This is a genomic window from Stutzerimonas sp. S1 (assembly GCF_025966695.1).
Classification (GTDB): domain Bacteria; phylum Pseudomonadota; class Gammaproteobacteria; order Pseudomonadales; family Pseudomonadaceae; genus Stutzerimonas.
In genome coordinates this window covers 53,601-165,885 of record NZ_JAOEIY010000006.1, presented here as the reverse complement: position 1 = coordinate 165,885, position 112,285 = coordinate 53,601, and the positions used below count along the sequence as shown (strand labels likewise).

General features: G+C 65.3%; 110 protein-coding genes (2 of these 110 only partly in view). 54 read left to right on the top strand and 56 right to left on the bottom strand.

The window, feature by feature from the left end; all coding sequences use genetic code 11:
- The 8 genes in view from N8H22_RS14385 to N8H22_RS14350 are tightly spaced (at most 56 nt apart) and all read right to left on the bottom strand, a layout consistent with a single transcriptional unit that may run on beyond the window.
- Positions 1–178, bottom strand: the 5' portion of a protein-coding gene (locus N8H22_RS14385; protein WP_264591193.1) for a nitrite reductase. It extends 329 nt beyond the left edge of the window; the window shows 178 of its 507 coding nt (coding positions 1–178); it begins with the start codon at positions 176–178; its stop codon lies beyond the left edge, outside the window.
- Positions 153–596, bottom strand: coding sequence for an Lrp/AsnC family transcriptional regulator (locus tag N8H22_RS14380; protein WP_264591192.1), 444 nt, complete (start codon positions 594–596; stop codon positions 153–155). The genes N8H22_RS14385 and N8H22_RS14380 overlap by 26 nt, the downstream gene beginning before the upstream one ends.
- A complete protein-coding gene (locus N8H22_RS14375) occupies positions 589–1,104 on the bottom strand; it encodes an AsnC family protein (RefSeq protein ID WP_264591191.1) in 516 nt (171 codons plus the stop codon). Before N8H22_RS14375 ends, N8H22_RS14380 begins: the two co-directional genes overlap by 8 nt.
- Positions 1,101–1,559: an Lrp/AsnC family transcriptional regulator gene (locus N8H22_RS14370; protein WP_264591190.1), complete on the bottom strand. Its 459-nt coding sequence runs from the start codon at positions 1,557–1,559 to the stop codon at positions 1,101–1,103. Before N8H22_RS14370 ends, N8H22_RS14375 begins: the two co-directional genes overlap by 4 nt.
- Before the next feature lies 1 nt (position 1,560).
- Positions 1,561–2,739 carry a cytochrome D1 domain-containing protein gene (locus tag N8H22_RS14365; RefSeq protein ID WP_264591189.1) on the bottom strand — a complete coding sequence of 393 codons (1,179 nt, stop codon included), beginning with the start codon at positions 2,737–2,739 and terminating at the stop codon, positions 1,561–1,563.
- Entirely contained in the window at positions 2,736–3,077 is a 342-nt protein-coding gene (locus tag N8H22_RS14360) for a cytochrome c (protein ID WP_264591188.1), read from the bottom strand. Before N8H22_RS14360 ends, N8H22_RS14365 begins: the two co-directional genes overlap by 4 nt.
- A 17-nt stretch (positions 3,078–3,094) precedes the next feature.
- A complete protein-coding gene (locus N8H22_RS14355) occupies positions 3,095–3,409 on the bottom strand; it encodes a c-type cytochrome (RefSeq protein ID WP_264591187.1) in 315 nt (104 codons plus the stop codon).
- Between the two features lie 56 nt (positions 3,410–3,465).
- On the bottom strand, positions 3,466–5,178 hold the full coding sequence (locus N8H22_RS14350; RefSeq protein ID WP_264591186.1) for a nitrite reductase: 1,713 nt from the start codon (positions 5,176–5,178) through the stop codon (positions 3,466–3,468).
- 342 nt (positions 5,179–5,520) lie between these two features.
- Here N8H22_RS14350 and N8H22_RS14345 point away from each other — a divergent pair, with 342 nt between their 5' ends.
- From N8H22_RS14345 to N8H22_RS14315, 7 genes are all read left to right on the top strand, one after another.
- Positions 5,521–6,336 carry a CbbQ/NirQ/NorQ/GpvN family protein gene (locus N8H22_RS14345; protein WP_346658384.1) on the top strand — a complete coding sequence of 272 codons (816 nt, stop codon included), beginning with the start codon at positions 5,521–5,523 and terminating at the stop codon, positions 6,334–6,336.
- Positions 6,320–6,907, top strand: a complete 588-nt coding sequence (locus N8H22_RS14340) for a cytochrome c oxidase subunit 3 (protein WP_264591185.1) — start codon at positions 6,320–6,322, stop codon at positions 6,905–6,907. Before N8H22_RS14345 ends, N8H22_RS14340 begins: the two co-directional genes overlap by 17 nt.
- Positions 6,908–6,917: 10 nt before the next feature.
- Positions 6,918–7,172, top strand: a complete 255-nt coding sequence (locus N8H22_RS14335; RefSeq protein ID WP_264591184.1) for a cytochrome C oxidase subunit IV family protein — start codon at positions 6,918–6,920, stop codon at positions 7,170–7,172.
- 188 nt (positions 7,173–7,360) lie between these two features.
- On the top strand, positions 7,361–8,542 hold the full coding sequence (nirJ, locus tag N8H22_RS14330; RefSeq protein WP_264591183.1) for a heme d1 biosynthesis radical SAM protein NirJ: 1,182 nt from the start codon (positions 7,361–7,363) through the stop codon (positions 8,540–8,542).
- A gap of 70 nt (positions 8,543–8,612) precedes the next feature.
- Positions 8,613–9,449: a uroporphyrinogen-III C-methyltransferase gene (gene cobA, locus N8H22_RS14325; RefSeq protein WP_264591182.1), complete on the top strand. Its 837-nt coding sequence runs from the start codon at positions 8,613–8,615 to the stop codon at positions 9,447–9,449.
- Positions 9,440–10,963 carry a nitrite reductase gene (locus N8H22_RS14320; RefSeq protein ID WP_272890825.1) on the top strand — a complete coding sequence of 508 codons (1,524 nt, stop codon included), beginning with the start codon at positions 9,440–9,442 and terminating at the stop codon, positions 10,961–10,963. The genes cobA and N8H22_RS14320 overlap by 10 nt, the downstream gene beginning before the upstream one ends.
- A gap of 125 nt (positions 10,964–11,088) precedes the next feature.
- Positions 11,089–11,949, top strand: a complete 861-nt coding sequence (locus N8H22_RS14315) for a LysR family transcriptional regulator (RefSeq protein WP_264591181.1) — start codon at positions 11,089–11,091, stop codon at positions 11,947–11,949.
- Positions 11,950–11,975: 26 nt separating this feature from the next.
- Here N8H22_RS14315 and N8H22_RS14310 read toward each other — a convergent pair whose 3' ends face one another.
- From N8H22_RS14310 to N8H22_RS14240, 15 genes are all read right to left on the bottom strand, one after another.
- Positions 11,976–13,115 carry an HPP family protein gene (locus tag N8H22_RS14310; protein ID WP_264591180.1) on the bottom strand — a complete coding sequence of 380 codons (1,140 nt, stop codon included), beginning with the start codon at positions 13,113–13,115 and terminating at the stop codon, positions 11,976–11,978.
- 104 nt (positions 13,116–13,219) lie between these two features.
- Complete coding sequence (gene ccoN, locus N8H22_RS14305) at positions 13,220–14,665, bottom strand: cytochrome-c oxidase, cbb3-type subunit I (protein WP_264591179.1); 1,446 nt, start codon at positions 14,663–14,665, stop codon at positions 13,220–13,222.
- Positions 14,666–14,966: 301 nt separating this feature from the next.
- Positions 14,967–16,076 carry a methyl-accepting chemotaxis protein gene (locus N8H22_RS14300; RefSeq protein WP_264591178.1) on the bottom strand — a complete coding sequence of 370 codons (1,110 nt, stop codon included), beginning with the start codon at positions 16,074–16,076 and terminating at the stop codon, positions 14,967–14,969.
- A 12-nt stretch (positions 16,077–16,088) separates the two neighbouring features.
- A complete protein-coding gene (locus N8H22_RS14295) occupies positions 16,089–16,832 on the bottom strand; it encodes an SDR family oxidoreductase (protein WP_264591177.1) in 744 nt (247 codons plus the stop codon).
- Positions 16,833–16,977: 145 nt separating this feature from the next.
- Positions 16,978–18,168 carry an NnrS family protein gene (locus N8H22_RS14290; RefSeq protein WP_264591176.1) on the bottom strand — a complete coding sequence of 397 codons (1,191 nt, stop codon included), beginning with the start codon at positions 18,166–18,168 and terminating at the stop codon, positions 16,978–16,980.
- Between the two features lie 328 nt (positions 18,169–18,496).
- Positions 18,497–18,679: a twin-arginine translocase TatA/TatE family subunit gene (gene tatA / locus N8H22_RS14285; RefSeq protein WP_264591175.1), complete on the bottom strand. Its 183-nt coding sequence runs from the start codon at positions 18,677–18,679 to the stop codon at positions 18,497–18,499.
- A gap of 28 nt (positions 18,680–18,707) precedes the next feature.
- Positions 18,708–19,289 carry a nitrous oxide reductase accessory protein NosL gene (locus N8H22_RS14280; RefSeq protein WP_264591174.1) on the bottom strand — a complete coding sequence of 194 codons (582 nt, stop codon included), beginning with the start codon at positions 19,287–19,289 and terminating at the stop codon, positions 18,708–18,710.
- A 23-nt stretch (positions 19,290–19,312) separates the two neighbouring features.
- Positions 19,313–20,143, bottom strand: a complete 831-nt coding sequence (locus N8H22_RS14275; RefSeq protein WP_264591173.1) for an ABC transporter permease — start codon at positions 20,141–20,143, stop codon at positions 19,313–19,315.
- Entirely contained in the window at positions 20,140–21,066 is a 927-nt protein-coding gene (locus N8H22_RS14270) for an ABC transporter ATP-binding protein (protein ID WP_264591172.1), read from the bottom strand. Before N8H22_RS14270 ends, N8H22_RS14275 begins: the two co-directional genes overlap by 4 nt.
- Positions 21,063–22,373, bottom strand: coding sequence for a nitrous oxide reductase family maturation protein NosD (locus tag N8H22_RS14265; protein WP_264591171.1), 1,311 nt, complete (start codon positions 22,371–22,373; stop codon positions 21,063–21,065). Before N8H22_RS14265 ends, N8H22_RS14270 begins: the two co-directional genes overlap by 4 nt.
- Positions 22,374–22,503: 130 nt before the next feature.
- The gene (gene nosZ / locus N8H22_RS14260) at positions 22,504–24,417 is read right to left on the bottom strand and encodes a TAT-dependent nitrous-oxide reductase (RefSeq protein ID WP_264591170.1); all 1,914 of its coding nucleotides are present in this window, start codon (positions 24,415–24,417) and stop codon (positions 22,504–22,506) included.
- 75 nt (positions 24,418–24,492) lie between these two features.
- Entirely contained in the window at positions 24,493–26,670 is a 2,178-nt protein-coding gene (locus tag N8H22_RS14255) for a NosR/NirI family protein (RefSeq protein ID WP_264591169.1), read from the bottom strand.
- Between the two features lie 288 nt (positions 26,671–26,958).
- Positions 26,959–28,206, bottom strand: a complete 1,248-nt coding sequence (locus N8H22_RS14250) for an acyl-CoA dehydrogenase family protein (protein ID WP_264591168.1) — start codon at positions 28,204–28,206, stop codon at positions 26,959–26,961.
- 184 nt (positions 28,207–28,390) lie between these two features.
- Positions 28,391–28,831, bottom strand: coding sequence for a hypothetical protein (locus N8H22_RS14245; protein ID WP_264591167.1), 441 nt, complete (start codon positions 28,829–28,831; stop codon positions 28,391–28,393).
- Between the two features lie 96 nt (positions 28,832–28,927).
- Complete coding sequence (locus tag N8H22_RS14240; protein ID WP_264591166.1) at positions 28,928–29,278, bottom strand: hypothetical protein; 351 nt, start codon at positions 29,276–29,278, stop codon at positions 28,928–28,930.
- A 206-nt stretch (positions 29,279–29,484) separates the two neighbouring features.
- Here N8H22_RS14240 and N8H22_RS14235 point away from each other — a divergent pair, with 206 nt between their 5' ends.
- Complete coding sequence (locus N8H22_RS14235) at positions 29,485–29,886, top strand: DUF488 family protein (protein WP_264591165.1); 402 nt, start codon at positions 29,485–29,487, stop codon at positions 29,884–29,886.
- 12 nt (positions 29,887–29,898) lie between these two features.
- On the opposite strand, the gene N8H22_RS14230 is transcribed toward N8H22_RS14235, so the two are convergent.
- Positions 29,899–30,891, bottom strand: coding sequence for a TRAP transporter substrate-binding protein (locus tag N8H22_RS14230; protein ID WP_264591164.1), 993 nt, complete (start codon positions 30,889–30,891; stop codon positions 29,899–29,901).
- A 501-nt stretch (positions 30,892–31,392) separates the two neighbouring features.
- On the opposite strand from N8H22_RS14230, the gene N8H22_RS14225 reads away from it, so the two are divergent.
- Positions 31,393–32,322, top strand: a complete 930-nt coding sequence (locus N8H22_RS14225) for an NAD(P)/FAD-dependent oxidoreductase (protein ID WP_264591163.1) — start codon at positions 31,393–31,395, stop codon at positions 32,320–32,322.
- 72 nt (positions 32,323–32,394) lie between these two features.
- Entirely contained in the window at positions 32,395–33,771 is a 1,377-nt protein-coding gene (locus tag N8H22_RS14220) for an L-serine ammonia-lyase (RefSeq protein ID WP_264591162.1), read from the top strand.
- A gap of 9 nt (positions 33,772–33,780) precedes the next feature.
- On the opposite strand, the gene N8H22_RS14215 is transcribed toward N8H22_RS14220, so the two are convergent.
- The gene (locus N8H22_RS14215; protein WP_264591161.1) at positions 33,781–35,340 is read right to left on the bottom strand and encodes a sigma-54-dependent transcriptional regulator; all 1,560 of its coding nucleotides are present in this window, start codon (positions 35,338–35,340) and stop codon (positions 33,781–33,783) included.
- Positions 35,341–35,590: 250 nt separating this feature from the next.
- Here N8H22_RS14215 and phhA point away from each other — a divergent pair, with 250 nt between their 5' ends.
- The 3 genes from phhA to N8H22_RS14200 all read left to right on the top strand — a co-directional run bounded on the left by phhA (position 35,591) and on the right by N8H22_RS14200 (position 38,145).
- Positions 35,591–36,376, top strand: a complete 786-nt coding sequence (gene phhA, locus N8H22_RS14210; protein WP_264591160.1) for a phenylalanine 4-monooxygenase — start codon at positions 35,591–35,593, stop codon at positions 36,374–36,376.
- A 219-nt stretch (positions 36,377–36,595) separates the two neighbouring features.
- On the top strand, positions 36,596–36,952 hold the full coding sequence (locus N8H22_RS14205; protein ID WP_264591159.1) for a 4a-hydroxytetrahydrobiopterin dehydratase: 357 nt from the start codon (positions 36,596–36,598) through the stop codon (positions 36,950–36,952).
- The gene (locus N8H22_RS14200; RefSeq protein WP_264591158.1) at positions 36,952–38,145 is read left to right on the top strand and encodes an amino acid aminotransferase; all 1,194 of its coding nucleotides are present in this window, start codon (positions 36,952–36,954) and stop codon (positions 38,143–38,145) included. Before N8H22_RS14205 ends, N8H22_RS14200 begins: the two co-directional genes overlap by 1 nt.
- 38 nt (positions 38,146–38,183) lie before the next feature.
- On the opposite strand, the gene N8H22_RS14195 is transcribed toward N8H22_RS14200, so the two are convergent.
- Positions 38,184–39,143, bottom strand: a complete 960-nt coding sequence (locus tag N8H22_RS14195; protein ID WP_264591157.1) for a helix-turn-helix domain-containing protein — start codon at positions 39,141–39,143, stop codon at positions 38,184–38,186.
- Between the two features lie 171 nt (positions 39,144–39,314).
- On the opposite strand from N8H22_RS14195, the gene N8H22_RS14190 reads away from it, so the two are divergent.
- The 4 genes from N8H22_RS14190 to N8H22_RS14175 all read left to right on the top strand — a co-directional run bounded on the left by N8H22_RS14190 (position 39,315) and on the right by N8H22_RS14175 (position 43,697).
- Complete coding sequence (locus tag N8H22_RS14190; protein WP_264591156.1) at positions 39,315–41,465, top strand: TonB-dependent siderophore receptor; 2,151 nt, start codon at positions 39,315–39,317, stop codon at positions 41,463–41,465.
- 58 nt (positions 41,466–41,523) lie between these two features.
- Positions 41,524–41,841 (top strand): DUF2218 domain-containing protein, encoded by a 318-nt coding sequence (locus N8H22_RS14185; RefSeq protein WP_264591155.1) that lies wholly within the window; start codon positions 41,524–41,526, stop codon positions 41,839–41,841.
- Positions 41,838–42,791: an alpha/beta hydrolase-fold protein gene (locus tag N8H22_RS14180; RefSeq protein ID WP_264591154.1), complete on the top strand. Its 954-nt coding sequence runs from the start codon at positions 41,838–41,840 to the stop codon at positions 42,789–42,791. The genes N8H22_RS14185 and N8H22_RS14180 overlap by 4 nt, the downstream gene beginning before the upstream one ends.
- 123 nt (positions 42,792–42,914) lie before the next feature.
- Positions 42,915–43,697 carry an EAL domain-containing protein gene (locus N8H22_RS14175; protein WP_264591153.1) on the top strand — a complete coding sequence of 261 codons (783 nt, stop codon included), beginning with the start codon at positions 42,915–42,917 and terminating at the stop codon, positions 43,695–43,697.
- A gap of 1 nt (position 43,698) precedes the next feature.
- Here N8H22_RS14175 and N8H22_RS14170 read toward each other — a convergent pair whose 3' ends face one another.
- From N8H22_RS14170 to N8H22_RS14125, 10 genes are all read right to left on the bottom strand, one after another.
- On the bottom strand, positions 43,699–44,382 hold the full coding sequence (locus N8H22_RS14170; protein WP_264591152.1) for a type 1 glutamine amidotransferase domain-containing protein: 684 nt from the start codon (positions 44,380–44,382) through the stop codon (positions 43,699–43,701).
- 124 nt (positions 44,383–44,506) lie between these two features.
- Positions 44,507–46,396 carry a methyl-accepting chemotaxis protein gene (locus N8H22_RS14165; protein ID WP_264591151.1) on the bottom strand — a complete coding sequence of 630 codons (1,890 nt, stop codon included), beginning with the start codon at positions 46,394–46,396 and terminating at the stop codon, positions 44,507–44,509.
- A 188-nt stretch (positions 46,397–46,584) separates the two neighbouring features.
- Positions 46,585–48,045, bottom strand: a complete 1,461-nt coding sequence (locus tag N8H22_RS14160; RefSeq protein WP_264591150.1) for a sodium-dependent transporter — start codon at positions 48,043–48,045, stop codon at positions 46,585–46,587.
- Positions 48,046–48,129: 84 nt separating this feature from the next.
- The gene (gene maiA / locus N8H22_RS14155; RefSeq protein WP_264591149.1) at positions 48,130–48,780 is read right to left on the bottom strand and encodes a maleylacetoacetate isomerase; all 651 of its coding nucleotides are present in this window, start codon (positions 48,778–48,780) and stop codon (positions 48,130–48,132) included.
- A gap of 93 nt (positions 48,781–48,873) precedes the next feature.
- Positions 48,874–49,857, bottom strand: a complete 984-nt coding sequence (locus N8H22_RS14150) for a fumarylacetoacetate hydrolase family protein (RefSeq protein ID WP_264591148.1) — start codon at positions 49,855–49,857, stop codon at positions 48,874–48,876.
- Positions 49,857–50,996: a homogentisate 1,2-dioxygenase gene (locus tag N8H22_RS14145; RefSeq protein WP_264591147.1), complete on the bottom strand. Its 1,140-nt coding sequence runs from the start codon at positions 50,994–50,996 to the stop codon at positions 49,857–49,859. The genes N8H22_RS14150 and N8H22_RS14145 overlap by 1 nt, the downstream gene beginning before the upstream one ends.
- A gap of 204 nt (positions 50,997–51,200) precedes the next feature.
- Positions 51,201–52,286 (bottom strand): 4-hydroxyphenylpyruvate dioxygenase, encoded by a 1,086-nt coding sequence (hppD, locus tag N8H22_RS14140; protein WP_264591146.1) that lies wholly within the window; start codon positions 52,284–52,286, stop codon positions 51,201–51,203.
- Between the two features lie 393 nt (positions 52,287–52,679).
- The gene (locus N8H22_RS14135; protein WP_264591145.1) at positions 52,680–54,089 is read right to left on the bottom strand and encodes a sodium-dependent transporter; all 1,410 of its coding nucleotides are present in this window, start codon (positions 54,087–54,089) and stop codon (positions 52,680–52,682) included.
- A 117-nt stretch (positions 54,090–54,206) separates the two neighbouring features.
- Positions 54,207–55,301: a Glu/Leu/Phe/Val dehydrogenase dimerization domain-containing protein gene (locus N8H22_RS14130; RefSeq protein ID WP_264591144.1), complete on the bottom strand. Its 1,095-nt coding sequence runs from the start codon at positions 55,299–55,301 to the stop codon at positions 54,207–54,209.
- A gap of 99 nt (positions 55,302–55,400) precedes the next feature.
- Complete coding sequence (locus N8H22_RS14125; protein ID WP_264591143.1) at positions 55,401–58,871, bottom strand: indolepyruvate ferredoxin oxidoreductase family protein; 3,471 nt, start codon at positions 58,869–58,871, stop codon at positions 55,401–55,403.
- 241 nt (positions 58,872–59,112) lie between these two features.
- On the opposite strand from N8H22_RS14125, the gene N8H22_RS14120 reads away from it, so the two are divergent.
- Positions 59,113–59,583 carry an Lrp/AsnC family transcriptional regulator gene (locus tag N8H22_RS14120; protein WP_264591142.1) on the top strand — a complete coding sequence of 157 codons (471 nt, stop codon included), beginning with the start codon at positions 59,113–59,115 and terminating at the stop codon, positions 59,581–59,583.
- A gap of 176 nt (positions 59,584–59,759) precedes the next feature.
- Here the strand turns inward: N8H22_RS14120 and N8H22_RS14115 are convergent, their stop codons facing one another.
- Positions 59,760–60,191, bottom strand: coding sequence for a DUF192 domain-containing protein (locus N8H22_RS14115; RefSeq protein WP_264591141.1), 432 nt, complete (start codon positions 60,189–60,191; stop codon positions 59,760–59,762).
- Between N8H22_RS14115 and N8H22_RS14110 the strand changes: the two genes are divergently transcribed.
- From N8H22_RS14110 to N8H22_RS14100, 3 genes are read left to right on the top strand one after another with little or no spacing between them, the layout of a single operon-like run.
- On the top strand, positions 60,178–60,468 hold the full coding sequence (locus tag N8H22_RS14110) for a hypothetical protein (protein WP_264591140.1): 291 nt from the start codon (positions 60,178–60,180) through the stop codon (positions 60,466–60,468). The two genes, N8H22_RS14115 and N8H22_RS14110, sit on opposite strands and share 14 nt — an antisense overlap.
- Complete coding sequence (locus tag N8H22_RS14105) at positions 60,465–62,045, top strand: thymidine phosphorylase family protein (protein WP_264591139.1); 1,581 nt, start codon at positions 60,465–60,467, stop codon at positions 62,043–62,045. Before N8H22_RS14110 ends, N8H22_RS14105 begins: the two co-directional genes overlap by 4 nt.
- On the top strand, positions 62,045–62,941 hold the full coding sequence (locus N8H22_RS14100) for a ribose-phosphate diphosphokinase (RefSeq protein ID WP_264591138.1): 897 nt from the start codon (positions 62,045–62,047) through the stop codon (positions 62,939–62,941). Before N8H22_RS14105 ends, N8H22_RS14100 begins: the two co-directional genes overlap by 1 nt.
- Positions 62,942–63,033: 92 nt before the next feature.
- Here the strand turns inward: N8H22_RS14100 and N8H22_RS14095 are convergent, their stop codons facing one another.
- The 3 genes from N8H22_RS14095 to N8H22_RS14085 form a co-directional block, all read right to left on the bottom strand.
- Positions 63,034–63,918 (bottom strand): RluA family pseudouridine synthase, encoded by an 885-nt coding sequence (locus N8H22_RS14095; RefSeq protein ID WP_264591137.1) that lies wholly within the window; start codon positions 63,916–63,918, stop codon positions 63,034–63,036.
- Positions 63,919–64,046: 128 nt separating this feature from the next.
- Positions 64,047–64,310: a PepSY domain-containing protein gene (locus tag N8H22_RS14090; RefSeq protein WP_264591136.1), complete on the bottom strand. Its 264-nt coding sequence runs from the start codon at positions 64,308–64,310 to the stop codon at positions 64,047–64,049.
- 148 nt (positions 64,311–64,458) lie between these two features.
- Positions 64,459–64,812, bottom strand: coding sequence for a copper-binding protein (locus N8H22_RS14085; RefSeq protein WP_264591135.1), 354 nt, complete (start codon positions 64,810–64,812; stop codon positions 64,459–64,461).
- A gap of 161 nt (positions 64,813–64,973) precedes the next feature.
- Here N8H22_RS14085 and N8H22_RS14080 point away from each other — a divergent pair, with 161 nt between their 5' ends.
- From N8H22_RS14080 to N8H22_RS14065, 4 genes are read left to right on the top strand one after another with little or no spacing between them, the layout of a single operon-like run.
- On the top strand, positions 64,974–65,282 hold the full coding sequence (locus tag N8H22_RS14080; RefSeq protein ID WP_264591134.1) for a PepSY domain-containing protein: 309 nt from the start codon (positions 64,974–64,976) through the stop codon (positions 65,280–65,282).
- A gap of 9 nt (positions 65,283–65,291) precedes the next feature.
- Positions 65,292–65,597 carry a PepSY domain-containing protein gene (locus tag N8H22_RS14075; protein ID WP_264591133.1) on the top strand — a complete coding sequence of 102 codons (306 nt, stop codon included), beginning with the start codon at positions 65,292–65,294 and terminating at the stop codon, positions 65,595–65,597.
- Positions 65,597–66,262, top strand: coding sequence for a response regulator transcription factor (locus tag N8H22_RS14070; RefSeq protein ID WP_264591132.1), 666 nt, complete (start codon positions 65,597–65,599; stop codon positions 66,260–66,262). The genes N8H22_RS14075 and N8H22_RS14070 overlap by 1 nt, the downstream gene beginning before the upstream one ends.
- On the top strand, positions 66,259–67,602 hold the full coding sequence (locus tag N8H22_RS14065; protein ID WP_264591131.1) for an ATP-binding protein: 1,344 nt from the start codon (positions 66,259–66,261) through the stop codon (positions 67,600–67,602). The genes N8H22_RS14070 and N8H22_RS14065 overlap by 4 nt, the downstream gene beginning before the upstream one ends.
- 9 nt (positions 67,603–67,611) lie before the next feature.
- Here N8H22_RS14065 and N8H22_RS14060 read toward each other — a convergent pair whose 3' ends face one another.
- Positions 67,612–67,827, bottom strand: a complete 216-nt coding sequence (locus N8H22_RS14060; RefSeq protein ID WP_264591130.1) for a DUF3509 domain-containing protein — start codon at positions 67,825–67,827, stop codon at positions 67,612–67,614.
- 325 nt (positions 67,828–68,152) lie between these two features.
- Between N8H22_RS14060 and N8H22_RS14055 the strand changes: the two genes are divergently transcribed.
- The 5 genes from N8H22_RS14055 to cynS all read left to right on the top strand — a co-directional run bounded on the left by N8H22_RS14055 (position 68,153) and on the right by cynS (position 76,362).
- Positions 68,153–69,025 (top strand): WYL domain-containing protein, encoded by an 873-nt coding sequence (locus N8H22_RS14055; RefSeq protein WP_264591129.1) that lies wholly within the window; start codon positions 68,153–68,155, stop codon positions 69,023–69,025.
- 1,099 nt (positions 69,026–70,124) lie between these two features.
- The gene (locus N8H22_RS14050; protein ID WP_264591128.1) at positions 70,125–71,360 is read left to right on the top strand and encodes an exonuclease SbcCD subunit D C-terminal domain-containing protein; all 1,236 of its coding nucleotides are present in this window, start codon (positions 70,125–70,127) and stop codon (positions 71,358–71,360) included.
- The gene (locus tag N8H22_RS14045) at positions 71,357–75,001 is read left to right on the top strand and encodes an SbcC/MukB-like Walker B domain-containing protein (protein ID WP_264591127.1); all 3,645 of its coding nucleotides are present in this window, start codon (positions 71,357–71,359) and stop codon (positions 74,999–75,001) included. The genes N8H22_RS14050 and N8H22_RS14045 overlap by 4 nt, the downstream gene beginning before the upstream one ends.
- Positions 75,002–75,067: 66 nt before the next feature.
- A complete protein-coding gene (locus N8H22_RS14040; RefSeq protein ID WP_264591126.1) occupies positions 75,068–75,829 on the top strand; it encodes a phytanoyl-CoA dioxygenase family protein in 762 nt (253 codons plus the stop codon).
- Positions 75,830–75,912: 83 nt separating this feature from the next.
- Complete coding sequence (gene cynS / locus N8H22_RS14035) at positions 75,913–76,362, top strand: cyanase (protein ID WP_264591125.1); 450 nt, start codon at positions 75,913–75,915, stop codon at positions 76,360–76,362.
- A gap of 4 nt (positions 76,363–76,366) precedes the next feature.
- On the opposite strand, the gene N8H22_RS14030 is transcribed toward cynS, so the two are convergent.
- A complete protein-coding gene (locus N8H22_RS14030; RefSeq protein ID WP_264591124.1) occupies positions 76,367–76,921 on the bottom strand; it encodes an ankyrin repeat domain-containing protein in 555 nt (184 codons plus the stop codon).
- A gap of 113 nt (positions 76,922–77,034) precedes the next feature.
- Positions 77,035–78,573, bottom strand: coding sequence for a catalase (locus tag N8H22_RS14025; RefSeq protein WP_264591123.1), 1,539 nt, complete (start codon positions 78,571–78,573; stop codon positions 77,035–77,037).
- A 288-nt stretch (positions 78,574–78,861) separates the two neighbouring features.
- Here N8H22_RS14025 and codB point away from each other — a divergent pair, with 288 nt between their 5' ends.
- Both codB and codA read left to right on the top strand, forming a co-directional pair.
- Complete coding sequence (gene codB / locus N8H22_RS14020) at positions 78,862–80,139, top strand: cytosine permease (RefSeq protein WP_264591122.1); 1,278 nt, start codon at positions 78,862–78,864, stop codon at positions 80,137–80,139.
- 13 nt (positions 80,140–80,152) lie between these two features.
- Entirely contained in the window at positions 80,153–81,388 is a 1,236-nt protein-coding gene (gene codA, locus N8H22_RS14015; RefSeq protein WP_264591121.1) for a cytosine deaminase, read from the top strand.
- On the opposite strand, the gene N8H22_RS14010 is transcribed toward codA, so the two are convergent.
- A complete protein-coding gene (locus tag N8H22_RS14010; protein WP_264591120.1) occupies positions 81,382–82,062 on the bottom strand; it encodes a c-type cytochrome in 681 nt (226 codons plus the stop codon). The genes codA and N8H22_RS14010 overlap by 7 nt on opposite strands.
- A 338-nt stretch (positions 82,063–82,400) precedes the next feature.
- Between N8H22_RS14010 and N8H22_RS14005 the strand changes: the two genes are divergently transcribed.
- Both N8H22_RS14005 and N8H22_RS14000 read left to right on the top strand, forming a co-directional pair.
- Entirely contained in the window at positions 82,401–82,904 is a 504-nt protein-coding gene (locus tag N8H22_RS14005) for an acyl-CoA thioesterase (RefSeq protein WP_264591119.1), read from the top strand.
- 130 nt (positions 82,905–83,034) lie between these two features.
- Positions 83,035–83,379 (top strand): zinc ribbon domain-containing protein YjdM, encoded by a 345-nt coding sequence (locus N8H22_RS14000; protein ID WP_264591118.1) that lies wholly within the window; start codon positions 83,035–83,037, stop codon positions 83,377–83,379.
- Between the two features lie 47 nt (positions 83,380–83,426).
- On the opposite strand, the gene N8H22_RS13995 is transcribed toward N8H22_RS14000, so the two are convergent.
- Positions 83,427–84,122, bottom strand: a complete 696-nt coding sequence (locus N8H22_RS13995; protein ID WP_264591117.1) for a cold shock and DUF1294 domain-containing protein — start codon at positions 84,120–84,122, stop codon at positions 83,427–83,429.
- A 138-nt stretch (positions 84,123–84,260) separates the two neighbouring features.
- Here N8H22_RS13995 and N8H22_RS13990 point away from each other — a divergent pair, with 138 nt between their 5' ends.
- Together N8H22_RS13990 and N8H22_RS13985 are read left to right on the top strand one after the other, a co-directional pair.
- Positions 84,261–85,076: an NYN domain-containing protein gene (locus tag N8H22_RS13990; RefSeq protein ID WP_264591116.1), complete on the top strand. Its 816-nt coding sequence runs from the start codon at positions 84,261–84,263 to the stop codon at positions 85,074–85,076.
- 160 nt (positions 85,077–85,236) lie between these two features.
- Complete coding sequence (locus N8H22_RS13985; protein ID WP_264591115.1) at positions 85,237–85,617, top strand: hypothetical protein; 381 nt, start codon at positions 85,237–85,239, stop codon at positions 85,615–85,617.
- 6 nt (positions 85,618–85,623) lie between these two features.
- Here the strand turns inward: N8H22_RS13985 and N8H22_RS13980 are convergent, their stop codons facing one another.
- Genes N8H22_RS13980 through N8H22_RS13955 form a run of 6 tightly spaced genes read right to left on the bottom strand, consistent with a single transcriptional unit; the run spans position 85,624 to position 91,777 of the window.
- Positions 85,624–86,550, bottom strand: coding sequence for an ABC transporter permease (locus N8H22_RS13980; protein ID WP_264591114.1), 927 nt, complete (start codon positions 86,548–86,550; stop codon positions 85,624–85,626).
- On the bottom strand, positions 86,550–87,686 hold the full coding sequence (locus N8H22_RS13975; RefSeq protein WP_264591113.1) for an ABC transporter permease: 1,137 nt from the start codon (positions 87,684–87,686) through the stop codon (positions 86,550–86,552). Before N8H22_RS13975 ends, N8H22_RS13980 begins: the two co-directional genes overlap by 1 nt.
- The gene (locus N8H22_RS13970; RefSeq protein WP_264591112.1) at positions 87,679–89,256 is read right to left on the bottom strand and encodes an ABC transporter ATP-binding protein; all 1,578 of its coding nucleotides are present in this window, start codon (positions 89,254–89,256) and stop codon (positions 87,679–87,681) included. The genes N8H22_RS13975 and N8H22_RS13970 overlap by 8 nt, the downstream gene beginning before the upstream one ends.
- Entirely contained in the window at positions 89,253–90,356 is a 1,104-nt protein-coding gene (locus tag N8H22_RS13965; RefSeq protein ID WP_264591111.1) for a BMP family ABC transporter substrate-binding protein, read from the bottom strand. Before N8H22_RS13965 ends, N8H22_RS13970 begins: the two co-directional genes overlap by 4 nt.
- A 27-nt stretch (positions 90,357–90,383) precedes the next feature.
- Positions 90,384–90,770: a VOC family protein gene (locus N8H22_RS13960; protein ID WP_264591110.1), complete on the bottom strand. Its 387-nt coding sequence runs from the start codon at positions 90,768–90,770 to the stop codon at positions 90,384–90,386.
- On the bottom strand, positions 90,767–91,777 hold the full coding sequence (locus N8H22_RS13955) for a 2-oxoglutarate and iron-dependent oxygenase domain-containing protein (protein WP_264591109.1): 1,011 nt from the start codon (positions 91,775–91,777) through the stop codon (positions 90,767–90,769). The genes N8H22_RS13960 and N8H22_RS13955 overlap by 4 nt, the downstream gene beginning before the upstream one ends.
- A gap of 496 nt (positions 91,778–92,273) precedes the next feature.
- Here N8H22_RS13955 and N8H22_RS13950 point away from each other — a divergent pair, with 496 nt between their 5' ends.
- Positions 92,274–93,830, top strand: coding sequence for a GGDEF domain-containing protein (locus N8H22_RS13950; protein WP_264591108.1), 1,557 nt, complete (start codon positions 92,274–92,276; stop codon positions 93,828–93,830).
- 7 nt (positions 93,831–93,837) lie between these two features.
- Here N8H22_RS13950 and N8H22_RS13945 read toward each other — a convergent pair whose 3' ends face one another.
- The gene (locus tag N8H22_RS13945; protein ID WP_264591107.1) at positions 93,838–94,872 is read right to left on the bottom strand and encodes a CNNM domain-containing protein; all 1,035 of its coding nucleotides are present in this window, start codon (positions 94,870–94,872) and stop codon (positions 93,838–93,840) included.
- 332 nt (positions 94,873–95,204) lie between these two features.
- Between N8H22_RS13945 and N8H22_RS13940 the strand changes: the two genes are divergently transcribed.
- Positions 95,205–95,951 carry a class I SAM-dependent methyltransferase gene (locus tag N8H22_RS13940; protein WP_264591106.1) on the top strand — a complete coding sequence of 249 codons (747 nt, stop codon included), beginning with the start codon at positions 95,205–95,207 and terminating at the stop codon, positions 95,949–95,951.
- A gap of 143 nt (positions 95,952–96,094) precedes the next feature.
- Positions 96,095–96,553 (top strand): hypothetical protein, encoded by a 459-nt coding sequence (locus N8H22_RS13935; RefSeq protein WP_264591452.1) that lies wholly within the window; start codon positions 96,095–96,097, stop codon positions 96,551–96,553.
- 120 nt (positions 96,554–96,673) lie between these two features.
- On the opposite strand, the gene rutR is transcribed toward N8H22_RS13935, so the two are convergent.
- Positions 96,674–97,306 carry an HTH-type transcriptional regulator RutR gene (gene rutR / locus N8H22_RS13930; protein WP_264591105.1) on the bottom strand — a complete coding sequence of 211 codons (633 nt, stop codon included), beginning with the start codon at positions 97,304–97,306 and terminating at the stop codon, positions 96,674–96,676.
- Between the two features lie 361 nt (positions 97,307–97,667).
- Here rutR and rutA point away from each other — a divergent pair, with 361 nt between their 5' ends.
- From rutA to N8H22_RS13885, 9 genes are all read left to right on the top strand, one after another.
- The gene (rutA, locus tag N8H22_RS13925; protein WP_264591104.1) at positions 97,668–98,750 is read left to right on the top strand and encodes a pyrimidine utilization protein A; all 1,083 of its coding nucleotides are present in this window, start codon (positions 97,668–97,670) and stop codon (positions 98,748–98,750) included.
- A complete protein-coding gene (rutB, locus tag N8H22_RS13920) occupies positions 98,750–99,496 on the top strand; it encodes a pyrimidine utilization protein B (protein ID WP_264591103.1) in 747 nt (248 codons plus the stop codon). The genes rutA and rutB overlap by 1 nt, the downstream gene beginning before the upstream one ends.
- Positions 99,497–99,572: 76 nt before the next feature.
- A complete protein-coding gene (rutC, locus tag N8H22_RS13915; protein ID WP_264591102.1) occupies positions 99,573–99,959 on the top strand; it encodes a pyrimidine utilization protein C in 387 nt (128 codons plus the stop codon).
- 65 nt (positions 99,960–100,024) lie between these two features.
- Complete coding sequence (rutD, locus tag N8H22_RS13910) at positions 100,025–100,822, top strand: pyrimidine utilization protein D (protein ID WP_264591101.1); 798 nt, start codon at positions 100,025–100,027, stop codon at positions 100,820–100,822.
- A gap of 10 nt (positions 100,823–100,832) precedes the next feature.
- Positions 100,833–101,423 (top strand): malonic semialdehyde reductase, encoded by a 591-nt coding sequence (locus tag N8H22_RS13905; RefSeq protein ID WP_264591100.1) that lies wholly within the window; start codon positions 100,833–100,835, stop codon positions 101,421–101,423.
- Positions 101,424–101,436: 13 nt separating this feature from the next.
- Positions 101,437–101,964, top strand: coding sequence for an NADH-dependent FMN reductase RutF (gene rutF, locus N8H22_RS13900; protein ID WP_264591099.1), 528 nt, complete (start codon positions 101,437–101,439; stop codon positions 101,962–101,964).
- 173 nt (positions 101,965–102,137) lie between these two features.
- Positions 102,138–102,542: an RNA polymerase-binding protein DksA gene (dksA, locus tag N8H22_RS13895; protein ID WP_264591098.1), complete on the top strand. Its 405-nt coding sequence runs from the start codon at positions 102,138–102,140 to the stop codon at positions 102,540–102,542.
- Between the two features lie 9 nt (positions 102,543–102,551).
- A complete protein-coding gene (gene zigA, locus N8H22_RS13890) occupies positions 102,552–103,754 on the top strand; it encodes a zinc metallochaperone GTPase ZigA (protein WP_264591097.1) in 1,203 nt (400 codons plus the stop codon).
- Positions 103,754–104,398 carry a DUF1826 domain-containing protein gene (locus N8H22_RS13885; protein ID WP_264591096.1) on the top strand — a complete coding sequence of 215 codons (645 nt, stop codon included), beginning with the start codon at positions 103,754–103,756 and terminating at the stop codon, positions 104,396–104,398. Before zigA ends, N8H22_RS13885 begins: the two co-directional genes overlap by 1 nt.
- A 44-nt stretch (positions 104,399–104,442) precedes the next feature.
- On the opposite strand, the gene N8H22_RS13880 is transcribed toward N8H22_RS13885, so the two are convergent.
- Positions 104,443–104,772: a four-helix bundle copper-binding protein gene (locus N8H22_RS13880; protein ID WP_264591095.1), complete on the bottom strand. Its 330-nt coding sequence runs from the start codon at positions 104,770–104,772 to the stop codon at positions 104,443–104,445.
- 206 nt (positions 104,773–104,978) lie between these two features.
- On the opposite strand from N8H22_RS13880, the gene N8H22_RS13875 reads away from it, so the two are divergent.
- The 3 genes from N8H22_RS13875 to N8H22_RS13865 all read left to right on the top strand — a co-directional run bounded on the left by N8H22_RS13875 (position 104,979) and on the right by N8H22_RS13865 (position 107,256).
- Complete coding sequence (locus N8H22_RS13875; RefSeq protein WP_264591451.1) at positions 104,979–105,569, top strand: YigZ family protein; 591 nt, start codon at positions 104,979–104,981, stop codon at positions 105,567–105,569.
- Positions 105,570–106,032: 463 nt separating this feature from the next.
- A complete protein-coding gene (locus tag N8H22_RS13870) occupies positions 106,033–106,983 on the top strand; it encodes an adenosine deaminase (RefSeq protein ID WP_264591450.1) in 951 nt (316 codons plus the stop codon).
- A 108-nt stretch (positions 106,984–107,091) separates the two neighbouring features.
- The gene (locus N8H22_RS13865; protein WP_264591094.1) at positions 107,092–107,256 is read left to right on the top strand and encodes a hypothetical protein; all 165 of its coding nucleotides are present in this window, start codon (positions 107,092–107,094) and stop codon (positions 107,254–107,256) included.
- Positions 107,257–107,274: 18 nt separating this feature from the next.
- Here the strand turns inward: N8H22_RS13865 and N8H22_RS13860 are convergent, their stop codons facing one another.
- Positions 107,275–108,447 carry a multidrug effflux MFS transporter gene (locus N8H22_RS13860; RefSeq protein WP_264591093.1) on the bottom strand — a complete coding sequence of 391 codons (1,173 nt, stop codon included), beginning with the start codon at positions 108,445–108,447 and terminating at the stop codon, positions 107,275–107,277.
- 204 nt (positions 108,448–108,651) lie between these two features.
- Here N8H22_RS13860 and N8H22_RS13855 point away from each other — a divergent pair, with 204 nt between their 5' ends.
- Positions 108,652–109,287, top strand: coding sequence for a TetR family transcriptional regulator (locus tag N8H22_RS13855; RefSeq protein ID WP_264591092.1), 636 nt, complete (start codon positions 108,652–108,654; stop codon positions 109,285–109,287).
- Positions 109,288–109,315: 28 nt separating this feature from the next.
- On the opposite strand, the gene N8H22_RS13850 is transcribed toward N8H22_RS13855, so the two are convergent.
- The gene (locus N8H22_RS13850; protein ID WP_264591091.1) at positions 109,316–109,507 is read right to left on the bottom strand and encodes a cation transporter; all 192 of its coding nucleotides are present in this window, start codon (positions 109,505–109,507) and stop codon (positions 109,316–109,318) included.
- A 144-nt stretch (positions 109,508–109,651) separates the two neighbouring features.
- On the opposite strand from N8H22_RS13850, the gene N8H22_RS13845 reads away from it, so the two are divergent.
- Together N8H22_RS13845 and cueR are read left to right on the top strand one after the other, a co-directional pair.
- The gene (locus N8H22_RS13845) at positions 109,652–112,027 is read left to right on the top strand and encodes a heavy metal translocating P-type ATPase (protein ID WP_264591090.1); all 2,376 of its coding nucleotides are present in this window, start codon (positions 109,652–109,654) and stop codon (positions 112,025–112,027) included.
- Between the two features lie 23 nt (positions 112,028–112,050).
- Positions 112,051–112,285: the 5' portion of a Cu(I)-responsive transcriptional regulator gene (gene cueR, locus N8H22_RS13840; RefSeq protein WP_264591089.1), read on the top strand. It continues 170 nt past the right edge of the window; 235 of the gene's 405 nt are visible here — the first part of the coding sequence; it begins with the start codon at positions 112,051–112,053; its stop codon lies beyond the right edge, outside the window.

The following is a 112,285-nucleotide window of genomic DNA, read 5'->3' as shown; positions in this document are numbered from 1 at the left end:
GCCGAATCGCGCCGTCAGTCTGCAGGCGCTGCAACAGCGCCAAGGTCTCATCCACCTCAAGACCCAACTCGCCGGCGAGCCAGGCCCAGGGATCGTCGACCAGCGGCAGACCGGCCTCGGTGAGCTCGACCAGGCGGTGAGTGAGTTGCTCGTCAGACGGGGAAGTGCAGACCGACATGGTAGGTTTCCTCCTTCGGCAGGTTGAGCACCGACAGCCCGGTTTGCGCCTCGATGCGCGCAATGGTCTCGGCGATGCCCTGCGGGGTCGCGCACCCGAGCACGAACCACATGTTCCACGCATGTTCGCGGCGGTAGTTGTGCGCAACTTCGGGCATCGCTTCGAGCAGCGCGGCCACCTCGTCGAAGCGCGCCTCCGGTACCGCCAGCGCCGCCAGGGTGAAGGCGCCGCCGAGGCGCTCGATATCGAACATCGGGCCGAAGCGGGTCAGCGTGCCATCGTCGAGCAGCGCCTGGACCCGTGCGCGCAGCGCCTCGGAGGTGCTGCCGAGTTCTTTGGCCAGCGCCTCCCACGGCCGCCGCACCAACGGCAGACCATGTTGCAGGCGATTGATCAGCTGTCGATCGAAGTCATCCATTGGCAACCTCTTTGGCCAGCGGCGGCGCGTAGCGGCCGCCGCACTGCTTGTAGGCACGGGTGCTGAACAGCAGCTGATGCGGCACCTCGCTCAGGCCGTTGGCCGCGAGCAACGCCTCGATCACCTGGCAGACCTGCTCACGCTCACGCCCGTGAACCATGCAGAACAGGTTGTACGGCCACTGCGGCAGACGCCGCGGACGCTGATAGCAGAGGTTGACGCCAGCGGCCTGGCCGAGCCGGCGGCCCACTTCATCGACGTCCGCATCGGGAATATCGAGCACCAGCATGGCATTGGCACTGAAGCCCAGCGCGCGATGCTTGAGCACCAGACCGACGCGCCGAAACAGACCGTCGTCCTGCCAGTGCTGGATCTGCGCGAGCACCTGCGCCTCGCTGCTGCCGATCTGCTCGGCGAGCTGCTGATAGGGACGTGCGACCAGTGGCAGACCGGCTTCGAGCAGACGACGCAGGTGCATCGCCTGCAGTTCGTTCAGGCAGCCATTCATGACGGATCTCCCAGCGGAAAGCCCAGGTCAATACGGTAGGCGTGCAGCATCGGCAGATCGAGCGGCACCAGCCCGGTGTCAACCTCGATCTCGGCGAGCAGACGGTCGATGTGCGCCCGGTCCGGCCCGGTCAGGACGAACCAGAGGTTGTAGCGATGCTCGCGCAGGTAATTGTGGTTGACCTCGGGGAAGGCATTGATGCGCGCCGCAACCTGCTCCAGCCGTGCCTCCGGTACGGCCAGCGCGACCAGGGTGCTGGCGCCGGCGCGACTGTGCTCGAACACCGGACCGATGCGCGACAGCCCGCCGCTCTGCTGCAGTCGTTCGAGGCAGGCGAGCACCTCACCCTCGCTGCAGCCGAGCTCGTCGGCCATCGCGCGGTAGGGTTCGGCGCACAGCGGCATACCGTGTTGGTAGCGGTCGATCAGGCGGCGACTGAGGCTATCGATCTGCATATCACAACCCCGTTTCGTGGGCGCGACTGCTGAAGAAGATGCCGCTCGGACTATCCGCGGGCAGCCGCTTGAGCAGCTTCAGCCGATAAGGATCCCAGACCTGCACCTCGTTGCCATCGCGCACCGACAGCCACAGCTGATCGCCGCGGGCGGTGAACTCCATGTGCAGCACAGCCGGTCCCGGCTCCAGGTTGGCGATGATTTCGTGGGTCTCGCTGTCGATGACCTGAACCTTGTGGTTGTCCGGATGGGCGAAGTTGACCCAGATCTGCCGCGCATCCGGCCGCGCCATGACGAACACCGGCTGACCGGCGACGTCGATGGCGTCGGTCTGCTTCCAGCTCTGCGAATCCATCACCAGCACGCGATGCTGGCCGATGGCGGGCACGAAGGTCTGATTGCCGGCGACGGTCCAGCCTTCCAGGTGCGGCATCTTGTACACCGGCAGTTTTTCCTGGCCACGGCCGTAGCCATCGAGAATCCGCTCGACGCCCTTCTCCGGGTGCCACAGATCGATCTTGCCCATGCCGTCTTCGCCGAACAGGCCGGCGATGTAATAGCGGCCTTCGGGCGTCAGCAACGCGTCGTAGGGTTGTTTACCGATGTTGTCGAAACGGGTGATTCGCGGCGTGTTGCCCTGACTGAAGTCGAGCAGCCAAGTTTCATGGGTATCGAACAGGCTGTAGATGAAGCGCCGGCCCGGCGCATCGAGCACGCCGACCACCCGCGAGTTGCGGCTGCCATCGGCCAGCGGCGTGGCAGGGATGTCGGCGACCAGTTCAAGGGTCTTGGCATCGAACACCTTGACTCCGCCCGGCTCGTAGTTGCCGACGGCGATCAGCGTGCCGTCCTGGCTGATCGCGCCGCCGATGCTGTTGCCACCCTGCACCACGCGCTTGTCGATGCGTTGTTCAAGCAAATCGACCTTGGTCAATCCGCCGTCGCGACCGAACACGTAGGCGAAGCGCTGATCGCGCGAGAACACCACCGAGGCGTGGGACAGATCGCCCAGCCCTTCGACGCGCGCCAGACGCGTCTGCCCGCTGGTCTCGATGATTTGCAGGCTGCCGGCGGCGCGCTCGACGATCACGCCCAGGTCACCACTGCCTCGCAGCGGTTGTTGGGCACAGGCGCCAAGCAGCAGACAGGCCGCAGCCAACAGCAGAGTCGGACGGTTCATGGCTTTGGATATCCTTGCAGAAGCAGGTCGACCAGCCAGGCGATGTCCTGCTCGTCGAGCAGGGCCTTCCAGCCGGGCATGGCAGTACCGGGGCGACCGTGAGTCACGGTGGCGATCAGGCTGTCACGGGGTTTGCCGGCAAGCGCTTCGCGGGTGAGCGCCGGGCCGAGGCCGCCGGTCATGCGCAGGCCGTGGCACGAACCACAGTCCTGCAGGAGCAGATGCTCGAGTTGCGCCTGACGCTCGGCGCTGGGCGCCGCGGCTAGGGCTGGGGAAATCAGGAGGAAGGACGCCAGGGCCAGCCCCAAACGTGATACTGCATGTCGGGACTTGATCATGGCGTCCTCCAGGGGTGTTACTTGAGGCTCAGGATCCAGGTAGCCAGGGCCTTGGCTTCTTCTTCGGTCACGGCATTTGGCGGCATCGGGATCGGACCCCACTTGCCACTGCTGCCATTCTTGATGCTGGCGGCGAGAGTATCGCTGGCGCCATCGACGCCGGCGTTCTTCGCTGCCACTTCCTTCAGCGCCGGGCCAACCAGCTTGGCATCAACGCTGTGGCAGGCCGCGCAGGGCTTGCTCTTGAACAGCGCTTCGCCGTCTTGCGCCAGCGCGGGCTGCAGGGCCAGCGCGCCGCCGAGGGCGAGCAATGGGAGCAGAATTTTTTTCATGAGTACTTCCTCAAGGCTAATCGGGGGCGGATCTTGAGGCCCGCCCCCAGGTGGGCTCAGTAAACGTCGTACTGAGTGTTGTGGACGTTAAATTTACCGGTTGGGGTAATCAACCTTTTGTCCTTGATCACTGTTTTGAGTTCTAGCGTCTTGTCGTCTACCACGACGATGGCCGATTCCTCTTCCTGGCCATTCCAGACCGAGAACCAGACCTCGTCGCCAGCCTCGTTGTACTCAGGCTGTACCACACGCTTGGCGCCTTCCTTCAGGCCGGCCCACTCGCCGATCGGCAGCACCTTGTAGCCCGCCGCCAGGTTGTTGATGTCGAATACCGCGGCCGACTGGCTGATCTTCGCATCCGGGTGGAAGGTGGTATCCAGGTACAGGTGCTTGGACTTCGGATGGGTCTTGATGAACAGCGAACCGCCACCCTGCCCTTTCAGAGTCTCGACCACTTTCCAGGCGTGCGCTGCGTTCTTCTCGGGGTCGGTGCCGATCAGCGAGATGGTTTCGTCACCCAAGTGGCTGGTAGCCCATACCGGTCCGAATTTCGGGTGTATGAAGTTCGCCCCGCGTCCCGGGTGCGGGATCTTGCCGACATCGACCAACGCCGCCATCTTGCGGTCTTTCGAGTCGATCACCGCCACCTTGTTGGAGTTGTTCGCCGCCGTCATGAAGTAGCGGTGGCTCACGTCCCAGCCACCGTCATGCAGGAACGGCGCGGTGCCGATCATGGTGGTGGTCAGGTTGTTGATGTCTTCGTAGTTGACCAGCATGACCTTGCCGGTTTCCTTGACGTTGACGATGAATTCCGGATGCTCGTGCGAGGCGATGATCGCCGCGACGCGCGGTTCCGGGTGGTATTCCTGAGTGCCGACAGTCATGCCACGGGTGGAGACGATCTGCAGCGGCTCCAGGGTTTCGCCATCCATGATGGTGAACTGCGGCGGCCAGTAGTCGCCAGCGATCACGTACTTATCCTCGTAGCCCTTGTACTTGGAGGTTTCCACCGAGCGGGCCTCGATGCCGACCTTGATCTCGGCGACCTTCACCGGCTCCTTGCCCCACAGGTCGATCATGTCGATCTTGGCGTCCCGACCGATAACCAGCAGGTAGCGACCCGAAGCGGACATGCGCGAGATGTGTACGGCATAGCCGGTGTCGATGGTCTTGACGATCTTCTTGGTGTCACCGTCGATCAGCGCAATCTTGCCGTCGTCACGCAGGGTGACGGAGAACAGGTTCGGCAAGTTCAGCTTGTTCAGCTGCTTCTTCGGACGATCTTCCGGCTTGATCAGCACCTTCCAGGAGTTCTTCATCTCCGGCATGCCCCACTCCGGCGGAGTCGGCGGAGTGTGCTGGATGTACTTGGCCATCAGCGTGATCTGGTCTTTGGTCAGCGCGTTGGAGGTACCCCAGTTCGGCATACCGGCAGGCGAGCCGTAGGTGATCAGCGCCTCCAGGTAGGCCTGGCCACGCTCCTGGGTGATGTCCGGCGTCAGCGGCTTGCCGGTTGCGCCCTTGCGCAGCACGCCGTGGCAGCCGGCGCAGCGCTGGAAGTAGATTTCCTTGGCCTGCTCGAATTCGGCAGCGGAAAGATCCGGTGCGCCCGGCGAATGCACAACCTGTGCACTGGCAGGATCAATGGCGGACGCCTGGCCCTTGTAGGCCGCTTCGGCCTTTTCTTCCGGATTGTCCTGTGCCTGGGCGATGCCCAGAGCGAGCATCGAAAGGCCGGCGATGACGCCTGCCAGAATTGGTTTGCTCATACGGTTTCTCCTCTGAATCGCCTCATGCGATTCCTGCTAGTGACGGCGGTGCGGCAGTTCCCGGGTACTTGTTTGGTGCGATTGCATCCTAGGAGAGGCCGAATCCGGAAACGCTTGACGACAATCAAGAGACACCCCCACACCCCCGGGGCGTGACGCCTTGTCGCGGGGGACGATAGCCCGACTCCGCGCGCGAGGAGTACCGAATAACGGACCGATGGCTGCCAATCCGAGCAAGACTTGACCGCAATCAAGCTTTGCCGGCGGATGGCTTGAGAGGGCACGAGGTGAGCGGTAGTTTGGCCACCGAGATTAACCAACTGCCGCAGTGAGGTATTGCCTGTGAATGCGCCTGAAATCCTGACCGTAGCTGCTGGCATGCCGGACGCCCCCTTCTACCAAGCGCTGGGCAATGAAGAAGCCCTGTTCGAGCAGGCCTGGCGCCACGGCATGCCCGTGCTGATCAAGGGGCCGACCGGCTGCGGCAAGACCCGCTTCGTCCAGCACATGGCCCATCGTCTGGACCTGCCGCTGTATACCGTTGCCTGCCATGACGACCTCTCCGCCGCCGATCTGGTCGGTCGCCACCTGATCGGCTCCCAGGGCACCTGGTGGCAGGACGGCCCGCTGACCCGTGCAGTGCGCGAGGGTGGTATCTGCTACCTCGACGAAGTGGTCGAAGCGCGCCAGGACACCGCCGTGGTGCTGCACCCGCTGGCCGACGATCGCCGCGAGCTGTTCATCGAACGCACCGGCGAGGCGCTCAAGGCGCCGCCCGGCTTCATGCTGGTGGTGTCCTACAACCCCGGTTACCAGAACCTGCTCAAGGGCATGAAGCCCAGCACCCGCCAGCGCTTCGTCGCCATGCGCTTCGACTACCCGCCGCAAGCCGAGGAGGAACGCATCGTCGCCAATGAGGCCCAGGTCGAACCGGCATTGGCCGCGCAGGTGGTCAAGCTCGGCCAGGCGCTGCGTCGCCTCGAGCAGCATGACTTGGAAGAAGTCGCCTCCACCCGCCTGCTGATCTTTACCGCGCGGATGATCCGCTCCGGCATGACGCCGCGTCAGGCCTGCCTGGCCTGTCTGGCCGAGCCGCTGTCGGATGACCCGCAAACCGTCGCCGCGCTGATGGATGTGGTCGATGTCCACTTCGGCTGAGGTACTCGCCAGCCCGGGGCGGCGGCTGCCCGGCGATCTGGCGATGTGGTTCTTCATCCTGGCCGAGCTGACCGTCTTCGCCATCCTGATCGTCGCCTTTGCCGTGACGCAACTGCTCGATCCGGCGCTGTTCGCCGAGAGTCGCCAGAGCCTGGATAGCTCTATCGGCCTGGCCTTGACGCTCAGCTTGCTGAGTTCGGGGCTATTCGCCGCGCTGGCGGTGGAACAGGTGCGCCAGGACCGCCAGGGCCGCGCGGCCCTGTTGCTGGGCGCGGCACTGCTGACGTCGTGCATCTATGTCGTACTCAAGCTGAACGAGTACGGCCATCTGGCGGGACTCGGGCTGGATCTCGAGCACAACCGATTCTTCACCCTGTACTGGATCCTTACCGGCTTTCACTTCCTGCATGTGCTGCTGGGCATGGTGATCCTCGGCTGGATGGCCGAGCGCTGCCGGCGTCGCGCCTATACACCGGATCACTGCGGTGGCCTGGAATCCGGCGTGCTGTACTGGCACATGGTCGATCTGGTCTGGGTGCTGCTGTTTCCGCTGGTCTACGTACTGAACTGACGAGGTCGCCATGTCCGCTTCGAAAGTCCTGATCGGGTGCTGGTTGGGGCTGGCTCTGCTCTCCGTTGCCACCGTGCTGCTCGGCAGCTCCGGCTCGACCCTGCTGCTCGGCGCCGCGATCCTGCTGGTGGCGCTGGGCAAGGCCTGGCTGATCACCGAAGGCTTCATGGAGCTGCGCCATGCGCCGCGCCTGTGGCGCCTGCTGCTGCTGGCCTGGCCGCTGTTGATCGCCGTGGTCGTGCTGGCGCTGATGCTGCGCGCCTAACCCCCCTCCCGCCGACAAATCTCCCCCACCGCACGTCGCGCCGCACTGGCGCGGCGACGGCATATCCGGTCATTTATTGTTTCCGATCAAGGATAGCCCGCCGGCGCTCAGTGATCCTGCACCCATCGAAGCACGCCACCACGCGTGACGCGCCCAAGGAGCCCCACGCTCCATGAGGAGAGACGCTCATGTTGAGAATCAGCCATTACCTGCGCGCCCTGGCCCGGCCGACCACCCCCGTACTCGGCGCCCGCAGTACCGTGGGCGCCCGTCCGCCAGTGGTGATCTGGAACCTGCTGCGCCGCTGCAACCTGACCTGCAAGCACTGTTACGCCACCTCCGCCGACAGCGAGTTCCGTGACGAGCTGGACACCGCCGAAGCGCTGCGGGTGATCGACGACCTGCACGCTGCCGGCGTGCGCGTGCTGATCCTTTCCGGCGGCGAGCCATTGCTGCGCAAGGACATCTTCGAGCTGTCCGACTATGCACGTGACAAGGGCTTCTTCGTCGCCCTGTCGACCAACGGCACGCTGATCGATGAGCGCAACATCGCGCAGATCGTCGCCGCCCGCTACGACTACGTCGGCATCAGCATCGACGGTCTGGAAGCGGTGCACGACGACTGGCGCCAGCTCAAGGGCAGCTTCGCCGCGTCCATGCACGCCATCGACCTGTGCCGTCAGCACGACATTCGCGTCGGCCTGCGCACTACCCTGACGCAGAACAACTACCCCCAGCTGCCGGCGATCCTGGAGCTGATGCGCGAGCACGATGTGCAGAAGTTCTACCTCTCGCACCTCAATTACAGCGGGCGCGGCAAGCGCAGCCGCAAGGCCGACGCCCACCACCAGATGACCCGCGACGCCATGCGCCAGCTGTTCGAGCAGGCCTGGGATGATGTGCAGCACGGCCGCGACACCGACTTCGTCAGCGGCAACAACGACGCCGATGCCATCCTGCTGCTGCAATGGGTCGAGCAGAACCTGCCAGAGCACCGCGACCGCCTGGAAGGCATGCTGCGCGCCTGGGGCGGCAACGCATCCGGCAGCGGCATCGCCAACATCGACAACATCGGCGACGTCCATCCGGACACCTACTGGTGGCAACACACGGTCGGCAACGTGCGCAAGCAGAGCTTTCGCGAGATCTGGCTGGACCAGCCGCAGCCCCTGCTGCAGCAGCTGCGCCAGCATCCACGCGCGGTCGAAGGCCGTTGCGCCGGTTGCCGCTGGCTGTCGATCTGCAACGGCAATACTCGCACCCGCGCCTGGGCCGAAGGCAACCTCTGGGGCGAAGACCCCGGCTGCTACCTGTCCGACGAAGAAATCGGCGTACCCACGCCGCAATGCATTCCCAGCATCGCCATTTGATCCACTACAGCAGCCGGCAAGTGCCGCGTAGCGCCACACCGCAGCCCGATGAGAATTTTCAGGAGAGCCCATGGACCAGCCAATCACGCTACCCGCTTCGCTGAGCGCCTCGTTCGCCCCCGGCGAAGTCGCCCTGGTCGGTGCCGGCCCGGGAGATCCCGGCCTGCTCACCCTGCGCGCCTGGAGCCTGCTGCAACAGGCCGATGCGGTGGTCTATGACCGTCTGGTCAGCGATGGCCTGATGGCCCTGCTGCCGACCAGCTGCAGCCGCCATTACGTCGGCAAGACCAGCGGCTACCACAGCCTGCCGCAACCGGAGATCAACCAGCTGCTGGTCGACCTGGCGCTGCAGAACAAGCGCGTGGTGCGTCTGAAGGGTGGCGATCCGTTCATCTTCGGCCGTGGCGCCGAAGAACTCGAATACCTGCTCGAGCGCGGCATCGACTGCCAGGTAGTGCCAGGCATCACCGCCGCCGCTGGCTGCAGCGCCTACGCCGGCATCCCGCTGACCCACCGTGACCTGGCGCATTCGTGCCAGTTCATCACCGGCCACCTGCAGGAGAACGGTGAACTGCACCTGCCGTGGAATGCCCTGGCCGAGAGCAAGCAGACCCTGGTGTTCTACATGGGGCTGGCCAGCCTCGGCGAGATCTCGCGCAACCTGATCGCCTCCGGACTGCCGGTGGACACCCCCGCCGCGCTGATCGGCAACGGCACCCGTCAGGACCAGCAGGTGGTGCGCTGCACGCTCAAGCAGCTGCCGCACATGGCCGATGAGAAACAGCTGACGCCGCCGACCCTCACGGTGATCGGCCAGGTGGTCGGCCTGTTCGATGGCCGGCAGGTCGAGTATCCGGCACACCTGCGCAGCGAAGTGGCCCGCGAATCGGAGGCCGTATGCAGCTGATTCCCGCCCTACTCCTGGCTGCCGCACTGCCGGCCGCCACCTTTGTCGCGCTCGACATGGCCATTCCCCGCGCGGCGGCAGCCGATCTTCCAGCGGACGCCCAGGCGCTGTACGAACAGCACTGCCAGAGCTGCCATGGCGTCAACCGCCTGGGCGGCGCCGGTCCGGCCCTGTTGCCCGAGAGCCTCAGCCGGATCAAGCCCGCCGAGGCACACAAGGTGATCCGCGAAGGACGCGCGGCAAGCCAGATGGCCGCCTACGCCGACGTGCTCGACGAGACGCAGATTGCCAGTCTGGTGAGCTACCTGTACCAGCCGCCGGCAACCCCGCCGAGCTGGAGCGACGCGGACATCCGCGGCAGTCATCGGATGCTCGCCGATCTGTCCAAGCTGCCGACCACGCCGCAGCATGGCGCCGACCCGCTGAACCTCTTCGTCGTGGTGGAAGCCGGCGACCATCACGTGACCATCCTCGACGGCGATCGCTTCGAGCCACTGACTCGCTTCCAGTCGCACTTTGCCCTGCACGGCGGGCCGAAGTTCTCCCCGGACGGGCGTTTCGTCTATTTCGCCTCGCGTGACGGCTGGATCAGCCAGTACGACCTGCACAACCTGACCAAGGTCGCCGAAGTCCGCGCCGGGCTGAACACCCGCAACCTTGCGGTGAGTAACGACGGCCGCTGGGTACTGGTAGGCAATTACCTGCCGGGCAATCTGGTGCTGCTCGACGCCCGCGACCTGTCACTGATCAAGCACATCCCAACGGTAGGCGAAGACGGCACGCCGTCGCGGGTCAGCGCCGTCTATACCGCGCCGCCGCGCAACAGTTTCGTGGTCGCCCTGAAGGACGTGAAGGAGGCCTGGGAACTGTCCTATGCCGGCGAACCGACCTTCGAGCCACGGCGGATCAAGGCCAAGGATTTCCTGGACGACTTCTCCTTCACGCCTGACTACAGCCACCTGCTGGCCACCTCGCGCCAGGCCCATGGCGGCCAGGTGATCGACCTCGACAGCGGCCAGGCGGTCACCGACATTCCGCTGCCGGGCATGCCGCACCTAGGCTCGGGGATCTACTGGAAGCGCGACGGCAAGTGGGTATTCGCCACGCCGAACGTCAGCAAGGGACTGATCTCGGTGCTCGACCTGGAGACCTGGAAGCTGATCAAGGAGATCCCCACCGAGGGCCCGGGCTTCTTCATGCGCAGCCAGCAGAACTCGCCCTACGCCTGGACCGACGTGTTCTTCGGCCCGAACAATGACGCCGTGCACCTGATCGACAAGCAGAGCCTGGAGGTCGCCCATACCCTGCGGCCAATGCCGGGCAAGAACGCCGCCCACGTGGAGTTCACCAACGACGGCCGCTATGCCCTGCTCAGCGTCTGGGACACCGAGGGCGCGCTGATCGTCTACGACGCCAACACGCTGGAGGAGATCAAGCGTCTGCCGATGAACAAGCCTTCGGGCAAGTACAACGTCGGCAACAAGATCGAGTTCGCCGAAGGCACCTCGCACTAGCTCATCCTGCCCGCTCCGCGCTCCCGCGCGGAGCGCCGCGACCTAGCCGAACGTCGCAACCGCGGATTCACCGCAACCGCTATACAATCCTCAGTCAAATCACTTTCTTTGCACTGAAGGCATCCGTGGATATCGATCTTGCCCGTACCTTTCTCGAGATCATCCGCAGCGGCAGCTTCATCGGTGCCGCCGAGCGCATGCACATCACCCAGACGGCCGTGACCGCGCGGGTGCACAACCTCGAAGGCCAGCTCGGCTGCCGGTTGTTCGTGCGCAACCGCGCCGGCGCGCGACTGACCGATGATGGCGAGCGCTTCGTTGCCTATGCCAACCAACTGGTACAGACCTGGGAAGCCGCGCGCCGCGACCTGCCGCTGTCCCAGGGCGGCGGCAAGCTGCTGACGCTCGGCTCCGAGGTGAGCCTGTGCAACCCACTGATGCTGGCGTGGGTCCAGCGCCTGCGCCAGAGCCTGTCGAGCCATGCGGTGCGACTGGAGGTCGGCAGCGGCGAAGAGCTGCAGAAGAAGCTCGACCTCGGCGTGCTCGACGCCGCACTGGTGCACCAGCCCGAATACTGGCCGGGCCTGCAGATCGAGCAGCTGCTGGAGGAAAAACTGATCCAGGTGGTGCAGACCGAGAATCCCGACCCGTATCTGTACGTCGACTGGGGCCCAGCGTTCCGCAAGCAGCACAATCAGGCGTTGCCAGAATGCACCCGCGCCGCGCTGTCCTTCAGCCTCGGCCCGCTAGCGCTGCAGTATCTGGTGCAGTGCGGTGGCCGCGGCTACTTCCGCACCCGCGTAGTGCAGCGCTATCTGGAAGAAGGCATCCTCAAGCGGGTGGAACAGGCGCCGGAGTTTTCCTACCCGATCTACCTGGTCCACGCTCGCGCCAGCGAATCGCCGGCGCTGGTCAAGGCCATCGAACTGCTGCGCGAAGTCGCCCTCGACGATTACGACTGGTCACGCTGGTACTACGAGATCTGAGCACCGAGAGTCGGGCCTGGCGTCGCTCAATCCGGCAGCTGCTTGAGCCAGTTGCGGTAGAGCGCGGCGATCAGGTCAGTCTGCGTGATCATGCCCACCAGGCGCTGCTGCGTATCGACCACCGGCAGGCAGTGCAATCCAAGATCGGACAGCAGATAGACCAGCTCGACCATATGCGTATCGGCCGTCACCGATACCACCAGGGAGCTCATGATCGCGCGCAACTTGGTGCCGCGCAGGAAATTCAGCTGGCCGAAACTGAGCCGCCCCGGACGCGGGTGGAAGTGCTTGAGCAGGTCCACCTGGGTGACGATGCCGACCAGCCGGTGATCGTCGCCCTGCACTACCGGCAGCGAACGCAGGCGATGCGCCTGCAAGGTCTGCCAGGCCTGCTCGATGAAGGTATCCGGCGTGTGCCAATACAGGTCGCGTGACATCACGTGCGCCGCGGTGATCTCGCCCATGCTGCGACGCAGGGCGTGCTTCTCGGTCTGCTTGATCAGCCGTTCCAGATCGTCGCGGGTGACGTCGACATATTCGCCGAACTCCTGCAGCGCCCGGTCGACATCGTCGTGGGTGAAGCTCATGCGCTCGCCAGGCGGCAGGTCGCGAGTATGGTGGCTGTTTTCGCGGCTCAGCCGCGGCTTCGGGTACGGGTGCCCGGTGAGGTTGTTGTAGAGCAGCGCGACCGCCACCAGCAGTAGCGAATAGAACAGCACCGGGCCGAGCAGCATGAAGCCCAGCCGATGCAGCTCCGGACTGCCGACCGCTGCCACCAGTGCCAGCGCGATGCTCGGCGGGTGCAGGCAGCGCAGGTAAAACAGGCCGAGCAGCGACAGGCATGCTGCCAGCGCGAGCGACACCACGCTGGGCAAGCCGCTCATGCCCAGGCCGATGCCGATCAGCGCAGCGAGCAGGTTGCCGGCCAGCAGTGACCACGGCTGGGCGAACGGACTGGATGGCGCGACGAACACCAGCACCGCCGATGCGCCTGCCGGCCCCATGATCTGCAAAGTTAGCGAGCTGCCGACCAACCAGTAGCCAGTGCAGAACACCAGCGGCATGACGATGGCGACACCGAGGGCGGCGCGCAGCCATTCTTTCGGGGAAGCATTCAGCGGGGTGGGGATGAACGAGCGAAACCAGAGGGCGAGAGAGTCGTGCATTGTTCCTGCTATGAGTCGAAACCGGGCGTAAGGCGTTGCCGGCGGGTGCGGGTAAAAAATGTCCGTCCTTGGACCAGGGAGGAGTCGGGAAAGTCGTCTGGCGCTCAGCCGCCGGCGGCCAGCGGTACCGCCTTCGGCAGGCGCTCGCTAGCGGTGCTGCGAACAGTCAGCCAGGTGTTCAGGGCCATCAGCAGCATGCCGGTGGCGAAGACCGCGCCGCCGAGCATGCGCACCAGGTAACCGGGGTGGCTGGCCTCCAGCGCTTCGACGAAGGAGTAGGTCAGCGTGCCGTCCTCGTTGATCGCCCGCCACATCAGGCCCTGGGTGATGCCGTTGACCCACATCGAGGCGATGTAGAGCACCGTGCCGATGGTGGCCAGCCAGAAGTGCGCGTTGATCAGGCCGATGCTGTGCATCTGCTCGCGGCCCCACAGCCGTGGGATCAGGTGATACAGCGAGCCAATGGAAATCATCGCCACCCAACCCAGCGCCCCGGCATGTACATGGCCGATGGTCCAGTCGGTGTAGTGCGACAGCGCGTTGACCGTCTTGATCGCCATCATCGGGCCTTCGAAAGTGGACATGCCGTAGAACGCCAGCGAGACGACCAGAAAGCGCAGGATCGGGTCGGTGCGCAACTTATGCCAGGCGCCGGAGAGCGTCATCATGCCGTTGATCATGCCGCCCCAACTTGGCGCCAGCAGGATGATCGACATGGCCATGCCGAGGCTCTGCGCCCAGTCCGGCAGCGCGGTGTAATGCAGATGGTGCGGACCGGCCCAGATGTAGATCGAGATGATCGCCCAGAAATGCACGATCGACAGACGGTACGAGTAGATCGGCCGCCCCGCCTGCTTGGGCACGAAGTAGTACATCATCCCGAGAAAGCCCACCGACAGGATGAAGCCCACCACGCTGTGGCCGTACCACCACTGCACCATCGCGTCGGTGGCGCCCGAGTACAGCGAGTAGGACTTGAGCAGGCTCACCGGAATCAGCGCGTGGTTGATGATGTGCACCATGCCGGTGACGATGATGAAGGCGCCGAAAAACCAGTTGCCGACATAGATGTGGCGCAGCCGGCGGCGGGCGATGGTGCCGAAGAACAGATAGGCATAGAGCACCCAGATCAGCGTGACCCACAGGGCGATCGGCCACTCCATCTCGGCGTATTCCTTGGACGTGGTGTAACCCAGCGCATAGCTGATCGGCATTGCCACGCAGGCCGCCTGCCAGCCCCAGAACACCACGGCGGCCAGCCGATCGGAAATCAGACGGGCATGGCTGGTGCGCTGGACGATGTAGAAGGAAGCGGCAAACAGCGCACCGCCACCGAAGGCGAAGATCACCAGATTGGTATGGATCGGCCGCAGCCGGCCGAAGCTGGTCCACGGCAGGTCGAAATTCAGCTGCGGCCATACCAACTGTGCGGCAATGAACACCCCCAGCCCCATACCAAGCACGCCCCAGACCAACGTCATCAGGGTGAACTGCCGCACCACGCGGTAGTTGTAGGCAATTGGCTCAGGGGTGTTGTGCAGTTCGCTCATGCTCGCTGGGCGGGCCGATGCAGGCGCCAGTGAACGAACATCGAAATCTGCTAGCGCAACGCTTGCAATGGTCGACGGACCGGCACGCCGCATCCGCTCGCCACTCCTCCAGGGGACCGGTTCATGTCGAGCGCGACGGCTTGCCGCGCAGACGGGATGCCTGCACATTGTCAGTGGGGATTTGAATAATCTCTAACGAATAGTATTGCTCGATCAACGCAATAATTTTGCATTATTGCACTGAAGCCCCACTTTTCGAGGCTCACAAAACGCCGTAGATCGCCTGCGGCGACCTCGTGAATCAGGCGGCCCGCCTGACACTCTGCTCGTACTGCTCGACCACGGCGGTGACGATACGCATAACCTCCAGGTTGGCGTCCTCCATCTGGCCGAGATGGTGCAGCGCGGTTTCCAGCGCATTGTGCGCGAACGCATCCAGGGCAGCCTGCCCCTGGGCATGCACCGCGGTGTGCGGTCGCTCGATCTGGCGGAAGCAGTCCAGCGCCTGGATGTCGCGGTTGTCCTCGCCGTAGTACCAACGGCCGAAGCGGCAGTCGTGTTCGCTCGGCAGCTGCGGCGTCTGCTGGGCCCGGTCGCCGAGCAGGTGGTTGTACACCACGAACTTGAGCGACAGCTCGTCGAGGTTGGCCAGTTCGATACCCGAACGGAAAGACGACGCCGCACTGCTCTCGCGCATTGCGCCGGCCAGCTGGTAGAGCGTGCGCATCGCTTCGACCGCCTGTTCGGTGGTCCGGTTGAAGCCCTGAGCGTGGCTGCCCTGCAGTTGGATGTAGTCATGCACGTTGCGGATTTCAGCCTGCACTTCACCGATCTTGCGCACGATGTCATCGGTCGCCAGTGCGGTCTTTTCCGCCAGGCTGCGAATCTCCCCGGCGACTACCGCGAAACCGCGCCCGGCATCACCGGCGCGCGCCGCCTCGATCGCCGCATTCAGCGCCAGCAGGTTGGTCTGGCTGGCGATGCCGCTGATGAGATCGACGATGCCATTGATCTCCTGCGAGCGCTCGGCCAGCGTGTCGACCTTGTGCGAGGCCAGATCCAGCCCGCTTTCCATCTCCGCGGCCTTGCCTTGCAACTCGCCGAAGTGCTTCTGGTTGCTCAGCGCCGCGGCGGCAACCTCACCGGCGCGCGCCTTGTTCTCGCCCAGCTGTCCGGTGAGAAACTCGAAGGACTCACCCAGATGTGCCACCGAAGTGCTGAAGCGGATCAGCTTGGCCGATACGCCACGGTAATAGTCGAGTTGGCGTTGGCGGTGCTGACTGTCCGCCTCGGCGGCGTGCAACCGCTGCTCGAGCGCAGCGACGCGTGCGGACTGCTCGGCATGCCGGCTCTGTAATGCGTTCAGCTCCTGCTGCAGGCGACCGGCCGTGTTCTTCCACTTGAACCACATCTGGGTGCTCCTTCAGCTGACGGTGTAGCCGTTGTCGACCACCCAATCCTGGCCATAGACGCCACGCGCGCCTTGCGAGAGCTGGAACAGAATGACGTTGGCCACCGCCGACGACTCGAGGAAATGTCCCGGCAACAGGCGCTTGGTGACGCCCTCGGCGACCTCGTCGAGCTGGTCGTCGGTCAGCCCGAGCGTGCCCCAGATCGCCGTCGCGGTCGGCCCCGGCGACACCATGTTGATGCGTACATCCAGCGGCGCGAATTCCACCGCCAGCGTCCGTGCGTGTGCGGCCAACGCCGCCTTGCTGGCGATATAGGCGGCCAGGCCGGGAAACGTCGAGCGAGTCAGGAAGGTACCGATGAAGACCACCGAAGCCGGCTTCGCCAGTTCGCCACGCAACGCGCTCAGCGTATTCAGCGCACCGGCGCCGTTGACCGCCCACTGCCGGTCGAAGGCCTGCAGGTCGAGGCTGCAGGCCAGTTCGGCGATACCGGCATTGGGGACCAGATAGCTGACCGGTCCCAGCTCTGCGGCTCGCTTGCACAACCGCTGCAGATCGTCAGCATTGGTCACGTCGCCCGACAGCCAGGACAGCTGCTCTGGATAGGTCTGCTGCAACGGCTCGAGACCGCCCAGCGTACGCGACATCGCCAGTACTCGTGCGCCACGCTGCAACAGCTCGGTGCACAGGGCCAGGCCGATACCGGAACTGGCGCCGGTGACCACCGCCAGACGATCCAGAAACTCGCTTTTCATCGTTTTCTCCATTGCTCGGCGCGGCCGAGTCCAAAGCTGCCTCCGCATCGGAGCGGCAGCGGATTGGTGCGGTAGATAAGCAAGACGGACAACGCCTGTTGGCCCGTCGTATCGCGGCGCCGGCGCAACGGCCGACGCCTGTCAATCAACCCGGATGGCCGTCCACGCGGGCGCGGACCAGCATCGGCGCGTAGCGCCAGGCGTAGATGATGAAGGCCAGCGTCCAGCACAGAGCTGCCAGCCAGAGGCCGCCGACCGGCCAGGCCGCCGTAAGGAATACGCGCGCAGCGGTGCCGAGGTTGAACAGCACGAAGGCGGCGGTGACACCCGCCGGCGGCTGCAGCGGCCGGCCGGTGTGGCCAAGAGTGACGCGCGCGATCATCGCCAGAATCAGCCCGCTCATGGAGCCGACGCTCAGTGCATGCAGCGACGGGCTGGAACTGGCCAGCACGCCGAAGTTCCACAGGGCCAGACCGAACGCCGCCACCACTAGCCATAGCATCGCCATGTGCAGCGACCACAGCAGCGGGACGCGCCAGATGCCCTTGTCGTACCAGCGCGCCAGGCGCAGCAGATGGCCGATACCAATGGCGGCGAACAGTACACCCAGCAGGGGATGCGCCTGCAGGGCCAGGCCCAGCGCATGCAACACGGCGATCACGCCGGTGCCGACCAGCAGCACAACGTCCAGCCATACCCACGGCTTGATCGCTTCGACCCAACCCAAACCGCGCTGAGTGAAGAACGGAATCACCCGTCCGCCGATCAAGGCCATCAGCGCCGCCACCAGCCACAGACCGGCGAGCACACCCTGGCGCTGCAGTCCGTCATCGCCCCGCGCCAGCCCCACCAGCAGCAATGCGTCGACCGCAGTCATCAGCGACAGCACCACCACAATCGGATAGTTGCGCTTCTGCCGTACCGCCCAAAGCATCTGCGCCATGAGTACCGCCAGTGCGAGCGGGAACAGCAGTTCCAGCGGAATCAGCAGCGCCAGCGGCAAGCCGAACAACCAGCCAAGGCGTGCCGCCAGCCAGATCAGTGCCAGCGCCATGAGACGGTTGCCGGACGGGGCTACCTGGCCGGTCCAGGTCTGCACCGCGGTAAGCAGGAAGCCGGCGACGATGGCCATGGCGAAGCCGAAGAGCATCTCGTGACGGTGCCAGGCGAGCCAGCCGCCGGTGGGTTGCAGGCCCGGCCACAGACCAGTCCAGGCGGCGACCCAGAGCGGAATCGCCAGCAGCGCATAAACGCTACCAGCGAGGAAGAACGGGCGAAACGCGAGTCGCCAGACGGGCGGGATACTCAGGGCTGTTCGCCGATCGATAACTTGCACGGAGGCCTCCAGAACTTTCTCACGTCCGGCTGGCACGCTTTTGTGAGGGGCGAGCCGGAACCATGTGTGCTCCCACGACCTCGGGAGCCAGGGTTACTTTCTACAGGTTAGGCCCCCCCGGCAGACTTGATTGCAATCAGCTTTTTTCTGAGACGGCGGGAAAGCGACCATTGGCGGGGGTGTCGACGGGCAAATGGCACAAAGACGCTGCCGCTGGGCAGCGGAAGGAGAAAGCGCAATGTCCGCGCCGGCCACAGCGGCAGCGGACGGCGCGAGCGCAAGATTGGCGCAGAACGGCTGGCGGGCCGCGGGAACGGCCCTAGTGGTTTTACTTGACGTCGTGCTTGATCGATTCGCTCTGGGCGACGCTGTCGCCTTCACTCACCGACTTGCGAAAGCCGCTGATCGCGCTGCCCAGATCCGAACCCAGGCCGCGCAGGCGTTTGGTGCCGAACAGCATGACGACGATCAGAAGAATGATCAGAAGTTGCCAGATGCTGATACCCATCATTTGCTCACCTCGGTTGTGTTAACGACGGTCAGTGACCGGCGTGTGCATTGTCGTGTTGTACCTGTACCGGCGTATGGCCGCCGTGCATCGCGCCATGCTGTATGCTCGCGGCCTCCTGTAGCAACGCCTGGTCGATCTGCTCGAAACGCAGCACCCTGCCGCCATGCTCGGCGGCGAGCTTCTGCGCCGCCGCCTCGTCGGCGAAACTGGCCAGCGTCGCGCCCATCGCGCCCTTGAGCGACGTGCCGACCACATAGTAGGCGCTGGTGGCATCGATCAGATGCGCGTCGTCAGGTTGCTCCCACTCGCTGCGCCCCATGTCGTGCACGTACAGCTTGGCGTTCAGCAGCTGATTCTCCGGCTGCAGCCACCAGCCGAGCATCTCCGCCGTGGAGCAGAACTTCTTCACGCCGCCCTTCTCCACCGCCTGGCCCTTGGGGCCGGGAAAATCACTGATGATCATGCCGCACACGTGACATTCGTCACTGTCATGGAATGCGACCGGGTCGAGCTTCTGCTGGACCTCCTCCTTCTCGCCACAAGCAGCGAGCCCCAGACCCAGTGCCAGAACGAGCAGCGCGCGGGCGCCGGTGCGATAAAGCCGATTCATGTTCATCTCCTTGTAGATGCAGATCACGTCAGACGCCGCCGGAACATTCCGTAGGCCAGCAGCAGCGACACCCCGACCCAGGCCAGCAGGCATAGCCAGAGCACCGCGCCAGGCACCGGCAGGTCGGCGCCCAGCGACAGCACGCCCATGGCGCTGCCGCTGCCTTCGAAACCGGACAGGTTGATCAGTCGATAGATGTCGGTGGGATTGAGCAGCAGCAGCCACGGCAGCAACTCGGGGTTGAACTTGCCCTCGCTGAGCACCAGCAGCGCCAGCAGCACCAGGTCGAACACCAGCACGAAGAGGAACCAGACGCCGAGCGCCAGCCCGGCAGCGCTGGATTTCTCGCCGACCTTGCCGCTGAGCACGTAAGCCAGCGCGAGGAACACCCAGCCAAGCAGCGTCGAGGAGATCATGAAGCGGCCGAATGCCCAGAGCAGCAGGCCCAGCTCGATGTCTTCGACCAGCACAGCGATCGCCAGCGCGGCGCAGCCGAAGCCGATCAGCACCGCCAAGGCGAGGATCAGCCCATGCCCGACGAACTTGCCGAGCAGGATCTGCCCGCGACCCAGCGGATAGGTCAGCAGCAGCATCAGGGTGCCGCCTTCGTCCTCGCCGACGATGGCGTCGTAGGCCAGTAGCAGCGCGATCAGCGGCATGAGGAAGGTGGCCAAGCTGGCCAGACTGGCGATGGTCGCCGGAATCGAGGTGAAGCCCAGCTGCCCCGAGGCCGCCGCGCCAAGCCAGGCGATCCCTACCGCAAGCACGGCGAAGAGCAGACTGATTGCGAGCAGCCAGCGGTTGCGCAGGCCATCGCTGAGTTCCTTGCGGGCAATGTTCCAGACCTGGTTCATGGGCGGCCCTCCTCGGCACGCACATCGCCGGCGCGTTCCATGTAGTAGCGGTACAGATCCTCCAGCGACGGCTGGTGGATCTCGATGTCATCCGGCTCACCCTCGCCGAGCAACTGGCGCAGCAGCACCAGTTTGTGGCCATTGACCGCCACCACCTCGATGCTGGTCTCGCTCAGCGTGCGGGCACTGTGACCGGCGGCACTCCAGCGCTCCAGCCAGCTTTCGCTCTCGCTGATGCCGCTGGCGCGGATGCGCACCGGCAGTCCGGCTTCGGCGCGCAGCTGGGCCAGGCTGCCCACGGCCTGCAGACGGCCTTTGGCGAGGATCGCCGCACGATTGATGTGCGATTCGACGCCTGGCAGCACGTGGGAACAGAGGATGATGCTGGTGCCCTGACGGCGCAGACGGTCGACCAGCACGTACAGATCCTGAGTGGCGATCGGGTCGAGGCCGACGGTGGGCTCATCGAGCAACAGCAGACGCGGCTCGCCGAGCAGCGCCTGCGCCAGGCCGAGACGCTGGCGCATGCCCTTGGAGTAGGTTTTCACCCGGCGGTCGGCAGCATGGGCCAGGCCGACCTGTTCCAGCAGCTCATCGACTTGCTTCGGCGCGGCCCCCTTCAGGCGAGCGAAGTGACGCAGGGTTTCGCGGCCGCTCAGCTGCGGATAGAAGGTCACGTTCTCCGGCAGATAGCCCAGCTGACGGCGCACCTGCGGGTCGTTCGGCTCACGGCCAAGCACACGCACCTGGCCTTCGCTCGGCGCCAGCAGCCCGAGAATCAGTTTCATGCTAGTGGTCTTGCCGGCACCGTTGTGGCCGAACAGCCCCAGTACCTCGCCCTCACCAAGACTGAGGTTCAGATCGTGCAGCACGGTCATGCTGCCGTAACGCTGGCTTACGCCCTGGATCTCGACGGCGTTCATGACGTTGGTTCCTGCTTGGCGGTTAAGAGTTTTTCTGTGGGTATCTTCATCAGCGGGTGGCTGTCCTGCACCCCCGGTGACTTGACGACCGGGAAGGCCCGCTGCACCCAGCGCAGCACCTCGATGCTCGGGCTGTTCATCAGCAGACGTACCTGCGGATACATCCACAGCAGCCGATCGACGTTGTCGTTGGGCTCGTAGGCGACATCGCCCAGGCCGTCGTCGTTGCGATCCCAGCCCAGATAGTCGCTCCAGTAATTGCCGCGCCCCTCCTGCGACCATTCCTGGGTGCGGGTGGCCACGTACTTGACCTGCTGCTGATTGCCGACGAAGGCGTTGCCGGCGATACGGTTGTCCTCCGAGCCGGCGGTCAGATGGATACCCAGCGAACTCCTCTCGAAGTGGTTGTTCTCGATGCTGTTGAACAGCGAGTTATAGATGAACAGCGCCTTGCCTTCGCCACCGCTGATCATGGTGTCGCCACCAGTGTCGCCGCGCTGCACGTCGCTGACGAAGTTGTCCTTGAGCGTCGAGTAGGTGATGTAGTTCATCAGGATGCCGTAGTTCTGATCCTGCTCGGAACGGTTGCCGATCACCGTCAGCTTGCGGCTCTGCATCAGCGCATAACCGGTGCGGGTGCGCCGGGTGACGTTGTCGATCACGCTGTTGTCGTTGGCGAACATGTAGTGCACGCCATAACGCAGGTCCTCAAGGACGTTGCCCTCCAGGTGATTACCGTTGGAGGTGTCGATGTAGATGCCATCGCGCGCTTCGCGGACATGGTTGCCGATGACCCGCGCGCCACTCACGGCATACAGGTGAATGCCGTTGCCGCGATCCTGCGAGCGCACGCTGGCGTCGCCGACGATGCGGTTGCGGAGCAGCTTGACGTCACGCGCGCCGTCGACCCAGATGCCGAAGCCGGCACCCTCCAGGCGGCTATCGCTGATCTGCACGCCATGCGCAGTACGCTCGATGAACAGGCCGGAGTTCATGTCGGTGAGGTTGCGTCCCCAATCGAGCAGCGTGCAGCCCTCGACCGTCACGTCGGGCGCGCCGATGCTCAGCGCATTGCCTTCGCCCTGCGCCTGGAGAATGGCACCTGGCTCGCAGCGCAGGTGCATCGGTTCGTCGATGCGGAACTGCCCGGCGTATTCGCCGGCCGGCAGTCGCCAGCGATTCTCACCCTCGGCCTGCAACGGCAGAGCGGTGATCGGTTGCGGCGCCGCCTGGGCCACGCCACTGAAGAGAAAAAGAATGCAGAGTGCCCACGGGGCGAGCACGTCGGTAGCCTGAGATCTGAGCACGACAGTTACCTTATTCAGCGTCCAGGCAGATTGCGGGTGTTTCAAGGCGCCGGCAAGCCTGCCGGTGCAAATACAAGGGATTCGTTTGCAAGGATTCCCGCCCGGCCTGAGGCCGGACGGGAAGTTCGGCTTACGCCGGCTCGACCATCATGCGGCCGACCATTTCCATGTGCAGCGCGTGGCAGAACCAGCTGCAGTAGTACCAGTGCAGACCGGGCTTATCGGCCACAAAGGTAATGGAAGAGGTCTGCTGCGGGCTGATCTCCATGCTCACACCGTGGTTGACCATGACGAAACCGTGGGACACGTCCTCGATCTGGTCGATGTTGGTGATGGTCACGGTGACTTCATCGCCCTGCTTGACGGTGAACTCGGTGACGCCGTAGGCCGGCGCCATCGAGGTCATGTACACGCGCACCTTGTTGCCGTCGCGGATGACCTTGTTGTCGGTTTCCAGGTTGATGCCGTCTTTCTTGGCCATCTCCACGGTGCCGGCGAAGTACGGATCGTTGCGGTCCCAGATCTTCTTGGTCTTGATCTGGTCGCGGCGGGCCATGATGCAGTCGTGCGGCTCGGCGAAGGTCGGGCCGTCGTGCACCAGCTTCATCTCGTCGCCGGAAATGTCGATCAGCTGATCGTTTTCCGGATGCAGCGGGCCGGTCGGCAGGAAGCGGTCCTTGGAGAACTTCGACAGCACGACGACCCATTTGCCGTCCGCTTCGCGCGTTTCGCACAGCGACGCGTGGTTGTGGCCCGGCTGGTAGTGCACGTCCAGCTTCTGGCGGATGTAGTTGACCTTCTCGCCCTTGTAGGCGCGCACCGCGTCTTCCATGTTCCACTTGACCAGCTGGCTGTCGATGAACAGCGTGGTGTAGGCGTTGCCGCGACCATCGAAGGTGGTGTGCAGCGGGCCAAGACCCAGCTCCGGCTCGCCGACGACAACATCACGCGGGTCCTTGAGCTTGCCGGCGAACAGGTCGGGCAGCATGTCGATGGCGATCATCGAGCAGGTCGGCGACAGCTTGCCGTTGGCGATGAAGTACTTGCCGTCCGGCGAGGTGTTGCAGCCGTGCGGATTCTTCGGCACCGGAATGTAGCGGGTGAACTCGCTGTCCTTGTCGCCCTTCTTGCGACCGTCGAGCACCGGCACCTTGGAGTCGCCGAGGGTGATGAACTTGCCAGCCTTGACCGCTTTTTCGGCGGCGTGGATGTCGAACACCACCACCCAGTCGCGCTCGTTGCGCATCATGCCGCCCAGGTCGTAGGCCTTCTCCGAGTTGTAGCAGGTGGAGGCGGCGAAACGGCCGGTGTAGTCGGCGTCGGTGTTATCGAGGTTGCCGTCGACGATGATCTGGAACGCCATTTCCATCTTTTCGGCGTCGATCACGTTGTACATGGTGTAGCTGTTCTCATCCTGCAGGTCGAACACCTTGCCGTCGTTCGGGTGCGGGATGACGAATTCGGCGTTGGCGAACACGTACTTGGTGTGCGGCACCTTCTGCAGACGCAGGCCGTGGATCGCCTGGCAGTTCGGCACGGTGAGGATCTTGTCGCACTTCATGATATCCAGGCGGATACGGGCGACGCGGGTGTTGGCCTTGTCGTTGATGAACAGGTACTTGCCGTCGTACTTGCCGTCGGTCATGGAGATGTGCGGGTGGTGGCAGTCACCGTTGAGGAACTTGGAGCTGTCACCCAGCACCGCCTTACTCTCATTGGTCAGACCCCAGCCGGTAGCCGAATCGACGTTGAATACCGGGATACGCATCAGCTCGCGCATCGACGGCACGCCCAGTACGCGTACTTCGCCCTGGTGGCCGCCGCTCCAGAAGCCGTAGTACTCGTCCAGCTCGCCCGGTCCGACGTGAATCTTGGACTGAGCGTCCTTGACTGCCGCCGCGAAGGACTCGCGGGTCATGACGGAGGTGCCCAGGGCAGTGGCGGCAACGGCCGCGCCCGTCATGGCGGTTGCGCCGAGGAAGCCGCGGCGACTGAGGCCACCCTTCTCCAGCGTTTCGGGATTGTTCTTGCTCTTGTCACTCATGGGGGTCTTGCTCCTTATCGCTTTCACACTCAGGTCAGACGACCAGTTTCGAGCGGCGCGCCCGCGGGCGGTCACTCAGGGTTCCACCACTTGCACTACGGGGATCAATGCAGGTTCGGCCGGGGCCTTCTTGTCGCGTTTCTTGCGCTTGTTCTTGTTCACCAGCGGCGGACACTTGTTCTCGTTGTGATAGGTCATCTGGCAATCGAGACAGTAGTGGCACTCGTTGGCATTGATGTGGCCGTCCGGATGGATCGCCTGGATCTCGCATTCCTTGGCGCACAGCTGGCAGGGGTTGCCACACTCCTTGCGGCGCTTGAGCCAGTCGAACAGACGCAGCTTGGTGGGAATCGCCAGCGCCGCGCCCAGCGGGCAGACGTAGCGGCAGTACACCTTGCGGGTGAAGATATTGATCACCAGGAGGAACACCGCGTAGGCGACGAACCACCACTGGCGGTCGAACTTGAGGGTGATGGCGGTCTTGAACGGCTCGACCTCGGCGGCCTGCTCGGCCATCGACATGGACTCCAGCGAAATGCCGAACAGCACCAGCAAGACGATGTACTTGATCGCCCAGAGCCGCTCATGCACGGCGAAGGGCAGCTCGTACTGCGGAATCTTCAGCTTGCGCGAGGCTTCGTTGATCAGCTCCTGCAACGCACCGAACGGGCACAGCCAGCCGCAGAACACGCCACGGCCCCAGAGCAGGATGCTGCCGGCGGTGAAGGTCCAGATGATGAAGATCACCGGATCGGAGAGGAACAGCTCCCAGCGGAAGTCCTGGAACAGCGCGTGGACGAAGGTCAGCACGTTGACCACCGACAGCTGCCCCAGCGCGTACCAGCCAATGAACACCACGGTGAACACCAGGTAGCCACGGCGCAGCCAGTGGAGGAAATGCGGTTTCTGGGTGAACTTGTCCTGCAGGAAGAGGATCACCGTCAGCAGCAGCAGCGCCGCGACGATCACGCCGATCTGAAAGCTCTTCTGGTACCAGATGTTCAGCCACATCGGACGATTGGCTTCCTCGATGGCGGCCAGCTCTTCAGCGGTGGGTTGCGGCCGCTCGATGTAGTCCTCGGGCATCTGGTAGGGCAGCTCGAAGCTGGTGAACATGCCGCTGGTCGGGCCGGTCTGGCGGCGTACCAGCAGTTCCAGCGTCCACGGCGTGCCCGGATCGAAGCCGGCCTGCTCGCGGATGATGAAGATCGCCATCTCGCTGAAGTCCGGCATCCCTTCGGCGTACACATCGTTGAGCCGCTGGAAGTCCAGGTCGCGGAAACTGATGATGTTGCCGAACTGGCGTAGCTGCACCCGGTCGAAGATGCCGCCGCGCACATAGCCCGAACCCTTGAAGGAATACTCGCCACTGCCCAACACCGCGATGGCATGCTCGCCCGGCTTGAGCTCTTCCTGCAGGAAGCGGAACTGGCTGTCACCCAGCAGGTTGCGACCGATAGTCGGCGGATCCAGCTGAGCTACGTAGAGGTCGATGAAGGTCTCGTCGATCTCCTCGGCCGGCGCCTCGTCGACGCCTTCGGCCTCGGTGCCCTTGAAGGCTTCGTTGATCTGGCCATTGGTCAGGCGCAGACGACGGATCGCACCATTGCCGGTCAGTTCCGCCCAGCTGGCGGGCTGGTAAACGTCCTCGCGCACGGTAGCCGGCTTCGCCCGCGCACTGGCGTTCGCCTCGATCAGGCCCAGCGATACGGCTACGTCGTGCGCCGCACGCATGACGATCTCGTTGACCACCATCACCGTAACGGTGGCGCCGGTCACGGCATCGATGGTCACCGCATTGGCATCGCCGGAACGGCCAACCACCACGCGCTGATTGGCCTTGATGCCAGCGTACTTGGCGTTGAAGTCGTGCAGCTTCTGCTCGGGAATACCGATCAGCAGGATCGGCTCGTGGTGTTCCAGCACATAGGCGTCAACGATGGTGCCCTGCGGATCGAGCAGCACCTGCATGTTGATCGGCTTACCGGAGTACGCCGGAATGTCAGTGACGTGGATGCTCTGGAAGGCATAGCCGAGCACCTCGTCGCCCTTGGTCAGGGTGCGGACCTGATAGTCGCCCTGCGGTTCGGAGATGGAGTCGGCTTCGGGAAAGAACTGCTCAATGCGTTGTTGTTCGACTTCGTAGGCCTTGGCCTGTACCTGCGCGGCACAGAGCGTCAGGGCCAGGAGCATTACGAGGCCATTCCCCCATGAGCGCAGCAGGCTGCGAAAAGAAAAGCGATGGGGTTTCATGAAGTTACCTTACTTCCACTGCTGGATGTGCGGCGCATGGTAGGTGAGGCTCTGGCGCTTTCCCCTTGACTGCAATCAAGCCTGGGCGCGGAGTCACGATTCCATTGAGCCATGTCAACGAGTCGCGACCCTATCACGGATTATCTGACCGCATGATTAAGTCGAGTCTAGGCCAGATCGCGCGGAACGCTATTCCACGCCCTGGGCCTGACGGGATTCCGCAATGGCCGGCCGCTGAAAAACAGAACGCGCCGGTCGGCGCGCTCGAATTTCCTCAAAGGCTGCAGCTCAGTGGCGCCCGGGCGTCAGGTAGGCCGCCGTGGCGCCACGCGAGGCCTCGCTGGCCTTGATTTCCATCTTGGCGATGCTGCGCAGGTGCACCTGATCAGGGCCGTCGGCGAAGCGCAGGGCGCGGCCACCGGTCCACATGTCCGCCAGCGGCGTGTCCGGGGTCAGACCCATCGCACCGTAGACCTGGATCGCGCGATCAACCACCCGAGTGTGCATGCGCGGTACCAGCGCCTTGATCATGGCAATCTCCTTGCGTGCCGCCTTGGCACCGACCTCATCGATCATCCACGCGGTCTTGAGTACCAGCAGGCGCGCCTGCTCGATCTCGATGCGCGACTCGGCGATCCAGTCGCCGATATTCGAGTATTGATGCAGGTACTTGCCGAACGCCTTGCGCTCCTGGCAGCGCTCGACCATCAGTTCCAGCGCCAGCTCGGCCATGCCAATCGAACGCATGCAGTGGTGGATACGGCCCGGACCGAGCCGCGCCTGGGCCATCATGAAACCGTCGCCCTCCCGACCCAGCAGGTTGCTTGCCGGCACCCGCACGTTCTTCAGCAGCAGTTCGCTGTGGCCTTCCGGCGCGATGTGGCTCATCACCGGGATGTTGCGCACCAGCTCGACACCCGGCGCGTCGAACGGCACCAGGATCATGCTCTGCTGCTGATGAGTGTCGGCGGACGGATCGGTCTTGCCCATGACGATCAGCAGCTTGCAGTTGGGATGCGAGGCATTGGTAATGAACCACTTGCGCCCGTTGATCACGTAGTCGTCGCCGTCGCGACGGATCAGCGTCTGGATATTGGTGGCGTCCGACGACGGCACGTCCGGTTCGGTCATGGCGAACGCCGAGCGGATCTGGCCCTCCAGCAGCGGCTCAAGCCAGCGCTCGCGCTGCTCGGGCGTGGCGAACAGGTGCAGCAGCTCCATGTTGCCGGTGTCCGGCGCGTTGCAGTTGAACACCTCGGACGCCCAGTGCACCCGGCCCATGATCTCCGCCAGCGGGGCGTACTCCAGATTGCTCAGGCCCATGCCCGGCTCATCCTCGCCGAGCGACGGCAGGAACAGGTTCCACAACCCCTCCTCACGCGCCAGTGCCTTGAGGTCATCCATGAACGACACGGGATACTGGCCAGCGTCGACCTCGGCATGCCAGGCGCCGATACGCGGCACGATGTGCTGGTCCATGAATGCGCGCAGCTGCTGGCGCAGCGCCTCCACGCGCGGGCTGTAGGCGAAATTCATGCTCGAACCCCTGATCGGAAAATGCAATGAGGCCACCATAGCCAGCGCGGTGCAGAACGCAACGAGGCTACAGCGGCTGAATCGGCAGGGATAACCGTGGCGAAGAGCGCGTCGCGCTTGACCGACGTCATGATGGGCAAACGCGAACCTGCTACGCGCGTACCCTGCACCGTCGCGTGGCGTGCTACCAGTGCAGGTAGAACATGCCCTTGGCCAGCAGCACGATGCCGATCATCTGCAGGAAGATCGCCCAGTGGATGGCCCGATAGCGCGCCGGCGTCATGCGCCCACCACGCAGCAGGATCGCCACCAGGCCGAAGGTGAAAAACACCCCGACCGCCAGCAGGATCTTCAGGCTCAGCAGCAGGCCAAAGCTGCTGGCGAACGGATCGGCCAGCGCCTGGCGGTGGTACCAGGCCAACCCGATACCGGCGCCGTAGACGAACAGCACCACCCAGTGCAACACCACCCGCGACCGTGCACCGACCGCCTTGTCCACCGGCTGCATGACCTGCTCACCCAGTTGCGGGCGGATGCGGTCGAGGATCAGCACCTCGACGAACAACGTGCCGATGAAGAAGATCGCCGCCAGCAGGTGCACGATATGCAGCACGGAATAACTCATCACAGGCTCCTTTGATCGGGTGCGGGGCAGGATCATCCCCCAGCCGCCCGCGCCTGGCAAAACATTGCCGGCGCCGGCTGCCAGCGGCGCGGCCGTTCAGGGGCGCATGGCAGTGATCTCGGCGCCGTCGCGACGAATATGCTGGCCTTGCAGGAAGCGCCCGTCGGAACTGCGGATACGATCGATGCTGCCGTCTTCCTTGCGCACCACGTAGAGCGTCTGCTCCAGCCCGGCCGCCTGCTGCACGCCGCGCCCGGCCAGCCAGCCGAGGCCGCCACCCACCAGCGCGCCGACCGGCCCGGCGACCGCGCCGAGCATGAAACCGCTGAGACCGCCGAACCCAGCGCCGACGGCGCGGTCGCGATGCACTTCGAGCACTTCATCGGCCTGGGCCAGACCGCAGGAGAGAATTGCTGCACTGAGGGCCGCTACGATCAATTTCTTCATGGGATGCTCCTTGGAAAATATGGGATGTCGCACCCCAGTCTTTTCAGGAACCGTGCCGGAAGATCACTGCTTAAAAATCAACTAGTTACAAAAACACAGGTAAAAGATACCTGCGACAACTGGGTATAAATGACAAGGCAGCCAGTAATAAATACCCCAGCACCGCAGTCGGGTTTTTCTATGCTGAAAATTGGAGGAGACCCACGATGATTCACTGCAAGCGCGCCTACGAACTCCCAACCAGCGAGGACGGCCAGCGGGTGCTGGTCGACCGACTTTGGCCCCGCAACTGTCGCAAGGAGGCGCTGGCGCTAGATGACTGGCTGCCGCAACTGGCGCCGTCGACGGCGCTGCGGCGTGAATTCAAGGGCGGCCAGCTGGATTTTGCTGGCTTCCGCCAACGCTATCGGCAGGAACTGGCAGCGCATCCCGAACACTGGTGGCCGCTGCTAGAGCGGGCCGCCAGGGGCACGCTCACGCTGGTCTACGCCGCACGGGACGAACAGCAGAACAATGCGCGGGTGCTGGCCGAATGGCTGGACGGCGAGCTGGAGCGCTGCGCCGAGCCGAGCTCGCCGGCCTGTTATGCCGGCAAGCTGTTGGAGTGATGGCGCCGCCGCTCAGCGCCGGTTGACCGTCAGCGCGGCGCGGATGACGTCGGCACCGATGTCCGCTTCATAAGCCTTCCACACCGGTAGCATCTTCTCGCGCCAGGCCTGCCGCTCCTCGGGTGTCAGGCTGATCAGCTTGCTGCTGCCACTGGCGAGGATGCGATCGCGGTCGCGCCGATTCAGCGCCTCCGCCTCGTCGTTCACCACCTGTGTCACCTCAAGAATGATGTTCTCCAGCTCCGAACGGGTAGCGAAAGGAATGCTGCGCCAGAACTCGGCATTGGTCACCAGCATGTAGGCCAGCACACCGTGATTGGTTTCGCTGATGAACGGCTGCACCGTGTGCATCTTCTGGCTGGCAATGTTCGACCAGGGATTCTCCGCGCCCTGTACCACGCCGCTCTGCAGCGACTTGAACACCTCGGCAAATGGCAGGCGCACCGGCTTGGCACCCACCGCGGCGAATTGCGCCTCGAGCACTGCCGAAGGCTGCACACGGAAGGCCAGACCGGCGGCATCCTCAGGTACGCGCAGCGCTTGGGTGGAGGAAAGCTGCTTGAGACCGTTGTTCCAGTAGGCCAGGCCGTAGATGTTGTGCTCAGCCATCGAACGCAGCAGTTCGCGGCTCTTCTCGCGGCTCTGGAAGCGCTTGACCGCCGCCTCGTCATCGAACAGGAACGGCAGGTCGAACACCTGCAGCTTGCGCGTGTATTTCTCGAACTTCGACAGCGACGGCGCCAGCAGCTGCACACGGTTGTCCAGCAGCGCCTGCATTTCGTCGGCGTCGCCGACCAGCGTGGAGTTGGGATAAACCTCGACCTTCACCTGCCCGGCGAGGCGCTGCTCGACCAGCTGCTTGAACAGCAGCGCCCCCTTACCCTTGGGCGTATCGTCCGCTACCACGTGAGCGAATTTGATGACGATCGGTTCGCCGGCAGTGACGGTCGGCGAACCCAACAGATACAGCGCCGCAACCAGGGCGGTGACACAAGACTTGAACATCGAAAGCTCCCCAAAACACATGCGCGCAGACGGCGCCTCGTGAGCGCCGTTCGCGTCGTTTGTCGAATCACAAATGGAATGGCGGCAGACGGATGGACCGCGCGGCACATTCATGCGGGTGACCAGATCAATGCAGCGTCGGGCTGCCGGCTGGCCTTTATTGGAATGCAACCCCGTCGAATGGACACTCGTCGAGCGTCGCCAGGGTCGAGCCGGCAGTCTTCGGCAACCCTCGCCGCCAGACAAGCGCGAGGCGCCCGGCAACGCTCATTTCGCGAACTGGATCACGCCATCAAAAGCCACGCTGGCGGCCGCGACATCTGACCAATCAGTCACACCTTGACCGAAACTCCGAAGCTTCCATCAGGCAGACGGCAACCACCGTTATGGCTGTGGGCACGGGCCACCGACGAACATGCAGCGCGGCGTTCATCGGCTCGAGCGAACTAAGCGGAGTCAGACCCTTCATACAGGCATGCCCGAAAACGAAACTGCCGGCCCATGATCACGCCTGCCACCCACAGCACCGAACACGCCGAACTGGACTGCCTGATCGTCGGCGGCGGCCCCGGCGGGTTGACCGCAGCGCTCTATCTTGCGCGGTTCCGCCGCCGCTGCCTGGTAGTCGATGCCGGCTGCAGCCGCGCCGCGCTGATTCCGCGTTCGCGCAACTACCCGGGCTTTCCGCCCGGGATCTCCGGCACCGCACTGCTGGCACGCCTGCGCGAACAGGCCCGCGGCTACGGCGCGCGCATCGAGACGGGCACGGTCGAGCGCATCGAGCGCCATCGGCTGGGCTTTCGTGTGCAGTTCGGCGCACGCAGCTGCATCGCCCGCCGGGTGATCATCGCCACCGGTATCGAGGACACCCTGCCCCGCATGCACGACACACAGCAGGCGATCGATGCCGGCAGCCTGCGTCTGTGCGCCATCTGCGATGGCTACGAAGTCAGCGGCGACAACGTCGCGGTATACGGCGAAGCCGAATGCGCCATAGGCCATGCCGCCTTTCTGCGGACCTTCTCCGACCACGTCAGCGTGATCGCCCCGGGCGCCACCGCCGCCGATGAGCAGGCGATCCAGCTGGCCGCGCACTACGACATCCGGCTGATCTGCGCCGAAGTACATGAGCTGCGTCCGGTCGACGGCGGCATCGAGGTGTGCACCGTCGCCGGCGAGAAGCATCGCTTCGACATCCTCTACCCCTGCCTCGGCGCGCGCTTTCGCTCCGAGGTGGCGCAGCGGCTGGGCATCGCCTGCGATGCGGATGGCGCGCTGCGGGTCGACCACCAGCAACAGACCTCGCTGCCCGGCCTCTACGCCGTGGGCGATGTGGTGAGCGGCCTGAAGCAGATCAGTGTCGCCATCGGCCAGGCGGCCCAGGCTGCCACCGCGATTCACAACAGCCTGGAAGCCAATCCCTGGCCATGACGCTAGCCAGGCGCTCCTCCATGGCCGGCCAGCTACGCTAACGACAGGGCATTTCGCCAACCGGAGTCACGCATGTCCCTCAGCGTTTTCGACCTGTTCAAGATCGGTATCGGCCCGTCCAGCTCGCACACGGTCGGACCGATGCGCGCGGCCCTGCGTTTCGCCGAAGGGTTGCGCCGCGATCAGCTGCTGGAGGCCACCGCCAGCGTCAAGGTCGAGCTGTACGGCTCGCTCGGCGCCACCGGCAAGGGCCACGGCAGCGACAAGGCGGTGCTGCTCGGGCTGGAAGGCGAGCAGCCCGAATCGGTGGACACCGCCGCCATCCCGGCCCGCCTCGCGGCCATCGGCAAGCGTGGCGAACTGCGTCTGCTGGGCGAGCGCGCCATTCCCTTCGACAGCAAACAGCAGCTCGTCTTCATCCGCCGACCGCTGCCCTTCCATCCCAACGGGCTGATCTTCCGAGCCTTCGACGCGGCCGGATTGCAGCTGCGCAGCCGCGAGTACTACTCGGTCGGCGGCGGCTTCGTCGTCGACGAACAGGCAGCCGGCAGCGACCGCATCGTCGAGGACCGCACGCCATTGCCCTACCCCTTCCACAGCGCAGCCGAATTGCTCGATCACTGCGCCACACATGAGCTGACCATCAGCCAGCTGATGCTGGCCAACGAAGCCGCCTGGCGGCCGGAGGCAGAGACCCGCGCCGGGCTGCTGCGCATCTGGCAGGTGATGCAGGACTGCGTGACCGCCGGCTGCCGCACCGAGGGCGTGATGCCCGGCGGGCTCAAGGTGCGCCGGCGCGCCGCCGGGCTTTACCGCCAGCTCAGCGAGCATCCCGAGGCCAACCTGCGCGACGCGCTCAACGTGCTCGATTGGGTCGACCTCTATGCGCTGGCAGTGAACGAGGAGAACGCCAGCGGCGGCCGCGTGGTCACCGCGCCCACCAATGGCGCTGCCGGCATCATTCCGGCGCTGCTGCATTACTACGTACGCTTCGTGCCGGGTGCCGACGAGGACGGCGTGGTGCGCTTCCTGCTCACCGCCGCGGCCATCGGCATCCTCTACAAGGAGAACGCCTCGATTTCCGGGGCGGAGGTCGGCTGCCAGGGCGATGTGGGCGTGGCCTGTTCCATGGGCGCCGGCGCGCTGTGCGAAGTGCTCGGCGGCACCCCGCAGCAGGTGGAAAACGCCGCGGAGATCGGCATGGAACACAACCTCGGCCTCACCTGCGATCCGGTCGGCGGGCTGGTTCAGGTACCCTGCATCGAGCGCAACGCGATGGGTGCGGTGAAGGCGATCAACGCTGCACGCATGGCCCTGCGCGGTGATGGCCGCCACTTCATCTCGCTGGACAAGGTCATCCGCACCATGCGCCAGACTGGCGCCGACATGAAGAGCAAGTACAAGGAAACCGCCCGTGGCGGCCTGGCGGTGAACATCATCGAATGTTGAGCTGACCGGCTACACGTCGCCCTTGCCGATCCCATGCTCACGCAGCTTGTTGGCGATGGTGGTGTGCGACACGCCGAGCCGCTTGCCCAGCTGGCGACTGCTCGGATACTGCTTGTACAGCCCTTCGAGCACCGCCTTCTCGAAGCGTCCGACGATGCTCGCCAGATCGCCTTCCAGGGAGAAATCACCCAGCGGCTGCGCCGCGCCGTAGCCGGGCAGGCGAATATGCTCGGGCTTGATGGTGCCGCCCTCGCACAATGAAACCGCCTGGAACAAGGTGTTTTCCAGCTGCCGCACGTTGCCCGGCCAGTGATAGCCGGCCAGCCGTTCCAGCGCCTGTGGCGAGAGCGTCGGCAGCGGGCAACCGATCTGCCGGCTGGCCTGGTCGATGAAGTGCAGCGCCAGCGGCTGCAGGCCGTCCAGGCAGTCGCGCAGCGGCGGGATATGCAGCGACAGCACGTTGAGGCGGTGATACAGATCCTGGCGAAACTGGCCGGTAGCGCAGAGTTCGGACAGATCGAGCTGGGTCGCGCAGATCACCCGCACATCGAGATAGACCTCCTCGTCGCTGCCGACCCGACGAAAGCCACCATCCTGCAGGAAGCGCAGCAGCTTGGCCTGCAACCGTGGGCTCATCTCGCCAACGCCATCGAGAAACAGCGTGCCGCCAGCGGTGAGTTCCAGCAGCCCCAGCTTGCCTTCCGGTCGCGCCCCTTCGAAGGCGCCCGGGCCGTAGCCGAACAGCTCGGTCTCGGCCATCGACTCCGGCAGGCCGGCGCAGTTGAGCGCCATGAACGGCGACTGCCCGCGTGGGCTGGACAGGTGGCAGGCGCGCGCCAGCAGTTCCTTGCCGGTGCCGGTCTCGCCCTCGATCAGCAGCGGCGCATCCAGCGGCGCCATGCGCCGCGCCTCGCGCACCACCGCGGCCATCACTTTCGAGCTCTGGAAGATGCTGTCGAAGCCGCGCAGCTCCTGCTTGCGCACCTGATAGATGCGCTCGCCAACCCGATCCGCCCGATGCAGGGTCAGCACCGCGCCAGCCAGCGCCTCGCTGTCGTCATGCTCGGACTGCAGCGGGGCGATGTCGGCGAGGAACACGTCGCCCTTGATCGTCACCCGCAGGCCGTTGATCCGCGCCTTGTTGGCGCGCACCAGTTCGGGCAGGTCGAAGTCCTCGGCGTAGCGCGACAGGCTCATGCCCGGCACCTCGTCGACACGCACGCCGAGCAGCTGCGCGGCGGCGCGGTTGGCGGCGACGATGGCACCGCTCATATCGATGGACAGCACGGGAAACTCCAGCGCGCCGAGCAGCGCGTTGAGCTCCAGCGAATGCCGCTCGCTGGGCATCAGGCTGACCTTGCGCAGCTCGAACACGCCGGGCAGCGCCTCGATCTTCGGCCGCAGCGCCTGCAGCTGCAGGTTCATCAGGTTGGGGCAGTGCAGATAGACCGCGTTGCCCTGCTCGCCGCCCACCTCGCCGCGGGCGACGTTGATGCCGTAGTCCACCAGCAGGTTGAGCATGTCGCGCAGAATGCCGACGCGGTTCTGGCAGAGAATCTTGATGCGCATGACGGAGCCCTGTTGTCTTGTTGTGGGGCTGGCGGCGCTTCAGTGGAGCGCCGCAAATTTCCGTCAAGATTATTTGCCAGACAAAGTGCCTGACAACGCCGTCCGTCCGGCCATTGGCGAAAACGTCACGCTTTCATTACAACCGACAGGGTTCGCAGTGCGACATACCGCCACATTCCCACTCCACGGCGGTACGTCTTCGCGTTCGAATGAGGGCAACAACAAGATGCCCAAGCGGCCAGGAGTACCGATGAAGACGACCCACTACGTAGCCCGCGAACCGGACGCGCAGGGGCACATTCATTACCCGGACGCCGAACACGCGGTGTGGCAGACGCTGGTCGAGCGGCAGCTGAAGCTGCTCGACGGGCGCGCCTGCCAGGAATACCTCGACGGCCTCGAACAGCTCGCCCTGCCCCGCGAGCGCATCCCGCAGCTCGGCGAGATCAACCGCGTGCTGGCCGCCACCACCGGCTGGCAGGTGGAGCGCGTACCGGCGCTGATCCCCTTCCAGCGCTTTTTCGAACTGCTGGCGAGCAAGCGCTTCCCGGTCGCCACCTTTATCCGCACACCGGAAGAGCTGGACTACCTGCAGGAGCCGGACATCTTTCACGAGATCTTCGGCCACTGCCCGCTGCTGACCAATCCCTGGTTTGCCGAATTCACCCACACCTACGGCCAGCTCGGCTTGAACGCCAGCAAGGAGGAACGGGTGTTTCTCGCCCGCCTGTACTGGATGACCGTCGAGTTCGGCCTGGTAGAAACCCCTGCCGGGCGGCGCATCTATGGCGGCGGCATCCTCTCCTCGCCGAAGGAGACGCTCTACAGCCTGTCCGCCGAACCCGAGCACCAGCCGTTCGATGCCATGGAAGCCATGCGCACGCCCTATCGCATCGACATCCTGCAGCCGCTGTACTTCGTTCTGCCGGAGCTCAAGCAGCTGTTCAAGCTGGCCCAGCAGGACATCATGGGCATGGTGCGCGAGGCCATGCGCCTGGGCTTGCACCAACCGAAGTTTCCGCCAAAGGCGGCGTAGGGTGGACAACGCCGCAGGCTTGGCCACGCGTTGTGCGGGGCCGCCGTTCGGCCTTCAGCCCCGACGTGCGGGCCGCAGCCGACGCTGACCAACCCCGCGGGCGCGAAACCCAACGGTTTGTAGGGTGGATAACGCCGAAGGCTTATCCACGCGGCCACCGCCACGCCCACCATCGACTTCACCTACCCTTTCCAATCATCAAACAAAAGGACCGCCACGATGACCGCCCTTACCCAAGCCCACTGCGAAGCCTGCCGTGCCGATGCGCCGAAGGTCTCCGACGAGGAACTGGCCGAGCTGATCCGCGAGATTCCGGACTGGAACATCGAGACGCGCGACGGCCACATGGAGCTGGAGAAGGTCTTCCTGTTCAAGAACTTCAAGCACGCGCTGGCCTTCACCAATGCCGTCGGCGAGATCGCCGAAGCCGAGGGGCATCACCCGGGCCTGCTGACCGAATGGGGCAAGGTGACCGTGACCTGGTGGAGCCACTCGATCAAGGGCCTGCACCGCAACGACTTCATCATGGCCGCGCGCACCGACCAGCTCGCCGCCAGCGCGGAGGGCCGCAAGTAATGCACTTCGGCCAGATTCCCCGCGTGCCTGGCGATCCGATCCTCGGCCTGCTCGACCTTTATCGCGCTGACCCCAACCCGGCCAAGCTCGACCTGGGCGTCGGCGTCTACAAGGATGCCCAGGGCCTGACGCCGATTCCGCGCGCGGTGAAGCTGGCCGAGCAGCGCCTGATCGACAGCGAGCGGACCAAGAGCTACATCGGCGGCCACGGTGATCCGCTGTTCGGCGCGCACCTGCTGCGTCTGGTACTGAGCTTGCGGGCCAATGCCCTGGGCGAAGAACGCGCCGGCTGCACTCAGGCGCCCGGCGGCACCGGCGCGCTGCGCCTGGCCGGCGAGTTCATCGCCAAATGCCTGCCCGGGCGCAGCATCTGGTTGAGCGATCCGACCTGGCCGATTCACGAAACCCTGTTCGCCGCCGCTGGGCTGCGCGTGCAGCACTACCCCTACGTCGGCGCGGACAACCGCCTCGACGTGGGCGGCATGCTCGCCGCGCTGCAGCAGGTGCCACCGGGCGACGTGGTGCTGCTGCACGCCTGCTGCCACAACCCCACCGGTTTCGATCTGAATCACGACGACTGGCTGCGGGTGCTGGAGGTAGTGCGCGCGCGCGAGCTGCTGCCGCTGTTCGACTTCGCCTACCAGGGCTTCGGCGATGGTCTGGATGAGGACGCCTGGGCGGTGCGGCTGTTCGCCGAAACGCTGCCGGAAATGCTCATCACCAGCTCCTGCTCGAAGAACTTCGGCCTCTACCGTGAACGCACCGGCGCACTGATCGCGATCACCAGCGATGCCGAGCGGCTGCTCGATGTGCGCAGCCAGCTCGCTTCCCTGGCGCGCAACCTCTGGTCGACGCCGCCAGCCCACGGTGCCGCGGTGGTGGCGACGATTCTGGCCGACGAGCCGCTACGGCAGATCTGGCAGGACGAGGTCGAAGCGATGCGCCGACGCATCGCCAGCCTGCGCACCGGTCTTGTCGAAGCACTGATGCCGTACGGACTGGCCGAACGCTTCGCCCATATCGCGCAGCAGCGTGGGATGTTCTCCTACACCGGCCTCAGCGCCGAGCAGGTTCGCCGCCTGCGCGCCGAGGACTCGGTGTATCTGGTGGAGAGCGGCCGCGCCAACGTCGCCGGGCTGGATGCCGAGCGGCTCGACGCGCTGGCCGGCGCCATCGCCCGGGTGGTCGGCTAGGTTCGAGGCCGGTACGTGCGCAGTGTGCCGGCGCCGCTTCAGAATCGCGCGCGCACCTGTCGCGGGCTGATGCCGAACTGCCGCTTGAATGCGGTGGCGAAGTTGGCCGGACTGTTGTAGCCGGCCCGCCAGGCGGCCTCGCTCACACTGATGCCGTCGCGCTCCAGCGCCTGACGCGCCTGCATCAGGCGGCGCCCACGCTGGTACTCGAACACCGACATGCCGCGCAGCTCACGGAACTGGCGCTGCATGGTGCTGGCGTTGACGCCCATTTCCCGGGCGATGCGCTCGAGCGTCCAGGCATCCGCCGCGCCGCTATCGAGCAGTTCCGTCAGTCGCTGCACTCGCTGGTGTTCGTGCGCGCGCAGGCCGTCGCCCAGTGGCGCCTCGACGAGGCTGCCCAGCGCTTCGCAGGTGACGTCCAGCGCGCGGCTTTCCAGATACAGCCTCTCGAGCAGCGGATCATAGCCGGGCGGATTGAGCATCTGCTCGGCGAGCGTCAGCACGCGCGCCGACGGCTTCCACACCCGCGGCACCAGATGGCTATGCATGAACCGACGCACGGCACCGTTACCGGCGCTTTCGGCACCGGCATTCTCGAACCACTCAGGCGAAAGGCTCACCACCAGCTTGCGGATGTGCCGGCCGCGCCGGGCCTGACGACGGAACAACACCGGCTCGTTCATCGCCAAGGCGACGCCTTCAGGACGGTGTCGCCGGTCGGCCTGGCCGAAGGTGAGCGACAGCCCGCCGTAGTTCACCTCGCTCTGCCCATCGAGAAAGAGCACGAATGACAGTCGCGGACCGACCACATTCTCAGCGACGAAATCCTGCAGTTCCTCATAGTCCGACCAGTGCAGCGACAAGCCGTCGCGCAGTTGCAGCCATTGCGTCCGGCCATAGAACAGACGGTCATCCTCGGGTCGCGCCAGGCGTAGGCCCGGTTGGCTCACGGACGGCAATTCGTCGCGACGGATCAGATGATCAGGCTGCTGCATGACGCGTGTTCCTGGGAAGAGTGGCGGATCGCAAAGCAAATGTTTGCTCGTGCAAAGGTTCGAGCGAGGTCGTGGTGGCAGACTACGCGCCGTCATTCTCGGATGCAAATCATTATCATTTGTGAGATTGCGGGCGGTGCCAACCTTCCCGCCCACACCTGGAGCCGCCGCATGGAAAGATCAACCCGCCTCGTCAGCCTTTCCCAACGTTCCCAACACTTACTGCTGGTCGGTCTGCTCGCGCCCTTCCCGCTGAGCGCCCTGGCTCAGAGCGTGACGCCGCAGGGCGAGCCGGTCGAACTGGAAAGCATCACCATCGAAGGCAACCGCCTGTACGACATGCCGTCTTCGGAGCAAAGCGGCGGCTACACCGTGCCGGCCGCCACCGTCGGCACCAAGACACCAGCCGAACTGCGCGACATTCCGCAGTCAATCAGCGTGTACACCAGCGATTACATCCGCGACCGCCAGTTCGTGAACCTGGATGACCTGGCCAAGTACTCAACCGGCCTGCGCACCCTGAGCAACGACAGCGGGCGCTCGTCGATCTATGCACGAGGCTACGAGTACGACGAATTCAACATCGATGGCCTACCCGCCCCGATGGCCAGCATCAACGGTACGCTGCCGTCGCTGTCGCCGTTCGATCGGGTCGAGGTCATGCGCGGGCCGTCCGGGCTGTTCAACAGCACCAGCGAGATGGGCGGCATCGTCAACATGGTGCGCAAGCGCCCGACTCGCGAGTTCCAGGGCAGCCTGACCGGACGCTACGGCAGCTGGGACACCAACTACCTGGAAGCCGACCTGTCCGGGCCGCTCGACGAGCAGGGGCTTGTGCGCGGCCGTACGGTGATCTCCCGCGCCGACACCAACGGCGAGGTCGACTACAACGCCAACACCAGCGAGAGCTTCTACGGCGCGCTGGACATCGACCTGTCCGACGCCACCGTTATGTCCTTCGGGCTGATCCACCAGACCAAGGACATCCTCCCGCACAACGGCTATCCGGCCGCCATCGACGGTAGCCTGGAAGACTTCAGCCGCTCGACCTACCTGGGCGCCGACTGGGGCGATTTCGACAGCCGCGGCACCGACGTCGTCGCCGAGCTGACCCATCGCTTCGACAATGGCGGCTACGGCCGCGTCGCGGTGCGCGGCTCCAAGCGCGCGACCGACTACCTCTATGCCTTCAGCGCGCGCAACGTCAACAACGGCGCCACCAGCCTGGCCTACACCGCCCGCGATCTGGAGCAGGACACACTCGCCGTCGATGCCAACTACAGCCAGCCGTTCGAGCTGCTCGGACAGGTCAGCGAGTTCGTCATCGGCAGCGATTTCAAACGCTACGAGACCGAGTATGCGGACGCCCGCGGCAATCTCGGCGCCATCGACGTCGCCAGCTACCAGCCGGGCGACACCAGCAAGCCGAACGTCACCTTCGGCACGCCGACCGAAACCGATGAGCGCGAAGCCGGCCTCTACGCCAAGCTGACCTTCCGCCCCATCCAGCGCCTGGCGCTGATCGGCGGCGCGCGGGTCAGCAGCTTCGAAGGCGAGAACAGCAGCAGCACGCAGGATGTTCGCGAATCCGGCTATGTCACGCCCTATGGCGGCCTGGTGTTCGATCTGGACGACCAGCACTCCCTCTACGCCAGCTACTCGCAGGTATTCAAGCCGCAGAGCGAGGCCGGCGCCGACGGCCGCATCATCGACCCGCGCGAAGGCCAGCAGTACGAGGTGGGCATCAAGGGCAGCTATTTCGCAGGCGATCTGAACGCGCGCATCACCGCCTTCCAGCTCACCGACGAGAACCGCGCGGCCGGCGCCATCGATGACAGCGGCGCGCCGATCAGCGGCGTCTACGAGGCCACCGGCAAGACCCGCATCCGCGGTGGCGAACTGGAAATCAGCGGCTACCTGACCCCCGACTGGGAAGTGCTGGCCGGCTACACCTACATGAAGACCGAGAACCTGGCCGGTGACGACAACGCGCTCTTCGCGCTGATGCCCCAGCACCAGGCCTCGCTGTGGACCAAGTACACCCTGCCCGGCGGTGCCCTGCGCGGCCTGGGGATCGGTGGTGGCGTGACCGCGATGAGTGACTACTACATCGAACGCGCCGGCAGCCCGCGCCTCAGCGCACCGGGTTATGCAGTGGTGGATGCCAAGCTGTCCTACCCGATCACCGACAAGCTGACCGGCACCTTCGACGTAAACAACCTGCTCGACCGCAAGTACTACTCGCGGGTCGGCAGCGTCGGTACCTTCAACTTCTACGGCCCGTCGCGCAGCTTCACCGTCGGTGCCCGCTACGCATTCTGATCCATCCCGAGCCGTCGACGCCTTCACGGTGCCGGCGGCTCCGTTCTGGAGATAGCCCATGCCCCACTTCCACGCCGTGGTGCCGACACCACGCGCCGCGCGCAACATGGCGCGTCTGTGCAAACATTTCGCCCACAAGGCCACCGTCCAAGCCGACGAATCCCGCGCACAGATCGATTTCGCCTTCGGCGACTGCCGCCTGCGGGCCGAACCCGACCAGCTGCTGATCGACTGCCAGGCCGAGGCCGGCGAAGCGCAAACGCGGCTGCGCTTCGTCATCGCCGACCACCTCGAGCGCTTCTCCGGCGAAGAGGCGCTGCAGGTGCACTGGCAGGACGGCCCGCTGCCACCGGCTGACCAAGAGGCCCGCGCATGAGGCCGCTACTCATGGCACTGCTCGCCAGTCTCGGCGCGCACCTGACGCCTGCTTCAGCGGCACCGGCCGACAGCTGGCAGGCGGTGATGCTGCCGCAGACCGAACAGCGCATCCTCCATTCGCGGCACACCGGTCGCGACTACCGCATCTTCCTCTCGCAGCCGCAGCACGAACCGCCGCCCGGCGGCTATCCGGTTCTCTATGTGCTCGACGGCAATGCGCTGTTCCCCTCGCTGGCAATCCAGGCCCAGGCGCTCGAGGCACGCCCCGACCCCAGGCTGCGCAATTCGGTGCTGGTGGTGGGCGTGGGCTATCCCGGCGCGGCACTGTACGACTTCAATGCCCGAGCCGAGGACTACACGCCCGATGCCGAAGACCGCCAGAGGCTGCCCGGTCGCGAGCCGCCACCCTACGGCGGCGCCGAGCGCTTCCTGGCGTTTCTCGAAAACGAGCTCAAACCGATGGTCGCCCAGCGTTACCGGATCGACCCGACGCGACAGACGCTGTTCGGCCACTCCTACGGAGGGCTGTTCACCCTCTACACGCTGCTCAACCGGCCACAGGCATTCCAGGGCTATGTTGCCGCCAGCCCGTCGATCTGGTGGTACCAGGGGTACGTCGAACGCAGCCTCGCCGCATTCGCGCAGCAGCTGCAGCAGCGCCCGTTAGACGCGCGCCTGCTGATGACCGTCGGCAGCGCCGAAGAACCCGCCGCGGACGATCCGCTGACGGACCCACGCCAGCGCCACATGGCCGAGCGACGCATGGTCGGCAATGCCCGCGATTTCGCCGAACGCCTGACGAACGCTCCAGGTCTGGCGGTCAGCCTGCGCATCAACGAAGGCGCCAACCACGGCACCAATGCGCACTACAGCATGGTGCAGGCACTGGAGCTGGCAACCTCGGTGGCGGCCCCGACGGGTGACCGGGCGTCCGCGCAAGGGCGGTAAGAACGTCAAGAAAGTCCGACCTCGACCGATAGCGGAACATGAGCCGTGGCGTGATTCCAGGCTCCTGCCATGCCTGACGCACTCCGCCCCGGCCCTGGTCGCTGCGCCCCACGAGGACTTTCGATGTACCGCCGCACCACCGCTACCCCATCCGCCGCCTGTGAAGGCTGCCGCAACGGCCAGGCACTGGACTTCGGCTTCGCCTATGCCTTCCAGCCGATCATCAACGTCATCAGCCGCCAGCTGTTCGCCCACGAGGCGTTGGTGCGCGGCCCATCCGGCGAGCCGGCGCCGACAGTGCTTGCCAAGGTCACCGAGGAGAATCGCTACCGCTTCGATCAGGCCTGCCGGGTCGAGGCGATCCGCACCGCCGCAGCGCTGGACATGCAGAGCCGGTTGTCGATCAACTTCATGCCCAACGCCATCTACCGCCCCGAGCTGTGTATCCGCTCCACACTGCAGGCGGCCGAGCAGTACGGCTTCCCCATCGAGCGCATCATCTTCGAAACGGTGGAAGGCGAGGAGATCAACGACGGCAAGTGGCTGGCACAGGTGCTGCGCGAATACCAGCGCATCGGTTTCCTGACCGCGATCGACGATTTCGGCGCCGGCTTCGCCGGGCTCAACCTGCTGGCCGACTTCCAACCCGACCTGATCAAGCTGGACATGGACCTGATCCGCGGCATCGACGGCAGCCGTTCGCGACAGGCCATCGTCAGGGGCGTGACGGCGATGTGCCGCGAGCTGGGCATCACCCTGATCGCCGAGGGCGTGGAAACCCACGATGAATACCTGTGCCTCGCCGACCAGGGCATCGAGCTGATGCAGGGCTACCTGTTCTGCAAGCCGCTGTTCGGCGCCTGCGCCAGCGCCGACACGCTGGCCTGGCCGGAACGCTCGCGCTGAATCAACCGGCGCGCAGCAACTCCAGCAACGCCTCGGCTGCCGCCTCGGAGGATGCCGGGTTCTGCCCGGTGATCAGCCGGCCGTCGACCACCACGTAGGGCGCCCAGTCGGGGCCCTTGCTGTAGTTGCCGCCGCGCGCCTGCAGGCGGTCTTCGAGCAGGAACGGCACCACCTCGGTGAGCTCTACGGCAGCCTCCTCGCTATTGGTGAAACCGGTGACACCGCGGCCCTTGACCAGGAATTCGCCACCGGGAGCGCGCACCTCGGTGAGCACCGCCGGCGCGTGGCAGACCGCCGCCACCGGCTTGTTGGCGCGAACGAAGGCTTCGATCAAGGCGATGCAGTGCGAGTCCTGGGCGAGATCCCACAACGGGCCGTGGCCGCCAGGGAAGAACAGCGCATCGAAATCCGCCGCCGCTACCTGCGCCAGCGGCACGCTGCTGGCCAGCGCGCGCTGCGCCTCGGCGTCCGCCTTGAAGCGCCGGGTGGCCTCGGTCTGCGCATCCGGTTCGTCGCTCTTGGGGTCCAGCGGCGGCTGGCCGCCCCTGGGCGAAGCCAGCGTGAGCTCGACGCCAGCGTCACGCAGCACGAAGTACGGTGCCGCGAACTCCTCGAGCCAGAAGCCGGTGGGCTTGCCGGTGTCGCCCAATTGGTCGTGGGATGTGAGCACGATGAGCACTTTCATGGAGCCTCCTGGGGGATTCGCGAGGTGAACAGTTCAGACTGCCAAGCGGCCACGGATGCTCCCTCGCTGCAGCGCAATTCCATGAAAAAGGGCGCCGCAGCGCCCTTTCGAACCATCCCACCGATCAGATGCGGAAACTGTCCACCAGTTGCTTGAGGCGGCGGGCCTGCTGATCCAGATCGCCACAGGCGCGCAGGGTCGATTGCAGGTTTTCCACGCCCTGCTGGTTCAGCGTGTTGATCTCGGTGATGTCCATGTTCAGCGACTCGATCACCGCGGTCTGCTCCTCGGTGGCGGTGGCCACCGACTGGTTCATGCCGTCGATCTCGCCGATGCGCTGGGTCACCTCGCCGAGGCGCTCGCCGGCGCGGTCGGCGATCGACACGCTGGTTTCGCTCTGCCGCTGGCTTTCGGTCATGGTCTGCACCGAGGCGCCAGCGCCAACCTGCAGCTGCTCGATCATCTGCTGGATTTCCTGCGCCGAGCTCTGCGTGCGGTGCGCCAGGTTGCGCACCTCGTCGGCGACCACGGCGAATCCGCGCCCGGCATCGCCGGCACGCGCGGCTTCGATGGCGGCGTTCAGTGCCAGCAGGTTGGTCTGCTCGGAGATGCCCTTGATCACCTCGAGAATCTGGCCGATGTCCACCGTCTTGGCGTTCAGCTCCTCGATCTGCGCGCAGGACGCGCTGATCTTCGCCGACAGCTCGCGCATCGCGGCGATGTTCTGCTCGACCACCTGACGACCGTCATCAGCCTGATGCCGCGCATTGCTGGCGTGCTGCGAGGCATCGGCGGCATTACGAGCGATTTCCTGCGCAGCGGCACCCAGCTCGTTAATCGCCGCCGCGACGCTGTTGGTGCGGCTGGCCTGCTCGTCGGAGTTGGCCATCGAGGCGTTCGAAGCGCTGAGCACGCGTTGCGCCACCTCGTGGACTTGCAACGTGGTCGAGGACACTTCGCGGATCGAGCTATGAATGCGCTCGACGAAGCGGTTGAAGGCCATCGCCAGTTCGCCGAACTCGTCCCGGGATTGCACATCCAGGCGCCGGGTCAGGTCGCCCTCGCCCTCGGCGATATTGGCCATGGCGCGGCCCATATCGGTAAGCGGACGCATCAGTACGCGGATCAGCATGCCCAGCAGCACGAGGATGAACGCCACCGCAACGACGGTGGCGATCAGCGCGGTGGTACGGAAGCTGGTGAGGCTGGCATAGGCCTTGTCACGATCCAGCGAGATGCCGACGTACCATTTCACCGACGGCAGGCCCTGCACCGGGCTGAAGCCCAGCACGCGCGGCGTGCCATTGAGCTCGGCCTCGACATAGCGGCTGTCGAGCGACGGGGTGTTCTGCGGATAGATGTCGCTTAGCGACTTCATCACCATCTGCTGGTTGGGGTGGACCAGCACCTTGCCATCGCCGCTGATCAGGAAGGCATAGCCCATGCCGTCGAAATCCAGCGCATTGATGATCTCCACCAGCGCCTTGAGTCCCAGGTCGCCGCCGACCACGCCAAGGGTCTGCGCTCCGCTCTTTGCCGGTGTCGCCACGGTGACCACCAGCTCGTTGAGCGAGGCGTCCATGTAGGGTTCGGTCAGCGTGGTGCCGTTCGCCGCGACCGCGTCCTGATACCACGGACGCGTCCGCGCATCGTAGTCGGCCGGCATTTCCTCGTAGGGGCGCAGCAGGTAGCTGCCGTCCGCACCGCCGAGATAGGTGTACATGAACGTCGAGGTCAGGGCCGGCTGCTCCAGCAGGCTGGCCACGCGCTCTGCGGAACTTTCGCTGGCAATCGACTGCGCCGCACTCTCTACCAGCAGGATGCGGCCCGACAGCCAGTTCTCGATGTTGTGTGCGGTGACCTCGCCCATTTCATCGAGATAACTCTCGAGATTGGCGCGGATGGCATTGCGCTGCAGGTAATCGTTGTACAGGGTGAACAGCGCGAAGGTCGCGATCACCACCAGCGAAGCAGCCAGCAGAATCTTGTGGCTGAACTTGAGGCGACTGGGCATTTAAGCGTCCGTATGACTGACTTGGGTGCGCATCCTGCGGTTGATGCCATCCATGATCTCAGTCAGCTTTTCGGCAAGTCGCCGCAAAACTTGACCCATCGGTCTTGTTCGGACCTTTTGGGCATACCATGAAAAACGCCAGCCTCGCGGCTGGCGTCGTTTCATGGTCCGGCAAGGCTGCGCTGGAGTCAGCGTCCCGCCAGCGCCGGCATTACCCGCGGACGCAGCCCTTCGCCGAGGATGGTCAGCACGGCGATGGCGCTGGCGATCCAGTACCAGCGCTGCAGGGGGTCGAAGCCCAGCCAACCGAGCGCGTGCAGGAACACCATCAGGATCAGCACCGGGCTGACGTAGCGAACCATGAACAGCCATAGCGCATAACCCAGCGGCGGCAGGTTCAGCTCGTCGCGCATGATCTCGCTACGCAGCACATAGCCGGCCAGCACTACGGTGAAGATCCCGCCCAGCGGCATCATCCAGCGCGATGTCAGGTAATCCAGCCAGTCGAAGAAGTTCTTGCCCATCGGCGTCCAGCCCGAGAGCAGGTTGAACGAGAGCATCGCCAGCAGGCTGATCACCAGCAGCACCACGCCCGACCCGACCGCCGCCTTGAGCCGCGAGATGCCGTGTTTCTCGTTGAGATAGGCGACGGTGGCCTCGATCATCGAGATCGCCGAGGTCAGCGCCGCGATGGAGACCATGGCGAAGAACAGCACGCCGAAGGCGGTGCCGAACGGCATCTGCTGGAAGGCCAGCGGCAGGCTCATGAAGATCAGGCCGGGGCCGGCAGTCGGGTCCATGCCGTTGGCGAAGATGATCGGGAAGATCGCCAGACCTGCCAGCAACGCGACGCAGGTGTCGGCGATGGCGACCATGAAGGTGGTGCGGGCGATGGACTGATCATCCGGGATGTACGAGCCGTAGGTGAGGATCGCACCGGAGGCCAGGCTGAGGGTGAAGAAGGCGTGGCCGAGCGCGGCCAGCAGCGCCTCACCGGTGATCTTCGAGGTGTCGAAGCTGAACAGGAAGGCGAAGCCCTGATCGAAGCCGCCACTGGTGACGGCGTAGCCGACCAGGATCAGCAGCAGCACGGCGAGGCCCGGCATCATCCAGCGCACCGCATTCTCGATGCCCTTCTGCACGCCGCGGGCGACGATCCACAAGGTCAGCAGCGCGACCAGCACGCTCCAGCCACCAAGCGCCCACGGATCGGAATTGTGCGCCTCGAACGCCTGCGCCAGGCCATCCACCGTGCCGGCGGCGAGCGAGCCGTCGAGCATCTTCAGCGTATAGGCGAAGGCCCAGCCGGCCACCACTACGTAGAAACAGAGAATCAGGAAGCCAGCGAGCATGGCCATGCCACCCACCGCCTTCCAGGCCGGATGGCCGTCGTTCTCCCGTACCACCCGGCCGATGGCGTCGATCGGGCTGCCGCGGCCGCGACGACCGATGGCGATCTCGCACATCATCACCGGGATACCGATGGCCAGGATGCACGCCAGGTACATCAGCACGAAGGCGCCACCCCCGTACTCACCGGTGATGTAGGGGAATTTCCAGATATTGCCCAGGCCGACGGCGGAGCCGGTGGCGGCGAGAATGAAGCCCCAGCGCGAGAGCCAGAGGTTCTTCGGTTTTTCACGAGTCATACGTCACCTGTTTGTTTTTATCTGTGACGGGATCGGACCCGCCGCGCTCGTGGCACGGCGGAGTGCATGCAAGGCGGATGAACCTTATTGAGCGTCGGGCTGTACCTCCGGAGCGGCGTTGCGGAATGCTTCGAGGGTTTCACAGCGCGCGACCATCTCGAGAATGCGCGGATACGCGTGGAGGTCACAGGCAAAACGGCGCGCATTGTACACCTGGGGCACCAGGCAGGCTTCCAGATAACCCGGCCGCTGACCAAGCGACAGTGCGCCGTCGAACACGGCCAGGCCCTGCTCCACGGCGGCGAGCCCCTGCTCGACCCAGTGTCGGTACCAGCGGTTCTTCGCCTCCTCGTCGATGCCCAGCTCGCCGGAGAGGTACTGCAGCACGCGCAGATTGTTCAGCGGATGGACATCGCAGGCGATGTGCAGCGCCAGCGCCCGCACCTGCGCGCGCGCGACCGGGTCGACCGGCAGCAGCGGCGGCACCGGGAAGATTTCGTCGAGGTATTCGAGGATCGCCAGCGACTGGGCGATGCGCGCCCCGCCGTTGACCTCGTCCACCAACAGCGGCACCAGCTGCTGCGGATTGAGCGCGCGGTAATCCGCCGCCCGCTGTTGGCCGCCGTCCTTGACCAGATGCACCGGCACCTGTCGGTAGGCCAGCCCCTTGAGGTTCAGCGCGATGCGCACCCGGTAGGCGGCGCTGGAGCGCCAGTAGCCGTAGAGTTTCAACATTCCGAATCACCCTGAGCCGTAGGGTGGAAAACCGCGAAGCGATTTCCACCGGATATCCGTTCCCCCCGGTGGATGTGAAAAACGACATCCTCCCTACCCTTCATATTTCTCCACCGGCTGATCGATGGCACCAAAGATGCTCTGCCCGCCGGCGTCGAACATCTCGATGCGCACCCGGTCGCCGAACTTGAGGAACGGCGTCTTCGCCTCGCCATGCTCGATAACCTCGAGCATGCGCTTCTCGGCCAGGCAGGACGAACCGGCGCTGCGGTCGTAGTTCGACACCGTGCCCGAGCCGATGATGGTGCCGGCGCCCAGCGGACGGGTGCGCGCGGCGTGGGCGACCAGGGTCGGGAAGTTGAAGGTCATGTCGGTGCCGGCATCCGGCTGGCCGAACAGCTCGCCGTTGATGTGCGAGACCAGCGGCCGGTGCACCTTGCCGTCGCGCCAGTTCTCGCCCAGCTCGTCCGGCGTCACCGCCACCGGCGAGAAGCTCGACGACGGCTTGCTCTGGTAGAAGCCGAAGCCCTTGGCCAGCTCGCCGGGGATCAGGTTGCGCAGCGAGACGTCGTTGACCAGCATCAGCAGCTGGATATGCGAAGCCGCCTGGGCCGGCGTCGCGCCCATTGGCACGTCATCGGTGATCACCGCCAGCTCGCCTTCCAGGTCGATGCCCCAGGCCTCGTCGGCCAGGCGGATCGGGCTGTGCGGCGGGATGAACGCATCGGCGCCGCCCTGGTACATCAGCGGGTCGTGCCAGAACGATTCCGGCATTTCCGCACCGCGCGCCTTGCGCACCAGCTCGACGTGGTTGACGTAGGCACTGCCATCGGCCCAGTGATAGGCCCGCGGCAGCGGGCTGTGGCAGTCGGCCTGCTCGAAGGCGAAGGCGCCCTGCTCCAGCCCGTCATTGAGGCGCTGGTAGACCGCCTCCAGCTTTGGCTTGCAGTAGTTCCAGTCGTCCAGCGCGGCCTGCAGCGTGGCAGCGATCTGCGGCACTGTCACCGCCTCGGTGAGATCACGGGAAACGACGACGAGCACGCCGTCGCGGCCCTGGTTGAGGGATGCGAGTTTCATCAGGATTCCTTGCCCGGCGCGCGCCAGGAGTTGACGTATTCGGGGACATCGACGGCAGCGGCGGCCTCGCCGACTTCCAGTGCGCGACGGGTGTCGATCATCACCGCCACCTCGTCGGCGAAGGTCGCCGGGTCGTCCTGCGCCTTCTTCAGCGCCTTCGGATGCGGCCCGTGAGGGAAGCCGCAGGGGTGGAAGGTCACCATGCCCTGTTCGATGTTGTCGCGGCTGAAGAAGTTGCCGCGGTGGTAGAACAGCACTTCGTCGTAGTCGTCGTTGTTGTGGAAGAACGGCACCTTCAGCGCACCCGGATCGGATTCCACCGGCCGCGGCGTGAAGGTGCAGACCACGAAACCGTTGGCGACGAAGGTGGTGTGCGCCGACGGCGGCAGGTGGTAGCGATGGCTCATCAGCGGGCGGATGTCACGCCAGTTGAGCCGTACCACGGTGTTGTCGCCGTGCCAGCCGACCACGTCCAGCGGGTTGTACGGATAGGTCACCGTGGTGATCTGGTTGCGCCGCTTGATGCGGATCTGCCAGGGGTTCTCGTCCTGCTGCGCGCGGAAGGCGTCGTCCAGGCGCGGGTGGTCGAGCACCGCGGGGTCGAAGATCGCGTGCGGGCCGACCAGGCCTTTTTCCGGCAGCTGGTAGGCGCCGTCGGTGTTCTCGATCAGCAGCATGAACACCGGCTGCGTCGCCTCGATGCGCCAGGCGGTGCCACGCGGGATCATCAGGTAGTCGCCGTCGCGAAATTCCAGGTGGCCGAAGTCGCAGTACAGATGCCCGGCGCCCTCGTGGATGAACAGCAGTTCGTCACCGTCACCGTTGCGCACCAGGTGGCGCATGGCGCCATTGGTCTTCCACAGGCGCAGCTTGACGTCGGCATTGTGCAGCGCCAACGGCGCCTGCAGCGGGCAGTCACCTTCGCTGGGGATGTGATTGAAGTTGAAGGCGTGCGGGCGCAGCGGGCCTTCCCAGTCGATCCAGCCGGTCGGCGGATGCTTGTGATGCAGGTGCGAAGCCGGGCCGAAGAAGCCTTCGCGGCCCATTTCGCGCTCGTAGGTGCCCTGCGGAAAATCGCAGTGCGCCTGGCGCGAACTCTCACCCTCGCGGATGGGGAAACTGATCCATTTGCGGCTCATGTGCCTCTCCTCGTGATACCGCGTGATCTCAATGGCGAAGCGGTGGGTGCCGGTGCGTAGGGTGGATGTCGCGTAGGGTGGAAGACTGCGAAGCATCTTCCACGCGTCTGTGTTGGCCACGCGTCCGTGTCAGGCCGACCGAACGCGTGGATGTGCTGCGCGACATCCACCCTACCCACACCCACCCTGGCCCTGGCGCCGGCCTTACTCGTCCGCCTTGATCACGCCGCGGCGCAGCTGGTCTTCCTCGATGGATTCGAACAGCGCCTTGAAGTTGCCTTCGCCGAAGCCCTGGTTGCCCTTGCGCTGGATGATCTCGAAGAAGATCGGGCCGATCACCGTGTTGGTGAAGATCTGCAGGAGGATGCCGTCATCGCCCGGCGCTCCATCGATCAGGATGTTCAGCTCACGCAGCACGTCGAGCGGCTCGCCATGCCCTGGCACGCGGCTGTCGACCTTCTCGTAGTAGGTGTCCGGGGTGGTCATGAAATCCACGCCGTTGGCACGCAGGCGGCGCACGGTCTCGTAGATGTCGTCGGTAGACAGCGCGATGTGCTGGATGCCCTCGCCGTGGTACTCGCGGATGAATTCCTCGATCTGCGACTTGTCGTCGGCCGACTCGTTGATCGGGATGCGGATCTTGCCGCAGGGCGCGGTCATGGCACGGGAGAACAGGCCGGTCAGCTTGCCCTCGATGTCGAAGTAGCGAATCTCGCGGAAATTGGCGATGCGCTCGTAGAAACCGGACCAGACGTCCATCTGCCCGCGCTTGACGTTGTGGGTCAGGTGGTCGATGCACATCAGGCCGACGGCGTTGTCGTTCGGCGTGCGCCCTTCGATGTACTCGAAGTCGACGTCGTAGATGCTCTTGTCGCCGTAGCGGTCGACGAGATACAGCAGCGAGCCGCCGATGCCTTCGACGCAGGGGATGTTCAGCTCGCCGAAGTTGGCGTGGCTGCCGACCAGCTTGGCGCCCTGGGATTCGACGTAGGCGGCAGCCTGGGCGGCATTCTTCACCCGAAAGGCCATGGCGCAGGCGCTCGGGCCGTGCTTCTCGCCGAAGGCGCGCACATGCCCGGTGGGGCTGCCGTTTAGCACGATGTTGATATCGTGCTGCTGGAACAACCAGACCTCCTTGGAGCGGTGCTTGGCGGTTTCGGTAAAGCCCATCTGGGTGAACAGCGTGCGCAGCTGCTCGATGCCCTCGGCATTCGGCGCGGTGAATTCGACGAACTCGAAGCCGTCGGTGCCGATGGGGTTGTGCTGCTCGATCTTGTTCACGGCGTTCATATCGCCTCCTGATTATTGTTGTGAGGATTACCGCTGCACGGCTTGGCTGGCCCCATCACACCCCAGGGCAGAGCAGCGAACAATGCTGTTTACGGGCACGGAAAGCCGCTGACAGCGGGCTTACTGTCAGCTTTTCCTTACAGCGCTATTCGTGGCTAAACGCCTGGCCCGGCGGCTTGCCAGGCGTAACGAAAAGCTGACAAGGCGGTGCGACAAGCTGCCGCACATATCTTCCAGCGATTGGCGCGCCACAAAAAAAAGGTGGGCTGAAGCCCCACCCTACGAGGCCTGCAAAGGCCTGATCCGTAGGGTGGGCTCGAGCCCACCGAAAGGCCTCTCCCGAAGCCCGCACACGTCATGCATCAATGCCCCGCCGGGCAGCCAAGACTCCCGCTAGATCAACCCGATCAGATTGAGAAAAACCAGCACGATGGCCACCGGCGTACCGTAGCGCAGCAGGTTCCACCAGGCGGCGAACCAGCCCGGATGGGCGATGCCGATAGCCTCCTGAACCTCATGCCGGCGCAGCACCCAGCCGGTGAATAGCACCGTGCCCAACCCGCCCAGCGGCATCAGCCAGTTGGCGGTGAGGTAGTCGATACTGTCGAAGAAGGTCTTGCCGAACAGCTGGTAGTCGGCCCAGTGGTTGAAGGAAAACACGCTGCCCAGGCTGAGCAACCAGAGCAGCGCACCACTGCTCAATACCGCCTTCTTGCGGCTGATGCCGTAGCGTTCGTTGAGCCAGGCGATACTCGGCTCGGAGAGCGAGATCGCCGAGGTCAGTGCAGCGATCACCAGCATGATGAAGAACAGCCCGCCGACGACCTGCCCCAGCGGCATCTGGCCGAAGGCGATCGGCAACGTGACGAAAATCAGCCCCGGCCCGGCGCCCGGCTCCAGGCCATTGCCGAATACCAGCGGGAAGATCGCCAGGCCGGCAAGCAGCGCCACCACGGTGTCGGCCAGCGCGACCAGCATCGAGGTCTTGGCGATCGACGTGCCTTCCGGCAGATAGGAGCCGTAGGCCATCATCGCGCCGCAACCCAGGCTCAGGGTGAAGAAGGCATGACCGAGGGCGATCAGCACGCTCTGCGCGGTCAGCTTTGAGAAGTCCGGGACGAAGAGAAACTGCAGCGCCCGGGCGAATTCGCCGTTGAGCGCCGCGTAGCCGACCAGCACCAGCAGCAGCACGAACAGCCCGGGCATCAGGAAGCGCAGCGAACGCTCGAGCCCGCCACGCACGCCGAAGCCGACGATCAGCATGGTCGCCGCCAGCACCAGGGTGCCGCAGACCACCAGCCGCAGCGGGTCTGCCAGCAGCGCACCAAACAACTCGCCACTGGCCTCACCACTGACTCCTGTGAAGCCGCCGCTGAAGGTCGTCGGCACATAAGCCAGCGCCCAGCCGGCGACCACCAGATAGAAGCTCAGGATCAGGAAACCGGTGAGCCCGCCGAGCCAGCCGACAGCCCGCCAGCGCGGACTGGCACCCGCCTCGCGCGCCAGCCTGGCCACCGCGCCATCAGGGTTCGCCCGGCCGCGGCGGCCGATCATTACCTCGGCCATCAGCAACGGAATACCGATGGCGAGAATGCAGGCCAGATACACCAGCACGAAGGCGCCGCCACCGTTCTCGCCGGTGATGTAGGGGAATTTCCAGATGTTGCCCAGGCCCACCGCCGAACCGGTGGCGGCGAGGAAGAACACCCAGCGCGAGGACCACAGGCCGCGGCTGGCGTTGACTCGGGTGCGTGCGTGCGCGCCGGCGAAGGTGCCGGCGGCGAGGCTGGTTTTGTCGGTCATTGCGGGTTCCTGCTTGTTGTTTTTGTCAGGGATGGTGCAGACGAACGGAGCGGGCGATCGTGGCCGGCCACCCCGCTCAGCGAAGGCCGGCGCGCTCGGGCAGCCGGCCATGAGTCGTCATGAAGCCTGGCGCTCGAGCGCCTCGACCTGCGGCGCGCCGCCGGCCTGCAGGCGCTCCAGCGCCAGGCGATCGGCGATCACCGAAGTGGGTTCGCCGCTGGCGGCGGCGCGGGTGAAGATTTCACCCAGAGTGTCGCCGATGCCGCGCACGTGGGCGTCGCTCTGCGCGGCGCTGCCGCCGATGCGCTGGTAGTAGACGTCGATGATGCCGCCGGCGTTGATCGCGTAGTCCGGCGCATACAGCTGCTCGCGCCGCTGCAGTTCGGCGCCGATTTCCGGTGTAGCCAGCTGGTTGTTGGCCGCGCCGGCGATCACCGGGGCACGCAGCACTTCCAGGGTCTGCTCGTTGAGGATGCCACCCATGGCGCAGGGCGCGAACACATCCACGTCCAGGCCGTAGATGTCCTGCGGGCGCACCACGTTGGCGCCCACCTCTTCCATCGCCTGCTTGACGTTGGCATCGAAGATATCCGCCACCCACAGTTCGGCGCCGGCCGCCTTCAGGTGCCGCGCCAGGCCCAGGCCGACATGGCCGACGCCCTGGATCGCCACCTTCAGCCCGGTCAGGTCGTCGCGACCGAGGCGATGACGCACCGCGGCCTTGAGGCCGACGAACACGCCGAGTGCGGTGGACGGCGACGGGTCGCCGCTGGCGATGCTGCCATCGAGCAATGTACGCGGCGTCGCGCCCATCACATGGCGGGTGCGCTGGGCGAAGGCCTGCATCTCGGCATCGCCGGTGCCGGAATCGGCGGCGGTGATGTAGCGCCCGCCGAGGCTGTCGATGAAATCGCCCATGGCGTGCAGCAGCGCCTGGCTCTTGCCCGTGTGCGGGTCGCCAATGATCACCGCCTTGCCGCCGCCGAGCTTGAGCCCGGCCAGCGAGGATTTCAGCGTCATCCCGCGCGACAGGCGCAGCACGTCGCGCAGCGCGTCGTCGTCGTTGGCGTAAGGGAACATCCGGCAGCCACCCAGCGCCGGCCCGAGGCTAGTGTTGTGAATGGCGATGATGGCTTTCAGACCCGACGCCTGGTCATGGCAGAAGACCACCTGTTCGTGGCGGTCGAAGTCGGGGTGAGCGAAGACGGACATTGGGGGTACCTCGTTTGTTGTCTGGGGGCGACGCCCCATCAGCGGGACGCCGTCGATCGATTCGCCGTAGACCGGCCGCCAGCCCGGCGGCCGGGTCCGTCAGGCGGCTGGCTGGAACAGCCGCACGCTCTGCACTTCGTCACCCTTGGCCAGCTGCTCGCGCAGGAGCTTCTCCTGCTGGCGAACCTTGGCCAGGGCACGCTCCTTCACCGGGCCGTAGCCGCGGATCTGTTCCGGCAGCGCGGCGATGGCCACGGCGGTGCGGTAGTTGGTCGGTTTGAGCTGAGCCAGCAGCTCGGCCACGGTCTTCTCGTAGTCGGTGATCAGCTGGCGCTCGACACGACGGTCGTGGCCATAGCCAAACGGATCGAGCGGCGTGCCGCGCAGGAAGCGGAACTTGGCCAGCACGCCGAAGGCATCGAGCATCCACGGACCGAACTCGCGCTTGCGCGGCTCGCCGGTCTTCGGGTCGGGCTTGCTCAACCAGGCGGGAGCGAGGTGGAACTGCAGCTTGTAGTCACCCTCGAACTGCGCCTCGAGCTGTTGGCGGAACTCCGGCTCGCTGTACAACCGCGCCACCTCGTACTCGTCCTTGTAGGCCAGCAGCTTGAAGTAGTAGCGGGCGACGGCCTTGGACAGCGCCAGATCGTCCGCGCTATCGGCGTCGCGCACGCGCTCCACCAGCTGGCGATAGCGGCGCGCCAGCGCAGCGTTCTGGTAGCGGGTGAGGAAGTCGACGCGCCAGTCGACGATTTCTTCCAAGGTTTTACAGATTGGTTCTGCCACTTCGACCGGGCGCGCCAGCTGTTCCACAGCCTCGCGTTCGAGCACAGCACGACGGCCCCAGCGGAAGGCCTGCAGATTCAGTTTGGCGGCAACGCCGTTGAGCTCGATAGCCTTCTCGATGGCCTCGGCGCTGATCGGCAGCAGCCCCTGCTGATAGGCGAAGCCGAGCAGGAACAGGTTGGTGGCGATGCTGTCGCCCAAGAGCCGCGTGGCCAGGCGGGTGGCGTCGATGAAGTGGGTCTTCTCGGCGCCGACCGCATCGCTGATCGCCTGGCGCATGGCCGCGCCGGGTACCTGGGCATCCGGGTTGCGGGTGAACTCGGCGGTGGCGGACTCGTGGCTGTTCACCACGGCATTGCTGATCTGCTCGTTGAGGCGGGTCAGCGACTCGTCGCCCGCCGCGACGATCAGGTCGCAGCCGAGCAGCAGGTCGGCCTCACCGGCGGCGATGCGCACCGCGTAGATGTCGCTCTGCTTCGCGGCGATACGCACGTGGGTGGTTACCGGGCCGAATTTCTGCGCCAGACCGGCTTGGTCGAGCACCGTGCAGCCCTTGCCTTCCAGGTGCGCGGCCATGCCGAGCAGCGCGCCAAGGGTGGTCACGCCACTGCCGCCAACGCCGGGGATCAGCACGTTCCACGGCCGCTCCAGCGACGGATGCTGCGGCTGGGGCAACGCGCCAGCCTCGATGCCATGGGCCACCGCTTCGGGCTTGCGCAACCCGCCGCCATGCACGGTGACGAAACTCGGGCAGAAGCCCTCGACACAGGAGAAATCCTTGTTGCAGGCGTTCTGGTCGATCTCGCGCTTGCGCCCCAGCTCGGTTTCCAGCGGCAATACCGACAGGCAGTTGGATTTCTCGCCGCAGTCACCGCAACCCTCGCACACGGCGGGGTTGATGAAGGCGCGCTTGGCCGGGTCTTCCAGCTTGCCGCGCTTGCGCCGACGGCGCTTCTCGGTGGCACAGGTCTGGTCGTAGATGATCACCGAGACGCCCTTGAACTCGCGCAGTTCGCGCTGCACGGCGTCCAGCTCGCGGCGGTGATGGAAGGTGGTGATCGGCGCGAAGCCGGCGCGGCTCGGGTACTTGTCCGGCTCGTCGCTGACCAGGGCGATGCGTTTGACGCCTTCGTCGGCGATCTGCCGGCTGAGCTGGTCGACACGCAGTTCGCCGTCGATCGGCTGGCCGCCGGTCATCGCCACGGCGTCGTTGTAGAGAATCTTGTAGGTGACGTTCACGCCCGCCGCGACGGCCGCACGCACCGCCAGGCTGCCGGAGTGGAAGTAGGTGCCGTCGCCGAGGTTCTGGAACATGTGCGGGGTGTCGGTGAACGGCGCCTGGCCGATCCAGTTGACGCCCTCGCCGCCCATCTGGGTGAAGGTCTCGGTGCGCCGGTCCATCCACTGCACCATGTAGTGACAACCGATGCCGGCCGAGGCACGGCTGCCCTCCGGCACCTTGGTCGAGGTGTTGTGCGGGCAGCCGGAGCAGTAGTGCGGCGTACGCACGGTGGTGTAGCTGCGCGCGGCCAGGGCCTTTTCCTTGGCATCGAGGAAGGCCAGGCGGGTCTGGATGCTGTCGCTGGTGTAGATCGGCGCGAGGCGCTTGGCGATGACGCGGGCGATCATCGCCGGAGTCAGTTCGGAGAGGTTCGGCAGCAGCGAGTTGCCCTGCTCGTCGAACTCGCCGACCACCCGCGGGCGCTTGTCCACCGGCCAGTTGTAGAGCTGCCCGGTGAGTTGGTCCTCGATGATGCTGCGCTTTTCCTCGACCACCAGAATCTCGTCCAGCCCCTGGGCGAACTCGTGCACCGAGACCGGCTCCAGCGGCCAGCTCATGCCGACTTTGAGCACCCGCAGGCCGACCGACGCGCACAGTGCTTCATCCAGGCCGAGGTCATCCAGCGCCTGACGCACGTCGAGGTAGGACTTGCCGGTGGTGATGATGCCCAGACGCGGATTCGGCGAATCGAGCATCACCCGGTTCAGGTTGTTGGCCCGGGCGAAGGCACGCGCGGCGTAGATCTTGAACAGGTTGAGGCGCTTTTCCTGAGCCAGCGGCGGGTCCGGCCAGCGGATGTGCACGCCGTCCTCGGGCAGCTCGAAATCGTCCGGAATACGCGTCTGCACGCGCAGCGGATCGACCTCCACCACGGCGGAGGAATCGACGTTTTCGGCAATGGTCTTCAGCGCCACCCAGCAGCCGGAGTAGCGCGACAGCTCCCAGCCGATGATGCCGTAATCGAGGATTTCCTGAACGTTCGCCGGATTCAGCACCGGGATCGACGCGGCAATGAACGCATGCTCGCTCTGGTGCGGCAGCGTCGAGGATTTACAGCCATGGTCGTCACCGGCCAGCAGCAGCACGCCGCCATGCGGGGAGACGCCGGCCGCATTGGCGTGCTTGAACACATCGCCGGCGCGGTCGACGCCCGGGCCCTTGCCGTACCACATGGCGAACACGCCGTCGTACCTGGCACCGGGGAACAGGTTGGTCTGCTGGCTGCCCCACACCGCGGTGGCGGCCAACTCTTCGTTGACGCCCGGCTGGAAGTGGATGGCGTGTTGCTTGAGGTAGTCGCGGGCTTCCCAGAGGCTCTTGTCCAGCCCGCCCAGTGGCGAACCGCGATAGCCGGAGATGAAGCCACCGGTATTCAAACCACGGGCCTGATCACGCTGATGCTGCAGCATCGGCAGACGGGTCAGCGCCTGGGTGCCGGTGAGGTACAGATGACCGGTTGCAAGCCGGTACTTGTCGTCCAGACGGATCTCGGCCAGAGACATGGGGCGCTCCTAATTTGTTGTTATCGGAGTCAGGGTGGCGTTGTTCGCTACCCGCCTGACGCAGTCATGGCGAAACCGCACGGTTGTTTCGCCACGCCGGCAATCGGCAGGGGATCACCCCACCGTCGCGTGTCGATTAAAAGTCTGGCCGTGACGAAGAGAGATTTTCTTTCTACTTTTGCGGTAGAACAGCGCTTCTGTGCATGAACAATTCACCTAGAACAAGAAAACAGGAACAGCCATGCAGACCACGCCCCTGAGCAGCATCGACCGGAAGATTCTTCTGCTGCTGCAGCACAACGCCGATCTGTCCGCGGCGGAAATCGCCGAAAAGGTCGAGCTGTCGCAATCGCCTTGCTGGCGGCGGATCAACCGCATGCAGGAGGAAGGGCTGATCGAACGCAAGGTCGCCCTGCTCAACCCGAAGAAGCTCGGGCTGAACATGACGGTGTTCGTCAACATCAAGCTCTCGGCCCACGGCCGCAGCAATCTGGACGAGTTCGAGCAGGCGGTGGTGGGTTATCCCGAGGTGCTGGAGTGCTACACCATGGCCGGCGAATCGGACTACCTGCTCAAGGTGGTGGCCAGGGACATCGACAGCTACGAGCGCTTCCTGCGCGACCAGCTGTTGCAGCGCCCGCACGTGCAGGAGGCGCATTCGCACATCGCCATGAGCGAGGTAAAGCGCACCACGGAACTGCCGCTGGATTGAGTCAGCGGTTGATGGCGAACGGCACCACCCAACCTGCCGTCGCTCTTCGCCAGGTCACGCCCCACGCACTGGCAGCGCTTTCCAAACACATCAGTGACATGAACACCCAGATCGCCAGCGCGGCCGGACAGCAGAGCGTTGTGGCCGACGAAATCAGCCAGAGCGTGGGGCAGGCGCTAGGCTCCAGGCAAGCCCGTCACCCGATCTCCTGCGCGGACACCCTGCGCCTCAAACCAGCCCCGATTGACCTCCAGCGCGTAGCGCGCCGGCGCCTGCGAGCAGCGGACCTCGATGCTCAGCGGCTCCAGGTCGATCACATCGACGATCACGCCCTCCTCGTCCAGGAACGCCGCCGACAGCGGCAGCGGCGTGTTCTTCATCCACAGGCAGTTGCGCCGTACCTCATCGAAACGAAACAGCATCCCGCGATCGGCCGCCAGCTCGGTGCGCTCCATCAGTCCACGAGCGCGTTCGACATAGCTCAGCGCATACTCCGCGTGCAGTTCGGCCGCGCCCAGCTGTAGCGGCAGCAGCGTCTGTGCCGAACCGAAGGGTGCGTACCCGCAGCTCAGCGCGATGGAGAGGACCAACGGAATGCTCGCGCGCATTGGAGGAATCCTTTTCAAACAGGAGAACAGGCGCCGGTCGCTTGTGGACTCCGATATGACAACCGTCGCCACGCCGATGCTCAACAGAATAGTCGCCGGCGCACCGGTGTTCGACGCCGCACCGCACGATGTCGACCCCGCAGCGGCGGGAGGCGACCATCACGCCGCGCACACTGATCCACGGCAACGCCAATTGCAAAATGCCGCCAGTCGCCTGGCAACGGCGTTACGCTACGCGTACCTAGTAGCCATTCCTTCACACGAAACCGCTTCATGACCACGATTACCAGCGAAGTCCCCCTCAACGGCAAGGCGCCCGTTCACCTGGCGCTGCGCCGCGTCGCCATCGACACCTACCGCGAGAACGTCGCCTACCTGCATCGCGAGTGCGCCGCCTGCCGTGCCGAGGGCTTCCAGGCCCTGGCCAAGGTGGAAATCCGCGTCAACGGCAAACGCATTCTGGCCAGCCTCAACCTGGTCGACGACCCGGCCATCGTCGGCTGTGACGAGCTGGGACTGTCCGAAGACGCCTTCGCGCAGCTTGGCGCGGAGCCCGGCGTACCGGCCTCGATCTCCCAGGCCGAGCCGGCCGCCTCGATCCCCGCGCTGCACCGCAAGATCGCCGGCGAACGCCTGCGCCGCGAGGACTTTCAGGCGATCGTCCGCGACATCGCCGAGCACCGCTATTCGAAGATCGAGCTGACTGCCTTCGTGGTCGCCTGCAACCAGGGCGAACTGGACCGCGAGGAGGTCTACTTTCTCACCGACGCCATGGCCACGGTCGGCCGCCGCCTCGACTGGCGCGAGCACCCGGTGGTGGACAAGCACTGCATCGGCGGCATCCCCGGCAACCGCACCTCGATGCTGGTGGTGCCCATCGTCGCGGCCCACGGCATGCTCTGTCCGAAGACCAGCTCGCGGGCGATCACCTCGCCGGCCGGCACTGCCGACACCATGGAGGTACTGGCCAATGTCGAGCTGCCGTTCGAGCGGCTCTGCGAAATGGTTCGCGAGGAGCGCGGCTGTCTGGCCTGGGGCGGCACCAGCGAGCTGTCGCCGGCCGACGACGTGCTGATCGCCGTCGAGCGGCCGCTGTCGATCGACTCGCCGGGGCAGATGGTCGCCTCGATCCTGTCGAAGAAGGTGGCTGCCGGCTCCACCCATCTGCTGCTCGATATTCCCATCGGCCCCACCGCCAAGGTGCGCTCGATGGCCGAGGCGCAGCGCCTGCGCAAACTCTTCGAGTTCGTCGCCTCGCGCCTGGCGCTGACCCTGGACGTGGTGATCACCGATGGCCGCCAGCCGGTCGGCAACGGCATCGGCCCGGTACTGGAAGCGCGCGACGTGATGCAGGTGCTGCAGAACGATCCTGCCGCGCCCAATGACCTGCGCCAGAAGGCGCTGCGCCTGGCCGGACGCATGCTCGAGTTCGACCCGGACGTGCGCGGTGGCGACGGCTATGCCATCGCCCGCGACATTCTCGACTCGGGCCGCGCGCTGAAGAAGATGCACTCGATCATCGCCGCTCAGGGCTCCAAGCCGTTCGACCACAACCAGCCGCCGCTGGCCAAGCTGAGTTTCGACGTACTGGCCGACCACGACGGCGTGGTCACCGGCATCGACAATCTGCAGCTGGCACGCATCGCCACACTGGCCGGCGCGCCCAAGGTGCAGGGTGCCGGCGTCGACCTGCTGCGCAAACTTGGCGAACCGGTGCAGGCCGGGGCCTGTCTGTATCGCGTCTACGCCGATTTCCCCGCCGACCTCGCCTTTGCCCGCCAGGCCACCGAGCGCGCCAGCGGCTTCTCTCTGGGCCGCGCCGAACAGGTCCCGACCGTCTATGTGGAGTTCTGATGCAAAGCTTGCTGCTGTATTTCGATGACGAACGTGCCGCCGCCCTGCGCCTGGCCGCGGCCTGCGACCTGCCGGCGGCGGCGGTCGAACGCCACCGCTTCCCCGATGACGAGTTGCGCCTGCGCCTGCCGCTGGCTGAAGGCGAGGCGCTGGCCGAACAACTGGTGATCTACCGCGGCCTCGATCACCCCAACGAGAAGCTCGTCGAGCTGTTGCTGGTGGCCGGCGAAGCCCGGCGCCTGGGCGCGAAGCGGCTGATCCTGGTGACGCCGTATCTGGCCTATATGCGCCAGGACATCGCCTTCAATCCCGGCGAGGTGGTCAGCCAGCGGGTGATCGGCCAGCTCCTCGCCAGCCAGTTCGACGGTCTGATCACCGTCGACCCGCACCTGCACCGCGTGGCCACCCTGCAGGAAGCAGTGCCGCTGGCCGATGCCGTCACGCTTTGTGCGGCGCCGGCGCTGGCGCGGCTGATCGCCGAGCGGCATCCCGACGCCCTGCTGATCGGCCCGGACGCCGAGGCGCAGCAGTGGATCGAAGCCGCGGCCGCCGAGCACGGATTCGATTACGGCGTGTGCAGCAAGGTACGCCACGGCGATCATCAGGTCGAAATCGCCCTGCCGGAGCTGGATGTTGTCGGACGCCGCGTGGTGCTGCTCGATGACGTCGCCAGCTCCGGCCGCACCCTGGCCGAGGCCGCGCAGAAGCTGCTGGCGGCCGGCGCCGCCTCGGTGGATGTGGCGGTGACGCATGCGCTGTTCGCCGGCGATGCGCTGGCAGTGATCCGCGCCGCCGGCGTCGAGGCGATCTGGAGCACCGACTGCATCGCCCATGCGAGCAATGCGGTGCACATGGCACCCCAGCTGGCCGAGGCGCTCAAGCCACTGCTGCGGTAGGTTGGAAAACTCGCGCAGCGTTTTTCGCCGGCACCTGCGTCGGTGGACAAGGCGGCGCCGTTGTCCGCCCTACGAAGCCGGGCGGTGCGCCGCTACCAGGCCAGCTGCAACTGGCTCTCGAACTCGCGCGGAGCGCCGCTCAGTGGGTCGGTAAAGCGCAGGCCGCGCGCCAGCAGCTTGAGCGGCCGTGCGTAGTCGTCCGCCTCGCGCGCGCTGCGCTCCAGCAGCCGCGGATAGAAAGGGTCGTTGCAGATGCCGGCGCCGAGGGTCGCCATGTGCAGGCGCAGCTGATGCTTGCGTCCGCTGATCGGCGTCAGCCCGTAGCGCCAGAAATCGCCGCGCCGCTCAAGCACCTCGATCAGCGTCTCACTGTTGGGTTCGCCCTCGCCCTCACGCATCAGGAAGAACGGCTCGCCCGGCACCATGCACAGGCGCCGGCGCAACGGGAAGTCGAGTTGCGGCAGCGCCGGGCAGATCGCCTCGTAGCGCTTGGCGATCGCGCGTTCACGAAACAATGCCTGGTAGGCACCGCGGCTGGCGCGGTTGGCCGAGAACAGCACCAGGCCGGCAGTGAGCCGGTCGATGCGGTGGATCGGCGCCAGATCGTTATTCCCCAGCCGCTTGCACAGGCGCGCCAGCAGCGTCTCGTTGACGTACTCGCCGGCCGGCATCACCGAGAGGAAGTGCGGCTTGTCCGCCACCACCAGATGCTCGTCGACGTGCAGGATGCGCTCCTCGAACGGCACTGGTGTCTCGTTCGGCACTTCGCGGAAGTAATGGATGCGCATGCCGGCCCGATAGGGCTGTGCGGCATCGATCGGCTGCATCTGCGCATCCAGCACGCGGCCGCGGGCCATACGTTCGAGCCAGGTGGCACGGTCGATCGCCGGGAAGCGCTGGCACAGGCAGTCGAGCACGGTCGGCCAGTCACCGGGCGGCAGGTGCAGAGTACTGGGGCGGGAATTGCAAGCGGACATGGATGCAGTCGGGCGGACGGACGATGCCGTGGATGATACCCGCTACGGGCGCGGCTGCGCCGCTGAACAGGCCGCGCCGCGCAGCCCGGCGTCGCGCCGATGGCTGCGCGTGCGGCGGCGAAGTCGCGTCAGTCTTGCTTGTCCTTGGTCAGCTCGCCGGTCTTGCCGTCAATGCTGAACTCGTACTTCTTGCCATCCTGCTTCATGCCCTCGCCTTCCCAGCCATCGTCATCGGCCTCGATGCCGTGCAGCTCGGTGTAGCCGGCGGCCTTGGCCTTTTCCACCGCCTGTTCGAGCGTGATCCAGTCGGCGCCCGGCTTGTCGGCGGCAATCGCAGTGCCGGAGCCGAGAATGGCAATGGCCAGAGCAGCGGTCATTTTCTTGTGATACATGCGATCTTCCTTCTGCAGGTGAAATCGATCGGGGCCGGTAAGCAGCCCGCCCCGCGCGCCTGCCCGGTTCGTCGCCAAAGGCGAACATGCGGTGCAGGCCCTAATTACGAGCGCAAGCGCAACGACGAAGTTCAACCTGCACCGCGGGCTACTGTTTGCGAATCGTGACAATCCGCGGGTCCATCTCGCCATCGGTGAACTCGAGCTCCACCGCATCGCCGACCGCCAGCCCCTTGAGCTGCTGCACGTCGATGCGAAACGGCATGACCATCGCCGGCCACTTCAGCTCGGCCACCGGATCGTGGGCGATGGTGACGCTGCCCTGTTTGGCATCGATGGCGCGGATGGTTCCGGTGGCCTCATGAGTCACGTCGGTATCGAGGCTCTTGTTCACCGTGGTTTCATCGAGCGGCGACGGCGGCGAAGTCGGTTTGAGCAGATCTTCGGCGAGCGCTGGCGGGGTCAGGCAAAGGGCGACGAGCGCCGCAACGAGGCTTTTCATGACGGGACTCCGAAAGAACGGACGCAGCAAGCCTAGCCGGCAGATGCCTTCCCGGCCCTCGCCCGAATGGTGCAAAAAACCGCAGTGGACGACATTCAGTTTCATTTAAGCCAAGGCGCATAACCTGTGAACCGTCGAAACCAACCACAGGAATCCAAACGATGAAAACCCTGACCACTCTGTTCACCGCTGCCACCCTCGCCTTCGGCGCCAACCTGGCGCTGGCCAAGGACCTTGGCCCGGACGAAGCGCTCAAGCTGCGCGACGCCGGCACCATCCAGTCGTTCGAGAAGCTCAACGAAGCGGCCCTGGCCAAACACCCCGGCGCCACCATCGAGGACACCGAGCTGGAAGAAGCCTACGGCCGCTACGTCTATCAGCTTGAATTGCGCGACGACAAAGGTGTGCAATGGGACGTAGAGCTCGACGCCAAAACCGGCGAAGTGCTGAAGGATCAACAGGACGACTAAAGGCCACCCATGCGTGCCCCCATTCTCGTAACGCTGCCACTGGCACTGCTGCTCGCCGCCGCCCCGGCGGTGAGCCGCGATCTGGATCAGGACGAAGCCTTGCGCTTGCGCCGGGATGGCCTGATCCAGCCGCTGGAAAACCTCCTGCAGCAGGCGTTGGAGCGTCACCCCGGCGCCAGACTGCTGGAGGCCGAGCTGGAGGAAGAGGATGGCCGCTATGTCTATGAGATCGAACTGCTGACCTCAGGCGGCGTCGCCCGCGAGCTGGAACTCGATGCGCGCACCGGGACGCTGCTCAAGGATGAGGTGGACTGATGCGCCTGTTGCTCGTCGAAGACAACGTGCCGCTGGCGGACGAACTGACCGCCAGCCTCACCCGCCAGGGCTACGCCATCGACTGGCTGGCCGATGGCCGCGACGCTGATTACCAGGGCACCAGCGAGCCCTACGATCTGATCATTCTCGACCTCGGCTTGCCCGGCAAGCCGGGGCTGGAGGTGCTGCACGACTGGCGCGCGCGTGGCCTCGCCGTACCGGTGCTGATCCTCACTGCACGCGGCTCCTGGGCCGAGCGCATCGAGGGGCTCAAGGCCGGCGCCGACGACTACCTGACCAAGCCCTTCCATCCCGAGGAGCTGCTGCTGCGCATCCAGGCGCTGTTACGCCGCGCCCATGGCGTAGCCAACCAGCCGTTGCTGCAAGCCGGCGGCCTGGCGCTGGACGAGGCACGCCAGAGCTGCCGCAAGGATGGCGAGGAGATCGAACTGACCGCCGGTGAGTTCCGTCTGCTGCGCTATTTCATGCTGCATCCCGGTCAGCTGCTGTCGAAGACGCAGCTGACCGAGCATCTGTACGACGGCGAAACCGAGCGCGACTCGAACGTCATCGAGGTGCACATCAACCGGCTGCGCGGCAAGCTCGGCCGCGAGCTGATCGAAACCCGCCGCGGCCAGGGCTACCGCTTCGGCGCGACGTCTTGAAGTCGATCCAGCGCAGTCTCAGCCTGGGCCTGATCGCCGTGTTGACGATCGTCGGCCTGCTGCTGTTGCAGACCAGCCTGTGGCTGTTCGAAGCCGGCCTCAAGCGCAGCCTGGAAACCGACCTGCGCGAGGAGGCCGAAGGCCTGCTGGTGGCGATGGTGCGCGGCCCGGATGGCATCAAGCTCGACACCCAGCGCCTCAACCCGCGTTATCAGCGAGCCTTCTCCGGACATTACTTCCAGATCGAACTGCCGGATCGACGCTGGCGTTCACGCTCGCTGTGGGATGCCACCCCGGCCTGGCCGGCAACGCCCGGACTGGCGACCGAGCTGCTCGACGGCCCGCAGAAGCAGCACCTGCTTGCCTACCGTGCCGAGTACCAGCGCGATGGCCAGCCCATCGTCATCGCCGTGGCGCAGGACTACACACCCATTCTCGACAGCTTCGCGCGGGTTCGCCTGAGCGGCCTGGGCCTGGTCGGCGTGGCACTGCTGGTATTCCTTCTGCTGCAGCGTTACGCCGTGCAGGTCGCGCTCAGGCCGCTGGAGCAGGCGCGTCGGCAGATCGCCCAGCTGCAACAGGGCCAGCGCCAACAGCTCGAAGGCGCCGCGCCGGTGGAACTACAGCCGCTGGTCGAGCAGATCAACCATCTGTTGCAGCAAACCGACGACACGCTCAAACGCTCGCGCAACGCCCTGGGCAACCTCGGGCATGCCTTGAAAACGCCGCTGGCAGTGCTCAGCAGCCTGACCCAGCGCACCGAACTCGCCGCGCACCCCGAATTGCAGGCCAGCCTGCAGGAGCAGCTGGCGCAGATTCAGCAACGGGTCAGCCGCGAGCTGGGCCGCGCGCGCCTGGCCGGCGAGGTATTGCCTGGCGCGCATTTCGACTGCGACGCGGAACTGCCATCGCTGTTCGACACGCTGGCGGCCATCCACCGGCAGGGCCTCGACCTGCGCTGGCAGGCACCTCCGGCCTGCCGCCTGCCGTGGGATCGCGAGGACATGCTGGAGTTGCTCGGCAACCTGCTGGACAACGCCTGCAAGTGGGCGACGAGCAAGGTCACGCTGACCATCGCCCAGACCGCCGGCGACTACCTGATCGAAGTGAACGACGACGGCCCGGGCATTCCCGCACCACTGCGGGCGAAGGCCGTGGGGCGCGGCATGCGTCTGGACGAGGCGGCAGAAGGACACGGGCTCGGGCTGAACATTGTCAGCGACATCATTGCCGCGTGGCGCGGCAAGTGGGAATTGGACGAGAGTCCGCTGGGCGGCTTGCGGGTGGCGATTCGCCTGCCGGCCAGCGGTCGAATCCATGACGACGCGGCAGGGGCCTGAGCGACACCGTCACTGTGAGCGCGCCAGCTCGTTGCGAATGTCCTCCAGCAGCGTTTCGACCAGCAGCGTGTTCTGCACCTGCCGCCCGGCGATCACCCGGATCGCCTCGACACCGTTGATGGGATAGCGCACCCGCACCAGCAACTGACCATCCGACTGCGGTTCGACCCGCGTCCGGTATTGCGAAGAGAAATTCTCGGCCAGGTGGCGCGACATCGTTTTCATGCAGCATCTCGAGACGGTGAGCCTGAACAAAAAGACCACGCACACAACGCGGAAACTCCCGCCGCTCATCGGGGCGTTGGCCCGGCCCCGAGCAACTGTCATAAATCTCGTTACTTGCCCTCCCGCTCCGCGTAGGCCAGCCAGGCCAGCAACAGCATCGCCACCAACGCAACGGACGACATTGCCAGGGCATTGAGCATCAGGTTCATCGCAGCCTCCTCGTTCACGCTCAGCTTGAATCACGCCCCGAATATATGTAGCGTCACGCGACACGTCGAGCATGCAGACATAGGCATGTAAAGTTTTCGAACGGAAGAAGAAAGCAATGAAAAGGGAGCAATCGATCAGCCACATCCGCTGGGACCTGGCCTTGCGTTATCGCCTGATCGAAACCATCGCCTGGTGGGAAGGCCGCCTGACCACGGGCCATCTGATGCAGAGTTTCGGCATCAGCCGGCAGCAGGCGTCGAAGGACATCAACACCTATCTGAACGAACACGCGCCGGAAAACCTTACATATGACCGGCATCTGAAGGGTTACAAGCCGGCACCCGACTTCCAGCCGCTGTTCATCGACGGCAGCGCCAGCGCCTATCTGCACCTGCTCGACCAGAACCGCGTGCGCGCGCCGCACATCGAGGGTCTGGCGCTGGCCTACGCGCACACCGAGGTGTTGCAGGTGCCGGACCGCAGCATCCGCCCGGAAGTGCTGCGGCCGATCCTGCAGGCCTGCCGCGAAGGGCTGCGGCTGGAAACCGAATACGTGTCGCTGGCCAACCCAGAGGTGGAAATCCGCGTGATGACACCGCACACCCTGGCATTCACCGGCATGCGCTGGCACGTGCGCGCCTACTGCGAGAAGAACCGCGCCTACCGCGACTTCGTCCTCAGCCGCTTTCGCGGCGAGCCGGACCTGATGGACGAAAGCGAGCACAGGCGCGAGCAGGATGACGCGTGGAACACGCCGGTGACCGTGCTGATCGAACCCGACGCGCGGCTGAGCGCTGCGCAGAAGGCGATCATCGAGGTGGACTACGGCATGGTCGATGGCCAGCTGCCGGTGGAGACGCGTGGGGCGCTGGTGCAGTACGTGCTGCAGCGGTTCGGGATCGACCCGAACACGGTGCAGGCCAATGCGGCGGCGCAGCAGCTGCAGGTGGGGAATCTGCAGGCACTCAAGGGGTGGTTGTACTCGTGAGGGGTTGGCTTGGCTCGGCAGCGGCCACAGGGTGCGCACTGCACGACGCGTCACCGTTCCTCGCCACCGGAGAGGTCGTAGGGTGGAAAACCGCGCAGCGTTTTCCACCACAGGTGGCATGCACGTCTGTGTCTAGCATGGCGTTTTCCTCGGCTGGCGCGACAGGATGCGCCTTGCACAGCACCTTACTTTTCCCCGCCACCGGAGACGTCGTAGGGTGGAAAACCGCAGAGCGTTTTCCACCGGGGGTGGCATGCACGCTTGTAGTTGGCGTAGCGCTTTCCTTGGCCCGGCCGCTAGATTGCGCCTCTCACGGCGCCTCACTTTTCTTTGCACGCGGATCGCCGCCCGGCGCAAAGAAAAGTAAGCAAAAGAAAGCGCGCCCCTGCATCCGGCCCTGCGCTGCGCGCAGGGTCCGTTCGCTCCATCGCCGCTCCATGGGTCGGCTTACAAGGGCCATCCTTGGCCCTTTGAGCCTTTCGCCGCGTCCATGCGGCTCAACCCCTTGCGCAACGATTCCGCTCACCCTCCTGAAGGGGAATCGGGTGTCGCCTACTAGGCCGTGCATGGAAAAGCGAAAGGCAAATCCAAGAAACAAAGCGAAGAGAAGCGAAGCCAGCCGCTGTGCCTTCAGGCGACGCGAACTCCCTTCCCCTTCAGGAGGCCGAACGCAGGCGTTGCGTAGGAGGACGCGAGGCATGGACGCCGAGCGAGGAACGAAGGGCGGGGCCGCCCAGGCGGGATGCCCCTTCGTGACGTGCCCCCGGAGCAATGCCGGAGTGAGGGAAGTCTGGTCGCGTAGCGGCCAGACCCGGATGCAGGGGGCGCCTTCTCTTTGGTTACTTTCTCTTGGCGAAACAAGAGAAAGTGACGCGCCGTGCAAGGCGCAACTGGTAGCTCCGGCCAAGGAAAGCGCTGCGCCGTTCGCAGGCATAGGCGCCCAACAAGGTGGAAAACGCTGCGCGGTTTTCCACCCTACGGAAAGCGCCACGCCCAAACACCGGGCATTGCACCCCGCCCCACCAATATCCCAAAACAAATCGCGCCCCGGCCGACTGCCGCGGCGCGCCCACCTTCGCTCCGCAAGAGCCCAAAGCGCATGCGCCTGATCCACACCTCCGACTGGCACCTTGGCCAGACCCTCCACGGCCAGGACCGCGACCACGAGCACGCACAGTTCCTCGCCTGGCTGCTCGACCAGCTGGTCGCCCAGCGCGCCGACGCCCTGCTGATCGCCGGCGACGTCTTCGACACGGTCAACCCGCCGCTCAAGGCTCAGGAACGCCTCTACGACTTCATCGTCCGCGCCCACGAAAAACTGCCGCAGCTGGACATCGTCATGATCGCCGGCAACCATGACTCGGGCGGGCGCATCGAGCTGCCGGCGCCGCTGATGAAGCGTCTCAATGCCCACGCCGTCGGCCGCATCAGCTGGGTCGCCGAGGGCCAGCTCGACCATCAGCGGCTGCTGGTGCCGCTGCATGACGCCGCTGGCAATACCGCCGCCTGGTGCCTCACCTTGCCCTTCCTGCGCCCGGCCGAGGTCACCGGCGTGGAACTGGGCGACGACTACATGGCCGGCATTCGCCAGGTGCATGAACGCCTCATCGCCGCCGCCGAGGCCGCACGCCAGCCGGGCCAGGCGCTGGTCGCCATGAGCCATGCGCACATGGCCGGCGGCGCGGTATCGGAGGAGTCCGAGCGCAACATCGTCATCGGCAATGCCGAAGCGCTGCCGGCCAGCCTGTTTCCCGAATCGGTCGCCTATGTCGCCCTCGGCCACCTGCACAAGCCGCAGCAGGTCGCCGGGCAGGCGCGCATCCGCTACAGCGGCTCGCCGCTGCCGCTGTCCTTCGCCGAGGTCAACTACGCGCATCAGGTGCTGCTGGTCGAGCTCGAAGGCGAGACCCTGAAACAGGTCGACAACCTGCCGGTGCCGCGCGCGGTGGAGATGATCCGTATCGGCCGCGCGCTGCTGGCCGAGGTCATCACCGCGCTGGAGGCGCTGCCGCCCACCGGGCTGTTCGACGACAACCTGCCCTGGCTGGAAGTACGCGTGCTGCTCGACGAGCCGCTACCGGACCTGCGCCAGCGCATCGAAACCGCGATCGCCGGCAAGGCCTGCCGGCTGGTACGCATCGCCAGCGAATACGCCGGCAAGCGCGGCGAAACGGAATCGGAAGTGCTGCTCGGCCTCGACCAGATCAGCCCGCAGGAGCTGTTCGCCCGCGCCTGGGAGGAACAGTACGGCAACCCGGCAGACGAACAGGCGCTGGACGATTTCGCCACGCTCCTGCAACGGGTCGAGTTCGCCAGTGAGGAAATTGAGCGATGAAAATTCTCGCCATCCGCCTGAAGAACCTGGCCTCACTGGCAGGCGAACAGGTCATCGACTTCACCGCCGAACCGCTGGCCAGCGCCGGACTGTTCGCTATCACCGGGCCGACTGGTGCCGGCAAGAGCACCATTCTCGACGCCCTGTGCCTGGCGCTGTTCGGCAGCACGCCGCGACTGGACAGCGTCTCGCCGCTGAACAAGGTCCCCGACGTCGAAGCCGAGATCGGCGGCGGCGACGAGCGCAACCTGCTGCGCCGCGGCTGCGGCAGCGGCTATGCCGAGGTGGATTTCGTCGGGGTCGACGGCCACCGCTACCGCGCTCGCTGGGAGGTCAGGCGTGCCAAAGAGAAGATCGACGGCAAACTGCAGGCCAGCAGCCAGAGCCTTACGGATCTCGACAGTGGCACGCTCCTGGCCAGCGGCAAGAAGCGCGAGTTCAAGGAATTGCTCGAAGCGCGCCTGGGCCTGACCCTGGCGCAGTTCACCCGCGCCGTGCTGCTGGCGCAGAGCGAATTCTCCGCCTTCCTCAAGGCCGACGACAACGAGCGCGGCACCCTGCTGGAAAAGCTCACCGACACCGGCCTTTACAGCCGCCTCGGCCAGGCCGCCTTCGAGGCCGCCAAGCAGGCGAAGGAAAGCCTGACCCGCCTGGAACAGCAGGCCGGCGGTCTGCAGCCGCTGGAGCCGGAGCAGCGTGAAGCACTGCAGCGCGAACATCAGGCCCAGCTCGAAGAACTGAAGAAGCTGCAACAGCAGCTCAAGGAGCTGGAAGCCCAGCGGCAATGGCTCAGCGAGCTGCGGCGTCTGGAAGGCGAGCGCGATACCGCCCGCCAGCAACTGCAGGACGCTGAAGACGAGCGCGAGAGCCTGGCCGAGGCCCGGCGCATTCTCGAGCTGTTCGAATTGCTCGCGCCGCAGCGTCATCGTTTTCTACGTCAGCAGGAACTCGATCCGCTGCTGGGCAAAGCCGCCGACAGCCTGACGCGCCTGCAGCACGAGGAACAAAGCCTGCAGCAACGTCTCGACAGCTTGCAGAGCCAATGCGAAGCAGCCGGCAACGACCTGCGCTCAGCCGAACAGGCGCGGCAGACGGCCGAGCCGAGGCTGGCGCAGGCACGCCGTGAAGAGGAACGCCTCAGCCATCTGAACGCCGACCTTGCCGCGATCCGCGAAGAAAGCGCCCAGGCCGATGTCGCGGCCAGTGCCGGCGAGGCAACCCTCAAGCAACTCGACGCACAACAGCAACGCGCCGCCGAACAGCTCGCGACGCTGACCCAGCAACTCGACACGAGCGCCGCGCTGCAACCGCTCTGTGCCGCCTGGGGCGGCTACCGGCCACGTCTGCAACAGGCCGTGCAGCTGGCCGCGCGGCTGCAGCAAGGGCAGAGCGAACTCCCCGCGCTGCAAGCGCAGGCTGAAGCTGCGGAGGCACAGCAAAGCCAGGCGCGAGCGGCGCTGGATAACCTGCAAGGTGAGCGCGACAGCGAGGTCGGGCTGGCCGAACAGCTGGCCCAGTTGCATCGCCAGCTCGACGATTGGCGCCAGACCGAACGCGAAACCGATGCACTGCATCAGCTCTGGTCGCAGCAGCTCACGCTCGTCGCCAGCCAGCGCGAACTGAGCGACGCCCACAGTCGCCAGCAGGCCGAGCTGGACAGCCTGGTGCCGCTTGGCAAACAGGTCCGCAGCGAACGCGACGCCGCCGAGCAGGCGCTCAAGGTCACTCTCGCCCTGCTCGAACGCCAGCGCCTGGCGCGCAGCGAGAATGTCGAGGCGCTGCGCGCGGCGCTGGTCCCCGGCGAGCCCTGCCCGGTCTGCGGCAGCGGCGAGCATCCCTGGCACCAGACCGATGCGCTGGTTGCCAGCCTCGACCGCCACGATGACCGCGAGGCCGAGCGCGCGCAGCAGGCGCTACAGGAACAGGATCAGCGTCTGCAGGAGCTGCGTGACCGCCACGTCGCACTCAGCACGCAGCTGCGCCAGACGCAGCAACGCCAGGGCGAAATCGATGCGCAGTTGCAGACTCTGACGCCGCGCCTGCTCGCCCTGCCTGCGCATGCACAATTGCTGCAGCAGCCGGAAGCCGAGCGTTCGCAATGGCTGGAAGCGCAGCTGACCAATCTCAAAGACCAGATCGCCAGTGCCAGCCAGCGTCAGCAGCAACTGCTCGCCCTGCAACAGCGCAGCGAAACCCTGCAGCAGGCCTGGCAAGCGGCACGCGAAGCCTGTGTCGAAGCGACTCAACAACTCGCCCGCCAACGCGATGCGCTCGCCCGCGACACTCAACAACTCGACGAGGAACTGCAGGCGTTTGCCGAACTGTTGCCCGCCGAACAACTGCAGCGCTGGCGCGAGAACCCGGCGCAGACCTTCATCCAGCTGGACTCCAGCATCGCCACGCGGCTGCAACAGCTGCAACAGCAAACCGAGCTGGCCGAGGAGCTGCGCCAGTGCGAGCAGCGCCGCAACGACGAGCACCTGCAGCAACGCCATCGTCAGGAGAAACAGACGAGCTGCAACGCGCGACTGAGCGAGCGCGAAAAACTGCTGCTGGCCAGCCAGCAGGCGCTGCGCACCAGTCTCGGCGAACAGACCAGCGCCAGCGCCTGGCAACAGCAGCTGGATGCGGCCATCCAGACCGCACGCCAGGCGCAGGTCGCGATCGACCAACAGCTCAACGACAGTAAGCTCGGCCTGACGCGGCTGCACAGCGAGCAGCGGAACTGTCGCGAGCGCCACGCCGAACTCGCGCAGGAACGCGACGCGTTGAATGCCGAACTCGCCACCTGGCGCGCCGACCATCCGCAGCTGGACGACGCCACTCTCGCGCAGCTGCTGCACATGGACGACCAACTGATCGCCGAGGCGCGTCAGCGCTTGCGAGAGAACAGCGAAACCCTGACCCGCTGTCGCGAGCGTCTGGATGGCTGCCTCAATCGTCTGAACTTGCACAACCAGCAGCAGAGCGAAACGCCGGATGCCGGGCAGCTGCAGCAACGCCACGCCGAGCAACTGCAGCAGTGCGAGCTGGCCGACCAGCACTGCGCGGAAACCCGCGCCAGGCTGATCGACGACGACAAACGCCGCAGCCAGAGCCAGGCGCTGCTCGCCGAGATCGACGCTGCGCGCGCCGAGCATCAGCGTTGGGGGCGTATCGCTGCGCTGATCGGTTCCAGCGACGGCGGTGCCTTCCGCAAGATCGCCCAGGCCTACAACCTCGACCTGCTGGTGCAGCACGCCAACGTGCAGCTGCGTCAGCTGGCGCGGCGTTACCGACTCAAGCGCGGCGGCAGCCCGCTCGGCCTCTTGGTGATGGATACCGAGATGGGCGACGAGCTGCGCTCGGTGCATTCGCTGTCCGGCGGCGAGACCTTCCTCGTTTCGCTGGCGCTGGCGCTGGGCCTGGCTTCGATGGCGTCGAGCAAGCTCAGGATCGAGTCGCTGTTCATCGACGAAGGCTTCGGCAGCCTCGATCCCGAGTCGCTGCAGATCGCCATGGATGCGCTGGACTCACTGCAGGCCCAGGGCCGCAAGGTGGCAGTGATCAGCCATGTGGCGGAAATGCACGAGCGCATTCCGGTACAGATCCAGGTGCAGCGCCAGGGCAACGGTCAGAGTGTGCTGAAAATCGTCGGATAGCTATCGGTGGACAATCGCTGCGCGCGTTGTCCACCCTACCCACCAATCGATCCGGTCCGCCCGCTTATGGATATCGCCACGCTCACCGCCCAACGTCTCGCCGCACTGCACCACGACGGCTTCGTCCTCCTGCCGGGCGTGCTCGACCAGCCGGCGATCACGGAGCTGCGCGAGGCCATCGACCGGCTCGAACCCATCCACTGGGATTACCGGGGCCTGGTCGACGATCACTACAAGTGCGTGTTCAACCGCTCGCCGTTCTGGCTGCGCTTTCTCGACCTGCCCGGGGTGATCGAACTGGCCGAGGCGGCGCTCGGCGCGGACTGCCACATCATCGGCCAGACCGCCTGGCGCAGCCGCCCGGGCTTTATCGGCGGCGAGCTGCATGCCGACTACCTGGCCATGGAGCTGCCGGAAAGCCTGCTGGCCGATCCCGCCTTCGAACTGCCGATGCAGATCTGCACCGCGCACCTGTACCTGGACGACATCGACGCCGACCTCTGCCCGACGCTGGTGATCCCCGGCAGCCACCGCGCCGGGCGCAAGCCGCGTCCGGGCGAAACGCAGTGGCACGGCCGCGCGGCCGAGCCGGTGCTGTGCAAGGCCGGCGACGTGCTGCTGTTTCGCAGCGACCTCTGGCACGCGGGCAGCCGCAACCGCAGCGCCGAGCGCAGCCGCTACCTGCTGCAGATCCACTACGGCCGACGCATGGTGGCGCAGAAGTTCTCGCCCTACCTGCACTTCAGTTTCAGTCCCGAGGTGCTGGCCGCCGCCACGCCGCGCCAGCGCCGCTTGCTCGGCGAGCACGAGGCGGCCGAATACGACTGAATCCCTGGCACCGAACCTGCATCGACCGAGGCCCGCCGCGCCCGCGCGGCCAGTGACTCGCATTCGCCAGATGAGGATTCGCCATGATCAGCAGTCGTGAACAGGTCACCCAGATGATCGTCGCCGCCAAGGTGCGCAAGGGCCTGAAGTGGGCGCATGTCGCCGAACGCATCGGCATGTCCAAGGAGTGGACCACCGCCGGCTGCCTCGGTCAGATGGCCTTCGACAAGGCCCAGGCGGAAACCCTGGGTCAGCTCTTCGAACTCTCCGACGAGGCCGTCGCCTGGCTGCAGATCGCCCCCTACAAGGGCTCGCTGCCCACCGCAGTGCCGAGCGATCCGCTGATCTACCGCTGGTATGAGCTGGTCAACGTCTACGGCACTACCATCAAGGAGCTGATCCACGAGGAGTTCGGCGACGGCATCATGAGCGCCATCGACTTCTCCATGGATATCCAGCGCCAGAGCGACCCCAAGGGCGATCGCGTCAATGTGGTGCTGTCCGGCAAGTTCCTGCCCTACAAGAGCTACTGAGGGATCAGCGGGTGCGGATCTCCCCGCGCGCCAGGCTTTCCACGCTGTTGCCCAACGGGTCCGCCGCGTTCAGGTCCGCACCACGCTCGCGCAGCGCCTGGAGCAATGCCTCGCGCTGGAACAGCGCGGCGTACATCGCCGGCGTCTGCCCGGCGTTGTTGCGCTGGTTGGGATCGCACTCGGTGGCCAGCAGGCGCTTGGCGATGCCGAGTTCACCCTTGAAGATGGCCCCGAGCAAGGCGGTGTTGCCGCGTTTGTCCTCGGCGCAGGCATCGGCCCCGGCGGCGAGCAGGCGCTCCACCGTCTCGCCGTGGCCGTTGTAGGCCGCCAGGATCAGGGCGGTATAGCCCTTGTCGTCGGCAGTGTTCAGGTCGTAACCGGCCTGGATGAATTCGTCGAGAATCTCGTTATCGCCGAAGCGCGCGGCATTGAAGAAGTAGTCGCGCAACTGCTGCTGGACCGCCTCGGGCGTGTCCACAGCATTCGCCAGCGGGCCATCGGCGGCCAATGCGGCCCCGCTGCCCAACAGCAGCGCTGCCATCAGCAAAAGACCTTGCATATTGCCTCCACGATAAAAAAGACCCGGGCCATCGCCCGACCCGGGTCGAAACAACCGACGCCCATGCAGCGCAAAGGAGCCTCCACTGCATGCCGGGCGCCGGTCCGGGGACCTTAGTCCTTGAGCTCGGCGGCCAGCGCCTTGACCCGCTTGAGGTCGGCCTTGGCGACCTTGGTCAGGCCCTCGCCGTAGTTGGTGTCGGCCTTGTAGAAGAACGACAGCAGGATGTGCTTGGCCTCGTCGTCCGCCTTGGCCAGCTCGCCGCCCAGGGTGTTGATCAGGTCGGTCTGCTCCTTCTTGCTGAACGAGCGATACAGATCGCCGGCCTGCTTGAAGTTCTGCTGACGCTGGATCGGCGCCTGCTGGGTGGTGCCGCTCAGTTCCAGCTTGCTGTAAACGGCGCGCGGGGTTTCCTCGCGGTTCTCGCGACGGCTCGGCTGGTAGTTGACGCTGCTGGTGGTGTGGCCGGCGTTCAGCTGGCCGTCCTGGTTGCCGTTGTTGACCGGCACCTTCGGGCGGTTGATCGGCAGGCTCATGCCATTGGCACCGACGCGGTACATCTGGGTGTCGGCGTAGGAGAACAGACGGCCCTGCAGCAGGCGGTCCTCGGACGGCTCGATGCCCGGCACCAGGTTGGCCGGCGCCATGGCGACCTGCTCGGTTTCCTGGAAGATGTTGTCCGGGTTCTTGTTCAGCACCATCTGGCCGATCTTGCGCTCGGGCACGTCAGGCCAGATCTTTGTGGCGTCCAGCGGATCGAAGTCGAACTTGGCCAGATCCTCCGGCTTGAGCACCTGGATCATCAGGTCCCACTTAGGGTAATCGCCGTTGTCGATGGCGGTGACCAGATCGCGGGAGAGGTGGCTGTAGTCCTTGCCCTGCATCGCCTCGTTCTCTTTCGGGTCGAGGTTCTTCAGGCCCTGCAGGCTCTTCCAGCGGAACTTCACATAGTGGGTTTCGCCCTCGTCGTTGACGAACTTGTAGGCGTGTACGCCATTGCCGTCCATCATCCGGTAGCTGGCCGGGGTGCCCTGATTGGAGTACAGCAGGGTCAGGGTGCGGGTCGATTCGGGATGATGCGAGAGGAAGTCGAAGCGGCGGCTGTCGTCATCCAGGTTGGTGCGCGGGTCCGGCTTGAACGAGTGGACCATGTCCGGGAACTTGATGGCGTCGCGGATGAAGAAGGTCGGGAAGTTGTTGCCAACTAGGTCCCAGTTGCCATCGGCGGTGTAGAACTTGGTGGCGAAGCCGCGCGGGTCGCGCAGGGTTTCCGGCGAGTGCAGGCCGTGCACCACGGTGGAGAAGCGCACGAACACCGGGGTGGTGCTGCCCTTCTCGAAGACCTTGGCCAGGGTCAGCTCGGAGATGTCTTCGGTGGCGGTGAACTCGCCATGGGCACCGGTGCCACGGGCATGCACGACGCGCTCGGGCACGCGCTCGCGACCGAAGCGCTGCAGCTTCTGCAGCAGCTGCACGTCCTGCAGCAGGGTCGGGCCGTTGGGGCCGGCGGTCTGGGAGTTCTGGTTGTTGCCGACCGGCGCGCCATTGTCGCGGGTCAGCGGGGCAGCGTGGGCGGACAGCGCAAGGAGGCTCACGGAAATAGCGCCCAGCGCAAGGCGCGCTGGCGTGGAGCCGAAGGTCATACGGGACATGGGTGATTCCTCTTCGATTTTTCTGATGCGCTTATGGCGCGTCGGAAAGCCTAAGAGGCGCAGCTTTGATGCCCCAATTGAATAAGCCGAACAGCGCGATAGAGAAAATGTCGCTCCGCTTGCCGGAACTTCGCCCGAGGCGCCATCTCGGTGCATCTGGACAGCTCGACGCACCGGCACGAATCAGCAGCAACGGCAGCGTCATTGCCCACGCGCCGAGTTGGCCGATCGGTCAGCAATGGCATGGCATCTGCAATCTGGCTGCATCCACCTTGCGGAGCATCCACCATGAAACAGCCCGTCGATACCGACTACCCCCTGAGCGAAGTGCCCGCCGGCGCGCGCAAGGGGCTGTGGTCCACCTCCATCCTGCTGTTCGGCTTCACCTTCTTCACCGCCACCATGTTCGCCGGCGGCAAGATCGGCCTGGCCTTCGACTTCAAGACCATGCTCTGGGCCGCGGTGATCGGCAACCTGCTGCTCGGCCTCTATGCCGCCGCGCTCGGGCTGATCGCCTGCCGCAGCGGGCTGAACTCGGTGCTGATGGGGCGCTTCTGCTTCGGCGAGGTCGGTAGTCGGCTTTCCGATTTCCTGCTCGGCTTCACCCAGATCGGCTGGTACGCCTGGGGCACGGCGACCATCGCCATCGTCCTGGTGCGCCTGCTGGCGTTGCCGGAAAGCTGGACGCTGCCGTTGATGGTGCTGTTCGGCTTCGGCTTCTGCCTGACCGCCTTCGTCGGCTACAAGGGCCTCGACCTGCTCTCGCGCATCGCGGTGCCAGCGATGCTGATTCTGCTGATTGCCTCGCTGTGGACTGCCACCCGCGACATTGGCGGGCTGGACGGCCTACTGGCGGTGCAGCCGGGCGACAGCCTGACCCTCGGCATGGCGATCACCATGATCTTCGGCACCTTTGTCAGCGGCGCGACCCAGGCCACCAACTGGACGCGCTTCGCCCGCAGCAGCAAGGTCGCCGTATGGGCCAGTTTGATCGGCTTCTTCATCGGCAACGGCCTGATGATCGTCGCCGGCGCCTACGGAGCAATCGTCTACCAGCAGCCGGACATCGTCGAAGTGCTGGTGCTGCAGGGCCTGTCGATGGCCGCGGTGGTGATGCTCTTTCTCAACCTCTGGACCACGCAGGACAACACCATCTACAACTTTGCCGCCGCCGGCTGCAACCTGCTGCGCACCGAGCGCCGTCGCCTGGTGACCCTGGGCGGCGCCTTCGTCGGCACGCTGCTGGCACTGGGCGGCATGTACGAGTTGCTGATCCCGTTCCTGATCCTGCTCGGCTCGATCATCCCGCCCATCGGCGGCGTGATCATGGCCGACTATTTCTACCGCCATCGCGGGCAGTATCCGAAACTGGCCGAGGCGCGCCTGCCGAAGTACAACAGCGTGGGCCTGGCGGCCTATGTGCTGGGCGCGGCCTGCGCCTACTTCTCGCCCTGGGTGGCGCCCATCGTCGGCATACTGGTGGCCGCCGCGGCCTATATTGTGCTGTACGAGGGCCAGCGCCTGGCCCTGTCGCGCACAGTGCCGACGCAAACCGACGCACGCTGATCAAGGAGCCACCATGAACATCCTCAACGCCCGCCTGCGCGGCCGCAGCGGTCTGTACCGCATCGAACTGGACGGCGCGCGCATCGCCGCCATCAGCGCGCAGCAGGCGCCGGCCGAAGCCAATGAGGGCGACATCGACGCCGCCAGCAATCTGGTGGTGCCGCCCTTCATCGAGCCGCACATCCACCTCGACGCCACCCTTACTGCCGGCGAGCCGGCCTGGAACATGAGCGGCACGCTGTTCGAGGGCATCGAACGCTGGGGCGAGCGCAAGGCGCTGGTGACCCACGAGGACACCAAGGCCCGAGCGAAGAAAACCATCGACATGCTGGTCGACCACGGCATCCAGCATGTGCGCACCCATGTCGACGTCACCGATCCGACGCTGTCGGCGCTCAAATCCATGCTCGAGGTGCGCGAGGAAACCCGCCACCTGATCGACCTGCAGATCGTCGCCTTTCCGCAGGAGGGCATCGAGTCGTTCAAGGGCGGTCGCGAGCTGATGACCGAGGCGATCGCCATGGGCGCCGATGTGGTCGGCGGCATTCCGCACTTCGAGAACACCCGCGACCAGGGCGTCAGCTCGATCAAGTTCCTCATGGACCTGGCCGAGCGCACCGGCTGCCTGGTGGACGTGCACTGCGACGAAACCGACGACCCGCAGTCGCGCTTTCTCGAAGTGCTCGCCGAAGAGGCACGGGTACGCGAGATGGGCGAGCGGGTCACCGCCAGCCACACCACGGCGATGGGCTCCTACGACAACGCCTACTGCTCCAAGCTGTTCCGTCTGCTCAAGATGTCGAAGATCAACTTCGTTTCCTGCCCGACCGAGAGCATCCACCTGCAGGGCCGCTTCGATACCTATCCCAAGCGTCGCGGCCTGACCCGTGTGGCCGAGATAGACCGCGCCGGGATGAACATCTGCTTCGGTCAGGATTCCATCGTCGATCCTTGGTACCCACTGGGCAACGGCAACATCCTGCGCATCCTCGAAGCCGGGCTGCACATCTGCCACATGCTCGGCTACGAGGACCTGCAGCGCGGCCTGGACCTGATCACCGACAACAGCGCGCGCACCCTGAACCTGGGCGAACGCTACGGGCTGGAGGCAGGGCGGCCGGCCAGCCTGCTGGTGCTGTCGGCGCCGGATGACTACGAGATGCTGCGCACCCAGGGCCATGCCCTGCTTTCGGTGCGCAATGGGGAGGTGCTGATGCGCCGCACGCCGGCGCAGATCCAGCGTTACTGAGCGGCGACCTTGCGGATCCGGCTGAGGCTGGCGTGTTCCTCGGCCGGGCTAAGCTGCAGTTGCGAGAGGTAGGCGGCCAGGGCGTTGATATCGGCCACGGACAGCTTGCTGGCAATCGGCATCATCACCGAGCCGGCGCGGCTGGGGTCATTCTCGCGGAAGCGCGTCAGCGCCTTGCGGATGTACTCGTCAGGCTGGCCAGCCAGGCGCGGCATGGTTTCCATGCCCTCGGCGTGGGCGCCGTGGCAGCCGGTGCAGGTGGTCTGGAAGATCTTCTCGCCGGTCTTGCGCAGCGGCTCGTTCGGCGCATCCGCAGGTGGATTGACCTTCTGCTGGCTGAAGTACACCGCGACGTTCACCCGATCCTCCAGCGTCAGATTTTCCGCCAGCTTGGACATCACGAAGTCGACGCGCTCGCCGCTGGCGAACTTCTCGAAGGAATGGAACAGGTACAGCGGATTCTGCGCCGCCAGGTTGGGGATGTGCTTGCGCTTGCTGTTGCCGGTCTCGCCATGACAGTAGCTGCAGAACAGCGACCGCTCCTGGCCCGCGGCATAAGCCTGCTGGCGGCGCGTGTCGTCGGCCATCAGATAGTTGAAACGCTCCATCGCCTCTTCGCTGGCATGGGAGAACGGGGCGAGGCAGCTAAGCAGAGCAAGGACAAGAACGCGCATGGGGTCATCCAGTACCGAGGTAGGCCAGTGGGGTCGCTTTCAAGCGCCCGACTATAGGTATGCGCAACCCGCCGGACCCCGGCACAAATCAACAAAAAGTGCCGGGGTCGCGCCGCCCGAGGCCTTTTGCGAACGCCGTCACATGTCACCTCAGAGGAATGGGCGCGGAGCGTCGATCGGGCCATTGCGCCCGCCGTTAGCGCCAGACATCAGCGCTGCGCGCCTGCGCCGCATTGACGATCGAAAAAAATGATGAGCCGGATTTGAAATTGCCGCACACGGGCGCTACGCATTCGACTAAAGTAGCAGCCCTTCACCCACGAGGAGCCGTGACCCCCATGCTAGATGGACATGCAGAGCTGACCATGACCGTACTCATGACCCCGGACAAAGCCAATTTTTCCGGCAACGTCCATGGCGGCACGCTGCTCAAGTATCTCGACGAAGTCGCCTATGCCTGCGCCAGCCGCTATGCCGGCCAGTACGTCGTGACACTCTCGGTGGATCAGGTGGTGTTCCGCCAGCCGGTGCATGTCGGCGAACTGGTCACCTTCCTCGCCTCGGTCAACTACACCGGCACCACCTCCATGGAGATCGGCATCAAGGTCGTCACCGAAGACATTCGCGAGAAGACCGTACGCCATACCAACAGCTGCTTCTTCACCATGGTCGCCCTCGGCGAGGACGGCAAGCCGGTGCCGGTACCGCCGCTGAATCCGAAGACCGCCGAGCAGCAGCGCCGCTTCGCCCAGGCCTACCAGCGCCGCGAAATTCGCCGCGAGCTGGAACAGCGCTACCGCGAGCTGCGCACCGGCAGCGAGCGTCTCGCCGCAGTGAAATAAGCCCTCCCGACGAGCAAAATCGACGCAACGGAGCCACGGAAGGCCCACCGAGTAATGCGTCAGCCCCAAAAATGTAACAAAACCTTATACAATGCGTGGCTTTCCGCAATCCCGCCTCTGAGGACCTGCCGTGAGCACTCTGCCGCCCTGCCCCAAATGCAACTCCGAATACACCTACGAAGACGGTCAGATGCTGGTCTGCCCCGAGTGCGCCCATGAGTGGTCCGCCACCGAAAGCGTCGACGCCGCAGGCGACAGCGACAAGGTGATCAAGGACTCGGTCGGCAACACCCTGCAGGACGGCGACACCGTCACCGTGATCAAGGACCTCAAGGTCAAGGGCTCGTCGCTGGTGGTCAAGGTCGGCACCAAGGTGAAGAACATCCGCCTGTGCGACGGCGACCACGACATCGATTGCAAGATCGACGGCATCGGCGCGATGAAGCTGAAGTCCGAATTCGTCAAGAAAGTCTGAGCCACAGCGCTCGCGCAAAAGCCCGGCCCATGCCGGGCTTTTGCGTTTCAGAACAGGCGCAGCAACCAGTCCCAGCGCTCGCGAGTGACGGCACCGCCGATGAACAGCAGATCGATCCAGAACGCCTGGTGCAACACCACGATCAGCCAGAACAGCAGCTGATAGCCGAGCTTGCGCGTCTTGTGGCGAAACAGCTGCTGCGCCAGCAGTGCACCCGGCCAGCCGCCGGCCAGCTCGAATACATGCAGAGTGGATTCCGGGGTGCGCCAGCGATCCTTCAGCGCGCTGTGCTTGTCGCGCCAATAGAGAAAGAAGGTCAGCAGGCTGGCGGTCGCATAGACCACCAGTGGCAGCACCGAACCCAGACGGAACAAACTGCCCAACAGCGGCAACGCACACAGCAGTGCGAACACCAGCAGCTTGCCCGGCAGGTTCTGCACGCTGGCGAACAACCGCCGCGTCGGTCGCGCAGAATGCCGCTCAGCCGGTCGCGAACCGGCCGGACGCTGGCGGATCGCCGGCTGGTCCAGCGTCGGCGGTGCATCCAGCCGGACATGCTCGGCGCGCACGCGTCCCCGGTCGTCACGCCCCACCACGTAGAGCACGCGGTCGCCCACCAGCGGCCGGCGCTCGCCATGCACCGCCGAGATATGCGCGAACACATCCTCGCCGCCCCGCTCCGGACGAATGAAGCCGAAGCCCTTCTGGTCATTCCAGCTCTTCAATGTGCCGCGCAGTTCCATGCCCGTTCTCTGTCGACAAAAGCGCGCATGCTAACCCGCCACCGCCCGTTCGGCATGCACCGTCCAGTACGCCGCCTATGGCCTTCGCCCAGCGGTCGGCGTTATGGTCGGGGGCATATCCAGTCCCAGGGACGAACCATGGCCGCCAAGCCCACCCCCCCGAACCAGCAGAAACACCTTGCCGTACTGATCGATGCCGACAACGCCCCCGCCGCTATCGTCGAGGGGCTGTTCGAGGAGATCGCCAAGTACGGCGTCGCCAGCGTCAAGCGCATCTACGGCGACTGGACCAAGCCCAACCTCGGCAGCTGGAAGAAGGTGCTGCTCGACCACTCGATCCAGCCCATCCAGCAGTTCGCCTACACCTCGGGCAAGAACGCCACCGACAGCTCGCTGATCATCGACGCCATGGACCTGCTCTACACCCGGCGCTTCGACGGTTTCTGCCTGGTATCCAGCGACAGCGACTTCACCCGCCTGGCCGCGCGCATCCGCGAGGAGGGCCTGACGGTCTACGGCTTCGGCGAGCAGAAGACGCCCTCGCCGTTCGTTTCCGCCTGCGACAAGTTCATCTACACCGAAATCCTGCGTGCCGATGCGCCGAAACTCGCCGCCGAACCCGCACCTGCCGAGAAAGTCGCCGCACCGACCGAACCCAGCAAGCCGGCCAAAGGCAGCGACAAGAGCGCACCGATCAAATGCCAGCAGGTGCCGGTGGACTTCATCGCCAAGGTGCTCGAGGACCTGTCCGACGAAGACGACTGGATCCAGCTGGGCACCCTCGGGCAGAACATCAGCAAGCTGCGGCCGGCATTCGACCCCCGCCTGTACGGCTGCACGAAGCTCAGCGAGCTGATCAAGGCGCAGCCCGCGCGTTTTGAACTGGAAGCGCGTGGCAGCACCGCCACCGGCGGCAAGGACCTCTACGTGAGAAACCGCAAGCCGGCGAAGTGACGGCACGCAGGCCGCGCCCGACGGCCGGCCACCTCACCGTCGCGAGCACTTGCGAAGGTGCACAGCGTGCCGCTCATCATTTGCAACCAATCGCCACACCGGCCAGCGAACCACCGACCTCGCGCCTCTTCTAAAGGGGGACCGAACTCTGGAGGTTTCCATGACCAAGCAGCTTCTCGCCGCCTGCAGCCTCGCGCTCTGTGCCTCGTTGGCCCACGCGCAGACTCCTGTGCCACAGATCATCAGCCACCTCAACGGTCTGGACGTCGAGATCAGTCCCATGGGTGTACCAGCCAAGTCCGAAGGTGTCGAAGGCGAATTGCTCGGCGTGCGGGCGGTGAAGGTGATGAACCACGCCGATGGACAGATCACCTGTGAATTCCACGTGCCGGCCGACGCCCGCGCCGACACCTCCGCCCCGCCGGTCTTCACCGTCGCGCCGGGCTCGCAGGCGGTGGAGCGGGTGCCGGGCGAGTATTCGCCAGACCAGCCCTACGCGGAGATCACCTGCCGCTCGAGCGATCGCAGCGCCGCACAGTGAGGCCGCTCAGCGACGCTCCTCGCGGATAAAGGGAATACCCAGGGCGCCAGGCTGATTGCCGGAAACGTTCCTGCCGCTGGCCACCCAGATCATCACCGCCAGGGTCACGGCATAGGGTGTCATCAGCACGAAGTACTGCGGCAGGCGCACGCCGGCGGCGGCCAGTTGCGGGATCAGCGCCTCGATGCAGCCGAACAGCAGCGCCCCGGCCAGCGCCTTCCACGGTGACCAGCGGGCGAAGATCACCAGCGCCACGGCGATCCAGCCGCGCCCACCGGTCATGTCGGCGATCCACAGCTTGGTGCTGAGCAGCGAGATATAGCCTCCCGCCAGCCCGATAAGCGCGGAGCCAGCGAGAATCGCCGCCAGCCGATAGCCGAGCACGGAAATCCCCGCCGCGTCTGCCGCCTGCGGATTCTCGCCGACCGCGCGCAGGCGCAGGCCGGTGGTCGTGCGGGTGAGGAACCAGACCACGGCAAGAACGATCAGCGGCGTCATGAACACCAGCGGGTTCTGCACGAACAGCTTGCCCAGCAGCGGCAGCTCCGACAGCGGCCACAGCTCGACCGCGCCCAGCCCCTTGACCGGCTTGCTGGTCCAGTCCAGCAGCGTGCCGAGCAAGCCGGTCAGGCCCTGGCAGAAGAACACCAGTGCCAGGCCGGCGATCACCTGGTTGATGCGCAGCACCAGCACCATCAGCGCGAACAACAGCGACACCACCGCCGCCGCGCCCATCGCCAACAGCAGCGACGTGCCATGGCTGCCGAACGCCAGCTGCGCGCCGATGCCGGCCAGCGCGCCGACCAGCATCAGCCCTTCCGCGCCGAGGGCCAGCACGCCGGCGCGTTCGGTGAGAATCAGCCCCAGCGCCGCGAGGGCGAAGGGCACGGCGAAGTCCGGCGTGTTGCCGAGCCAGTTGGCGATCATGTCCATCAGCTTTCGCCTCCCTGAACGCGGCGGATGCGGTGGCGGATAAAGAAATCCGAGGAGGCGACGCAGATCACCAGGATCGCCTGGATCAGCTGCACCATGGAAAAGGGGATCTGGTAGAACACCTGCAGGCTGCGTCCGGCAACGAACAGCATCGCCATCAGCAGCGCCACCACCAGTGCCGCCACCGGGTTGTTGCGGGCGAGAAAGGCGATGAGGATGCCGGAGAAGCCGTAGCCCTGGTAGAACGACTGGGTCAGCCGCCCCTCCTGCCCCGCGGTGACGAGAAAGCCGGCGATCCCAGCCATGGCGCCGGAGATCAGCACGGTGCCGATGATCATCTTCTGCACCGGCACGCCGACCGCGCCGGCCACCCGCGGGTTGGCATCGACAAAGCGCAGATAGAGCCCGGCGCGGGAAATGCCGAGGAACCACAGCGCCAGCAGCGCGACGACCACCGCCAGCGGCACTGCCGCGCTGATCCCATCGAACAGCTCGGGCAAGCGCTCGAACGGCTGGAACTGCGGCGAATAGGGGAACGAGCTCTTCGGGTCCTTCCAGCTGCCGTAGAGCAGGTGCAGCAGGAAGTTGATCGCCAGGTAATTGAGCATCAGCGTCGAGATGATCTCGTTGACCTTAAGCCGCAGCTTGAGCACCACCGGCGCCAGCGCCCAGATCAGCCCGCAGATGATCGCCGCTGCGAGCATCAGCGGCAGACGCAGCACCTGCGGGCCGACCTCGAACAGCGAGATCGCCGTGGCACCGATGGCGCCCCAGATCATCTGCCCCTCGAGGCCCAGGTTCCAGAACTTGGCACGGAAGGCCATGCAACCGGCCAGGCCGACGAGAATCATCGGCGAGGCCTGAAACAGCACGGCCTTCAGGCTCTGCGCATCGAATACCGTGAGAAGGACGAACTCATTGAGCAGCTCGCCGGCCGGTACGCCAGCAGCGACGAGGATCGCGGCGGAAATGCTCAGCCCCAGCAACAGCGCGAGACCGATGATCACAGCCTGCCAGTGCCAGGCCAGTTGCTGGCGGATCTCCAGGGCGTAGCGTCGGGACAGCAGCGGCGGCTTGGGCCGTTTCGCGACCTGCGTGACCTGTTCGAGCATCACCGGGCGTACCTGTTCATTCATGGCTTGCCCCCTCAGCTGCTGGCTCTGCGTGGCCCTGTTCGTCGTGACTGACCATGGCCCTGCCGATGGCCTGGCGATCCGCCGGCCGGTTGAATTCGGCGACGATGCGCCCGGCATTCATCACGCCGATGCGATCAGCCAGCGCCAGCACCTCGTCGAGGTCTTCGCTGATCACCAGCACCGCTGCGCCGGCCTCGCGGGCGGCGCGCAGGCGGGCATGCACCGCGGCGGTGGCGCGCACGTCGAGGCCGCGGCTGGGGCTGTGCACCAGCACCAGCTGCGGGTCGCGGGAGAACTCCCGGGCGATCACCAGCTTCTGCGCATTACCGCCGGAGAGCAGCGCGGCCTTCTGTTTCAGCGAGCGCACGCCCTGCACATCGAAACCCGTGACTGCCTCGGCAGCCTCGGCCTCCAGACGCGTGCGGCGCAGATTGAAGAACGAGCCGTAGCGGCCGCTGTGGACCTGGCCGACACCGAAGTTCTCGGCTACCGAAAGCTCTCCCGCCAGCGCGGCGCCGTAGCGATCCGCCGGGATTGCGGCGATGCGCAGCTCGCGGCGCTGTTCAGGACTGGCCCGGCGCAAGTCACCGAAGCCGGCCAACTCCAGTGTGCCATCGCAGCGCTCGGGCAGCCCCATCAGCACGTTGGCCAGTTCGCTCTGGCCGTTGCCGCCGACACCGGCGATGCCGTAGATCTCGCCGGCACGAAGGTTCAGCGTCACGCCATTGAGCGCGCCGTGGCCGCCCGCGCCAGACGACCTGAGGTCACGCACCTGGAGGCGCACCTCGCCCGGCGTCGCCGGCTGGTATTCACTGGCCGGCGCCGACTCACCCACGGTCAGGCGCACCAGCTCCGGCACCGAGACCGTCTGCGGGTCGAGGGTCTGGATGGTGCGTCCGCCCCGCATCACGGTGACGCGGTCGGCAAAGCGCTTCACGTCGCTCATCTTGTGGGTGACCAGGATCACCGCCGAGCCCTGACGGGCAAAGGCACGCACCGTTTCCAGCAGGCGCTCGGCTTCCTGATCGGTGAGTACCGCGGTCGGCTCGTCGAGGATCAGGATCCGCGCGCCGGCCAGCAGCACCTTGAGAATTTCTACCCGTTGCTGCTCGGCCACCGAAAGCGACTCGGTGGGCTTGCGCGGGTCGATAACAAAGCCCAGCTCAGCCGCCTTTTCCGTTATCTGTGCCTCCAGCGCGCTGAGGCGTTGGCGGTGGCTGCCGTTGAAGCTTTTGTTGCCGGGCTGCTCGGGCAAGCCGAGCAGGATGTTCTCGGCAACCGTGAAGGGCTTCACCAGCTTGAAATGCTGGTGAACCATGCCGATGTGGTAGCGGCTGGCATCCCGCGGCCCGCTGAGCCGTACCGCGTTGTCGTTGATCAACAGCGATCCGCTTTCCGGTGCGTAGAGGCCGGCGGCGATGTTCATCAGCGAGGATTTGCCCGCGCCGTTCTCACCGAGCAGCGCGTGCACTTCGCCCCATTTGGCGGTGAAATCCGCCTGAGACAGGGCCATGAAGCCGTCGAACGACTTGCTCACCCCGGTCAGCTGGATCGCGTTGAGGTTGCTCATTGCTGGGTGATCACTCCCTTGACGAACCAGTCCATCTGCCACAGGGCCGGGTCGGCCATGACCTCGCCAGCAGCGATGCGCTCGGTGCCGTCGCGATCGAGCATCGGGCCGGCGTAGATCTTCTTCTCGCCTTTGAGCAGCTCTTCGCGCGCGGCCATGATCTTGGCCTTGTCCGCTTCGGAAACCGCCGGGCCGCAGCAGGCCGCGTCGGTGCCGCCTTCGGCCATGGACAGCAGCGCGCCGTTCTCTGGCGGCGTCCAGTTGCCGGCACTGATCTTCTTCAGCTCCGGCGCGAGGAACTTGTCCCACACCCAGACCGACGAGCAAACGGTCGCCTCGGGGGCGAACTCGCGCATGTCGCGGTGGTGCCCGGTACCGTGCACGCCGCGCTCCTGGGCGACGATCTGCGGTGTCGGGCTGTCGACGTGCTGGCCGAGCACGTCGGCACCAGCGTCGATCAGCGCCATGGCGGCGGCGCGCTCCTTGACCGGGTCGTTCCAGGCGCCGGTATAGACGACGGTGACGGTGGCGTCGGGGTTGATCGCCTGGGCGCCGAGGGCGAAGGCGTTCACCGTCCAGTTCACCTGGCCGAAGGGGTTGGCCGCGACGAAGCCAAGCTTGCCGGTCTTCGACGCCGCGCCGGCCGCCATTCCGCACAGGTACTGGCTCTCGTAGGTGCGCCCGTAGAAGGATTCGAGGTTGGCGCTGTTGGTGGTGCCCGAGCCGTTGAGGAAGGCCACGTCCGGGTACTTGGCGGCCAGCTCCTTGAAGGTGTCCGAGTAACCGAAGGCGGTGCCGATGATGACGTTGGCGCCACGCTGGATCAGCCGGTCCACCGCCGGGCGGATCGAGGAGGCATTCTCCGGCACGCTTTCGACGTACTGGATCTTGGTATCCAGCTCGGCTTCGAGCTTCTGCCGCGCCTCGTCGAAGGCCTGGGTCCAGCCGCCGTCGTTGCGCGGGCTGATGTAGAGCATGGCGATCTTCGCCGGTTTATCGAGGGTCAGCCCCTGCCCTTCCTGCGCCGAGGCGACGTCCGCGGTAGTTGCCAGGCCGAGAGCCACCGCCGCACATAAGGTCCGTTTCATCTGATTGAGCATTTTTTGGTCTTCCTGAGGGTTGGCACGTCAAAGCATGTGGTTGATGCGAAACACGTTGTCTTCCGGGTCCAGCAGCACCGCCTGATACCAGTGGTAATAGGTCTCGTAGGGCGCCTTGATCAGCCGCGCGCCCATGGCGACGGCGATGGGCACCAGACGCTCGACCTCGTCTTTCGAGTCGACGTCGATGTTCAGCAGGAACTTGCAGCCGCGGGTGTCGGCGTACTCATTCAGATGCAGCAGCGCGTAGGCGTCCGGCGCGTTGAAGCCGATGCAGCTCTTGCCGGTATCCAGCCCACGAAAGATCGGCGAGGCGATCTCGGGGATGTTCCTGAAACCGAACAGCTCGCGGTAGAAACCGCTAAGCGCCTCGATGTCCCGTGCGAAGACGTTGACGTAGGACAGCGTGCTCATGCGACCTCCAGGCCTTTGCCGAAGGTGGTCTGCTTGACGAACTTGGAGAGCAGGTTGTCGCCGGAGGTGACCGGCGCATGGCGTGGCGGATTGGTCGCGCTGCAGCAGCCCGGCAGGCACTCGATCAGCGCGTCGTAGTTGGGCTGATGGAAGAACACCAGCGACTGCCGGCCGTTGTCCGCGGCGCTGTCGGCCGGCGGGTTGACCACCCGGTGCAGCGTGGAAATCCACTGGTCGTTGGTCCACTGCATCATCAGGTCGCCGATGTTCACGGCGAAGCCGCCCTCCACGTAGGGCACGTCTACCCACTCGCCCTGGCGGTTGCGCGCCTGCAGGCCGCCGAGGGCGTTGTCCGGCTTGACGATGGTCAGACTGCCGTAATCGGTGTGGGCGCTGGCGCGCAATTGGCCCGGTTCGACCTCACCCTTGACGTCCGGGTAGCTGAGGCTGCGGAACATGCTGATGTGCTGGTCGATCTTGTCGTCGAAGAAGGTTTCCGGCAGCTCCAGCGCCAGGGCGAAGATACGCATCAGCGATTGCGCCAGCTCGCTCATGGCGGCGAAGTATTCGCGATACGCCTGCTCGAAGCCGTCGATGCCGGTAGGCCAGACGTTTGGCGCGAAATGCGGGCCGGCAGCGGCGCAGCGGTAGTAGGGCTCGTCCGGCACGTCGCTGGGGCCGATGGAGAAGGATTCCTTGAGATCACCCGGCGCCGCCTCCTCCATGGAGTACGACAGGCTCTCTTCGGCGATGGCGCTGTAACCGCGCACCATTTCCGGGCTGGGCCGGTCGACCTTGCGCTTCTCCGCCAGCGGCAAGGCGAAGAACTGCCGCGTCAGACGCGACACACGTTCGATCAATTCCGCTGGAATCTGGTGGTTGGTGATGACCAGAAAGCCGATGTCGCGACAGGCCTGATCCACGGCCTTGGCTACCTGGGCCTTACCCTGCGGTGTGCCGGCGAAGTACGGCGCCAGGTCGATGATGGGAACGTATTGCAGAGTCATGGGTGACGCACTCCTGTGACGCAAGGCTGATAGCTGAGCGCGTCGCCAATGGCGCAGGCGCTTCTCCATTTGCGCTGCCGTGAGGCAGGTCGCGCCGTTGCTCTCAGCGGCGCCAGCGAAGCAAGAGCAGAAAGCGTGCCACCAGAAAGATCTCTTTTAAGATCAAACAATTAGAAAAGCGATAGCTAAAAAACGGATCAAATGGTCCGGATCGGAGCACTTGGTTTGTGCGTCGAGCACGAAAAGCGGGCGACATGCCGTGGCGCACTGGCCGGCCGGCTCAGGCAGCGAACCGCCAGCGTGCCGCTCCGCCGACCGGTGGACCAGCAACTGGCGTTTTGCTAGCTTCAATGCGCCGCCCGTCGGTTTCTCGGGTGGCAGCCTGCTTCGCGGCCCAACGGCCATGGATGCGGCTGCTAGGCACTCCAGGCTTCAGCACGACATGCCTGGTCGGGCCGCCTTACGGCTCCGTGTGCAGTTCGCCGAGAGAATAACGATGCTGACCAAACGCCGGCGCTCCTTCACAGGATTCATTGCCCTGTCCCTCGTACTGACGGGCTTCTCGGCCCAACTGCTGTTCAAGTCCGAGGTCCGGCGCTGGGAAACCCGCTTCGCCCAACACGTACAGAACGTCTCGGGTGCCGTACGCAATCACCTGGATACCAACGAGGCCGTACTGGCCGGTTTCTCGGCCTTCCTGCAGGCTGTCGAGCAGAGCGATGCGGATGCCACGGCCCGTTACGCGGCCGCCGTGGTCGCCGCGTACCCGCAGATCTACATGTTGGAGGTGGCACGCGGCGTCCCTCTTTCCGAGCAGTACGGCTTCGAGAAGCTGCTGCGGCTGAGCTGGCGAGCAGACTTCAAACTGAAGGACTTTCCCAGCCTGACCCAGCGGCCCGCGCTGCGGCAGGTGCAACTGAACGAAACCTGGCCGCTGCTATTCATGCACCCGGAGCTTCCGCAAGCCAGCGCGTTGTACGGCGTCAGGCTGGAAACGGTGGACTACCTGTCCCACGCACTGGCGAAGGCCAAACGCACGGTCAAGCCGGTCGCCACTCCGGTTTTCGCCATGTACGAAGGCGGCAACGCCTACATTCTGCTGCAGCGCGTCAAACGCTCGGAGGGAATGCAACAGCGCGGCGGCCTGAATTTCTTCGGCAGCACCATGGTCGCACTGCTGCTGACCAGGACGGACTCGCTATTGGCCGCGGTACACAACGCCGAAGTGGATCACCGGGTGCGCCTCGAGGCGCTGCTCAAGGCCGGCACGGGCGTGCCGCAGCACCTGTTCTCGACGGAATCCGAGCCGACCGGCGCGCTGGATCGGCTGTTGCTGCCGCTCCTGCAGGATCGGGTCGAGATCCGCAGCCTGTCGCAGCCCACCACCCTGCTGTTCGAACGCCAGCTGCGGCTGGGCGATGTCCTGACCTTCGAGACGCTGACGCTGCTGGCGATTCTCGCCGGCGCCCTGGTGCTGCTACCGGTGGTGCTGGTACGGCATTTCCGCACCATCGAACTGGCGGAACGCGAGCATGAGCGCTCGGTTTATCTCGCGACCCACGACGTCCTCACCCGCCTGCCCAACCGCCACCTGCTGGCGGACCGCTTCGGCGAGGCCTACGCGTACTGGCAACGCCACGGGACTCCGTTCGCCCTGATGGTCGTCGACCTCGACCATTTCAAGGACATCAACGACCGTTTCGGCCACGAGATCGGCGATCAGGTGCTGCAGACCGTCGCCGACCGCATGCGCCACGCGACCCGCGCGTACGACACCGTCGCGCGTTATGGCGGCGACGAGTTCGTCGTGCTGGTCAGGGATCTCGCCACCCCCGCTGACGCGGAAGCAGCAGGCCGCCAGCTGCTACAGGCCATCAATCTCCCGATCGAGACGGCAGCTGGCACGCAATCGGTATCGTGCAGCATCGGCATCGCCCTGTGTCCCAGCCAGGGCGAAACCTTCGATGCGCTGCTGACCGCGGCGGATCAGGCGATGTACCGGATCAAGCAACGCGGCCGGGAAGGTATCGCGCTCAGCGACAGCAGCGGCTGAAGCCGGCTCATTCGACTCCGCTGTCTCGGACGCGCTTGATCCGATGGTCCCAACGACGCTTGGCGAAACGACGCATATTTGGGATGTCATCGGTTTCGTCCATGATCGGCTTACCGATGATGGTTTCCATGATGTCTTCCAGCGTGACCAATCCGCGCCAGCTCCCGAACTCGTCGTAGACCAGGCACATGTGCTGGCGCTCCTGCATGAGCTGGGTCATGAGGTTTTCGACGCTCGCCGTGTCGGGTGTGACCCTCAGCGGTTTCATGATGGTCGAGACCGGTGCGTCATCATCCTCCGCCGCAAGCGCGTCGTAGCGGAAGATGACGCCCATCGGAGTTTCGTCCGCAGCAATCACGGGATAGCGCGAAAACTGGCTGTCGGCGACCTTCTTCTTGAGTGCGCCGATCGGAGCGTCCGGCGGCGTGAAATCGCACACCGTGCGCGGCGTCATGATGTCGTGCACCTTGATCTCATGCAGGTCGAGGATGTTGCTGATGACGCGCTGCTCATCCTCGTCGAGGCTTTTCGTCTCACGGCCGAGCAGGGTCAGCGCCTTGATTTCCTGACGAATGTCGTGCTCCGGCTCTTTGCCGCCGAACAGTCGCATGATCATGTCCGAGAGCAGGATGAAGGGCTTGAGCAACAGAATCATGCCGTTCAACAGCGGAGGTAGATAAGGCGCGAGTGAGCGCCAGTAGCGCGCACCGATGGTCTTCGGAAGAATTTCCGATAGCACCAGAATCAGCACGGTCATCACCGCCGAGGCGATACCGACGTAGCCGTTCCCGAACACGACAGTGACCTGCGCGCCAACACCGGTCGCCCCGACGGTATGCGCAACGGTATTGAGTGTGAGGATGGCTGCGAGCGGCTGATCGACCTTGTCCTTCAGCCCTTTCAGCCGCTCATAGAGTTTGGGCCTGGTGGTTTTCTGGTGAGCGATGAAGCTGGGCGTCAGGGAAAGCAGGGCAGCTTCGAGAATGGAACAGACAAAAGAGACCAGGATGGATAAGACAGCGAACGCTATCAGAAGGGTCATGAGCCAAGTGCATCGTTGGTAAGGGCATGCCAATTTACAGCAAAGCTGTAAAACGACAGCGGAGAGCCCGGACCTAGCTGCAACATTTCATTTCCCCTGCCGTACGACACGGGTGTCCATCGGCCTTTGCCCGCTTACCGTTCAGCGGTCATACCCAGCCGCCGGCATCGAGTAATGACCCGCTCGACTGATGTGGCATACACCGAGCCCAGAGTGAACTGGCAGGAGCGACACGGAAAAGCAAAAAGCAGCGCATGTCGTCGCGCTGTTTCCGCGCCTGCCTCGTGTCAGGTAGCGACGACTCCATTCACACCCAGAAGGAGCTATGCCACATGGACATTCCACGCATCTTCAACATCACTGAAAGCGCTCACCGCATCCACAACCCGATCACTCCCGAGAAGCTTGCCACTCTCGGCGCGGCGTTGCGTCTCGAGCCGGGGGCTCGGCTGCTCGATCTCGGCAGCGGTTCGGGAGAGATGCTGTGCACCTGGGCACGCGACCACGGCGTCATTGGCACCGGAGTCGATATGAGCCAGCTGTTCAGCGAGCAGGCGAAACGCCGTGCGGTGGAGCTCGGTGTCGCCGATCAAGTGCGGTTCATCCACGCTGACGCTGCCGGCTATGTCGCCGACGAGAAGGTCGATGTGGCCGCCTGTGTCGGCGCCACCTGGATCGGCGGTGGCGTCGCCGGCACTATCGAGCTACTCACACGGAGCCTGCACACCGGCGGGATCATCCTCATCGGTGAGCCCTACTGGCGGCAATTACCGCCGACGGAGGAGGTGGCCAAGGGCTGTCTGGCCAATTCGATTTCCGACTTTCTCATGCTTCCCGAACTTCTCGCGTCTTTCGGCCGCCTGGGCTACGACGTCGTTGAAATGGTTCTGGCTGACCAGGACGGTTGGGACAGGTACGAGGCGGCCAAATGGCTCACCATGCGCCGCTGGCTTGAAGCCAACCCAGGCGACGAGCTCGCGAACGAAGTGCGGACCAAACTGACCACGGAGCCTGAACGCTACGCCGCCTTCACGCGTGAATACCTGGGCTGGGGGGTGTTCGCGCTCATGCAGCGCTGATGAGCCGGCGGCGATCCACCACAGCACGCAGTCGGGCGATTCACTCACGAGCTTGTGTCGAGGTTCCGCCCTCCGCTACGGTTTACCGCCTCGATGGATCGACCAACCGAGTTCAGGAGCATTGCAGATTGATCAAGACAGGGATGTTGGCGCTGGGGATGTTGCTGGCGCTATCGGCACAGGCGGCCGAGCAGCGGGTCTACCTGGTGGCGACGGTGCAGCTGGATGGTTCCAGCCTGGCACAGAGCGTGTTTCTTCACGAACCGCAGATCACCGACCTGGAGGGCTGCCTCGATGCGGTGCGCGAGGGGCAGAGCACGCGGGACTGGCAACGGTATCGGCACATCTTTCGCCGCGACCGCTTCAAAGGGTTCTCCGGTCATATGCGCTATCGCTGCGCCTTCAGCGATCTGCAGTTCAGCAGCTGGCACGATGGCCCGCGCTACAACCAGCCCTATCTGATCAGTGTCGATGAGGCGTCCACGCTCAACGTGGTTCGGACACCGAGCCAGGCCAAGTGCATGACGCAATTGCGCGCGCTGCCCGCCGGCAAGCAGGAGCAGAGCTTCTGCGCCATGGGCAACCAGCACATCAAACCCTGAGCCAGGCTGCCGGATGACGATGCGCAGGCGTGTCGTTCGCTGACCACCCGGAAAAGGCAGGCTTGTTTTCCAGCCGAAGCAAACCTGCCCCCCTCCACCCGTTTGCAGATGAACGTCCCGTCAGCGTGGCCTGACCCCGTCCAGTATCAGCGCCTGCAGACTCTTGAGCGTCTCCTCGAAGAACGCCGGATCATCCAGCGTCCTGCCCGCCACCGCCTCGACCTGCACGCGAAAATCGGCGTAGTGCTGGGTGGTCGCCCACAGCGAGAAGATCAGGTGATGCGGCGCGATGGGGGCGAGCTTGCCGGCGTCGATCCAGGCCTGGATCACGGCGACCTTGTTCTCCACCAGATCGTGCAGCGGCTGCTGCAGCTCGCCCAGCAGCAACGGCGCGCCCTGCATGATCTCCATGCAGAACAGCCGCGATTCGGCGGGATGGTCGCGGGAGAGTTCGAGCTTGACCCGCAGGTAGTCGCGGATCGCCTCGACCGGGTCCTGCTCGACGGAGAACGCCTGCAGCGGCTGCAACCAGACCTCCAGCAGCTGGCGCAGGACGTTGGTGTACAGCTCTTCCTTGCTGCCGAAGTAGTACAGCAGGTTGGTCTTGGAGACGTCCGCCTGGGTCGCCACCTGGTCGAGGCTGGTGCCGTGCAGGCCGAAGCGGGAGAACAGCTCGAGCGCGGCCTGGAGGATGCTGGCGCGCTTGCTTTCGATCATGCGCAGGCGCCGATCCTGTGCGCTCGCGCTCGGCACGCGGGCTGCACCCTTTGCGCGGGGGGTCTTGCTGGCGGTGAGGCGTCTGCGTGGCGGAACGACGGGTTGGTCTGTCACGGGATTACCGGATCGGCTCGAACGAGGCGCTACTGTAGCGCGGCGAGCGTGCGGCGCACGAGCGACGAAGGCGGCAAGCGGCGGCTGCACGATCTTCGTGCGCGACGCACAAACCAGGTGCTCCGATTCAGACCAAATGGTCCACATCACCCCACCTAGATAACTCATCTCTTTGATTCAAAAGCCAAATCACTTTCTGGCCTGCATCCTGCTAATGCCCCTGCGACCCTGCCCGTCACGTTCGGGCAGCGCTTTCTAGCCATTGCGTACAGAGGTGCTACCCATGGATGTTGGTGTTTTCATTCCGATCGGCAACAACGGCTGGCTCATCTCCGAGAATGCGCCGCAGTACATGCCGAGCTTCGAGCTGAACAAGGCCATCGTGCAGAAGGCCGAGGGCTACGGCTTCGACTTCGCGCTGTCGATGATCAAGCTGCGCGGCTTCGGCGGCAAAACCGAATTCTGGGAACACAACCTGGAGTCCTTCACGCTGATGGCGGGCCTGGCCGCGGTCACCAGCAAGATCCAGCTATTCGCCACCGCCGCCACCCTGACCCTGCCGCCGGCCATCGTCGCACGCATGGCTTCGACCATCGACTCGATCTCCGGCGGCCGCTTCGGCGTGAACCTCGTCACTGGCTGGCAAAAGCCGGAGTACAGCCAGATGGGCCTGTGGCCGGGGGATGAGTTCTTCGGCACCCGTTATCAGTATCTCGGCGAGTACGCCCAAGTGCTGCGCGACCTCTGGGCCACCGGCCGCAGCGACTTCAAGGGCGAGCACTTCCAGATGGAGGACTGCCGCGTCAGCCCGAAACCCCAGGCGGACATGAAGATCATCTGCGCCGGCTCATCCGATGCCGGCATGGCCTTCTCGGCGCAGTACGCCGACTACAACTTCTGCTTCGGCAAGGGCGTGAACACCCCGACCGCCTTCGCCCCGGCCGCCGAACGGCTGCAGGCGGCCTGCGCCAAGACCGGCCGCCACGTCACTTCCTGCGTGCTGTTCATGGTGATCGCCGACGAGACCGACGAAGCCGCCCGGGCCAAGTGGGAGCACTACAAGGCCGGCGCCGACGAGGAAGCCATCGCCTGGCTTGGCGAGCAGGGCGCCGCCGACAAGGGCGCTGACAGCAACATCCGGCAGATGGCCGACCCAACTTCGGCGGTGAACATCAACATGGGCACGCTGGTGGGCTCCTACGCCAATGTCGCGCGGATGCTCGATGAGATCGCCACGGTGCCCGGCATGCAAGGTGTGATGCTGACCTTCGACGACTTCCTCGAGGGCGTCGAAGCCTTCGGCCAGAAGATCCAGCCGCTGATGCAGAGCCGCCGGCACGTCACCGCGCTGAAGGAGTCGGCCTGATGAGCGCCGTCGAACAGGTCTCGGGCTACGGCCTGAGCGCAACGGACGAGCCCGTGCAGCTGCCGGCGCGCCCCGAGCCGCTGCTGATGAAGGCCAGCGAAACCGCGCTGATCGTGGTGGACATGCAGAACGCCTACGCTAGCCGCGGCGGCTACCTGGACCTGGCCGGTTTCGATGTCTCGGCGACCCAGCCGGTGATCGCGAAGATCCGCCAGGCACTGGGCGCGGCCCGCGCCGCCGGCATACAGGTGATCTTTCTGCAGAACGGTTGGGATGCAGGCTATGTCGAGGCCGGCGGGCCGGGTTCGCCGAACTGGCACAAGTCCAATGCGCTGAAGACCATGCGCAAGCGTCCGGAACTGGCCGGCAGCCTGCTGGCCAAGGGCGGCTGGGATTACGCGCTGGTGGACGAACTGGCGCCGCAGCCCGGCGACATTCTGGTGCCCAAGCCGCGCTACAGCGGTTTCTTCAATTCGCAACTGGACAGCACCCTGCGCGCCCGCGGCATCCGCAACCTGGTGTTCACCGGCATCGCCACCAACGTGTGCGTGGAATCGACCCTGCGTGATGGCTTCCATCTGGAGTATTTCGGCGTGGTGCTGGCCGATGCCACCCACCAGGCCGGGCCGGAGTTCGCCCAGCAGGCCGCGCTGTACAACATCGAGACGTTCTTCGGCTGGGTCTCCAGCGTCGACGCCTTCTGCCAGAGCTTCGCGATCGCGCCAGAGGTGGCGGTCGCCAGCTGATACCCAAGTGCCCGACCGCGGCGCCCGCAGAGGTGCCCGTTGGGTTCGCCTGAATGCCTTGCAAGGAATCAACCACATGCCCAAGCAATCGATCATCCCCGCCGGAACCGGCAAACCGCTCGCCCCCTACGTGCCCGGTTCCCTCGCCGATGGCGTGCTCTACGTCTCCGGCACCCTGCCCTTCGACAAGGACAACAACGTGGTCCACATCGGCGACGCCGCCGCCCAGACCCGTCATGTACTGGAAACCATCAAGGGCGTCGTCGAGGCCGCCGGCGGCACGATGGATGACGTCACCTTCAACATGATCATGCTCACCGACTGGGCCAACTACGCCAAGGTCAACGAGGTGTATGCCGAGTACTTCCCCGGCGAGAAACCGGCGCGCTACTGCATCCAGTGCGGGCTGGTGAAGCCCGATGCGCTGATCGAGATCGCCAGCATCGCCCACGTCGGCCAATAGCGCCTGCCGGAGCGGGTCAGCCGGCACGCCGACGGCCCGCTGATCGACTGCACGGAGGGAGTGACATGCACTACGAACTTCACGGCCGCATGGAGCCGGATGCACCGACTCTGGTGCTCAGCTCCGGCCTCGGCGGCGCCGCTGCCTTCTGGACGCCGCAGCTGCCGGCACTGACCCAGGACTACCGGGTGCTGGTCTACGATCAGCTGGGGACCAACAGGAGCCCGGCGAACCTGCCGGCGGGCTATTCCATCGAGTCCATGGCAGTCGAACTGCTGGAGCTGCTGGACACCCTGGGCATCCGCCGCTGCCATTTCATCGGCCATGCGCTCGGCGGGCTGGTCGGCTTGCAGATCGCCCTGCTGCGGCCGCAGCTGCTGCAGAGCCTGGTGCCGATCAACGCCTGGAGCAGCCCCAACCCGCACAGCGCGCGCTGTTTCGCGGTGCGCCTGAAACTGCTGCACGACAGCGGCCCGGCCGCCTATGTGCAGGCACAGTCGCTGTTCCTCTACCCGGCCGACTGGATCGCGGCCAACAGCGAGCGACTGGCGCGCGACGACGCCCATGCACTGGCGCATTTCCCGCCGACGATGAATCTGGTGCGACGTATCGAGGCACTGCTGGCCTTCGATATCGAGGCCGAGCTGCCGCGCATCACCACCCCGACCCTGCTGATCGCCAACCGCGACGACATGCTGGTGCCCTGGCAACGCTCGCAGCACCTGGCCGACGTACTGCCCAACGCCGAGCTGGCGCTGCTGAACTACGGTGGCCACGCGTCCAGCGTCAGCGACAGCGAACCCTTCAACCAGATCCTGCTGGACCATCTTGCCGAGCAATGCGGCCAGGTCGCAGCAGCCTGAGGACCCGAACATGCACGCCCCCATCGACTCAAATTCCCTCGCGACGCTGTTCAGCGAGGCCCGCACCCACAGCGCCTGGCTCGACAAAGCAGTGCCGGATGCCCTGCTCGAGCAGCTCTACGAGCAGGTCCGCCTCGGCCCCACCGCGGTCAACAGCTGCCCGGCGCGCTTCGTCTTCGTGCGCAGCGCCGAGGGCAAGCAGAAGCTGGCGCCCTGCCTGTCCAAGGGCAACCTGGACAAGACCCTGGCCGCGCCGGTCACGGTGATCGTCGCCTATGACGAGGACTTTCCGGAAACCCTGCCGGAGCTGTTTCCCTTCGCCGACGCGCGCAGCTGGTACGCCGGGCAGCCGGCACTGATCACCGAGAACGCACTGCGCAACAGCTCGCTGCAGGCCGGTTATCTGATCCTCGCTGCCCGCGCCATGGGGCTCGATTGCGGACCGATGTCCGGCTTCGACGGCAAGGCGCTGGACGAGGCCTTTTTTGCTGGCACCACTTGGAAATCCAACCTGCTGATCAACCTCGGCTACGGCGACGCCAGCAAGCTGCGCGACCGCCTGCCACGCCTGCCCTTCGACCGCGCCTGCGTCCTCGCCTGATGGAGAACCGACCATGCAACTGGCTCAATGCGAAACCACCAGTCAATTCAGCGCTCCAGTGATGCGTGAGGATTATCGTGATGCCATGGCGCGTCTGGCAGCGGCGGTCAACATCATCACCACCGATGGTTCCAGCGGCCGTGCCGGCTTCACCGCCACCGCGGTGTGCAGCGTCACCGACGAACCACCGACGCTGCTGGTGTGCCTGAACCGCAGCGCATCGGCACATCCCATCGTCACCGCCAACGGGCAGCTCTGCGTGAACACCCTGGCCGGCGCACAGCGGGACTTGTCCAACCTGTTCGGCGGCAAGACGCCCATGGCCGAGCGCTTCGCCGCAGCGCAGTGGAGCACCGGCGTGACCGGTTCGCCGCTGCTCGACGGCGCCACGGTGTCGTTCGACTGCCGCATCAGCCACAGCGCCAGCGTCGGTACCCACGACATCCTCTACTGCGAGGTGCTCGCCGTGTACCGCCGCGACAGCAGCGACGCACTGGTGTACTTCGGCCGCAACTACCACGGGCTGCCCGGCGCCGTCTGACCGCTCAGCCCCCATCACCACCCGAGCCCGCCGCGCGATGCGCGCCGCGGGCTTTTTCTTGCCTCCGGAACAACGCGCTTACCGGTGCGCCGCTCGACACGCAAACAGCGCTTGCATCACGAACACAATTGTTATGTTATAACTCTTACATTATTCCCGACACGTACCTCCCGATGACCGAAGCCGAACTACTCGCGCAACCCGCCGAGGCGTACATGAACGCCGACCAGCAGGCCTTCTTCCGCGACCTGCTGCTGCGCCAGCGTGCCGAGCTGCAGGCGCGCATCGCAGAAGAGTTCGACGCCTTGCGCGAAGTTGAACCCAGCAGCGATCCCGCCGACATCGGCAGCGCCGAAGAACAGCGCCACTGGCAGCTGCGCGTGCTGGAACGAGAGAAAAAGCTGCTGGACAAGATCGACGCCGCGCTGGATGCCATCGCCCGCGGCGAATACGGCTGGTGCGCCGAAACCGGCGAACCCATCGGCCTGCAGCGCCTGCTGCTGCGCCCCACCACGACGCTGTCCATCGAGGCGAAGCAACGCCAGGAACAGCGCGAAAAACACCAACGATCCGCCTGAGAGACCGCCATGAACCGCCTCCCTGTTACCGTCCTGTCCGGCTTCCTCGGCGCCGGCAAGAGCACCCTGCTCAATCACATCCTGAAAAACCGCGATGGCCGCCGCGTCGCGGTGATCGTCAACGACATGAGCGAGATCAACATCGACGGCAACGAGGTGCAGCGCGGCGTCAGCCTCAATCGCGCCGAAGAGAAGCTGGTGGAGATGAGCAATGGCTGCATCTGCTGCACCCTGCGCGAAGACCTGCTCGAGGAAGTCGGCAAGCTCGCCCGCGAGGGCCGCTTCGATTACCTGCTGATCGAGTCCACCGGCATCTCCGAACCGCTGCCGGTGGCCGAAACCTTTACTTTCCGCGACGAGCAGGGCCAGAGCCTGGCCGATCTGGCACGCCTGGACACCATGGTTACGGTGGTCGACGGGGTGAACTTCCTGCGCGACTTCCACGAGGCCGAGAGCCTCGCCAACCGCGGCGAAACCCTTGGCGAGGACGACGAACGCTCGGTCACCGAGCTACTGATCGAACAGGTGGAGTTTGCCGACGTCATCCTGATCAGCAAGATCGACCTGATTTCCGCCGCCGAGCGCGAAGAGTTGACCGCCATCCTCGGTCGCCTCAACACCCACGCCGAGATCCTGCCGATGAACATGGGCCAGGTGCCGCTCGAGCGAATCCTCGACACCGGCCGTTTCGATTTCGAACGCGCCGCCCAAGCACCGGGCTGGCTCAAGGAGATGCGCGGCGAACATGTACCGGAGACCGAGGAGTACGGGATCGCCTCCACCGCCTACCTGGCGCGCCGGCCGTTCCATCCGCAGCGTTTCTACAACTTCCTCAACCGCGAGTGGAGCAACGGCCGCCTGCTGCGCTCCAAGGGCTTCTTCTGGCTCGCTACCCGCCCCGAGGAAGCCGGCAGCTGGTCCCAGGCGGGCGGGTTGATGCGCTACGACTACGCCGGGCGCTGGTGGCACTTCACGCCGGAGTCGGCCTGGCCGAGTGACCGCGAAAGCCGCACGGCGATCCTCGGTAAATCCCGCGGCGAGTTCGGCGATTGCCGCCAGGAACTGGTGTTCATCGGGCAGAACATCGACTTCGACCGGCTGCGCCGCGAGCTGGACACCTGCCTGCTGAACGACAGCGAATGGGCCGTGGGCATCGACGGCTGGCTGCGCCTGCCGGACCCGTTCGGCCCCTGGCACGAGCAGGTCGCCTGATGCTGGCGCTGGCGGCGACTCGCCCGCAGCCGCGGCAGCTGCTGGGCGACACTCCAGAGACACTCGGCGAAGCGCTGAACGACGGCGTCAACCTCAGCGTATGGCAGCGCCAGCTGCCGCTGCATATTGCCGAATTCGCCGAGACACTTCTGGCACTGGGCGAGCCGCTGGCCGAATCGCTGACCCTGGAACCGACCGGCGACGGTGAGCTGCAGCTGCCAACTCTGGCGGCAGCCTATCGGGACCTTGCCGGGCATGCCGGTTTCGTCGCCGACGTGGCCTGGCTGGTACGGGCGTTCAGCTGCCTGGTCGATGCGCGGCGCATTGGCTTACGCTTGCGCGTGCTGGACAAGCCCATGTGCCCGCGCTTCCACGTCGATCATGTACCGCTGCGGCTGATCACCACCTACGCCGGCGCCGGTAGCGAATGGCTTCATGAGGGTGGCATGCCGCGTCGGCGTCTGGGCGATCCGGCTGCCGAACCGACCGATCCGGCTGTCATCCAGCGGCTCAACGCTGGCGACGTGGCGTTGCTCAAGGGGGAGAAATGGCTGGGTAACGAAGGCGCCGGGATCATTCACCGCTCGCCGCAGGCGACCAGCACCGAGCGGCGGCTGATCCTGACGCTGGACTGGCTGGGTTGAAGCAGAAGGGCCGCAGCTGCGGCCCTGCGGATCGACGAGACCGATCAGGCCGCCATTTTTTCGCACACTTCAGCACACTTGCGGCAGGCTTCGGCGCAGGCCTGGCAATGGTCGTGCTTGTGCTTGCCGCACTCTTCGGCGCAATCGCGACAGACCTGCGCGCAGAGCTTGCAGACGGCTTTGGCATAGGGGCTGTCGCGGGTCATCAGCACTGTCGCGATTGCACACATGTCGGCGCAGTCACGATCAAGCTCGATGCAGCGCGCCATCATCTTCACATCGTCCTCGCGCAAGCAGGATGCCGCGCAGGTCTCGCAGACCAGTGCGCAGTTGGAGCAAGCCTGGATGCACGACTGGTAAGTGGAATTGAGCATGGGATTTCCTCCATCTGATGTGCCAGCGAAATGCGGTACGGCGGGGCCTTCTCCAGGCCGTGCGCGCAAACCGCGCCCTACTAGCTAGGGGTTGGACGATCCATCGAAGTTCAATCCGTTCGCCGGACGAGCCATGCAGAACGACGCAGCGCAGCCGCAGCGGCGCCGCTACAATGGCCACCCCCATCACCGACGCCGTAACAGCCATGCCCTTCACCCTGTCCGCGCCCTGCGAACTGCTGGAAGTCATCAGCAAAAGCCGCTTCCTGGCCAAGGCCGCACCGGTGCAAAGCCCGGAGGAAGCGCAGGCGTTCGTCCAGGCGGTCAGCGATCCGACCGCTACGCACAGCTGCTGGGCCTGGAAGATCGGCACCCAGTACCGCTTCAGCGACGATGGCGAGCCTGGCGGTACGGCGGGAAGACCAATGCTCACAGCCATCGAAGGGCAGGACTTCGACCGGGTCGCGGTGGTGGTGATCCGCTGGTTCGGCGGCATCAAGCTCGGCACCGGTGGCTTGGCCCGCGCCTATGGCGGCACCACGGCCAAATGCCTGCAAGCGGGCGAGCGCAGCGAGCTGGTGTCACGCTCGCGTTGCCGCTGTCATTGCCGTTTCGCCGAGCTGGCTCTGGTCAAGGCACGCTTGGCCGATTTCGAGGCGCTGCTGGAAGGCGAGCAGTTCGATGCCGAGGGCGCAACCCTGGATATCGCCCTGCCGGCGGCCAACCTGCAGCCGCTCGGGCAGCTGCTTGCCGATATCAGCCGGGGCCGCAGCCAGCTGCAAGTCCTCGACGATTGACGCAGCCGGCTTGCCCACAATTACTGTGGAAGCAACTGTGGATAACCCCTGAATGCCACGCTGCAACGCCGCAGCCATGCGGCTCCGCAATCACTGCACATTTTTTGAACAGGCACCACGGAGCGACCCGCAATGGTGCGTTAACCACTTGAATCGACGTAGTTTTTGACTATGTAGTCGCGCAATGACGTTTTGCCAGCACTCCTCTTCCAATCGAAGAAAAGTTATGCCCGGATGGGGTGGAGAAGTTTGTGGATAACAATGGGAACAACTGCGCTGGCGCCCATCACCGCTGGGCTACAGATCGCTGATCAAATAATCACCAACTCATTCAATCAGCAATCGTCTGGGCATCCGGCGGTCATACCAGCCTGCTCGCCGAACAAACTGCCGTCTCCTGGCATATCGGTTGCTCGATCCCGTCGATAGAATGCCTACACACCCGGACGACGAGAATTTCGCTATGTACGAATGGCTCAACAATCTGCCCAAGGCCGAACTCCACCTGCATCTGGAGGGCTCGCTGGAGCCTGAACTGATGTTCCGCCTCGCCGAGCGCAACAAGATCGCCCTGCCGTGGAAGGATGTAGACACCCTGCGTCAGGCCTATGCCTTCAACAACCTTCAGGAATTTCTCGACCTCTACTATCGCGGCGCCGACGTGCTGCGCACCGAGCAGGACTTCTATGACCTGACCTGGGCCTACCTGCAGAAGTGCGAGGAGCAGGACGTGGTGCACACCGAGCCGTTCTTCGACCCGCAGACGCACACCGATCGCGGCGTTCCGTTCGAGGCGGTGCTCAACGGAATCAGCGCGGCGCTGGCCGACGGCCGTGAACTGCTGGGCATCAGCAGTGGGCTGATCCTCAGCTTCCTGCGTCACCTGCCGGAAGAGGAAGCTTTCAAGACCCTCGAGCAGGCGCTGCCCTATCGCAACGCCTTCTTCGCCGTCGGCCTGGACAGCTCCGAGGTCGGCCATCCGCCGAGCAAGTTCCAGCGGGTGTTCGACAAGGCTCGCGCCGAAGGCTTGCTGACCGTCGCCCACGCCGGTGAGGAAGGCCCGCCCGAATACATCTGGCAAGCGCTGGACCTGCTCAAGGTCAGCCGTATCGACCATGGCGTGCGTGCCGCCGAGGATCCGAAACTGATCGCCCGCCTGATCGAGGAACAGATCCCGCTGACCGTCTGCCCGCTGTCCAACACCAAGCTCAAGGTGTTCAGCGACATGCGCCAGCACAACATCCTCGATCTGCTGGAGCAGGGTGTGAAGGTCACCGTCAACTCGGACGATCCGGCCTACTTCGGCGGCTATGTGACCGAGAACTTCATGGCGCTACATGACAGCCTGGGCATGACTGAGGAGCAGGCCCGACGGCTGGCGCAGAACAGTCTGGACGCACGCCTGGCCTACTGATCGTTGCCAGCTGCCCACCGGCAGCCGTGGCCGTGCGACAACACGCCCGGCGCGGCGGCCTGGTGGAGGGACTAGAGTGAGCTTTCCTTCTTCACGAGGTGATTCGCCATGAACATTCTCGTCCGTCCGCTCTCGCCCCGGCCCGACGGCGCCTGGCAGGTACGCCTGGACCGTCATCCCGTCACGTTCCGCAGCGAAGCCGAGGCCAAAGCCTTCGTCAGCACGCTGCGACGCCGGCTGGCAGCGCCGCATCCGCTGCCGGCAACGGGCTGAAAGCCTTCCACTCCTGCCTCAGTTGGTCCGCGCCCGCGCGGTGGCCCAGGCGACGCTGGCGGCCAGCAGTCCACACAGGCTGATGACCGCTGCCATCGGCACCGCCGTGCCATTGTGCAAAGCGCCCACGGCCGCAGCCGCCGCCGCGGCGATGGCGAACTGCAGACTGCCGAGCAGCGCCGAAGCACTGCCGGCGTGCGCGCGCTGATCGGCCATGGCGCAGGCGGTGGCATTGGGCAGCAAGCACCCCAGGCAGGCTACCGAACAGAACAGCGGAATCAGCAGCGGCCACAATTCGTTCGGTTTGGCCGCCGCGACCGCCAGCAGCGCAGCGCCACTGGCGAAATAGAACCACACCCAGCGCCGCACCCAGAACTCCGGGCCACGCCAGCGCATCAGCCGCACATTGACCTGCGCCATAAGGATGAAACCTGCGGCGTTGGTGCCGAACAGCCAGCCGTAGCGTTCGGTCGGCACGTCGTAGAGCTCAATGAAGACGAATGGCGAGCCGGCGATATAGGCGAACATTCCGCCCATGCATAGCGCACCGGTAAGGGTGTGACCGAGGAAGAAACGGTCGCCGAAAAGCCGCCGATATTGCCCCAGCGCACCACGTACGGGCGCCGGCGCATGTCCGACCGGCAGGGTTTCCGGCAGCCATAGCGCGACCGCCAGCAGACAGCCCGCCCCGAACAGCATCAGCGCCACGAAGATTGCCGACCAGCCAAATGCCACCAGCAGCGCGCCGCCGGCCGCCGGCGCAAGGATCGGCGCCAGCCCCATCACCAGCATCAACTGAGAGAACACCTTGGCGCTGGTCATCGGATCGCACAGATCGCGCACCACGGCGCGGGATATCACCATGCCCGCGCAGCCGCCCAGCGCCTGAACGAAACGTGCGCCGATCAACCATTCCATCGAAGGTGCGAAGGAGCACGCCAGCGATGCCAGGGTGAACAGCACGACGCCAAGCAACAGAGGCTTGCGCCGTCCATAGCGGTCCGCCAGCGGCCCGTAGACCAGTTGCCCGATGGACAACCCGACGAAATAGGCGGCCAGCGACAACTGGACTCGCTCGACATCGGTGGCAAACGCCGAGGCCAATGCCGGGAAGGCCGGCAGATACATGTCGATGGCCAGAGGGCCGAAAGCGCTGAGCGCGCCCAGTATCAGGAGAATCCGCAGAGGCATTGCTGGCTCACAGGCAGAGAAAACGCGAGGCCCACGGCGACGGCCCGTCTTGCTGTCGGACCTCGGACGTTTACAGGAGTGCAAGATGCTGTTACATACACGCCCGTTTGTAAACATTCATGGCGATCCCCCGGACCGGTAACCTCCACCGCTTTCGCCGATTCACCTCCTGACGCCGCCGCGAGCAGCCCGGAGCCCGAGCCCATGCGCCGAACCAAAGAAGATGCGGAGAAGACCCGCACCGCCATCCTGACTTCTGCCGAGCGTCTGTTTCTCGACAAAGGGGTGGCCCATACCAGCCTCGACCAGATCGCCCGAGACGCCGGGGTGACGCGTGGGGCGGTGTACTGGCATTTCCAGAACAAGGCCCATCTGTTCCACGAGATGCTCGATCAGGTGCGTCTGCCGCCCGAGCAGATGACCGAACGCCTGTGCAGCTGCGATCAGCGCGCCCCGCTGGATACCTTGCGTATCCTGCGCGACCTTACCATCGAGGCGATCACCGCGCTGGCGCTGCACGAACAGAAGCGGCGCATCTTCACCATTCTCCTGCACCGCTGCGAATTCACCGATGAGCTGCGCGACGCCGAGGAGCGCCACCATGCCTTCATCAACCAGTTCATCGACCTCTGCGAGAAACTGCTCGAAGGCGCTGCCGCGTGCCTACGCCCGGGCGTGACGCCACGCCTGGCGGCGCTGTCGCTGCATGCCCTGGTGGTCGGCCTGTTCACCGACTACACGCGCGACAACGCACTGTTCGATCCGATCACAGAGGCGGGCGCACTGATCGATCCGCTGTTTCGCGGACTGGTGCGCGACTGGCCGGAAAGCGTCGCCTGACCCGTCCGGCGGCGCCGCGCCCCGCTACTCAGTGCACCGTGTAACCCTCTGCTTCGATCGCCTGGCGAATCGCCGCCGCGTCCAGGCTGCTGTCGACCTGCACAGCTCCGCTCGCCAGATCCACGCGCACCGTGGCCGCTGGGTCAAGCGCGTGGATCGCCTGAATCACCGCGCGTTCGCAATGACCGCAGGTCATTCCTGTCACATTGAATACTTGCATCGTTGACTCCTGGTCAGGTGGAAGAGCCGATTCTCATCCCGGCCCCCCTGGCAAGGTCAACGGCGCAACTGTCACAGGTCATAGGCTTGACCTTCCCGCAGGGTTAAGGTTGATCCTGTGACGAAATCATCCGGGAGCCCTGCCATGTCCAATGCCAGCTACACCCTGCCCGTCAGCGGCATGACCTGCGCCAGCTGCGCCGGCCGCGTCGAGCGCGCGCTGCTCAAGGTGCCTGGCGTCACCACGGCGGCAGTGAATCTCGCCAACGAGCAGGTGCGCATCGACACGGAGGGTGCCGAGCTGTCGGCACTGGTTCAGGCGGTGGAAACTGCCGGCTACGGCGTGCCGCTGCAGAGCGTGGAACTGACCATCGAGGGCATGACCTGCGCCAGCTGCGTCGGCCGTGTCGAGCGCGCCTTGCTCAAGGTGCCCGGTGTGCGCAGCGCGGCAGTCAATCTGGCCAGCGAGCGCGCGCGGGTCGAAGTGCTCGGCACGCTGGAGCCGGCCGTGCTGATCCAGGCAGTCGAAGCCGCCGGGTATCACGCCCGCGCGGTCACTGCCGCACAACCTGCCGGAGACAACGCCGAACGGCGACTGCAGCGTGAACGCTGGGCCGTGCTGATCGCGCTACTGCTGGCGGGGCCACTGGTGATCCCGATGTTCGCCGAGCTGTTCGGCCAGCACTGGATGCTGCCGGCCTGGATGCAGTTCCTGCTCGCCACCCCGGTGCAGTTCGTCCTCGGCGCGCGCTTCTACGTCGCCGGCTGGAAGGCGGTACGCGCCGGTGCCGGCAACATGGACCTGCTGGTCGCCCTGGGCACCAGCGCCGGCTACGGCCTGAGCCTCTACCAATGGTGGGCGACGCCGGCCGGGCAGATGCCGCACCTGTATTTCGAGGCCTCGGCAGTGGTGATCGCGCTGGTACTGCTCGGCAAATACCTGGAGAGCCGTGCCAAGCGCCAGACCAGCGCCGCGATCCGCGCGCTCGAAGCGCTGCGCCCGGAACGCGCCACGCGCATCGTCGACGGCCGCGAGGAAGACGTGGCGCTCGCCGCGCTGCGCCTGGACGACATCGTGCTGGTCAAACCGGGCGAACGCTTCCCGGTGGACGGTGAGGTGCTAGAAGGCGAAAGCCAGGCCGATGAGGCGCTGATCAGCGGCGAGAGTCTGCCGGTGGCCAAGCAAGCTGGCGACCGCATCACCGGCGGCGCGATCAATGGCGAGGGGCGCCTGCTGGTGCGCACCACTGCGATTGGCGGCGAAACCGTACTGGCCAGGATCATCCGCCTGGTGGAAGACGCCCAGGCGGCCAAGGCACCGATCCAGAAACTCGTGGACAAGGTCAGCCAGGTGTTCGTCCCCGCCGTGCTGCTGATCGCGGTACTCACCCTGATCGGCTGGCTGCTCGCCGGCGCGCCGCTGGAAACCGCCCTGATCAATGCCGTGGCCGTGCTGGTCATCGCCTGCCCCTGCGCCCTCGGCCTGGCCACGCCGGCGGCGATCATGGCCGGCACCGGCGTGGCGGCGCGCCACGGCATCCTGATCAAGGACGCCGAAGCATTGGAAGTCGCCCATGCGGTCACCGCGGTGGCCTTCGACAAGACCGGCACGCTGACCTCCGGTAAGCCGCAGATCATTCACCTGCACGCGGTCGATGGCGACGAAGCCGCGCTGCTGCGCCGGGCCGGGGCCCTGCAACGCGGCAGTGAACATCCGCTGGCGCATGCCGTGCTGGAGCGCTGTGCGGCGCTCGGGATCGAGCTGTCGGACGTCGAGAGGAGTCAGGCGCTGAGCGGTCGCGGCATCGCCGGAAACCTGGACGGTCGGCAGCTGGCACTGGGCAACCGGCGCATGCTCGACGACCACGGCCTGCAGCCAGGCGAACTGGCCGTCACCGCACAGGCCTGGGAAGCGCAAGGTCGGACCCTGTCCTGGCTGGTGGAGGTCGCCCCTGAACCACGCATCCTCGGCCTGTTCGCCTTCGGCGACAGCCTCAAGGACGGCGCCGCCCAGGCGGTTGCCACACTCAATGCCCGACATATCCACTGCCACCTGATCACCGGCGACAATCGTGGCAGCGCGCGGGTGGTGGCCGAAGCCCTGCAGATCGCCAGCGTCCATGCCGAGGTGCTGCCGGCCGACAAGGCCGCCACCGTGGCCGAGCTGAAGAAAGGTGGCGCCGTGGTGGCGATGGTGGGCGATGGCATCAACGATGCCCCGGCGCTGGCTGCGGCGGATGTCGGCATCGCCATGGGCGGCGGCACCGACGTGGCCATGCACGCGGCCGGCATCACCCTGATGCGCGGCGACCCACGCCTGGTACCGGCGGCGCTGGAGATCAGCCGGCGCACTTACCGCAAGATCCAGCAGAATCTGTTCTGGGCCTTCATCTACAACCTGGTGGGCATACCGCTGGCAGCGCTGGGCTTTCTCAGCCCGGTGGTGGCCGGTGCGGCGATGGCGCTGTCCAGCGTCAGCGTGGTGAGCAACGCGCTGCTGCTCAAGCGCTGGAAGCCCTGAGACGACGAGCACACGGAGGCAGCATGAATATCGGCCAAGCAGCTTTGCAAAGCGGTCTGTCGGCGAAAATGATCCGCTACTACGAATCCATCGGTCTGGTCGCGCCAGCCGGACGCAGCGCCAATGGCTATCGCCGCTACGGCAGCGAGGACCTGCACCGGCTGGCATTCATCAAGCGCGCGCGCGATCTGGGTTTCTCACTGGAGGAAGTCGCCAAGCTGCTCACGCTCTGGCAGGACCGGCAGCGTGCCAGCGCCG

Coding starts and splice junctions, on each gene's coding strand:
- N8H22_RS14005 (WP_264591119.1), top strand. CDS start 82,401: ATGCTAGATGGACATGCAGAGCTGACCATGACCGTACTCATGACCCCG.
- N8H22_RS13960 (WP_264591110.1), bottom strand. CDS start 90,770: ATGAGCACGCTGTCCTACGTCAACGTCTTCGCACGGGACATCGAGGCG.
- N8H22_RS14225 (WP_264591163.1), top strand. CDS start 31,393: ATGATCACGCCTGCCACCCACAGCACCGAACACGCCGAACTGGACTGC.
- N8H22_RS14110 (WP_264591140.1), top strand. CDS start 60,178: ATGCTCGCGCGCATTGGAGGAATCCTTTTCAAACAGGAGAACAGGCGC.
- N8H22_RS14105 (WP_264591139.1), top strand. CDS start 60,465: ATGACCACGATTACCAGCGAAGTCCCCCTCAACGGCAAGGCGCCCGTT.
- N8H22_RS13860 (WP_264591093.1), bottom strand. CDS start 108,447: ATGCCTCTGCGGATTCTCCTGATACTGGGCGCGCTCAGCGCTTTCGGC.
- dksA (WP_264591098.1), top strand. CDS start 102,138: ATGACCGAAGCCGAACTACTCGCGCAACCCGCCGAGGCGTACATGAAC.
- phhA (WP_264591160.1), top strand. CDS start 35,591: ATGAAGACGACCCACTACGTAGCCCGCGAACCGGACGCGCAGGGGCAC.
- rutF (WP_264591099.1), top strand. CDS start 101,437: ATGCAACTGGCTCAATGCGAAACCACCAGTCAATTCAGCGCTCCAGTG.
- N8H22_RS14010 (WP_264591120.1), bottom strand. CDS start 82,062: ATGCGCGTTCTTGTCCTTGCTCTGCTTAGCTGCCTCGCCCCGTTCTCC.
- cynS (WP_264591125.1), top strand. CDS start 75,913: ATGATCAGCAGTCGTGAACAGGTCACCCAGATGATCGTCGCCGCCAAG.
- N8H22_RS14370 (WP_264591190.1), bottom strand. CDS start 1,559: ATGCAGATCGATAGCCTCAGTCGCCGCCTGATCGACCGCTACCAACAC.
- N8H22_RS14250 (WP_264591168.1), bottom strand. CDS start 28,206: ATGAATTTCGCCTACAGCCCGCGCGTGGAGGCGCTGCGCCAGCAGCTG.
- N8H22_RS13870 (WP_264591450.1), top strand. CDS start 106,033: ATGTACGAATGGCTCAACAATCTGCCCAAGGCCGAACTCCACCTGCAT.
- N8H22_RS14255 (WP_264591169.1), bottom strand. CDS start 26,670: ATGAAACCCCATCGCTTTTCTTTTCGCAGCCTGCTGCGCTCATGGGGG.
- N8H22_RS14245 (WP_264591167.1), bottom strand. CDS start 28,831: ATGAGTTATTCCGTGCTGCATATCGTGCACCTGCTGGCGGCGATCTTC.
- rutA (WP_264591104.1), top strand. CDS start 97,668: ATGGATGTTGGTGTTTTCATTCCGATCGGCAACAACGGCTGGCTCATC.
- N8H22_RS13885 (WP_264591096.1), top strand. CDS start 103,754: ATGCTGGCGCTGGCGGCGACTCGCCCGCAGCCGCGGCAGCTGCTGGGC.
- N8H22_RS14175 (WP_264591153.1), top strand. CDS start 42,915: ATGTACCGCCGCACCACCGCTACCCCATCCGCCGCCTGTGAAGGCTGC.
- N8H22_RS14375 (WP_264591191.1), bottom strand. CDS start 1,104: ATGAATGGCTGCCTGAACGAACTGCAGGCGATGCACCTGCGTCGTCTG.
- N8H22_RS14195 (WP_264591157.1), bottom strand. CDS start 39,143: ATGCAGCAGCCTGATCATCTGATCCGTCGCGACGAATTGCCGTCCGTG.
- N8H22_RS13940 (WP_264591106.1), top strand. CDS start 95,205: ATGGACATTCCACGCATCTTCAACATCACTGAAAGCGCTCACCGCATC.
- N8H22_RS14060 (WP_264591130.1), bottom strand. CDS start 67,827: ATGAAAACGATGTCGCGCCACCTGGCCGAGAATTTCTCTTCGCAATAC.
- N8H22_RS14275 (WP_264591173.1), bottom strand. CDS start 20,143: ATGAACCAGGTCTGGAACATTGCCCGCAAGGAACTCAGCGATGGCCTG.
- N8H22_RS14025 (WP_264591123.1), bottom strand. CDS start 78,573: ATGTCCCGTATGACCTTCGGCTCCACGCCAGCGCGCCTTGCGCTGGGC.
- codA (WP_264591121.1), top strand. CDS start 80,153: ATGAACATCCTCAACGCCCGCCTGCGCGGCCGCAGCGGTCTGTACCGC.
- N8H22_RS14230 (WP_264591164.1), bottom strand. CDS start 30,891: ATGTTCAAGTCTTGTGTCACCGCCCTGGTTGCGGCGCTGTATCTGTTG.
- N8H22_RS14160 (WP_264591150.1), bottom strand. CDS start 48,045: ATGACTCGTGAAAAACCGAAGAACCTCTGGCTCTCGCGCTGGGGCTTC.
- tatA (WP_264591175.1), bottom strand. CDS start 18,679: ATGATGGGTATCAGCATCTGGCAACTTCTGATCATTCTTCTGATCGTC.
- N8H22_RS14165 (WP_264591151.1), bottom strand. CDS start 46,396: ATGCCCAGTCGCCTCAAGTTCAGCCACAAGATTCTGCTGGCTGCTTCG.
- N8H22_RS13975 (WP_264591113.1), bottom strand. CDS start 87,686: ATGAATGAACAGGTACGCCCGGTGATGCTCGAACAGGTCACGCAGGTC.
- N8H22_RS14355 (WP_264591187.1), bottom strand. CDS start 3,409: ATGAAAAAAATTCTGCTCCCATTGCTCGCCCTCGGCGGCGCGCTGGCC.
- N8H22_RS14335 (WP_264591184.1), top strand. CDS start 6,918: ATGTCCGCTTCGAAAGTCCTGATCGGGTGCTGGTTGGGGCTGGCTCTG.
- N8H22_RS13845 (WP_264591090.1), top strand. CDS start 109,652: ATGTCCAATGCCAGCTACACCCTGCCCGTCAGCGGCATGACCTGCGCC.
- N8H22_RS14120 (WP_264591142.1), top strand. CDS start 59,113: ATGCAGACCACGCCCCTGAGCAGCATCGACCGGAAGATTCTTCTGCTG.
- N8H22_RS13995 (WP_264591117.1), bottom strand. CDS start 84,122: ATGGAACTGCGCGGCACATTGAAGAGCTGGAATGACCAGAAGGGCTTC.
- N8H22_RS14090 (WP_264591136.1), bottom strand. CDS start 64,310: ATGTATCACAAGAAAATGACCGCTGCTCTGGCCATTGCCATTCTCGGC.
- N8H22_RS14045 (WP_264591127.1), top strand. CDS start 71,357: ATGAAAATTCTCGCCATCCGCCTGAAGAACCTGGCCTCACTGGCAGGC.
- N8H22_RS14215 (WP_264591161.1), bottom strand. CDS start 35,340: ATGCGCATCAAGATTCTCTGCCAGAACCGCGTCGGCATTCTGCGCGAC.
- N8H22_RS14130 (WP_264591144.1), bottom strand. CDS start 55,301: ATGTCCGTCTTCGCTCACCCCGACTTCGACCGCCACGAACAGGTGGTC.
- N8H22_RS14135 (WP_264591145.1), bottom strand. CDS start 54,089: ATGACCGACAAAACCAGCCTCGCCGCCGGCACCTTCGCCGGCGCGCAC.
- N8H22_RS14320 (WP_272890825.1), top strand. CDS start 9,440: ATGCAGCTGATTCCCGCCCTACTCCTGGCTGCCGCACTGCCGGCCGCC.
- N8H22_RS13950 (WP_264591108.1), top strand. CDS start 92,274: ATGCTGACCAAACGCCGGCGCTCCTTCACAGGATTCATTGCCCTGTCC.
- rutB (WP_264591103.1), top strand. CDS start 98,750: ATGAGCGCCGTCGAACAGGTCTCGGGCTACGGCCTGAGCGCAACGGAC.
- N8H22_RS14030 (WP_264591124.1), bottom strand. CDS start 76,921: ATGCAAGGTCTTTTGCTGATGGCAGCGCTGCTGTTGGGCAGCGGGGCC.
- maiA (WP_264591149.1), bottom strand. CDS start 48,780: ATGTTGAAACTCTACGGCTACTGGCGCTCCAGCGCCGCCTACCGGGTG.
- N8H22_RS14150 (WP_264591148.1), bottom strand. CDS start 49,857: ATGAAACTCGCATCCCTCAACCAGGGCCGCGACGGCGTGCTCGTCGTC.
- N8H22_RS13880 (WP_264591095.1), bottom strand. CDS start 104,772: ATGCTCAATTCCACTTACCAGTCGTGCATCCAGGCTTGCTCCAACTGC.
- N8H22_RS14180 (WP_264591154.1), top strand. CDS start 41,838: ATGAGGCCGCTACTCATGGCACTGCTCGCCAGTCTCGGCGCGCACCTG.
- N8H22_RS13945 (WP_264591107.1), bottom strand. CDS start 94,872: ATGACCCTTCTGATAGCGTTCGCTGTCTTATCCATCCTGGTCTCTTTT.
- N8H22_RS14360 (WP_264591188.1), bottom strand. CDS start 3,077: ATGATCAAGTCCCGACATGCAGTATCACGTTTGGGGCTGGCCCTGGCG.
- N8H22_RS14300 (WP_264591178.1), bottom strand. CDS start 16,076: ATGTGGTTCAAGTGGAAGAACACGGCCGGTCGCCTGCAGCAGGAGCTG.
- N8H22_RS14115 (WP_264591141.1), bottom strand. CDS start 60,191: ATGCGCGCGAGCATTCCGTTGGTCCTCTCCATCGCGCTGAGCTGCGGG.
- N8H22_RS13980 (WP_264591114.1), bottom strand. CDS start 86,550: ATGGACATGATCGCCAACTGGCTCGGCAACACGCCGGACTTCGCCGTG.
- N8H22_RS13850 (WP_264591091.1), bottom strand. CDS start 109,507: ATGCAAGTATTCAATGTGACAGGAATGACCTGCGGTCATTGCGAACGC.
- N8H22_RS14295 (WP_264591177.1), bottom strand. CDS start 16,832: ATGAAAAGCGAGTTTCTGGATCGTCTGGCGGTGGTCACCGGCGCCAGT.
- N8H22_RS13970 (WP_264591112.1), bottom strand. CDS start 89,256: ATGAGCAACCTCAACGCGATCCAGCTGACCGGGGTGAGCAAGTCGTTC.
- N8H22_RS14125 (WP_264591143.1), bottom strand. CDS start 58,871: ATGTCTCTGGCCGAGATCCGTCTGGACGACAAGTACCGGCTTGCAACC.
- N8H22_RS14095 (WP_264591137.1), bottom strand. CDS start 63,918: ATGTCCGCTTGCAATTCCCGCCCCAGTACTCTGCACCTGCCGCCCGGT.
- N8H22_RS13855 (WP_264591092.1), top strand. CDS start 108,652: ATGCGCCGAACCAAAGAAGATGCGGAGAAGACCCGCACCGCCATCCTG.
- N8H22_RS14070 (WP_264591132.1), top strand. CDS start 65,597: ATGCGCCTGTTGCTCGTCGAAGACAACGTGCCGCTGGCGGACGAACTG.
- N8H22_RS14310 (WP_264591180.1), bottom strand. CDS start 13,115: ATGCACGACTCTCTCGCCCTCTGGTTTCGCTCGTTCATCCCCACCCCG.
- N8H22_RS13905 (WP_264591100.1), top strand. CDS start 100,833: ATGCACGCCCCCATCGACTCAAATTCCCTCGCGACGCTGTTCAGCGAG.
- N8H22_RS14205 (WP_264591159.1), top strand. CDS start 36,596: ATGACCGCCCTTACCCAAGCCCACTGCGAAGCCTGCCGTGCCGATGCG.
- nirJ (WP_264591183.1), top strand. CDS start 7,361: ATGTTGAGAATCAGCCATTACCTGCGCGCCCTGGCCCGGCCGACCACC.
- N8H22_RS14080 (WP_264591134.1), top strand. CDS start 64,974: ATGAAAACCCTGACCACTCTGTTCACCGCTGCCACCCTCGCCTTCGGC.
- N8H22_RS14185 (WP_264591155.1), top strand. CDS start 41,524: ATGCCCCACTTCCACGCCGTGGTGCCGACACCACGCGCCGCGCGCAAC.
- codB (WP_264591122.1), top strand. CDS start 78,862: ATGAAACAGCCCGTCGATACCGACTACCCCCTGAGCGAAGTGCCCGCC.
- rutD (WP_264591101.1), top strand. CDS start 100,025: ATGCACTACGAACTTCACGGCCGCATGGAGCCGGATGCACCGACTCTG.
- N8H22_RS14240 (WP_264591166.1), bottom strand. CDS start 29,278: ATGAAGAAATTGATCGTAGCGGCCCTCAGTGCAGCAATTCTCTCCTGC.
- N8H22_RS14055 (WP_264591129.1), top strand. CDS start 68,153: ATGAAAAGGGAGCAATCGATCAGCCACATCCGCTGGGACCTGGCCTTG.
- nosZ (WP_264591170.1), bottom strand. CDS start 24,417: ATGAGTGACAAGAGCAAGAACAATCCCGAAACGCTGGAGAAGGGTGGC.
- N8H22_RS13955 (WP_264591109.1), bottom strand. CDS start 91,777: ATGACTCTGCAATACGTTCCCATCATCGACCTGGCGCCGTACTTCGCC.
- N8H22_RS13935 (WP_264591452.1), top strand. CDS start 96,095: ATGTTGGCGCTGGGGATGTTGCTGGCGCTATCGGCACAGGCGGCCGAG.
- N8H22_RS13965 (WP_264591111.1), bottom strand. CDS start 90,356: ATGCTCAATCAGATGAAACGGACCTTATGTGCGGCGGTGGCTCTCGGC.
- N8H22_RS14050 (WP_264591128.1), top strand. CDS start 70,125: ATGCGCCTGATCCACACCTCCGACTGGCACCTTGGCCAGACCCTCCAC.
- N8H22_RS14365 (WP_264591189.1), bottom strand. CDS start 2,739: ATGAACCGTCCGACTCTGCTGTTGGCTGCGGCCTGTCTGCTGCTTGGC.
- N8H22_RS14380 (WP_264591192.1), bottom strand. CDS start 596: ATGGATGACTTCGATCGACAGCTGATCAATCGCCTGCAACATGGTCTG.
- N8H22_RS14100 (WP_264591138.1), top strand. CDS start 62,045: ATGCAAAGCTTGCTGCTGTATTTCGATGACGAACGTGCCGCCGCCCTG.
- N8H22_RS14145 (WP_264591147.1), bottom strand. CDS start 50,996: ATGAGCCGCAAATGGATCAGTTTCCCCATCCGCGAGGGTGAGAGTTCG.
- N8H22_RS14340 (WP_264591185.1), top strand. CDS start 6,320: ATGTCCACTTCGGCTGAGGTACTCGCCAGCCCGGGGCGGCGGCTGCCC.
- N8H22_RS13985 (WP_264591115.1), top strand. CDS start 85,237: ATGACCAAGCAGCTTCTCGCCGCCTGCAGCCTCGCGCTCTGTGCCTCG.
- ccoN (WP_264591179.1), bottom strand. CDS start 14,665: ATGAGCGAACTGCACAACACCCCTGAGCCAATTGCCTACAACTACCGC.
- N8H22_RS13865 (WP_264591094.1), top strand. CDS start 107,092: ATGAACATTCTCGTCCGTCCGCTCTCGCCCCGGCCCGACGGCGCCTGG.
- N8H22_RS14190 (WP_264591156.1), top strand. CDS start 39,315: ATGGAAAGATCAACCCGCCTCGTCAGCCTTTCCCAACGTTCCCAACAC.
- N8H22_RS14075 (WP_264591133.1), top strand. CDS start 65,292: ATGCGTGCCCCCATTCTCGTAACGCTGCCACTGGCACTGCTGCTCGCC.
- N8H22_RS14350 (WP_264591186.1), bottom strand. CDS start 5,178: ATGAGCAAACCAATTCTGGCAGGCGTCATCGCCGGCCTTTCGATGCTC.
- N8H22_RS14200 (WP_264591158.1), top strand. CDS start 36,952: ATGCACTTCGGCCAGATTCCCCGCGTGCCTGGCGATCCGATCCTCGGC.
- cobA (WP_264591182.1), top strand. CDS start 8,613: ATGGACCAGCCAATCACGCTACCCGCTTCGCTGAGCGCCTCGTTCGCC.
- N8H22_RS13990 (WP_264591116.1), top strand. CDS start 84,261: ATGGCCGCCAAGCCCACCCCCCCGAACCAGCAGAAACACCTTGCCGTA.
- rutC (WP_264591102.1), top strand. CDS start 99,573: ATGCCCAAGCAATCGATCATCCCCGCCGGAACCGGCAAACCGCTCGCC.
- N8H22_RS14085 (WP_264591135.1), bottom strand. CDS start 64,812: ATGAAAAGCCTCGTTGCGGCGCTCGTCGCCCTTTGCCTGACCCCGCCA.
- N8H22_RS14220 (WP_264591162.1), top strand. CDS start 32,395: ATGTCCCTCAGCGTTTTCGACCTGTTCAAGATCGGTATCGGCCCGTCC.
- N8H22_RS14040 (WP_264591126.1), top strand. CDS start 75,068: ATGGATATCGCCACGCTCACCGCCCAACGTCTCGCCGCACTGCACCAC.
- N8H22_RS13875 (WP_264591451.1), top strand. CDS start 104,979: ATGCCCTTCACCCTGTCCGCGCCCTGCGAACTGCTGGAAGTCATCAGC.
- zigA (WP_264591097.1), top strand. CDS start 102,552: ATGAACCGCCTCCCTGTTACCGTCCTGTCCGGCTTCCTCGGCGCCGGC.
- N8H22_RS14270 (WP_264591172.1), bottom strand. CDS start 21,066: ATGAACGCCGTCGAGATCCAGGGCGTAAGCCAGCGTTACGGCAGCATG.
- hppD (WP_264591146.1), bottom strand. CDS start 52,286: ATGAACGCCGTGAACAAGATCGAGCAGCACAACCCCATCGGCACCGAC.
- N8H22_RS14280 (WP_264591174.1), bottom strand. CDS start 19,289: ATGAATCGGCTTTATCGCACCGGCGCCCGCGCGCTGCTCGTTCTGGCA.
- N8H22_RS14170 (WP_264591152.1), bottom strand. CDS start 44,382: ATGAAAGTGCTCATCGTGCTCACATCCCACGACCAATTGGGCGACACC.
- N8H22_RS14235 (WP_264591165.1), top strand. CDS start 29,485: ATGATTCACTGCAAGCGCGCCTACGAACTCCCAACCAGCGAGGACGGC.